Source organism: Paenibacillus rhizovicinus, from assembly GCF_010365285.1.
In the GTDB taxonomy this organism is placed as follows: domain Bacteria; phylum Bacillota; class Bacilli; order Paenibacillales; family Paenibacillaceae; genus Paenibacillus_Z; species Paenibacillus_Z rhizovicinus.
The window spans coordinates 2,490,172-2,605,514 of record NZ_CP048286.1 but is presented as its reverse complement, the minus strand read 5'-3'; the positions used below and the strand labels follow the sequence as shown (position 1 = coordinate 2,605,514).

The 115,343-nt window shown below is 57.2% G+C and carries 82 protein-coding genes and 1 pseudogene (2 of these 83 only partly in view); 61 read left to right on the top strand and 22 right to left on the bottom strand.

What is annotated here, in order from left to right:
• From GZH47_RS11730 to GZH47_RS11705, 6 genes are all read left to right on the top strand, one after another.
• On the top strand, window positions 1–1,487 hold the 3' portion of the coding sequence (locus tag GZH47_RS11730) for a cadherin-like beta sandwich domain-containing protein (RefSeq protein ID WP_162640253.1). 1,465 nt of this gene lie to the left of the window's left edge; only the last 1,487 of its 2,952 coding nucleotides appear in the window; its start codon lies beyond the left edge, outside the window; its stop codon occupies window positions 1,485–1,487.
• Window positions 1,488–2,166: 679 nt separating this feature from the next.
• A complete protein-coding gene (locus GZH47_RS11725; RefSeq protein ID WP_162640252.1) occupies window positions 2,167–2,496 on the top strand; it encodes a nucleoside triphosphate pyrophosphohydrolase in 330 nt (109 codons plus the stop codon).
• A 271-nt stretch (window positions 2,497–2,767) separates the two neighbouring features.
• Window positions 2,768–3,787 carry a substrate-binding domain-containing protein gene (locus tag GZH47_RS11720; protein WP_162640251.1) on the top strand — a complete coding sequence of 340 codons (1,020 nt, stop codon included), beginning with the start codon at window positions 2,768–2,770 and terminating at the stop codon, window positions 3,785–3,787.
• Window positions 3,784–5,316: a sensor histidine kinase gene (locus GZH47_RS11715; protein WP_162640250.1), complete on the top strand. Its 1,533-nt coding sequence runs from the start codon at window positions 3,784–3,786 to the stop codon at window positions 5,314–5,316. The genes GZH47_RS11720 and GZH47_RS11715 overlap by 4 nt, the downstream gene beginning before the upstream one ends.
• Window positions 5,291–6,607 carry a response regulator transcription factor gene (locus GZH47_RS11710; protein ID WP_162640249.1) on the top strand — a complete coding sequence of 439 codons (1,317 nt, stop codon included), beginning with the start codon at window positions 5,291–5,293 and terminating at the stop codon, window positions 6,605–6,607. The genes GZH47_RS11715 and GZH47_RS11710 overlap by 26 nt, the downstream gene beginning before the upstream one ends.
• Before the next feature lie 258 nt (window positions 6,608–6,865).
• Complete coding sequence (locus GZH47_RS11705) at window positions 6,866–8,335, top strand: sugar porter family MFS transporter (RefSeq protein ID WP_162640248.1); 1,470 nt, start codon at window positions 6,866–6,868, stop codon at window positions 8,333–8,335.
• Window positions 8,336–8,476: 141 nt separating this feature from the next.
• Here the strand turns inward: GZH47_RS11705 and GZH47_RS11700 are convergent, their stop codons facing one another.
• Window positions 8,477–9,013: a GbsR/MarR family transcriptional regulator gene (locus GZH47_RS11700; RefSeq protein WP_162645199.1), complete on the bottom strand. Its 537-nt coding sequence runs from the start codon at window positions 9,011–9,013 to the stop codon at window positions 8,477–8,479.
• Window positions 9,014–9,235: 222 nt separating this feature from the next.
• Between GZH47_RS11700 and GZH47_RS11695 the strand changes: the two genes are divergently transcribed.
• From GZH47_RS11695 to GZH47_RS34080, 5 genes and pseudogenes are all read left to right on the top strand, one after another.
• Window positions 9,236–10,018, top strand: coding sequence for an HAD family hydrolase (locus GZH47_RS11695; protein WP_225446454.1), 783 nt, complete (start codon window positions 9,236–9,238; stop codon window positions 10,016–10,018).
• Window positions 10,019–10,025: 7 nt separating this feature from the next.
• On the top strand, window positions 10,026–10,349 hold the full coding sequence (locus GZH47_RS11690) for a DMT family transporter (protein ID WP_162640246.1): 324 nt from the start codon (window positions 10,026–10,028) through the stop codon (window positions 10,347–10,349).
• An 18-nt stretch (window positions 10,350–10,367) separates the two neighbouring features.
• Window positions 10,368–11,243, top strand: a complete 876-nt coding sequence (locus tag GZH47_RS11685; RefSeq protein WP_162640245.1) for a metallophosphoesterase family protein — start codon at window positions 10,368–10,370, stop codon at window positions 11,241–11,243.
• Window positions 11,244–11,328: 85 nt separating this feature from the next.
• Window positions 11,329–13,824, top strand: coding sequence for a response regulator (locus GZH47_RS11680; protein ID WP_162640244.1), 2,496 nt, complete (start codon window positions 11,329–11,331; stop codon window positions 13,822–13,824).
• Window positions 13,825–13,888: 64 nt separating this feature from the next.
• Window positions 13,889–14,035 (top strand): annotated as a pseudogene (locus GZH47_RS34080) (VOC family protein); the annotation flags it as partial.
• 80 nt (window positions 14,036–14,115) lie between these two features.
• On the opposite strand, the gene GZH47_RS11670 reads toward GZH47_RS34080, so the two are convergent.
• The 6 genes from GZH47_RS11670 to GZH47_RS11645 form a co-directional block, all read right to left on the bottom strand.
• Window positions 14,116–14,541, bottom strand: a complete 426-nt coding sequence (locus tag GZH47_RS11670) for an SRPBCC family protein (protein WP_162640243.1) — start codon at window positions 14,539–14,541, stop codon at window positions 14,116–14,118.
• A 74-nt stretch (window positions 14,542–14,615) separates the two neighbouring features.
• Window positions 14,616–15,572 carry a sigma-70 family RNA polymerase sigma factor gene (locus GZH47_RS11665; RefSeq protein ID WP_162640242.1) on the bottom strand — a complete coding sequence of 319 codons (957 nt, stop codon included), beginning with the start codon at window positions 15,570–15,572 and terminating at the stop codon, window positions 14,616–14,618.
• A 263-nt stretch (window positions 15,573–15,835) separates the two neighbouring features.
• Complete coding sequence (locus tag GZH47_RS11660; protein WP_162640241.1) at window positions 15,836–16,864, bottom strand: phosphotransferase; 1,029 nt, start codon at window positions 16,862–16,864, stop codon at window positions 15,836–15,838.
• A 236-nt stretch (window positions 16,865–17,100) separates the two neighbouring features.
• Window positions 17,101–18,102: a magnesium/cobalt transporter CorA gene (corA, locus tag GZH47_RS11655; protein ID WP_162640240.1), complete on the bottom strand. Its 1,002-nt coding sequence runs from the start codon at window positions 18,100–18,102 to the stop codon at window positions 17,101–17,103.
• A 64-nt stretch (window positions 18,103–18,166) separates the two neighbouring features.
• Window positions 18,167–19,258: an FUSC family protein gene (locus tag GZH47_RS11650; protein WP_162640239.1), complete on the bottom strand. Its 1,092-nt coding sequence runs from the start codon at window positions 19,256–19,258 to the stop codon at window positions 18,167–18,169.
• A 261-nt stretch (window positions 19,259–19,519) separates the two neighbouring features.
• On the bottom strand, window positions 19,520–21,286 hold the full coding sequence (locus tag GZH47_RS11645; RefSeq protein WP_162640238.1) for a DUF4091 domain-containing protein: 1,767 nt from the start codon (window positions 21,284–21,286) through the stop codon (window positions 19,520–19,522).
• A 246-nt stretch (window positions 21,287–21,532) separates the two neighbouring features.
• Between GZH47_RS11645 and GZH47_RS11640 the strand changes: the two genes are divergently transcribed.
• From GZH47_RS11640 to GZH47_RS11615, 6 genes are all read left to right on the top strand, one after another.
• Window positions 21,533–22,336, top strand: coding sequence for a sugar phosphate isomerase/epimerase family protein (locus GZH47_RS11640; RefSeq protein WP_162640237.1), 804 nt, complete (start codon window positions 21,533–21,535; stop codon window positions 22,334–22,336).
• A 26-nt stretch (window positions 22,337–22,362) separates the two neighbouring features.
• The gene (locus GZH47_RS11635; protein WP_162640236.1) at window positions 22,363–23,328 is read left to right on the top strand and encodes an ABC transporter permease; all 966 of its coding nucleotides are present in this window, start codon (window positions 22,363–22,365) and stop codon (window positions 23,326–23,328) included.
• A gap of 21 nt (window positions 23,329–23,349) precedes the next feature.
• A complete protein-coding gene (locus GZH47_RS11630) occupies window positions 23,350–24,237 on the top strand; it encodes a carbohydrate ABC transporter permease (protein WP_162640235.1) in 888 nt (295 codons plus the stop codon).
• 67 nt (window positions 24,238–24,304) lie between these two features.
• Complete coding sequence (locus GZH47_RS11625; protein WP_162640234.1) at window positions 24,305–25,993, top strand: extracellular solute-binding protein; 1,689 nt, start codon at window positions 24,305–24,307, stop codon at window positions 25,991–25,993.
• A 192-nt stretch (window positions 25,994–26,185) separates the two neighbouring features.
• A complete protein-coding gene (locus tag GZH47_RS11620) occupies window positions 26,186–28,315 on the top strand; it encodes an alpha/beta hydrolase family protein (protein WP_162640233.1) in 2,130 nt (709 codons plus the stop codon).
• A gap of 4 nt (window positions 28,316–28,319) precedes the next feature.
• The gene (locus GZH47_RS11615) at window positions 28,320–29,285 is read left to right on the top strand and encodes a PLP-dependent cysteine synthase family protein (RefSeq protein WP_162640232.1); all 966 of its coding nucleotides are present in this window, start codon (window positions 28,320–28,322) and stop codon (window positions 29,283–29,285) included.
• Window positions 29,286–30,720: 1,435 nt separating this feature from the next.
• Here the strand turns inward: GZH47_RS11615 and GZH47_RS11610 are convergent.
• Window positions 30,721–32,973 (bottom strand): helix-turn-helix domain-containing protein, encoded by a 2,253-nt coding sequence (locus tag GZH47_RS11610; protein ID WP_162640231.1) that lies wholly within the window; start codon window positions 32,971–32,973, stop codon window positions 30,721–30,723.
• Between the two features lie 265 nt (window positions 32,974–33,238).
• Between GZH47_RS11610 and GZH47_RS11605 the strand changes: the two genes are divergently transcribed.
• The 9 genes from GZH47_RS11605 to GZH47_RS11565 all read left to right on the top strand — a co-directional run bounded on the left by GZH47_RS11605 (window position 33,239) and on the right by GZH47_RS11565 (window position 44,802).
• Window positions 33,239–34,465 (top strand): GNAT family N-acetyltransferase, encoded by a 1,227-nt coding sequence (locus tag GZH47_RS11605; protein WP_162640230.1) that lies wholly within the window; start codon window positions 33,239–33,241, stop codon window positions 34,463–34,465.
• A gap of 64 nt (window positions 34,466–34,529) precedes the next feature.
• A complete protein-coding gene (locus tag GZH47_RS11600; protein ID WP_225446452.1) occupies window positions 34,530–35,750 on the top strand; it encodes a Gfo/Idh/MocA family protein in 1,221 nt (406 codons plus the stop codon).
• 17 nt (window positions 35,751–35,767) lie between these two features.
• Window positions 35,768–36,511 carry a glucosamine-6-phosphate deaminase gene (locus GZH47_RS11595; protein ID WP_162640229.1) on the top strand — a complete coding sequence of 248 codons (744 nt, stop codon included), beginning with the start codon at window positions 35,768–35,770 and terminating at the stop codon, window positions 36,509–36,511.
• A gap of 32 nt (window positions 36,512–36,543) precedes the next feature.
• Window positions 36,544–37,878: an N-acetylglucosamine-6-phosphate deacetylase gene (locus GZH47_RS11590; RefSeq protein ID WP_162640228.1), complete on the top strand. Its 1,335-nt coding sequence runs from the start codon at window positions 36,544–36,546 to the stop codon at window positions 37,876–37,878.
• A gap of 514 nt (window positions 37,879–38,392) precedes the next feature.
• Complete coding sequence (locus GZH47_RS11585) at window positions 38,393–39,271, top strand: sugar phosphate isomerase/epimerase family protein (protein WP_225446451.1); 879 nt, start codon at window positions 38,393–38,395, stop codon at window positions 39,269–39,271.
• 3 nt (window positions 39,272–39,274) lie between these two features.
• Window positions 39,275–40,306 (top strand): Gfo/Idh/MocA family protein, encoded by a 1,032-nt coding sequence (locus GZH47_RS11580; RefSeq protein ID WP_162640227.1) that lies wholly within the window; start codon window positions 39,275–39,277, stop codon window positions 40,304–40,306.
• Window positions 40,307–40,333: 27 nt separating this feature from the next.
• A complete protein-coding gene (locus GZH47_RS11575; protein ID WP_162640226.1) occupies window positions 40,334–41,434 on the top strand; it encodes a Gfo/Idh/MocA family protein in 1,101 nt (366 codons plus the stop codon).
• Between the two features lie 379 nt (window positions 41,435–41,813).
• Window positions 41,814–44,369, top strand: a complete 2,556-nt coding sequence (locus GZH47_RS11570) for a beta-mannosidase (protein ID WP_162645196.1) — start codon at window positions 41,814–41,816, stop codon at window positions 44,367–44,369.
• Window positions 44,370–44,562: 193 nt separating this feature from the next.
• Complete coding sequence (locus GZH47_RS11565; protein WP_162640225.1) at window positions 44,563–44,802, top strand: hypothetical protein; 240 nt, start codon at window positions 44,563–44,565, stop codon at window positions 44,800–44,802.
• A 121-nt stretch (window positions 44,803–44,923) separates the two neighbouring features.
• Here GZH47_RS11565 and GZH47_RS11560 read toward each other — a convergent pair whose 3' ends face one another.
• Window positions 44,924–45,361: a MarR family winged helix-turn-helix transcriptional regulator gene (locus GZH47_RS11560; RefSeq protein WP_225446450.1), complete on the bottom strand. Its 438-nt coding sequence runs from the start codon at window positions 45,359–45,361 to the stop codon at window positions 44,924–44,926.
• A gap of 178 nt (window positions 45,362–45,539) precedes the next feature.
• Here GZH47_RS11560 and GZH47_RS11555 point away from each other — a divergent pair, with 178 nt between their 5' ends.
• Window positions 45,540–46,160, top strand: a complete 621-nt coding sequence (locus GZH47_RS11555; RefSeq protein WP_162640224.1) for an NADPH-dependent FMN reductase — start codon at window positions 45,540–45,542, stop codon at window positions 46,158–46,160.
• An 83-nt stretch (window positions 46,161–46,243) separates the two neighbouring features.
• Here GZH47_RS11555 and GZH47_RS11550 read toward each other — a convergent pair whose 3' ends face one another.
• The 3 genes from GZH47_RS11550 to GZH47_RS11540 all read right to left on the bottom strand — a co-directional run bounded on the left by GZH47_RS11550 (window position 46,244) and on the right by GZH47_RS11540 (window position 51,161).
• On the bottom strand, window positions 46,244–48,019 hold the full coding sequence (locus tag GZH47_RS11550) for an ABC transporter ATP-binding protein (RefSeq protein ID WP_162640223.1): 1,776 nt from the start codon (window positions 48,017–48,019) through the stop codon (window positions 46,244–46,246).
• Window positions 48,006–49,781 carry an ABC transporter ATP-binding protein gene (locus GZH47_RS11545; protein WP_162640222.1) on the bottom strand — a complete coding sequence of 592 codons (1,776 nt, stop codon included), beginning with the start codon at window positions 49,779–49,781 and terminating at the stop codon, window positions 48,006–48,008. Before GZH47_RS11545 ends, GZH47_RS11550 begins: the two co-directional genes overlap by 14 nt.
• A gap of 357 nt (window positions 49,782–50,138) precedes the next feature.
• Window positions 50,139–51,161, bottom strand: coding sequence for a zinc-dependent alcohol dehydrogenase (locus tag GZH47_RS11540; RefSeq protein ID WP_162640221.1), 1,023 nt, complete (start codon window positions 51,159–51,161; stop codon window positions 50,139–50,141).
• A gap of 381 nt (window positions 51,162–51,542) precedes the next feature.
• Between GZH47_RS11540 and GZH47_RS11535 the strand changes: the two genes are divergently transcribed.
• The 8 genes from GZH47_RS11535 (at window position 51,543) to GZH47_RS11500 (ending at window position 59,590) form a co-directional block, all read left to right on the top strand.
• The gene (locus tag GZH47_RS11535; RefSeq protein ID WP_162640220.1) at window positions 51,543–52,664 is read left to right on the top strand and encodes a LysM peptidoglycan-binding domain-containing protein; all 1,122 of its coding nucleotides are present in this window, start codon (window positions 51,543–51,545) and stop codon (window positions 52,662–52,664) included.
• A gap of 182 nt (window positions 52,665–52,846) precedes the next feature.
• On the top strand, window positions 52,847–53,134 hold the full coding sequence (locus GZH47_RS11530; protein ID WP_162640219.1) for a hypothetical protein: 288 nt from the start codon (window positions 52,847–52,849) through the stop codon (window positions 53,132–53,134).
• Window positions 53,135–53,291: 157 nt separating this feature from the next.
• On the top strand, window positions 53,292–53,867 hold the full coding sequence (locus GZH47_RS11525; protein ID WP_162640218.1) for a hypothetical protein: 576 nt from the start codon (window positions 53,292–53,294) through the stop codon (window positions 53,865–53,867).
• A gap of 189 nt (window positions 53,868–54,056) precedes the next feature.
• Window positions 54,057–54,401, top strand: a complete 345-nt coding sequence (locus GZH47_RS11520) for a YojF family protein (protein WP_162640217.1) — start codon at window positions 54,057–54,059, stop codon at window positions 54,399–54,401.
• A 23-nt stretch (window positions 54,402–54,424) separates the two neighbouring features.
• On the top strand, window positions 54,425–55,081 hold the full coding sequence (gene bshB2 / locus GZH47_RS11515) for a bacillithiol biosynthesis deacetylase BshB2 (protein WP_162645194.1): 657 nt from the start codon (window positions 54,425–54,427) through the stop codon (window positions 55,079–55,081).
• Between the two features lie 264 nt (window positions 55,082–55,345).
• On the top strand, window positions 55,346–57,643 hold the full coding sequence (locus GZH47_RS11510) for a carbohydrate binding domain-containing protein (RefSeq protein WP_162640216.1): 2,298 nt from the start codon (window positions 55,346–55,348) through the stop codon (window positions 57,641–57,643).
• 49 nt (window positions 57,644–57,692) lie between these two features.
• A complete protein-coding gene (gene melA, locus GZH47_RS11505; RefSeq protein WP_162640215.1) occupies window positions 57,693–59,033 on the top strand; it encodes an alpha-galactosidase in 1,341 nt (446 codons plus the stop codon).
• Window positions 59,034–59,197: 164 nt separating this feature from the next.
• Complete coding sequence (locus tag GZH47_RS11500; RefSeq protein WP_162640214.1) at window positions 59,198–59,590, top strand: iron chaperone; 393 nt, start codon at window positions 59,198–59,200, stop codon at window positions 59,588–59,590.
• Between the two features lie 9 nt (window positions 59,591–59,599).
• On the opposite strand, the gene GZH47_RS11495 is transcribed toward GZH47_RS11500, so the two are convergent.
• Window positions 59,600–60,478: an AraC family transcriptional regulator gene (locus tag GZH47_RS11495; RefSeq protein WP_162640213.1), complete on the bottom strand. Its 879-nt coding sequence runs from the start codon at window positions 60,476–60,478 to the stop codon at window positions 59,600–59,602.
• Between the two features lie 184 nt (window positions 60,479–60,662).
• Here GZH47_RS11495 and GZH47_RS11490 point away from each other — a divergent pair, with 184 nt between their 5' ends.
• Together GZH47_RS11490 and GZH47_RS11485 are read left to right on the top strand one after the other, a co-directional pair.
• Window positions 60,663–60,974, top strand: coding sequence for a DUF1806 family protein (locus GZH47_RS11490; protein ID WP_162640212.1), 312 nt, complete (start codon window positions 60,663–60,665; stop codon window positions 60,972–60,974).
• Window positions 60,971–61,681, top strand: a complete 711-nt coding sequence (locus tag GZH47_RS11485; protein WP_162640211.1) for a PIG-L family deacetylase — start codon at window positions 60,971–60,973, stop codon at window positions 61,679–61,681. Before GZH47_RS11490 ends, GZH47_RS11485 begins: the two co-directional genes overlap by 4 nt.
• A 185-nt stretch (window positions 61,682–61,866) precedes the next feature.
• Here GZH47_RS11485 and GZH47_RS11480 read toward each other — a convergent pair whose 3' ends face one another.
• Window positions 61,867–63,027, bottom strand: a complete 1,161-nt coding sequence (locus tag GZH47_RS11480) for an acyl-CoA dehydrogenase family protein (protein WP_192043633.1) — start codon at window positions 63,025–63,027, stop codon at window positions 61,867–61,869.
• Between the two features lie 1,097 nt (window positions 63,028–64,124).
• On the opposite strand from GZH47_RS11480, the gene ilvB reads away from it, so the two are divergent.
• Entirely contained in the window at window positions 64,125–65,894 is a 1,770-nt protein-coding gene (gene ilvB, locus GZH47_RS11475; protein WP_162640209.1) for a biosynthetic-type acetolactate synthase large subunit, read from the top strand.
• Between the two features lie 333 nt (window positions 65,895–66,227).
• On the opposite strand, the gene GZH47_RS11470 is transcribed toward ilvB, so the two are convergent.
• From GZH47_RS11470 to GZH47_RS11460, 3 genes are all read right to left on the bottom strand, one after another.
• Window positions 66,228–67,208: an aldo/keto reductase gene (locus GZH47_RS11470; protein ID WP_162640208.1), complete on the bottom strand. Its 981-nt coding sequence runs from the start codon at window positions 67,206–67,208 to the stop codon at window positions 66,228–66,230.
• A 247-nt stretch (window positions 67,209–67,455) separates the two neighbouring features.
• Entirely contained in the window at window positions 67,456–67,932 is a 477-nt protein-coding gene (locus GZH47_RS11465; protein WP_225446449.1) for a GNAT family N-acetyltransferase, read from the bottom strand.
• Between the two features lie 157 nt (window positions 67,933–68,089).
• A complete protein-coding gene (locus GZH47_RS11460; protein WP_162640206.1) occupies window positions 68,090–68,533 on the bottom strand; it encodes a MarR family winged helix-turn-helix transcriptional regulator in 444 nt (147 codons plus the stop codon).
• 249 nt (window positions 68,534–68,782) lie between these two features.
• Here GZH47_RS11460 and GZH47_RS11455 point away from each other — a divergent pair, with 249 nt between their 5' ends.
• From GZH47_RS11455 to GZH47_RS11440, 4 genes are read left to right on the top strand one after another with little or no spacing between them, the layout of a single operon-like run.
• A complete protein-coding gene (locus tag GZH47_RS11455) occupies window positions 68,783–70,147 on the top strand; it encodes a UDP-glucose dehydrogenase family protein (RefSeq protein ID WP_192043601.1) in 1,365 nt (454 codons plus the stop codon).
• Between the two features lie 6 nt (window positions 70,148–70,153).
• Complete coding sequence (locus GZH47_RS11450) at window positions 70,154–71,179, top strand: GDP-mannose 4,6-dehydratase (RefSeq protein ID WP_162640205.1); 1,026 nt, start codon at window positions 70,154–70,156, stop codon at window positions 71,177–71,179.
• Window position 71,180: 1 nt separating this feature from the next.
• Window positions 71,181–71,888, top strand: a complete 708-nt coding sequence (locus GZH47_RS11445) for a glycosyltransferase family 2 protein (protein ID WP_162640204.1) — start codon at window positions 71,181–71,183, stop codon at window positions 71,886–71,888.
• A 1-nt stretch (window position 71,889) separates the two neighbouring features.
• Window positions 71,890–72,219, top strand: coding sequence for a lipid-A-disaccharide synthase N-terminal domain-containing protein (locus GZH47_RS11440; protein WP_162640203.1), 330 nt, complete (start codon window positions 71,890–71,892; stop codon window positions 72,217–72,219).
• 198 nt (window positions 72,220–72,417) lie between these two features.
• Here the strand turns inward: GZH47_RS11440 and GZH47_RS11435 are convergent, their stop codons facing one another.
• Window positions 72,418–72,903 (bottom strand): hypothetical protein, encoded by a 486-nt coding sequence (locus tag GZH47_RS11435; RefSeq protein ID WP_162640202.1) that lies wholly within the window; start codon window positions 72,901–72,903, stop codon window positions 72,418–72,420.
• A 530-nt stretch (window positions 72,904–73,433) separates the two neighbouring features.
• On the opposite strand from GZH47_RS11435, the gene GZH47_RS11430 reads away from it, so the two are divergent.
• From GZH47_RS11430 to GZH47_RS11385, 10 genes are all read left to right on the top strand, one after another.
• On the top strand, window positions 73,434–75,044 hold the full coding sequence (locus GZH47_RS11430; RefSeq protein WP_162640201.1) for a gamma-glutamyltransferase family protein: 1,611 nt from the start codon (window positions 73,434–73,436) through the stop codon (window positions 75,042–75,044).
• Between the two features lie 1,061 nt (window positions 75,045–76,105).
• On the top strand, window positions 76,106–77,209 hold the full coding sequence (locus GZH47_RS11425) for a GntR family transcriptional regulator (RefSeq protein WP_162640200.1): 1,104 nt from the start codon (window positions 76,106–76,108) through the stop codon (window positions 77,207–77,209).
• 428 nt (window positions 77,210–77,637) lie between these two features.
• A complete protein-coding gene (locus GZH47_RS11420) occupies window positions 77,638–79,035 on the top strand; it encodes an ABC transporter substrate-binding protein (RefSeq protein WP_162640199.1) in 1,398 nt (465 codons plus the stop codon).
• A 132-nt stretch (window positions 79,036–79,167) separates the two neighbouring features.
• On the top strand, window positions 79,168–80,079 hold the full coding sequence (locus tag GZH47_RS11415; protein WP_162640198.1) for a carbohydrate ABC transporter permease: 912 nt from the start codon (window positions 79,168–79,170) through the stop codon (window positions 80,077–80,079).
• Window positions 80,080–80,084: 5 nt separating this feature from the next.
• Entirely contained in the window at window positions 80,085–80,909 is an 825-nt protein-coding gene (locus tag GZH47_RS11410) for a carbohydrate ABC transporter permease (protein WP_162640197.1), read from the top strand.
• Between the two features lie 58 nt (window positions 80,910–80,967).
• Window positions 80,968–84,126 carry an alpha-mannosidase gene (locus tag GZH47_RS11405; protein ID WP_162640196.1) on the top strand — a complete coding sequence of 1,053 codons (3,159 nt, stop codon included), beginning with the start codon at window positions 80,968–80,970 and terminating at the stop codon, window positions 84,124–84,126.
• A 536-nt stretch (window positions 84,127–84,662) separates the two neighbouring features.
• Window positions 84,663–86,375 (top strand): methyl-accepting chemotaxis protein, encoded by a 1,713-nt coding sequence (locus tag GZH47_RS11400; protein ID WP_162640195.1) that lies wholly within the window; start codon window positions 84,663–84,665, stop codon window positions 86,373–86,375.
• A gap of 145 nt (window positions 86,376–86,520) precedes the next feature.
• Window positions 86,521–88,002, top strand: a complete 1,482-nt coding sequence (locus GZH47_RS11395) for a stalk domain-containing protein (RefSeq protein ID WP_162640194.1) — start codon at window positions 86,521–86,523, stop codon at window positions 88,000–88,002.
• A 385-nt stretch (window positions 88,003–88,387) separates the two neighbouring features.
• Complete coding sequence (locus GZH47_RS11390; RefSeq protein ID WP_162640193.1) at window positions 88,388–90,148, top strand: sensor histidine kinase; 1,761 nt, start codon at window positions 88,388–88,390, stop codon at window positions 90,146–90,148.
• Entirely contained in the window at window positions 90,141–91,778 is a 1,638-nt protein-coding gene (locus GZH47_RS11385; protein ID WP_162640192.1) for a helix-turn-helix domain-containing protein, read from the top strand. Before GZH47_RS11390 ends, GZH47_RS11385 begins: the two co-directional genes overlap by 8 nt.
• Before the next feature lie 146 nt (window positions 91,779–91,924).
• Here GZH47_RS11385 and GZH47_RS11380 read toward each other — a convergent pair whose 3' ends face one another.
• Window positions 91,925–92,917: a Gfo/Idh/MocA family protein gene (locus GZH47_RS11380; protein WP_162640191.1), complete on the bottom strand. Its 993-nt coding sequence runs from the start codon at window positions 92,915–92,917 to the stop codon at window positions 91,925–91,927.
• Window positions 92,918–93,224: 307 nt separating this feature from the next.
• On the opposite strand from GZH47_RS11380, the gene GZH47_RS11375 reads away from it, so the two are divergent.
• The gene (locus GZH47_RS11375; protein WP_162640190.1) at window positions 93,225–99,314 is read left to right on the top strand and encodes a tandem-95 repeat protein; all 6,090 of its coding nucleotides are present in this window, start codon (window positions 93,225–93,227) and stop codon (window positions 99,312–99,314) included.
• A 147-nt stretch (window positions 99,315–99,461) separates the two neighbouring features.
• Here the strand turns inward: GZH47_RS11375 and GZH47_RS11370 are convergent, their stop codons facing one another.
• Window positions 99,462–99,689, bottom strand: a complete 228-nt coding sequence (locus tag GZH47_RS11370) for a hypothetical protein (RefSeq protein ID WP_162640189.1) — start codon at window positions 99,687–99,689, stop codon at window positions 99,462–99,464.
• A 339-nt stretch (window positions 99,690–100,028) separates the two neighbouring features.
• On the opposite strand from GZH47_RS11370, the gene GZH47_RS11365 reads away from it, so the two are divergent.
• The 6 genes from GZH47_RS11365 (at window position 100,029) to GZH47_RS11340 (ending at window position 108,653) form a co-directional block, all read left to right on the top strand.
• On the top strand, window positions 100,029–101,003 hold the full coding sequence (locus tag GZH47_RS11365) for an ABC transporter permease (protein ID WP_225446448.1): 975 nt from the start codon (window positions 100,029–100,031) through the stop codon (window positions 101,001–101,003).
• A gap of 12 nt (window positions 101,004–101,015) precedes the next feature.
• Window positions 101,016–101,900 (top strand): carbohydrate ABC transporter permease, encoded by an 885-nt coding sequence (locus GZH47_RS11360; protein WP_162640188.1) that lies wholly within the window; start codon window positions 101,016–101,018, stop codon window positions 101,898–101,900.
• 62 nt (window positions 101,901–101,962) lie between these two features.
• A complete protein-coding gene (locus tag GZH47_RS11355) occupies window positions 101,963–103,630 on the top strand; it encodes an ABC transporter substrate-binding protein (RefSeq protein WP_162640187.1) in 1,668 nt (555 codons plus the stop codon).
• A 473-nt stretch (window positions 103,631–104,103) separates the two neighbouring features.
• Window positions 104,104–105,156 (top strand): Gfo/Idh/MocA family protein, encoded by a 1,053-nt coding sequence (locus tag GZH47_RS11350; RefSeq protein ID WP_162640186.1) that lies wholly within the window; start codon window positions 104,104–104,106, stop codon window positions 105,154–105,156.
• Window positions 105,157–105,679: 523 nt separating this feature from the next.
• Window positions 105,680–108,121: an EAL domain-containing protein gene (locus tag GZH47_RS11345; protein ID WP_225446447.1), complete on the top strand. Its 2,442-nt coding sequence runs from the start codon at window positions 105,680–105,682 to the stop codon at window positions 108,119–108,121.
• 229 nt (window positions 108,122–108,350) lie between these two features.
• Window positions 108,351–108,653, top strand: coding sequence for a hypothetical protein (locus GZH47_RS11340; protein ID WP_162640185.1), 303 nt, complete (start codon window positions 108,351–108,353; stop codon window positions 108,651–108,653).
• 156 nt (window positions 108,654–108,809) lie between these two features.
• Here GZH47_RS11340 and GZH47_RS11335 read toward each other — a convergent pair whose 3' ends face one another.
• Both GZH47_RS11335 and GZH47_RS11330 read right to left on the bottom strand, forming a co-directional pair.
• Window positions 108,810–110,039 (bottom strand): sugar phosphate nucleotidyltransferase, encoded by a 1,230-nt coding sequence (locus GZH47_RS11335; protein ID WP_162640184.1) that lies wholly within the window; start codon window positions 110,037–110,039, stop codon window positions 108,810–108,812.
• 566 nt (window positions 110,040–110,605) lie between these two features.
• On the bottom strand, window positions 110,606–112,351 hold the full coding sequence (locus tag GZH47_RS11330) for an alpha-glycosidase (protein ID WP_162640183.1): 1,746 nt from the start codon (window positions 112,349–112,351) through the stop codon (window positions 110,606–110,608).
• Between the two features lie 239 nt (window positions 112,352–112,590).
• On the opposite strand from GZH47_RS11330, the gene GZH47_RS11325 reads away from it, so the two are divergent.
• Both GZH47_RS11325 and GZH47_RS11320 read left to right on the top strand, forming a co-directional pair.
• Window positions 112,591–112,929, top strand: a complete 339-nt coding sequence (locus GZH47_RS11325) for a YflT domain-containing protein (RefSeq protein ID WP_225446446.1) — start codon at window positions 112,591–112,593, stop codon at window positions 112,927–112,929.
• Window positions 112,930–113,081: 152 nt separating this feature from the next.
• Window positions 113,082–115,343, top strand: partial view of a response regulator gene (locus GZH47_RS11320; protein WP_162640182.1) — the 5' portion only. The gene runs 1,479 nt beyond the window's last position; only the first 2,262 of its 3,741 coding nucleotides appear in the window; its start codon is at window positions 113,082–113,084; its stop codon lies beyond the right edge, outside the window.

The following is a 115,343-nucleotide window of genomic DNA, read 5'->3' as shown; positions in this document are numbered from 1 at the left end:
TGGTGAAATACAACAGCGATACTTGCGATCCGGTCACTAAAGGCTGCAAGGGCAACATGGTAGGCGATGCGCCGCTGATGGCAGCGGCAGGCGGCAATCCGCTGGCGAAGCTGGACTTCTGGTCCGGTCACTATTACGACTGGATGGGCCAATATTGGGGCAATCCGCTGTACACGACGCCGGCTCTGTTCGGCATGACGGATGACCGTCCGAGCGTGATCGGCGAGACGGCGGCCATCGGAACGCAGGGCCACACGCTGACGGACGATATTGCCAGCGCTTATGAGAACGGCTGGCAGGGCATCTTCCCTTGGACGTCGAACGGCGTTGACGGACTTGGCAACCTGACGAACGTAGGCCCGGCGGCCAGCGCCTTCAGAGACGCGCATCCGGAGCTCGTATTCCCGGTAGGCTTAGCCCATGACGCGAACTTGAGCGATTTGCAAGTCGACGGGGCGACGGTAGCGGGCTTCGCGGCCGACACGCCTTCCTACTCCGTAGAGGTGCCGAACAGCACAACGTCGGTGGACGTATTCGCCGCCGTCGAAGAAGCCCATGCGACAGTCGCGGTTACGGGCGGAGTCGACCTGACGGTCGGCGATCAGAACACCGTTACGCTGGTCGTCACGGCGGAGGACGGCGTTACGACGAAGACGTATACGATTACGATCAAGCGCGCCAAGTCGAGCAACGCGAATTTGAGCGACTTGAAAGTGAACGGCGCGACGCTGGACGGATTCTCGGCGGATACGCATTCGTACAGCATGCTTGTACCGCTTGGGACAGCTTCGGTGGCCGTAACGGCAACCGCTGCCGATGATAAGGCGATCTTCGCGGTCACGGGCGGAACGAAGCTCGTTAACGGCGAGAACACGGTTACCGTCGTCGTCACGGCGGAAGACGGCACGAAGCAGACGTACACGATTACGGTGAACCGCGCGAAATCGAGCAACGCGCTTCTGAACGATCTGAAGGTAAACGGACAAACGATTGCCGGATTTGCATCGGGCAGCTTCAATTACACCCTTGACGTGCCGAACGGCACGACGCTGGTAACGGTCACGGCGGCCGTATCCGATCCGAAAGCCAGGAAGGTATCGGTGCGCAATGATAACAAGCTCGTAGTGGGCGCGAATGAAATCACGGTTCGCGTTACGGCGGAAGACGGCACGAAGCAGTATTATACGATCATTGTGAACCGCGCGAAATCGAGCAATGCCAGCTTGAGCGGCTTGAAGGTCGGCGGCAAAGCGGTCGAAGGCTTCGCGCCCGATCAATTCGCGTACACGGTACAGGCGGCAAGCAATGCCAAGTCGGCGAAAGTGAGCGCCGCGGCTGCCGATAAAACGGCAAGCGTGATCATTATCGGCGCCAATAAGCTGATGGACGGAGACAATCCTTACACCGTGCTGGTCATTGCCCAGGATGGTACGAGATTGACCTACACGGTTCATGTCGTGCGCGCCCCGTCCGTGCCGAAGAAATAAGCATGCGGCGCAAGTAGACGGAACGATGAAGAACCCGTGCGGATCCTGTTGGATTCGCACGGGTTCTTCTTGGCTTAAGGGGCATGTGGTGGGGGAGCACTCCACTTTTCCTAGTAACTAGTGCCTCTGAATAACGGTAACTGGTGCCTCCGGGCAACTGCTGACTCCTAGTAACTGGTGGCTGGTGGCTGGTGCAGGTGCGGGGTGCCTGGTGCCGGCCCGCGCTCGGAATTACTGCTTCCGACGGGGCTTGAGTTGGTACGTCATACGGTTCTTGGATGAACGGCATTTGCGAGTATACGCTGTGGTGGATCAAGACGCTGTGCGAATACTACTACCATACCGGGGACAAAGAATTCATCCTGGAGACCGCATGGCGTCGTTCGCGCTTCGTGGCGCCTCGACGAGAACGGGGAATTGCATACGGCCATTGACGTGCCGGAAGGTATACGGGTGATCGGCCGCGAGGAAGCTGATGATCCGAAGAGGTTGAACCGTGCATGAACTAGCCGTTCGCGTACGCAGATGAATGATGAAGGACCCGTGCGTATTCCGTTGGATTCGTGCGGTTTCTTTTTGTGCGTTGTTTATATAAGGCAGGATGATACAATTGACTCAAAGAGATGACAGAAGCAGCGATACAAGTAGCTATAAAAGTGACCTAAGATAGGAGATTCCCATGCCCGTTTACAATAAACTCGTTCGTGACCGGATTCCTTCCATGATTCATGCCAACGGCAAAGCATGCCGCACGCGGATTTTGGACGAGGATGCGTATAAGCACGAACTGACTCTGAAACTCAAAGAAGAGTCGGAGGAGTACTTCGCCGCTCAGGAACCAGTAGATTCGTTGGAAGAATTGGCGGATATGCTGGAAGTCATTCGGGCGTTAGCCGCCGTTCATGGTGCGACATGGGAAGAGCTTGAAGCCTTGAGAGGGCAGAAGGCGGAAGCGCGCGGCGGTTTCCGGGACCGGGTGTATCTGATCGATGTCGACGATAACGGATGATGATGTTGCGGGAATGACCAGGCGAGACACGACATACTCCGAACATGCTCCTGTCCCAGCCCTCGCTTGAAATCGCCGCCTAACCACAGTATGCTTGAAAGCAACATATCGCAATCCAAAGACGCCGAGAAGCTTCGTTCTGGGCGTCTTGTTTCTGTTCGTCGACATTTTGCGGCGGCTTTGCCGTCTGCCGACGAGGACAATTCCCGTTAATTGGATACGCTAAGAGCAACGAATCCAACGTCCAGACCACTGCTTAAGGAGCAACCACATGAAGATTCGGCTTTGGAACGTAGGGCTTATCCTGCTCACGCTGCTGTTCGCGGGCTTATTCGCATTATTCGCGTCGGCCGTTCAGCATACGCGCGAGTTGACATCGCAGCTAAAGCCGCCGCGGGAGGCTTCCGCCGACAAAACCGCTCGCATCGCGCTTATTGCGCAGGTACAGAACAATCCGTTCTGGCGCTCCGTCGAAGAAGGAGCTGCGTCCGCATCCGAGCGCTTCGGCATGGATTTGGAGTATATGGGGCCCGTACGGATCGATCCCGCGGAGCAAACGCGGCTGCTGGAGAAGGCGATCGCGGAACGGTTCGACGCGCTCTTGGTGCAGGGGCAGAGCAATGCGGCCAATGCTCGGTTGATCGACCAAGCTGCCGCGCGAGGCATCCCCGTCATTACGGTCGACGCGGATGAACCGGGGAGCGCGCGTCTGGCGTATGTCGGCACGGATAATCGGGCCGCCGGCCAGCGGCTCGGGGAGTACGTGGTCCGAAGCGTCGGCGAATCGGGCAAGATCGGCGTCCTGATCGGCAGCGAGGCCAACAATCAGCAGCTCCGTCTGGCAGGATTCCGCAGCGTTGTCGAGCGGTACCCCGGCTTGACGATCGAGGACGTGCGATCTTCGAATATATCCCGTCTTCAGGCCGAGGAACAGGCGGAAGACATGCTGCGCAGCCATCCGGAGCTGAAGGCGATCATCGGCCTCAGCGCCTTGGACGGGCTGGGCATCGCCGAAGCGGCGAAACATCTGAAAGCCGACGGTCTCCTCGTGTTCGGCTTCGACGATCCGGGCAGCACCCGGCAGGAAATCGGCAGCTGCCAAATTGCCGCGGCGCTCGTTCAGCAGCCGAACCGGATGGGGGAAGAGGCCGTTACGCTCGTCCATGATTATATGCAGGGGCGGAAGCCGACGGAGTTCCACTATACCGGAACGACCGTGCTGGACCGCGCCTCTCTTGCCGATGCTCAAGACGGCACCCAGGCCGTCGCGCCGACGGAGCGCTGCCGATGACGATTCGCGCGAAGCTGCTCATCGTCATTCCGCTGCTTGTGCTTGCGGCCAACACGACGATCTTCTTCCTCTTCCGAAGCTCGACGCTCGTGCAGGACGGCTACGACCAGATGCTGAACCGGATGCTCGCGTACAAGCAGTCGGTCCAAACGTCGGATCAATCGCTTCAGGCATTATACGACTATTTGCTCGATCCGGGTCCGGCGCTTCAGTCCGAGATGACGCGGCTGAATGGCATGCTGCGTCTCGGAGGGGACTCGATCCGCCAGCTTGGCCAGCTTCCCGCCCTCGCCCCGAAGGCGACCGGCTATCTGAATATGATCGATACGCTCGCCGATCAGGAGCAATACGCCGCGGAGGCGTCGGACACGCCGAAGGAAGCGCTGGCGAGGTACGAATCCGCGGAGAAGACGGCGGGTTTCATCCGCGAGGAAGGTCAGCGCCTTGTCGATCTGGAGCTGGGCGCCGACCAGCCGATATTCCGGCAAATCCAACAAGAGAACGAGCGAATGAACCGGTTTGGACTGGCCGTCATTCTCGTGCAGACGCTGCTCTGCGTCTGCACGGCCGTTTGGTTGTCGCGCAGCGTCACCGGTCCCGTCGGCCGGCTTGTCCGGATGGCCCGTCACGTGTCCGAAGGCAGACCGCAGGAGCAACTGCCCGCGCCAAGCGTCCCATCGAGGGACGAACTCGGGATACTGACGACAGCGTTCCTGCAGATGATCGCGTCGCTTCACGAAGCCGCCGATCGGGACAAGGAACAGCTGGAAAGGGAGCGGTTCGTCAAGGAATTGGAGCTTCGCGCGCTGCAAAGCCAGATCCAGCCGCATTTTCTGTTCAATGCCTTGAACGTGCTGTCCAAGCTCGCTTTGCTGGAAGGCGCGGAACGGACTTCCGACTTGATCGTGTCCATGTCCAAGCTGATCCGCTACCGGCTGCGCAAGCTGGATGAGCCCGTATCGCTGCGCGACGAGCTCGGCCATGTAGCGGAATACGCGGCGATTCAGCAGGCGCGGTTCGGAGGCCGCATCCGGTTCGAAACCGAGATCGACGAGCAGGCGTTGTCGGCCAAGCTCCCGGCGCTGACCGTTCAGCCGCTCGTGGAGAATGCGTTCGTGCACGGCATCGAGAGCATCGAAGCGGGAGCCGTCATTCGGCTTGCCGTCACCGTCGATGGATCGGAGGCCGTCATCGAAGTCGCGGATAACGGCGTCGGCATGGATGAAGCGACCCGCCGGTCGCTGCTGCAGCTGAACTACGAGCCTCATGAACCTAACTCCGATTCTGAACAGGATTCGGATGCGGATGAGGATGCGGCCTTGCCGCAGGGAACGAAGCGGCCGGAACCGGCATCCATGTCGGCAGGCCTCGGAACCCGCAACGTGTTCCGGCGATTGCAGCTGTTCACCGGACGCGGCGATGCGGTCGAGATCCGCAGCGCGCCCGCGCAAGGCACGACGTTCACGATTCGCATTCCGATGACACCGAAGGAGGAAGCAGCCGATGTACCGTTTAATGATCGCGGATGACGAAGCGCTGGAGAGAGAGGGTTTGGAATGGATCGTGCAACGGATGCTGCCGGATACATTCGAGATCGTGCAGGCCGAGAACGGGAGGCGGGCGATCGAATTGGCGGAGGAGCGGCGGCCGAATATCGTGCTGATGGACGTCCAGATGCCCGGTATTCAGGGGCTTGAGGCGCTCCAGGAAATCCGGAAGCTGCTGCCGGACGCGAAGTTCGTGCTCGTAACGGCTTATGATTCGTTCCACTATGCGCAGGCGGCGCTGTCGCTCGGCGTCAAAGAATATATCGTGAAGCCCGCGAGCCGCGAGCAGGTGGCGTCGCTGCTGCGCAGATTGGCGGCCGAGCTGGACGAGGAGAGGGCCAAGCGAGCCGAGCAGCTGCATTTGATCAATAAAGTGTCCACGCTTCAGCCGCTTGTGGAGAACGAGCTGGCCTTGATTCTAATGATGGATCAGACGCAAGGCAGCAGTGCGGAGCAGCTCGCGGAATGGCTCGAATTTCCGCTGGAGGAATGCCGCTGCCTCGTCGCGGCGTTCCCCGGCTCCGAATTCGCGCCGGATCGTCAATCGTTGTACGAGACGATCCGCCGTACTGCCAAATCGTTCGGCCCCTGTCTCGTAAGCTCCATCGTGGAGCATCACCTGGCCGTGTTCCTGCGTAAACCGCCTCAAGCGGCGGATACCTGGAAGGAAGAGCCTGTCCGCTTCGCGCGCAAGCTGGCCGATACCGTGAAATCCTTGATCAAGAAGGATATCTCCATCGGCATCGGTTCGCTTCGGAGCGGCGCGGACGGGATGCGGCAATCTTATTTCGAAGCGGTATTCGCCTCGACGTATTCGGATCCCATCTGCGTATTCGATGATTTGCAGCAAGGCGGGCAGGAGCCGCTTCCGCAACAGAGGGCAGGCGGGGAAGGCTGGCAAAGCTACGTCACGTCCGCTCTGCAGCGGATTCGGGACATCCGCGAGGAGCAGACATTGACGATCATCGATCGGGCCAAGCACTATATTAGCCAGCGTTTTGCCGAGGATCTCTCGCTTGAGGAGGCCGCGGAATCGGTGCATCTCAACCAGTTCTACTTCAGCAAAGTGTTCAAGCAGCATGTCGGGGAAACGTTCATCGATTACCTGACGGGGCTGCGTATCGACCGGGCCAAGCAATTGATCGAGGAAGACGTGTTGAGCCTGAAGGAAGTGAGCTACCAAGTCGGGTACAAGGACCCCAATTATTTTAGCCGCGTATTCAAAAAAGTAACCGGCGTCGCCCCCTCGGAATACCGGTCGCAGCTCAAATGAATCACCAAGTCCATCATCTTCCTCTTCGTCTTATCGTTTGGGCATGGATTATTATAAGATTCGCCGCATAAAAGTCCGGTTCGCCCGCGATTTCGTCCTGATCGCAGACCGGGCCAATAATTATGCGAGAACTGCGCAAATTAGTGAAGAAGTTCGCTCGCCTTCTTTCAATTCGCCGATGCTATACTGGGATCTGTCCTCGTCGGCAAGGCGGGACGAATCCATCTGTATACGTCAGAGAAGGGACAGAATATAAATATGACAACAACGACATCATCGGAAGCTAGAGCCGGTCAGGACGCACAGCTGAACATGAAATATGTCACGCTAATCTCCATCATCGGCGCGGTCGGCGGCTTGTTGTTCGGCTTCGATACGGCAGTCGTGTCCGGCGCGGTCGGTTTCTTGCAGGACCGTTTTCACTTGGGCGACTTCGGCGCCGGCTGGGCGGTATCTTGCCTAATCATCGGCGCCATCGTCGGCGCGATTGCATCCGGCTGGCTCAGCGACGCCCTCGGACGGAAGAAAGCGCTGATCGGCGCTGCCGGGCTGTTCATCATCGGCTCGATCGGTACCGCGCTGCCGGATACCTTCACCGGCTACGTCATCGCCCGGATGATCAGCGGCCTCGGAATCGGCATTACCTCGACGCTCTGTCCGCTGTACAATGCGGAGATTGCGCCGGCTCGTTATCGCGGCAGGCTCGTGGCGTTGAATCAATTCGCCATCGTAACCGGCATCTTCCTTACCTACTTCGCCAATTCGGGCATCGCGGGCAGCGGCTCGGACGCTTGGGATGTGACGACGGGGTGGCGCTGGATGTTCGGCGTCGGCGTAATTCCGGGCTTGATCTTCATGATTCTGCTGTTCCTCGTTCCGGAAAGCCCGCGCTGGCTTATTAAGAAAGGCAGACCGGAGAAGGCGTTAAACATTCTGCTGCGCATTCACGGCGAAGCGGCGGCCAAGCAGGAAGTGCTTGAGATCAAAGAGTCGTTCAAGCAGCACTCTTCGATGCGCGAATTGTTCAAGCCCGGCATCCGTTTCGCGCTATTCGTCGGCATTGGACTAGCCGTGCTGCAGCAGGTAACCGGGATTAATGCGATTCTCTATTACGCGCCCGAAATCTTGAAGCAGACCGGAGCCGGGGACAATGCCGCGCTCATTCAGACGATTCTGGTCGGCTTCATCAACATGGTCTTCACCGTGCTGTCGATCTGGCTGATCGACAAAGCGGGACGCAAGGCGCTCCTGTTGACGGGGACATCCGTTATGGCCGTCTGCCTTGGGTTGATCGGGCTGTTGTTCCATACGGGTCACAGCTCCGGCTATCTGGTGCTCGTGTTGATTCTCGCGTACACGGCGGCATTCGCTGTCTCGCTCGGGCCGGTCGTCTGGGTCATGCTCTCCGAGATCTTCCCGAACCGGGTGCGCGGATTGGCGATTTCGGTCGCATCGATGTTCCTCTGGGTCGCGGACTACGCCGTCTCGCAATCCTTCCCGTCGCTGCTCAGCTGGGCAGGCTCGGCGGCAACCTACTGGATCTTCGGCGTCATGTCGGTCATTACGGTCATCTTCACGATGGTGTTCGTGCCGGAGACGAAGGGCCGCTCGCTGGAGCAGATGGAGAGCCTGTGGAACCGCGGCGCAACCATCGATTCGCAAGAAGACACGTCCAGCAGCAGCATGACAATTCATTCGAAGTTGTCGCCAAGCAACTCCAAACGATAAGACAAAGGGATGTACCGCCGGTCTGCGTAGACCAGCGGTACATCCCTTCATTTTAGCTATTTGATCTATTTATCTATTTCATCTGCTTCCTTTTTGGCTTCCTGTCGCCACGGCTTCGATCAACCTTCTACTTGCTACTCGCTACTCGTTTACCTGCTGACCGTCGAAGAACGTGCCGTTCTGCAGCTTGTTCACGAATTGCTGCAGCCATTCGTAATAATGAACGGCATGCTTCAGCTTGTGCAAATCTTGCAGGCACAGCTTCCGTTCCTCCTCCGACGTATCCATTTCCAGAATCGTCTCCGACAGCATCGGAATCACCGCGTCGAGCGCCCCGCGCATCACATCGATCTCCCGTTGCAGCTTCGTGGCGAAGAACAGCTGGAACGCCTTGAAGAAGTCCGTCTCCGCCGCGTAGAGATCCTTGCGGTCGGCTTTCTCCTCCAGCTTGAACACCATGCTGGAGTCCATGAGCGAACGAACCGCATAGCTCATGTTGCTTTTGCTCATATTCATGCTCGCCTGCATCTCGTCCAGCGTCATGGGCCGATCCTCGAAGAAGAGAATGCCGTAGAGCTGGCCGAAGGAATAATTAACGCCGTACAAGTCCATCGTCTGCGCGATCGCGTCGATAACCTTGACCCGCAGCTCCTCGCGCTTGGAAGCAGGCTCTCTCATCTTCCCCGATGTTGATTTCTTCAATCCACGCACCTCGCATATATTCAAAAAATATTGAATTTGTAAAATATCTCTTATTGCCTTCATCATAACAATAATCGAAAATTCATGCAATAATAGGGGATATGCGATCTTGCGCATATAACCATAAAATAATAAATTCAAAAATTATTGAACGAATAGGCGCGTTTCGTTATAATGATCCCAAAAGGGGGAATCGGTGTGGCATGGTTGTACGCAGATGGCGAGCGCTTTCCGATCGAAGCGATATTGTTCGATAAAGACGGCACGTTGTTGGATTTTATTTATACATGGGGCAAGTGGAGCGAGCGGGTGTTCACCCAATTCGCCAAGCAGCTCGAGGCACGGAATCTGCCGCCGATGGACGTTGATCTCAGCGCGCTATGGGGGACGCGACATGACCGGCATGGCGAAGTCGTGGATTATGACCGCAACGGCGTACTCTCGATGGGGACCGTGGAAGACCTGATGATTACGCTTGCTTGGCAGGGGCATCGGCTCGGCATGACTTGGGCGGAGGCCAAGGAAGCCGCGTATGCCAGCAGGCAGTATGCGGAGGAGCAGCTGGATATCGCCCGCGATGCGAAGGCGCTGCCGGGCGTCGTCGAATTTCTGGAGCAGTGCAGAGGCTGCGGCCTGAAGCTTGCCGTCGTTACCGCTGACGAGACGAGCGGGGCGGTCAAGCATCTGGAATGGCTCGGGCTCGAGCGATATTTCGACGTTATCATCGGAACTGACCAGGTGGAGCGAGGGAAGCCGTTTCCGGATATGGCAATGCTCGCGTGCCGCCGATTAGGCGTGACGCCTGCACAGGCTGCCGTAATAGGCGATACGAATGGCGATATGCGAATGGCTAGGTCGGCGGGAGCCTTTGTTACCATCGGCATTGCCAAGCCAGATGCGTCAAGCGTTCTGCAGCTGCCTGATGCCGACAAAGTGATCGCGTCGTTCCATGAACTCCGCCTATCGGCCGACGAAAGGTAGGGATGGCATGGGCTGGTTCTTGTTGGGATGCGCCATCGTGCTGGAGCTGTCCGGCACGGTATCGATGAAATTATCGAACGGTTTTGCCCGATTGACGCCGTCGATCCTGATGTTCGTCTTCTACGGGGGAAGCTTCACGATGCTGAACTATGCGCTTCATTATTTGCAGATCAGCGTCGCTTATGCGGTATGGTCGGGGATCGGCATCGTGCTGATCACGTTCGCCGGCTTGTCGATATTCGGGGAGAAGCTGCAGCCGGCTTCTTACTTATGGATCGGCGTCATCGTGATCGGGGTTATCGGTTTGAATATTAGCAGCAAAGGACATTAGTCCTTAATCGGAGGGAGCATGGGAATGGATACAGCAGCAGATAAGCCGGTCATTAGTTTTCAGGTCATTACCGACACGCATATTCTTGCGGACGCGGAGCACGAGTACAATCGCAACTTTGACCGCGCATTGAAGGACATTGCGGCGAATGCGCCGGAGAGCCGCGGCATCATGCATGCCGGGGACGTTACGGATCACGGCGAATTGGAGGAATACGAGGCGTTCGCTCGAATTTGGGAGGACAATCAAGCGCAGCTGCCGCAGCTGTACATGACGATGGGCAATCACGATGTCGATCATGAAGATTGGCAGGAGCGGCTGCCGCGTTTCATGGCCATGACCGGAACGGCGGGGCTTTATCATGACCATTGGATCGACGGTTATCATTTTATTTTTCTAGGGACGGAAACGGGGAACGAGGGCTTCGCCGATTTATCCCAGGAGCAGCTGGATTGGCTGGATGCCAAGCTCGGCGAAGCGGCTTCGCCCGATAAGCCGGTGTTCGTGTTCCTGCACCAGCCGCTGATGAATACGGTGGCAGGCTCGCTGGAAGCGCAGAACTGGTACGGCGTGACCCAGGACGAGGAGTTGAAGGCAGTGCTGTCGAAGCATCAGCAGGCCATCCTGTTTACGGGCCATACCCATTGGGAATTGGGTTCGCCGCATACGTTCTTCGAGGGCGCGGGGAGGCTGCCGGCCATGTTCAATGCATCTTCGGTCGCCTATTTGTGGACGGATGACGACGCGCACAAGGATGGCAGCCAAGGCTATTATGTAGACGTGTATACGGACCGGGTGCTCGTTCGAGGCAGGGATTTCGAGCGGGGAGAGTGGGTGGCGTCCGCTCAATTCCAGATCGGCTATGCTAAACAATCGCAGGATGGGAGCCGTTAATAGAGATAGAAAGCTAACATGAACGAAGGGCCCGGCCGGTGCGGAATTCCTGCATTCCTATCCCGCGGCGCGAGAGGTACAAGCCATGCATCCCAAATTACAAGAGCTGATTTCGTCCGCAGCCTTAACGCAATCCCTATTTCCCGAAGACAGTGCCATCACGATATTCGATCTGGAGCAAATCGTTTATTATTCGCCCGGCCAAACGTTTAATATGGGCCTGAAGCCAGGCATGCCGCTGGATCTCTTCAAAGGCTTGCTGCCGGACAAAGTAGTCACGCTCAAGAAGCGAATCCGGGAGGAGCGGGAGAAAGAAAGATACGGCGTGGCCATCGTATCGGTCGGCGTTCCGGTATTCGATGACCATGGGGAGCTCATCGGCGTCTATTTGGCTTCGCAATCGACGGAGAAGATCGGCAACACGATCGCCAATCGGCTGAACAAAATCGGCGACGTCGTCAAGAAGGTTAGCGCGGGCGACTTGACCGTCGATAAGCTGGACATCGAGATCGGCGACGAAATCGACAGCTTGTCCCTGTCGATCAATCGCATGATCGAAGACTTGGTCGAGCAGCGTACGGCGGAGATGAAGAGCAAGAACGCGCTATTACGGGAGGCCAAGGAGCTGGCCGAGTCCGCCAGTCATGCCAAAGGCGGGTTTCTTGCCAACATGAGTCATGAAATCCGCACCCCGATGAATGCGATTATCGGCTTTAACTATTTGCTGCAGCAAACGAATCTATCGGATCAGCAGAAGAACTTCGTCGACAAGACCATTACTTCGGCTAGAAGCTTGCTGACGATCATTAACGATATTCTGGATTTCTCGAAAATCGAAGCGAATAAAATCGAGCTGGAGCAAGCGGACTTCGATTTGTACGAAGTGCTGGGCAATATCTCGAGCATGATCAGCTTCAGCGCCTACGAGAAAGGGCTGAAGCTGCACTTCTCGATTCAGCACGAAGTGCCTCAGATGCTCAAGGGCGATTCGCTGCGGCTGAATCAAATCTTATTGAATCTATCCAACAACGCGCTGAAATTCACGCATGACGGCGAGATTTCCGTATCGGTCGAGCGAGTCGCAGGAGCTAGCGACGGCGTCATGCTGCGGTTCGCCGTGCGCGATACGGGGATCGGGATGACGCATGAGCAGCAGCAGCGATTGTTTCGCGAGTTTACGCAAATGGACATGTCGACGACCCGGAAGTACGGCGGCACGGGACTCGGGCTTGTCATTAGCAAGAATCTCGTGGGGCTGATGGACGGCACGATTGAAATCGAGAGCGAGCCGGGGGAAGGCAGCTGTTTTTCGTTTACCGCCCGGTTTAAGGAGGCGACCAGTCCTGCTTTCTCGGGAACGGCCGCCTTCTACCGGAATTTCATGAACGTCCTGCTGGTCTGCGATAATCCGGAGATGCAGATCGTGTTGAAGAATCAGCTGGAACAGTTTCAATTCGTAGTCAGCGCCGCGAATTCCGCCCGCGATGCCGCCGAGCTTATGAAGCGCCAGAGCGGCCGATACGATCTGATTATCGTGGATTGGAATCTCGGCGATGCCGATCCGATTGCTTTTGCCAATCGATTGCGGGCGGCGTACGGGGCTTCGATGCAGGTCATCGTGCTCGTCAGCGCCTATCACGAACCCGAGCTGCAAGAGAAGATCGCCTCGTCGGCGATTGAGAAAGTGTTGTATTATCCGAGCAGTCAATCGCATTTATACAATGAAATCAACGTCTTGTTCCAGCACAAGACGCCGCCGAAGCTCAAGACGATTCAAGATCAGGATGCAGCTCCCGGGAAATTCGCTTCCATTCGCCAAGCGGCGGTGCTGTTGGTGGAAGATAACGAAATCAACCAGCAGGTCGCTCAGGAGATTCTCCAAGAGATCGTGCTGCGCGTCGACGTGGCCGTGAACGGGGAAGAAGCCGTCGGTCTGGTGGAGCGGAACCGGTATGATGCGATCTTGATGGATTTGCAGATGCCGGTCATGGACGGGTACGAAGCGACGCGGAAGTTAAGAGGGATGGATCGCGCGCGGAACATTCCGATTATCGCCATGACGGCCGACGCGATGAAAGGCATCAAGGAGAAAGTGATGGACGCCGGCATGGACGCTTATATTTCCAAACCGTTCGAACCGGTCCAGCTGTTCAGCGTGCTCGAGCGGGCGATTCTGATGTCGAAAGCGAACCAGTCCGCCCGCGCGTCGGCAGCCGGTCCGCCGAAGTCGGTCAAGCAGTGGTCCGTCCTCCAAATCGATCAGGCGATGGAGCGGCTGAATAACAATAAGCGTCTATACATGCAAATTTTGGAGAAGTTCGAGCGCAATCACGCCAAGGCAGCGGAAGAGATCCGGCATGCGCTAGCGGACAACGATTCCAAGCAGGCCGCTATGCTGGCTCACACCATGAAAGGAGTCTCGACGACAATCGGGGCTTCGGCGCTTGCGGATGTGGCTGCCCGGCTGCAAAATGACCTTCAACATCATCAGGGCGCAGCCGCGGAAGCACTGCTGGCTGATTTCCAGGAGAAGCTCGACGAAGTGCTGCTTGCGATTGAGAAGCTGTTGCTTGTGCATTGAAGCTCGAAGCAAGCTCAACATAAGCTCGAAATAAGCTCAAAAGAGGCCGCACGTTGACTGCCGATCCATTGTGAATACCGCGGTCTCCTTGGGCGGGAAATTGCACGCTGAACCTGAAGATCATGGGTTCATGTATCATTGGGGCTTCGTGGACTTGGACGGCCATCTGTGGGCCATTAATTGCATGAACATGGATGCGGCACAAGATTAAGGCTAACGGAGAGCAGGCTCATACTTGGGTTCTATAAGAAAGACGCCGGGCATCTTCCCCGGCGTCTTTCTTGCGATTCATTAGTTTTGTTCGGTATAGGCTTTGAAATTGTCCGTGATCGCTTGCCAGCCGGCTTGCTGAAACTCGACGGGATTGGAGCTTTCCGCGTCGAACGTTTCAATGACCTTCGTCTCATTCCCTTGATCGATGAAAGCAATATCCACTCTTCTTCCGTCTTCCATGGTGTAGCCGATCGCCTCATGCAGATTAACAACATCGTAGACGCCGCCAAAATCAAAGCCCATGCTCCCATCCTTCGCTTCCATCCGCGTTAGAAACTTGCCGCCGACCCGCAGATCGTTTTCGGCTCTCGGCGCATGCCAGTCCTCGGACGCTTGATTCCACTTCGTGATGTGCTCCGGCTCGGTCCAATAACGCCATACCTTCTCGACAGGGGCTTGAATGACGGCTTGCACGGTTACTTTCGTCGGTTGATTCGTTTCCATTTTAGAAACACACCTCTCTGGATATTCGTTGTTCGGTCATGCTCAATGATATAGACGTCAGCCAATGACGAAATTCATCGGTCCATTCGCTCGGGCAGCCCAAATCGCGAAAATAATGGCGTATGGATGAAGTTTTGAACGTGCAGGATTTGATTTTCTTTGGTTTCGATGACGTGGATGCCCCAGGGTACCAGGCCGGAGCCATCCTTGCCCGGCATATACTGGGCCAACGCCGGATAACCGCCATTCACCGTAATGGGCACGAATCGCGAACCTTCGCAATGCCAGCGAGTAAGCGAATAGAAGGCGGACAAATCTTCCTTGCCGCGAATCCACATCTCGAAGGGCGGCATCGACATGCAGCCTTCTTCGTGGAACAACGCGACGAGCGCAGCAATATCGAATTGCTCGAAGGCCTCCACATACCGGGACAGCAGCTGCTGATCCGGTTGAACGTCCATGCTGCTGAGCGCATCCGAACGAAGCTGCGCCCGGTCCATCGTTTCTCGGGCTCTTTGCAAGGCGCTGTTCACCGCGGCCGGCGACATCGCCAACGTTTCCGCGATCTGCTTGGAGGACCATTCGAATACATCCTTCATAATGAGTACCGCGCGCTGGCGCGGAGGCAAGGTCTGCAGGAGCGCGATGAAGCACAGTTGAAGAGTCTCTCTGCGGACGAGCCGGTCCTCCGGATTGCCCCCGAAGTCGGGAGACGGCCAAATCCAGGCAGAGTCCGGCAGCGTGTCGCGCGGTTCGACGATGGCAACGGCCGGGTCGAACAGGTCAACGGGAAGCGCGCGGCGTTTGGATTGTCTCAGCTTGTCCAAGCACAGGTTGGAGGCAATCCGATAGACCCACGTTTTGAACGAGGAATCCTGTCTGAACGTGCTCCAGCCCTGCCAGACCCGAATGCTCGTCTCCTGAACGGCGTCGTCCGCATCGTCCATGGAGCCTAGCATACGGTAACAGAACGAGGTTAAGCCTGGCTTCAAGCTTGCAAATAACGGTTCGTCGAATGCGGTCTCTGTCATCGCGGCCTCCCTTATCGCTCTCTCAGAAGGGGGAATCTTCAATCTTCAACCCCCTCTTTCGCAGTAAAACCATACTACACTTTTTACGCCTCCAATACTTGGATAGTTGCACAAACCCCCGTTACTTCAATGAAAAAGCAAAAAAAAAGAGCCCCGTCGGATGCCGGGAACTCATCATTTTTAGTTCACCCATTAGTTAACCCAGTAGTGATAAAAGTCCTCTGCGAACCAAAAGAGGTAGAGGCCAAAAAGAAATTAGGAAGTTAACCGGATGAGACCATTAATGGCGCGGTCTTCATTTCATGGATTTGTTGGAGCGTATGGACATGCTTCGTTTTCCCGTCATCGGCCTCTGCGTGGAGATACCCCTCGATAAGCCTGTACCCGAATACGAGAAGGATTAGCTCATAGACGCAATGATCCTCGATGCGGGATACGTCCGCATGCTCCGAGAAGCCTTTGTAATACGCGGGGATGCATCGCCGGTAGTGTTCGACCATGCGATCGATATCCGGTTCGTCAGCGATCAGGCTTGCGAGATCCTCGCCGAGGCAGCCCCAGCCGCAAGTATCCCAATCGATGAGCGCGAAATTCCCGTCGGCATGGATCAGGTTGGTTACCCAGAAATCGCGATGACAGAGCACGAGGGGCAATTTGTGAATACGAGCGAATATCTCGTCTGCCTGCTCGTCGATCTCGATGAGCATTTGCCGCAGATGCAGCGGCAATTCACAGTCTTCTGAACGTATATAATCGTAGACGACCGGCCAAGAGCGGTAATGCAAATACGTATTCTTCATGAAATCCGCATGGCTCAGGTTGGTCAGGCTCTGCAGCACGGCGGGCTGTTCCGCATACAGCTTGCCTTGAAAACGCCCTAACTCCAGCGCGGCCTCTGCATACATGTCGGCGGTCAAGTCCAAGCCGCTTACGCCGTCGATATATTCCAGCCACAGCCGGTATTCATTCACTTCGGCATTGAACTCGGCATGATAACATGTCGGCCAACGGAGGGACGGGGAGAAAGCCGCTCCCAAGTCGGACGAGTAGAGATCATATTCCCGGCGCCATGAACCCGGGTCGCCGTAACGCTCCCATTCCTTCTGGATTTTCAGGACGATCCGGAACGGCAATATTTCGCCTTCCGCGGTTTCGGCGGTCCCCGATACCAGGTGCACATTTCCCACGGTTCCGCCCTGTAACGGTACCGTCCGATAGTCGGCCGCGATGATTTCCTTCTTGAACTGTCGGGTTAAGGCAACATTCAGTTTCTCGCGTTTAATCGTATTCATTCATTCCTCCGTTTCTTCTTGCTCAATGCTTAGCGCGTCTATCCAGGATATACGCATGATCATGCTGCGGGACATAGATACCCGTCTAATTGAGAAAAGGACAGCCATAAAACGAGCTTCTTGGATGATTTTATCAAATGTAATCCCTGATTTCAGGAAGACTTTGGTTATAACTATTCTGTCCCGTTCGTATAAGCCGGGCAGGCTGCCTAATAGATCCGGCTGTTACGATTCCATTACTTCCTATCGCCGCTACCATTGCTGTTCCACGTCAGCCACTTCAGCTTGCGGAATACGTATACCATGATGGCCACGATCACGATCATAAGTGTCCAAGCGTAGACATACCCATACTTCCAATGAAGCTCGGGCATATCGATGAAGTTCATGCCGTACAGGCCGACGATGAAGGAGAGCGGCATGAAAATGACCGAAATAATCGTGAGTATGAATACGATGTCGTTCGTCCGCAGCGTCACCTCGTTCGTCCGCTGGTTCAGAACGGAGTTGATGTTCTCGATGATGTCGGCCGTCGTCTCGCGGTCGTCGACGATTTTCTCGGACAGTTTCAATAAATGATCATAGACGTCCATGAAATGCAGACGGCTCTCGTCGTCCAGTTCGAGCCTCTCCGAGTTCACGACGCGATAGAGCAGATCTCGCATCGGGTATATGACGCGCCGCATCTTGAGCAAATCGGCGCGAATGTCATAGATCCGATCGAAAATCCCGCCCGCCGCATTGCTGCGCATGGATTCATTCTCGATCGTATCCAGCCGATCCTCGATTTGGAGCAGCGCCGGGAACAAGTCGTCGACCATTTCGTCGATGACGAGAAATGCCGCGTAACGGGGCGATGAGCCCATAGGCCGCTTGCGATGCACTTTCTCCATCGCCCGGTTCACCACATCGTTACGCTCCATATGGAAGGTGACGATGTAACCTTCGCCAATAAACAGGTCCACCTCTTCCGGCAGAAGGTTCTCGCCTTGCAGCGAGTGAATCACGACGAAGCTGTGATCGCTATAGAATTCGATCTTCGGCCTAGGCAGATGGTGCAGGCAATCTTCCACCGCAAGCTTATGGAACCCGAACTTATCGGTGAGCAGACTGATTTCATCCTGCGTGGGACGGTCGAAGTCTGCCCAAAACCATGCGTATTGGTCGTTGGGCAGCTCGTTCAGCGAGAGGCGTTCATGTACCTCCCCTTCGTGCGTGAATGCCATAATCCGAATCAAGAGTTTAGCCCTCCATTACAATCGATGTTAGCTTTATCCTATCACTAGCTGACGCCGGCGCCAATCATGCTTCCTTAACGTTTCCTTGGGAGTTGTCTTTCCATATATAGAAACCAAGCACATAAGCAAGCACGCAGCCGATCATTGTATCGAGTAATCGATCTTCTAACAGATGCGACGTCACCGGACTGCCGGTGCTGAACATCATGAACATCAACGGTGTCATAAGCATGGCATAGATCACATAACTTCGATTTTTGAAAATAGGACGAAGCGCGCCAAGCAATCCGATAACGACCACGCTATCCCATTGCGGCAGAGACCACAGCAACAGACAGCTTCCGAGCAGTACGCCCGCCGCCGTACCTAGGCCTCGTTGAAAAATACGTCTTTGTGAATAGGCTAAATCACGCTTGAGGACAATCGCCACCGTTAAGCCGATCCAATAGGAACGTTCAAGATGGAGGACGATCCCGATCGATTGTGCCGCCGTCATGCATAACGCGACACGAACTGTGTATTTCCAGCCTGCAAAATGGGCTAATTTACGTCGCCAGTGCGTAAATCGCTGCTTATAAGAAATTTTAGCGGGCGGAGCGGATCGTACGCGGTCCCGCGGTTGCTGCATGAGGAAGCCGGCAATGACAGCTACGATTAGTCCTAACAAAGAACCCGTTGCAAAATAAACAGGGATTTTGAACATCTCCTGATCCAATCCTCCATCGCCCATGCTGGAACCAATGATGGCAAGGATCACAAGTTGGACGCCGGCTATCGCAGCGGACCTGCTTATTCCTCCCAGCAGCGCCGCCAATGTCGAGATCATTACGATTAATCCAGCCGTCAACCAACCGTGTCCTGCTATAGTTATGCCTATAACGATGGCAACCGTCCCTGTCGCCAGTGTACGAAACAGCTCGGTTATGTATGTCCTGGTCGTTCCGTCGGACGCGGTATCCGTCGTGATCATGACGCCAAAAGTAGCTAGTAATCCGAACATGAGATTGTTCAAATAGAATCCTATGGCAAGGCAGCCTGCCATCCCGATAAATCCTGCGATTACTTGCGGGTAATTGATCGGCGTTTCATTTGACCACTGCAGCGTGTATCTCCAGATGAATCCTAAGCCTGTGTTCCCTTGGTCATAGTTACTCATTATGTATCCTCCGCTTTAACTGAATGCTGACGCAACTAGAGTACCGGTCGATTCCCTCACATTATGCTAGGGATCTATACGAATTGTAAAGTGACGAAATTCGGTCGTTAATCTGTCCGCGAGCTTCATGCCGGTAACCGGCGCCCAAATGCCCGAACAAGCGGCAGCAGACCGAAATCGCAAAAAATAGGCGACGCAGCATGAAGCCGCTGCGTCACCTTTTGGCGTCTATTTATACACGAGCACGTTCGATCCGCTCAACTAAGCTTGCTCTACCGCAGCCGCGGCGATCAATTCCGCCGCCTGCCTCCGGTAGCCGTCCCACTTGCTGCCGCAGGAGGACCAGGAGGCCTGGCCGTCCGCGACGGTCTCGTGCATGCCGGCCGGGACCGCTTCGCGCGCGATGGCGTCCGCCTCGGCTTGCCGGCCGCGCTGCGCGGCGAGCCATAAATATTCGTAATCCTGGATGCCGCGACGCAGATTCTTCATCCGAATCGAGCTGATCGGCCCGTCGATGCCGCGGTCCTGCTCGCGGAAGAACGGCTCGCGGCCGGGATAGAACAAGAGGCCGTCCCCGTTGCCGAAGTGAACGCCGTCTTCGCCGTAATAGGCGGCTTCGTTCTTCGCCACGTACATGAACGTCACGGCATAGCCGAAGACGTTCTGATTCCAGCGTCCCCGCGGGCCTTGATGATTATGCCGCCAGTGCGTGCCATGCCAGACGAAGTAGCCCTCGATGCCGTATCGGAAGCGCAGCCACGAGTTGACCCGCATGTCCACCGCTTCCGCTTCCAGAATCAAGGAACCATGATAAGGCCGGTAGCCGTTATAGAACCACAGCTTGTCACCGGTTTCCCGGCAGCGCTCCGCCGATTCCGGATCGATTGTATGCGCGCACCAGATATCGATGGCATCCTCGATCTCCGGCGTATAGCACCTTGTCGTGAGCAGCGGGAGCCGCTTGCCGGCGCCTTCGGAGCCGTGAATGATGTTCGCTTGTTCGCGGATCCATTCATACTTGGCCGGCAGCGGCTCATCGATCAGATAGCAGAAGTAGGTGCCGGGCCAATTCAGCTCCTCGAAGTACGAGACCCATTTGTCCGCTTCACGCTGCATCGCTTCCGGTTCGCTGCCGAGTACCTTGGAGCCGTACATGCCGATCGGAAACACGCCTTCCCCGACGCCTTCGCCGGGTCCTTCATAGCCGTTCGCCTTCGTGAAGAACGATCCGTTCAGGTAGGGGGCGTACTGCTCCAGCATCTCTTCATCGAACGGCTTGCCATGGGGCTCGGAGCCGACGAGGTCGAAGCGGTGGCGGTGCGCCATTCGGCGGAACCGGTCCCGGATGTCCGGCGTATCGGGGAAATACTCGGATACGTCATTGGTATAAACGAACGTGAGCGAGTGATTCTCGTCAGGCAGCGCGAAGTCATAGAGCTGAAGCTCGACTGGCAGCGTCCGAATATCCGTTTCGCCGCTTCGGACCGTGACGCTGCCGCGATAAACGCCTGGTTTCAGCGCCTCTTCGCGCGGGATGTAGACGTCAATCCAGAAGCCTTGATTCGAACGCGCGGACACGCGCACCGGCTGACCGCCCTGCCGCGGACGGGCATCCGCGGGAATAAGCGCGTCCGGGATCCAGCCGGAGCGGTGCAGTGGCGGCGCGGATTCTTCATAGAACCATTGGGGCGCCGTGCTGAGGTCCGGGGAGACATACAAGTAATGCTGCGTAAACACTTCGATTCGCCGTCCGACATAATCCGTCTGATCCGCGTCCAGTGCAGCGGCGTTCTCGATTCGGCACTCTCCGTGCTCCGCATGGACAAGCTCGGACATCTCCACATAGAGGCCGGATATTTCGGTATCGCCGGTCTCCACGATCACTTGAAAGGCGACCGTCTCGTTCCTGGCGCCGAACAGCCGGATCGTTTGTCCGTCCCAGACGCTGTTGCCGTCCTTATTCGGATTCGCCGGATCGTCCTTCAATACTTTCTCGCCGTCGTTCACGGCCCATACCGCGTACGTCATCTTGGATCCTCTCCTTCCAAATTCCACTCTACAGTCATTGTGCGCCTTCCGGCAGCCAAGGGATAGTGCAGCAATTTCGCATGGTTCACGAATTTTCCGTAAAGGTCTGGTCGCTTTTTTCAATTCTTCACGAATTTAATAGACAGCGATAAATCAATGAACGATTGAAAAATGGTCCAATTTCTTTCCGCCGCGGCATCCGGTACAGTGAAATCAGCAAGTACGAGCGACGATGGAGGCGAGTCCATGAAATTGGCTTTTTCCACACTGGCATGCCCGGACTGGAGCTGGGAGCGGATCCTGCAGGAAGCGTCCGCACTCGGGTATGACGGAATCGAAATCCGCGGCATCGGGCAAGAAATGATGCTTCACGAATGCACGCCGTTCCTGCCCGAACATATCGATCGGTCGATGCGGCAGCTGCGGCAGCATGGACTGGCCATCATCAGCTTGGACACGTCCTGCGTCTTTCACGATCCGGCGAAGCTGGAGGCCGCGATCGAAGAAGGCAAAGCGGCGGTCGATCTGGCCGAGAAGCTCGGCGTTCCTTATATCCGGGTGTTCGGAGATGCGATTCCGGACGAGCGGCAGCGCGAGGCGACGATCGCGCAAGTCGCGAGGGGGCTGCAGGCGGTCTGCCGCCATGCGGAAGGCACGGGCGTCAGCGTGCTCATCGAAACGCACGGCGACTTCTCGGATTCGCGCAGCCTGCAGGCCGTGATGGAACAGGTCGACTCCAGCGCGTTCGGCGTGCTCTGGGACATCAACAATCCGTACAAATACGGCGACGGGGAGCCGCTTGAAACGACTTACGAACGACTAGGGCGTTATATCAAGCATACGCATATCAAAGACACGAGCGGCGCGGACATGCATGGACCGATCGCGCTGTGCGGCGAGGGCAACGTGCCCATTCGGGAATGCGTCCGGCTGCTGGCCGACAAAGGCTATGAAGGCTGGCTGTCCTTCGAATGGGAGAAGCGATGGGTGCCGGAGATTGCCGGCCCGGAAGTCGCGCTGCCGCATTTCATCCGTTATATCAAGGCATAGACCAATCGCGAAGGAGGCGAAGAGGCATGGCTATTACGACGCCGGCGGAAGCCGGAACGACGGTGATTGCCCAAACAACGACACCGAAAAGATCGCTTGCTGCCCGGCTGTTCCGGGAGCGCTACGGGTTTCTGCTGCTGCTTCCGGGCCTGCTCTATTTCATCTGGTTCCGGTACGTGCCGATGCTCGGCAACATTATCGCGTTCGAGGATTACAGTCCGTTCCAAGGGTTCATGCACAGCGACTGGGTCGGCTTGAAGCATTTCAAGCGCATCTTCGAGGATGCGGAGGTGATCCGGGTCATCTGGAACACGCTTTATCTCTCGTTCCTGCAGATCGTGTTCGCCTTCCCGATCCCGATCGTTCTCGCCCTCATGCTGAACGAAGTGAAAAATCAAAGGGTGAAGCGCCTCGTTCAATCGGTCGTCTATTTGCCGCATTTCCTCTCTTGGGTCGTCGTTGCCGGCATCGTGACGATCTTCCTGAAGACGGAAGGCATCGTCAACAAGCTGCTGGACCTCTCCTTCAGCATGGATCCGATTTCGTTCCTTCAGGAGCCGAGCTGGTTCATGCCGCTCATCGTGCTGGAGGTCATCTGGAAGGAAGCGGGCTGGGGCACGATTATTTTCCTCGCGGCCTTGTCCGGCGTCAATCCGACGCTCTATGAAGCGGCAATTGTGGACGGCGCGAACAGATGGCGACAAATATGGCATATTACGCTTCCCGCCATTCGTGGCACGATCGTCATCCTGCTCATCCTGCGTCTGGGAAGCGTGCTCGATTCCGGGTTTACGCAAATCTTCCTGATGCTGAATCCGTTCACGATGCAGGTCGGGAACGTCCTGGACACCTTCGTCTATTTCAAAGGCATCCAGCAGTCAGACTTCAGCTTCGGTACGGCAGTCGGATTGTTTAAGGGCGTCGTCGGCCTCGTGTTGATTCTCGCCGCGAACAAGGTGGCCAAGAAGTTCGGGGAAGAAGGCGTATTTTGAGAAGGGAGGAGTGAGCGAGCAATGCCAATCAAACGAACCTTGTCGGACCGTATTGCCGACGGCATCAACCTGTTCCTGCTGCTGCTGCTGGCGTTTGTCATGATATTCCCGTTCTATTACATTATCGCGGTATCCTTCTCTTCCTACGAGGAGTACGTGAACACCGAGCTGCTCCTGTTCCCCAAGACGTGGGTGCTGGACGCGTACCGATTCATCTTCGACTCCAAAGAGTTCATCCGCTCCATCGGCGTGACCGTGTATATCACAATCGTCGGCTCCGTCGTGAGCCTGCTTCTTACCTCCACGATGGCGTTCGCGCTGACCAGAAGGCTATGGGGGCAGCGGTTCTATCTGTTCCTCGTCTTGTTTACCTTCATCTTCGGCGCCGGCATGATTCCGACTTACCTGATCGTCAAAGCGACGGGCCTCATCGATTCCTACTGGTCGCTCATCATCCCGGATGCCATCGGCTCCTTTAACCTGATCGTCATGCGGCAGTTCTTCCTGAGCATTCCGGAGGAGCTGAACGAAGCGGCCGTCATCGACGGCGCGAACGATTTGCAAATCTTCACCCGTATCATTCTTCCGCTCTCCAAACCGGCGCTTGCCGCCTTCGGCCTCTTCTATGCGGTCAGCCAATGGAACACCTACTTTACCGCCATCCTGTACTTGAATGATCCGGCAAAATGGACCGTGCAGGTCATTCTGCGCCAAATCGTCATTTTGGACGATGCGACTAACACGCTGGCCTCGGCAGCGCGCGACGCCGCGCAGTCCGCGCACTTGCCGCCGCCGGAGACGATCGGCATGGCAGCCATTATTTTAGCGACGGTGCCGATTCTGATCGTGTATCCGTTTCTGCAAAAGCATTTTGCCAAGGGGGTGATGCTGGGATCGGTGAAAGGATAAGCGGCAGCAAGGCGATCGCATAAAGTTTCGGCAAACCTTAGGATGGATATTTTGGGAGGGGTTAAGCATGAAAACGAAGATGAAAGCGCCGAGTACGAAGAAACTCGTGACGCTGATCGCGGCTGTCTGCCTCGTAACCGGAATTGCCGGCTGCGGCGGCTCTAACGACAACAACAAAGAGAGCAATACGGCGAATACGACGCCAACGACCGATTCCGGCAATGGCAATGCTCCGGCAACGACGGACAATCAACCAGCGAACGCGACGAATAATAAAACCGATAATCAAGCCGCTGCCGATCCGGTTACCAAGAAACTCGACATTTCCGCCATTCAAGGCACCTGGGCAAGTCCTCTTCCGGACCCGAACGGGAACGGCGCCAAGATGATCGACGAGAAATTCAACATCGACCTCAAGTCGCAGTTCGTGCCTTATGACGAGTATGCCAACAAGCTGCCGGTCGTTATGGCGGCCGGCGACCTGCCGGATATGATCGGCATGGAAGGCGTCGACGCCAACTTCGTCAAATGGGCGCGGCAGGGCGCGTTCCTCCCGCTGAACGACTACATCGATAAATACGAGGCGCTCAAGAGCATACCGAAGAACGTTTGGGACGCCGTGACCGTCGACGGGAAGATCTACGGCATTCCGAATTATTTCCCGGCCAAATACGGCAAGAAGCCAATCATCCGCAAAGACTGGCTCGACAATCTCGGCCTGTCGATGCCGACGAATTACGACGAGTTCGAGAAAGTAGCCATTGCCTTCACGAAAGACGATCCGGATAAGAACGGCAAGAAGGATACGCTCGGCTTAGGTCTCGCCAAGGGGATCGTCTACGGTTCCTGGATGGGCGCGGAGTGGGACAGCGGCTGGTATAACAAGAATGACAAGGGCCAGCTGATTCCGGGCAATATTTCCGACGGTTTCAAGAAGCAGGTCACGGTGCTCCATGATCTGTATCAGGCAGGCGCGGTCAGCAAGGACTGGGCCGTCACGAAGTCGAGCGACGCCCGCAAAGACTTCTTCGCCGGCAAAACCGGTATCTTCTACGAGCAGCCGTACGATATTTCGGAAACGCGCTTCAAGCAGCTGAAGGAAGCGAATCCGGCGGCCGAGCTCGCGGTCATTCCGCCGTTCGTGCAGGATGACGGGCAGCAAGGCTTCAGCGGCTTGCCGGGCTATTATGAATTGCACAGCTTGAACGCGAAGCTGAAGGACGATCCGGACAAAATCAACCGCATCCTCGAAATGATCAACTACTTCATGACGTTCATTCCGGTCGATCAACGCAATGATCAGAATGCGGATTTTGACTGGCAGAACGGCGGCGTAGGCAAAGGCTACAACATGGAGAACGGCGTGGCCATCAACATCGACGGTGCGGCCAGCGAGATGCCGACGATGTATTTAGGCTTGCGGTACTGGGCGCCGACGGACGAGGATACGCAGCCGGCAATGGTGCTGCAGGATCCGTTCACGAAAGGATTCGTGCAATCGGCGGTCGATCTGCTGAAGTCGACGAAAACGTATCTGGATCCGGTCAATCGGATCCACTCCGACCTGCTGTTCGCGAACGGTTCCGAGCTGGATCAGACGATCGCCGATCACCAGACGCGGATGATCGTCGGCCAGGAGCCGATTTCGGATTGGGATAAGATGGTCAAGGAATATCTCAGCAAAGGCGGCCAGGCGATCATCGATCAGGTCAACCAGCAGTTGGACGAGAGCGGCATTGTCGGGGAATGGAAGTAAGCAATCTTGGCGGGAGCGATGACTAGAGGAGTCTGGAGGGGGAGAGGGAACTCTCTTCCTCTTTGTTTTATGGCTGACGTGACAGGGCAGGGTATGGCAAGGCAAGGCAAGACGAGGCAAGGCATGGCAGAGCGGAAAGTGTTGCGGGACGAGGCAAAGCAAAGCGGAAAGAGAGACGAAAGGAGTTCGGCTATGCGTACAATCTCCATGCAGGAAGAGCAGGCGATTCGGAGGCGGGAGCTGTCTTATATCGACGACTATCCCGATCTTGAACGGTACCATCGGCAGCCGTTCCGCGGCTATCTCGATCGGCTGAACGCCGATTATTTGGTCAAGCGGAAGACCGCGCTTCGGCAGGTGAATGGCAAAACGGAGGCGCTGGCGTACCAGCAGCAGGTACGGGAAGCGGTTCGCGCGTCCATCGGCCCGCTGCCGGAAGACGCCGGAGGCAGCGCGCATGTGACGGGAACGCTGGACCAAGGCCGCTATCTCATCGATAAGGTGCGTATCGAAACGACTCCCGGGCTGTTCGCGTCGGGGAACTTCTATTACCCGAAGATAAGTGCCGGCCCGCTGCCCGGGCTGCTGCTGCTGTGCGGCCATTCCAACGAGGGAAAAGCGTACGATGCGTACGTTTCGTTCTGCGTCGAAGCGGTCTTGAACGGCTTCTGCGTGCTTACGTTCGATCCGATCGGACAGGGCGAGCGGCGGCTGCCTCAAGCGGGAGGAAGCGCCGAAACCGGCACTGGTTCCGGTTCCGGGGAATGGCTGGATCCGGTCGAAGCGCACTGTTTCCTGGATCAGAAGCTGAGCTTGCTCGGCGAGCATCTCGGCGCCTACATGATGCGCGACAATATCGCCGCGCTGACGTATCTGCTGGCACGGCCGGAGGTGGACGCCGAGCGCGTCGGCGTGACCGGCAATTCCGGCGGCGGCACGATGTCGGCGTATATGGGGGCATATGACGACCGGGTGAAGGCAGTCGCTCCATGCTGTTATATCACGGAGCTGCGTTCCATGCTTTACCGCATCATGGCGCAGGACGCGGAGCAGTGCCTGCCCGGTTTCATGCAGCGCGGCCTCGATCACGGCGATCTCGTGACGGCGGCAGCGCCGAGGCCCTATCACATCGGCAGCGCGATGTTCGACTTCTTCCCGATCGACGGCGTGCGCGATGCGTTCATCGAGGCGAAGAAGCTGTACCGGCTTCTTGATGCGGAGGAACAGGTGGAGCTCCATACGGTGATGAAGGGACACGGCTTCTGGCAGGATATGCGGGAAGAGGTGCTTCGCTTCTTCTGTCGCGCTTTTCAAGTCGCGTTCGTGCCGGAGAAAGACATCGATTACGAGCGTTTGCCTTCGGAAGCGGAATTGCTGTGCGGTCCGGCGGGCGACGGAGCTTCGGCATTGGGCACCGCGGGCAACACTCCGGGCGGATCGCTCCTGGAGCTTATCCGGGAGCGGCTGGAGGCGCTCCCCGATAAGCCGAAGCAGGAGGATGTCCGGGAACGACTGCGGTCGTTGCTGCAGCTTCAGCCGGAGGAGGAGTCGCAGGGAGATCGGGCGCATGGCGGGGACATTCAGGCAGGAAGCGGGAAGCTTAAGGGCGCGCCGCTGCAGCAGGCGCAGATCGGGAGATTGGGGAAGCATCCGCAGCAGCAGGCACAGGCCGCACCGCTGGAGCCTGATGGCAATGGCGGCATCGCTTATGAGAGCGAAGAAGGCATGATCATTACGGGGACGCTTCGCCGGTTCACGGACAGCAAGGAACTGCAGCGCATTTGTCTTGCCATCGGCGGCATGGAAGACGCGGCGCTTCAACAATTCCGGGAGGACGGCTATGATGCCGTGGCGGTCGTTCATCCGCGCGGAACCGGTCCGTCGGCGCTTACGCCGGACTGCACCTTCGGCCTGTTCGATCCGGAGATGGCCAGCGGCTATAATGTCCGGATGCTGGGCCGGTCGCTGCAGGGAATGCGGGTGGCGGATGCGCTGGCCGCCATCGGCAGCCTACAGCGAACGCCAGGCTGGGAGCGGGCGGAAGTGACGCTTTACGGGCAGGAAGAACATGCCTTGACCGCGTTGTATGCAGCCGTGCTGAGCAGGGTTCATGGCTTGCATGCGGAGGGCCTGCTCGCAAGCTTCCGTGCTTTTGCGGAGGCGGAGGAGCATCGGTACGAGGCGGGCATTATCGTTCCCGGGCTGCTGCTGGCCTTCGATATTCACGAGCTGCAGGAGGCGGTAGAGTCGGGGAAGGTCATCGTCAAGAACTGGCTGGACCCGATGAAACGGCCTGCGATTCCGCGGCATGGAGGTTCGTAAACGAATGAGCGATCAACGGCAGCAGCTGCTAAGCGGCGTCCATCAAGCGATCGGCCATACGCCGATGGTCCATCTATCGCGAATTACAGCCGGTTTGGACGGTGCGATCTATGCCAAGCTGGAGTACCTGAATCCAGGCTTCAGCAAGAAGGACCGCATCGCCTTGCAAATCATCGAGGAAGCGGAACAGGACGGGAGCCTGCAGCCGGGCCAGCCGGTGGTCGAGCTTACGAGCGGCAATACGGGCACCGGTCTGGCCATCGTCTGCGCGGTGAAAGGCTATCCGTTCATTGCCGTCATGTCCAAAGGGAATTCGTATGAACGGGCCCGCATGATGAGGGCGCTCGGCGCCGAGGTCGTGCTCGTGGATCAGGCGCCGGGCCCGGTTCCCGGCCAGGTGTCGGGCGAGAGTCTCGCGCTCGTGGAAGCGGAAGCGCAGCGGCTCGTCCGCGAGCAAGGAGCCTTCCGCGCCGATCAGTTCGAGCGGCTTGGCAATACGCACGCGCATGAGCATCACACGGCGATGGAGATATGGGCGCAAACAAAAGGCGAGATCGACGTCTTCGTCGATTTCGCCGGAAGCGGCGGCACGTTCGCAGGCTGCGCCAAGGCGTTGAAACGCTGCAATCCCGCCATCCGCTGCTATGTCGTTGAGCCCGAGTCGGCTCCGTATCTCGCGGGGCAGCCGGTTACGAATCCGAATCACCGCATCCAGGGCGGCGGGTACAGCATGAAGCTGCCGCTGCTGGACAGGGAAGACGTCACCGATTATCTGACCGTATCGGATGAGGAAGCGATTGCGGCAGCAAGGGAGCTGGCCCGCAAGGAAGGCATTTTCGCCGGCTTCTCATCGGGCGCGAACATCGCCGCGGCAATGAGGCTGCTGCGCGAGCGGGAACGCGGTGCCCGGATCGCGCTCACTATTAATGATTCGGGGCTCAAGTATTTGAGCACCGACTTGTTCGATTGAGGCGAACCGAGGTCCCGGGGGGTTATGGGGGACAGGTGGGTGTTGGAAGTCGGCGTAGCGGGAAGTGGTTAGACGGGAGTGAGTCGGAGGTCTGTGTGGTGGGAAGCGGTTAGGCGAGGGTGAGTCGGAAGAGGGCGACGCGGGAACGGTTAGAGAGGTGCGAGTCGGAAGTCGGCGTGTCGGGAAGTCGGCGCAGTGGAGGCGGTTAGACGGGGGCGTGTCGGCAGTTGGCATGTCGGGAAATGGTTAGGCGGAGGTGAGTCGGAAGTCGGCGTAGCGGGAAGTGGCTAGGTGGGTGCGTGTCGGAAGACGGTGCGCTGGAATCGGTTGGGCGGAGGCGCGTCGGAAGAGGGCGACGCGGGAACGGTTAGAGAGGTGCGAGTCGGAAGTCGGTATGGCAGGAAGCGGTCGGGCGGAGGCGCGTCGGGAAGTCGGCGCAGTGAAGGCGGTTAGACGGAGGTGTGTCGGCAGTTGGCATGTCGGGAAATGGTTAGACAGGTGTGAGTCGGAAGTCGGCGTAGCGGGAAGTGGTTAGGCAGGTGCGAGTCGGAAGTTGTTGTGTCGGGAAGCGGTTGGGGGAGGCGTGTCGGAAATCGGCGTGGTGGAAGTGGTGGGACGTGAGCGCGTCGGAAATTGGTATGTCGGGAAGCGGTTAGGCGGGGGTGTGTCGGAAGACGGCGTGTCGGGAAGTGGTTAGACGGGAGAAAGTTGGAGTTCGGCCTAGCGGAAGAGGTGGGACGGAGGCGAGTCGGAAGACGGTGAGTGGGAAGCGGTTAGACGGGTGCAGTCGGAGGTCGATGCGTGGGAAGCGGTTAGGCGGGGGTGTGTCGGAAGTCGGCGTGTTGGGAAGCGGTTGGGCGGAGATGCGCCGGAACCCAACTCTAACGAATCCAGATGGCGCTATTCGCCCCTTTTGCCTGCTTTTTTGAACGTAACGAATCCTAGCGACGCTAATTGACCTCATGACCCTGATTATGGGCTGTTTTCAGCGATGTGAATCGAAATAGAGCGCGTCAGATTCGTTATTCCGTTTTAGTCGGTCATATCGACCATATAAGGCGCGTACGATTCGTTATAAATACAGACTCGGAATGAGGAGGCCGGACCCTGAGACCTGAGGGCTTGCAGCCCAGAGCCCGAGGCCCGCAGCCTGGAGTCCGCAGCCCGAGGCCCAAAGCTCGGAGTCCGAGACCCGAAGCTGGAGGCCCGTAGCCAGTAGCCCCGGAGCCCGGCCCCCGCAGCTCGCAGCCCACGGCCTGAAGCTCGAGGCTCGGAGGCCCGCAGCCACGGCCTGGCCCCCGTATCCCGAGGCCCGTAGCCCGCAGCCCGGCCCCCGCAGCCTGAGGCCCGGTCCCCGCAGCCACGGCCCTGCCCCTGTATCCCGCAGCCCGCAGCCCGGCCCCCCGCGGCCCACAGCCCGCATCCCCCAAAATCCCTACGCCCGCTCGACCTTACGAAACTCACTTGGCGTCACGCCGGTGAATTTCTTGAACATCCGGTTGAACGAATTAATGTTCTGGTAGCCGACCCGGGCGGCGGCGTCTTGAATCTTGACGTCCGAGCGGGAGAGCAGCTCCTTCGCCCGGCCTACCCGGATTAAATTAACGTAATCGACGAAGTACGTGCCCGTCTTTTCCTTGAAGTACGTCGAGAGATAGCTGCGCGTAATGTTCAGCTTGTCGGCCATCATGTCCAGCGTAATGTCATGGGCATAGTGCTGCTCCAAGTAGTCGAAGACGAAGCTCGTAATGTGATCCTTCTTCTCCTTCTTGCTTCGGATCAGATCCATCAGCCGCGGCAGCCATTCCGCGAACAATTGCTCCAATTCCTCAAAGGCATGACAGTGTTGGAGCTGCGCCTGCATCGTCCGAAGCAGCTCGCCGTCAAGCTGATTGACGATAAAAGCCCGCTTGGTCCGGTCAACGAGATAGTCCGCGAAGCTACTTGCCTCATGCTCGGTCGCATCCTTCTTGCGCAGCGCCGCAAGCTCGCGTTTCACGAACTGCATCACTTGCGGCTCGTTGCCGTTGGTCAGGCAGGCGTTAAGCTCTTCCTCCTGGGCGGGCATCAAATAATAATTCGTCAGCTTCGCATCGGAAATCTCCCGCAGCACTTGGTTCGTGCCGTTGAACTTACGGAGCTGCAGCATCGACTTTGCCTGTTCGAACGAATGCTTGAAGTCGTCGGGATGCTCGTAACGGCTGCTGACTGCCATGGTCGAGAAGCAATAGGAACGGTCGAGCTCCAGCACGGTTTTGACCCCTTCGAGCGTTGTGTCCAGACTGGACGCGGCTTCGTCGGAATAGATGACGGAGAGCAGCTGATCGCATTCCAACTGGAGCGTCAGCGATTCCGGGTACTGCTCGGTCAAAATATTGTTGATATAGTCCCGGATAAACAAAGCCGCGCGTTCCTCGTCGCCGATTTCTTCCAGCAGCATCGGCCTGAACGTCAGCTTGAACAGCACGACCCTGTACGGCTGGTTGCTCTTGATCAGATCTTTGAGATGACCGGCATTGGTTCGGATGTTCTTCAGCTGGTTGATGTACGCATAGTGGCGCAGCAGGGAGTTCTTCTCCTCCAAATGGTGGCTGATGTCCATATTGGAATCGAGCAGATGGCGTACCTTCTCCTGTATGATCGCAAATTCCTTGATTGCACTGTGCTTCCGCCAAGGGGAACCGGTTGTCAGCAGCTGGATCGCTTTCACGAGCTGTTTTACCGGGAGACGAAGCCGCAGGCTGAACAAGAAGGAGGCCAAGAGGCTGAGAACCACGGCAAGCGCGAGCAGCATGACGAAGTTGATGTTCCATTGCATCTGCGAGATATTGTCGTTCGGAATGACGTTGACGTAGGTAAGTCCGCTCGACGGGCCTTTCTTATAGAAGTAATAATTGCTGCCTTCTTTCACGAAACGAGACTGTCCGTCGAAGGCGGGGATGTCCTCCAGACCGCCTCCGGCACTGGCGAAATAAGACCGGTGCGCGTTATCCAGAATGTAGAAATCGTCGGTGATCGATTGGTGAAAATCGTTGTACATCCGCTGCGCATCGGCAAAGGCGATGATGAGAATGGACGGATTGGTCTTGTTCTTAATGACGATCGGCAGCAGCTTGCTGGAGCTGAGCTGCCTGTTCGAATAGTCGTATTCCGAGAAAGCGGACGCCGGCAGGATGCGGCTTACGTACGGGCGGTCGAACTGCGTTTTCCAATAATCGTAGGAATAGTCGGAGCTGTTGTAATAGCGCTGGAACATGACGTCGGCGTCGGCGCCGCGGGACTTCTCGATGGCGACGTCGCTCTTCTTGAAATAGATGATCATATTGTCGAGGTACAGCGATTGATTGGCGAGGAAAACCTGCAGTTCGTCGATGAGCTTGCCGCCGGCCGTATAATCGAACGTCGGCTTGTCGAGCGCGGCGAGGCGGTCGTTCATGGAAAAGGAGAGGACGGAGTTCTTGATCAGATTGAGTTTGGCCTCGTAATTGTCGCTGGTGTTGGTCAAGTTGAGGTTGTTGTAGGTGATGACTTCGTCTTTGACGTGGCCGCGATAGAAGAAGACCGAGTACAGAATGAATGAACTCAGCAGAGCCACGATGGTCATGTAGCTGAGCAGCAGCCAGAAGAACAGCGGCGGCGACTTGATGCGGGCATAGGGAGTTACGAGCATGGATACCATTCGATTCATGAAAACAACCCTTTCGTGGTGGTCTGTTTTCAAAATATAAGGACGTATGAGCCTGTTTACATTAATTTTATAGAATGGGCCGCGTTTGAACAATGGTCTTATTTTTATAAATTCACTGTATTTTTAGGTTGCGGAAATAAAATGAACGATATCAAATACTGCCTGTATAAGACGGGGCGGCGATTCGCTATAGTGGGGGCAAGAAGTCGGCAGCAGCATGGAAAAGGGAAGTGGAAACAGCATCGCTGGCAGGAGGAGGAGAAACATGATCAGAACGATCAGGCAGGAGGAAGCCCGGCAATCGCTCGAGCTGACGCAGGCTGCGTTCGCCGTCAAGTTCACGGAGAGCGATATCGAGGAACGGGTTGCCCGCATGAACATGGAGCAGTATCTCGGCTATTATGCCGATGGACAGCTGGCCGCTCAGCTGGCGATTCTCCCGCTGGGCATCTACGTGCAGGGGATCGAAATGGCGATGGGCGGCATCGCTCACGTAGCCTCGTACCCGGAAATGCGCAGACAAGGCATGGTGGGCAAGCTGATGGTCCAAAGTCTTGCGGCGATGCGGGAAAGCGGGCAATCCGTCTCGATGCTGAATCCGTTCGCATATGGGTTCTACCGGAAGTATGGGTGGGAGAACTTCTCGGTGCAGAGCATGTACGCGCTGGAGTTGAGCGCCGCTCCTAAGTATCCGGACGCGCCTGGCATCGTGAAACGGCTGCAGGCCGCCGATTGGGCGCAGGCCGGCGGGGTCTATGATCAGTATGCGGCCAGGTATAACGGGATGCTGCTGCGGGACGAGAAATGGTGGCTGCAGCATGTTTTCAAACGGAAACTCGGCTATTTGGCGGTGTATGCCGGCGCGGACGGGGGGCAGCCGAGCGGTTACATGCTGTATGACATCAAAGAGCGGACGATGGCGATCCATGAGCTTGTCTGTCTGGACCGGGAGAGCCGGAACGGCCTCTGGCAGTTCATCCGCAATCATGATTCGGTCGTCTCGCGGCTGCGCCTGACTGCGCCGGGGGACGATTCATTGCCTTTCGCGCTGTCGGAGCCCAAGATCGAGCATGAGGTGCATACGAATTTCATGTTTCGCGTCGTGGATGCGGCGGCGTTCTTGAACCGGTATCGGTTCGCCGGAGCGGAGGTTCGCCTGCGCGTTCGGCTCGAAGACGAGCATGCCGCTTGGAACCGCGGTTTGTGGGACATTGCCGTAGGCGCGGACGGGAATGCGGAAGCGGTGCTTGTTGATGCCGAGGCCGTGGAAGCCGCAGGTGGTGAAGCGGCGGAACGAGAAGCAGGGAATAGACAAGCGACGAATCGTGTTGCAGTCGGCTGCACGATCCAGACTTTTTCGGCGATGATGATCGGATGCCGGAGGCCTGCGCAGCTGGCGGATCAAGGCCGCCTGGAAGGATCGCCGGAGGCGGTTGAGGCGTGGGAGCGGGCGATTCCGCGGCGGCTGTCGTATATGACGGACTTCTTCTAGCTTGTCCGGGCGAATGCGATTGTGTTGGATGGCGGTGGTTTGCCGGAAGGAGGCAGGAGGTCAGGTGCTGAATAGGAAAAGGTATGCTTTTGTAGGCGCGGGCAATCGGTGCACCTACATGTATGCGGTGCCGATGGCCCGGGAATATGCGGATATTGCGGTTATCGTCGGCGTGTTCGATTCGAACGCCAAACGGGCGGCCTTGCTGCAGGCGCGCATCGGAGGGCATGTGCCGGTCTATGACGATTTTGCCGTGATGCTGGACGAGGCGAAGCCCGATGTCGTGATCGTCACGTCGATCGACAGCACGCATCATACGTACATCGTGCAGGCGCTGTTCGCCGGCTGCGACGTTATTTCGGAGAAGCCGCTCACGATCGACGAAGACAAGTGCGCGCTCATCCTCGATGCGGAACGCCGAACCGGCAAGCGGGTCACGGTGACATTCAATTTGCGGTACATGCCATTCATGGGGCGATTGAAGGAAGCGGCCGCCGAGCCCACGCTCGGGACGATTACGCAGGTGCACTTCGAATGGCATCTGGATACGAAGCACGGGGCCGATTACTTCCGCAGATGGCATCGCCGCAAAGCAAATTCCGGCGGACTGCTCGTCCATAAGTCGACCCATCATTTCGATATCGTGAATTGGGTGCTTGGGGATGAGCCGGCGGAGGTGCAGGCTTTCGGAGCGACTCGGTTCTACGGGCCGACCCGGAAGGAAAGGGGCATGCGCTGCAGCGGGTGCGCTTATGCGGGGAGCTGCGAGTTTCACATCGATATCCGCGAAGGGGGCCATAAGCTGCTCTATTCGGATTGCGAGGACGTGGATCAGTATTATCGGGACGCTTGCGTCTTCGCCGATGAGATCGACATCGAGGATACGGTCAGCTTGACCGCCCGGTACGCAGGCGGCGCGATGATGAGCTACTCGTTGACGGCGTATGCGCCTTATGAGGGCTTTCGCATCGTCATTACCGGCACGAAAGGACGGCTGGAAGCAGCGTATACGGAAGGCGCCGTCGGTCCGTACGCCGGACATACGATTCAATCGATACGGTTGTTCGATCGGCATCAAGCCGTGATCGACATCCCGCTGGGCGAAGAGAGCGGCAGTCACGGGGGCGGCGACGAACGGCTGCTTCGGGCGCTGCTGACGGGCGAGTCCGACGACAGGCAGGCGACGAGCCGCGACGGGGCGCTGTCCTGCGCGATCGGCTTCGCGGCCAACCGGTCGATACGGGAAGGAAGAGCGGTTCGCATCGCGGATCTGATCACACTTTGAAAAGGATGGGGATCGAGATGAACATTCACGTACTGGACAATGCGGAGCAACTAGGAGCGCAGGCTGCGGCGCAAGCGGCGGAGGTTTTGCGGGAGGCGATCGGCCGGCAAGGGAAGGCGAGGCTGCTGCTGTCGACGGGCTCGTCCCAGTTCGAATTCTTCCAGGCGTTCATTGCGCAGCATATGGATTGGAGCAAGATCGAGATGTTCCATCTCGATGAATACGCGGGCCTTTCGGCGGACCATCCCGCGAGCTTCCAGGCGTATTTGCAGGAACGTTTCATTCGGCAGGTGCAGCTTGGCAGCTATCATCTTGTCGATGGCACTGGTGACGTGAGCGCGACGATCGCGGCGTTGAACGAGGCGATCGGCGAAGCGCCGATCGATCTGGCCATGATCGGCATTGGAGAGAATGCGCATATTGCGTTTAACGATCCCCCGGCGGATTTCGATACGGAAGAGCCGTATATCTTGGTGGCGCTGGACGAAGCGTGCAAGCGGCAGCAGGTCGGCGAAGGCTGGTTCGCGGGACTGGAGGATGTGCCGACGCATGCGATCACGATGAGCGTGCGGCAGATTTTGAAGAGCCGCGTTATCCTTTCCTGCGTTCCGCATGCGGTAAAGGCGGAAGCGGTGAAGCGGACGCTTGAGCGCGACATTACCCCGGAAGTGCCTTCGACGATGCTGCGCACGCATCCGAACTGGACGCTCTATCTGGATCGCGCATCGGCAGCGCTCGCCGGGCTAACGGTGAAGGAATAGCACGTTTGCTGCACGGAGGAGGGAGGCCCGACATGCGTAAGCGTTGGACCGGAAGGCGCTATGATACCGGCGAACCGGTGCATATCGAGGTTGAGGATGGTTTGATCGTGGCGGTTGGGGAAGGCGGGGCTAGTGGAGTCACAGGAGCAAGGGCTGAGGGAGACGGAAGAGCCGAGGGAGTCGGAAGAACTGAAGGAGACGGAAGAGCTGAAGGAGACGGAAGAGCTGAAGGAGACGAAGTGGATAGTTTGGCTTCGGGGGCTGAGGCAGCCGGGGTTAGGGGAGCTAATGGATCTGTAGCTGATGACGAGGTCTGGATCTCGCCGGGCTGGATCGACCTGCAGGTGAACGGCTTCGCCGGATTTGATCTGAACGGCGAAGCGACGACGGAGCAGGATGTCGACGGCGTGGCGCGGGCGTTGTTCGCGCGCGGCGTGACGAGCTTCTGCCCGACCGTCATTACGGGCAGCGCGGCGCGGATTCGCCAGGCGATGAGCGCGATCAATGCCGCATGTCAACATGACGGGCTGCTCGGCGATGCGATTCCGGGCATTCATTTGGAAGGGCCGTACTTGTCGGACGAAGACGGGCCGCGCGGTGCGCATGACCGGGCGCATATCCGCGATCCGGATATCGCTGAATTCTCGGATTGGCAGCGGGCAGCCGGGGGGCGTATCGTCCTGTGCACGGTCGCGCCGGAGAAAGAAGGCGCTGCACCGTTCATCCGGCAGCTCAGCGAGGCCGGCGTCAAGGTCAGCCTCGGCCATACGATGGCATCCGCCGAGCAGCTGAAGGAGGCTGTATCCGCCGGCGCGTCGATGTCGACGCATCTGGGCAATGGTGCCCATCCGGTGCTGCCGCGGCATCCGAATTATATTTGGGAGCAGTTGGCGGAGGATGCGTTGACCGCGATGTTCATCGCGGACGGCCATCATCTGGGCGCGGCTGCGCTTAAATCGATGATTCGGGCGAAGCAGGGGCGCTTCATTCTCGTCAGCGACAGCGTCAAGTTCGGCGGCATGCCGCCGGGGCGTTATTCCAGCGAGATCGGGCAGTCGGTCGAGCTGCTGGATAACGGCAGGCTGCAGACAGCAGCCGATTCGCGCATCTTGGCGGGTTCCGCGCAGCCGCTGGTCTGCGGCATCGAGAACGCGATGAAGCTCGCCGGCATCGGCTTGCGGGAAGCCATCGACGCGGTGACGAAGCGTCCCGCGGAAGCGATGGGCTGGTCCGATCTCGGACGCCTGCAGGCCGGCGCGCGAGCGAACTTGACGCTGTTTCGCGTAGAGGCGAACGGTAGAATTCAGGTGATGCAGACGGTTGTCGGCGGGAAGACGGTCTGGCGTGACGAGGTAGCATTGGAGTAGCGCATGTACGGCGGCGTGCGTTGCGCAGGTGCACGTTGCGGAATGTGAGCAAGAGCTGCACCTAGTACACTACATTGGTGGAAAAGCGTCGGGTGTGGAGCAAGAGCTGCACCCGGTACATTACATTGGCGGGAAAGCGGCGGAATGTGATCAAGAGCTGCACCCGTACACTACATTGGCGGGAAAGCGGCGGAATGTGATCAAGAGCTGCACCATGTACACTACATTGGCGGAAAAACAGCTAAATGTGATCAAGAGCTGCACCTAGTACATTACATTGGTGGAAAAGCTGCCGCAGCAGCAGGAATTCGCGCCCTGAACTGGTCTGCGGGGCCGCCAAAGCTGCCTCAGCAGTAGGAATTGGCTCCCCGAGCCGAACTGCGGGGCCACAAAAGCTGCCACAGCAGCAGGAATTCGCGCCCCGAGCCGGCAGCGGGCACGGACGCCCCAATGCCTGCCCCGGTCGACCGTCAATTCACCGCTCACGAACAACAAATGAAAGGAGCTGCTCAACGTGGATCGAATACGCGATCGATTAGGCGTCATCACGGACGAGGTCTCGTCCGATGTTCTTGCCGCACTGGATTTTGCTGCGGTGAGAGGGCTGAAGCATGTCGAGCTGCGCAGCATAGACAGCCGCAACGTGCTCGCCTTAAGCGATGCGGAGGCGGACCGGATTCGCGCGGAAGCGGAGAGCCGCGGCCTATTTATCTCTTGCGTCGCTTCCCCGGTATTCAAATGCGCGCTTGATGCGTCAAGGCCGGTTGCGGAAGGAGACCGTTTCAACCAGGAGGAACGGTCGCCCGCCGAGCATTTCGCGATGCTGGAACGCGCCATGGATCTTGCGGAACGGTTCGGCACGAATCGCATCCGTATCTTCTCGTTCTGGCGGGAGACGGAGCCGATCGAACGGTTCGAAGCCGAGATCGTAGGCCACTTATCGCGCGCCGCCAAGCTGGCCGAAGCCCGCGGCATGCTGCTGCTGCTCGAGAACGAGCCCTCCTGCAACGGCGGCTTCGCTGCCGAGGTCGCGCGCCTGACGGCCGCCGTGCAATCCCCCGCGCTTCGCGTCTTGTGGGATCCGGGCAACGAGCAGTACGGCAACCGGCCCAGCTTCCCGGATGGGCATGCGGCGATTCGCCGCTTGCTCGCCCATGTGCATCTCAAAGACGTCGTCCTCGATGCGGCAGGCAAGCCGAGAGCGGTCCCGATCGGATCGGGCGACGTTCCGTATGAGGCGCATTTTCAGGCGTTGACGGATGAGGGCTATACCGGGCTATTCACGCTCGAGACGCATTACGTCCCGGAGGGCGGCACCGCGATGGACGGGACGGCCATGGCGCTCGAGGGTCTGTTGGCAGTGCTGGGGCGGCTTCCATCCGAAAAGAGGTGAACGATGGCGGGATTCGGAATCATCGGCTGCGGCACGATCGCAGACTTTCATATTGAAGCGATCCGCGGGTTGAGCGGCGCCAGGCTGGCGGCTGTGTCCAGCCGAAATGCAACCAAGGCGAAAGCCGTCGCGGAGCGGGAGAACTGCGCATGGACGGCGGATTACGAGACGCTGCTGCAGCGGACAGATATCGATATCGTATGCGTCACGACCTCGAGCGGCAGCCATTATAGCATCGGCCGCGCTGCGCTGACAGCGGGCAAGCATGTGGTCATCGAGAAGCCCGTTGCCATGCGGGCCGCGGAAGCGGAGGAGCTCTGCAGGCTGGCGGCGGAGCGCGGGCTGACGCTGTCCGTCATCTCGCAGCGCAGATTCGAGCCGCTCCATCGCGAGGCGAAGCGCATCCTGGAAGAAGGGCGGATCGGCAAACTGCTGCTTGCCGAGGCGGAAGTGCCCTTTTACCGGTCGCAGCAGTATTACGACAGCGCGCCGTGGCGAGGGACGATTGCCGAGGACGGCGGGGCATTGATGAATCAAGGCATCCATGCCATCGACCTGCTGCTGTGGCTCGCCGGTGAAGCCCGTTCCGTATACGGCCGCACGGCGACGCAGACCCATGCGATGGAAGCGGAAGATTTGGGCGTTGCCATCGTGCAGTTCAAGAGCGGCGCCCTCGGCACGATTATGGCGTCGACCAGCATCACCCCGGGCTTTCCGGCGAGCATCCGCTTGTACGGCTCGGAAGGCGCCATCAAGCTTGAGGGCTCGGGCGTCGTGCATTGGACGGTTCCCGGCTATGAGGCGCCGCCGGCATTCGAATCGTCGCCTGCCTATGGAGGCGTTTCGGATCCGCGCAGCATCAGCCATCTGTATCATCAGCTGCAGCTGCAGAACGTGATCGAGGCGATCGCGTCCGGCAGCAAGCCGGTCGTTACGGGCGAGGACGGTTATCGGGCCGTTCAGCTCATTGAAGCCATCTACGAGAGTTCGGCAGCGGGCGGCGAAATCCGCATTCATCCGCTTGCGATTCTATGATCCTATAATGAGAGGGAGCATGATCACATGAGTCAATCGATTTTGAAGGTCGGCATTATCGGGCAAGGCAGGAGCGGACGCGATATTCACGGGGCAACACTGTCCAAATTGCCGGACAATTATCAAATCGCGGCGGTAGCCGATTCGCTGCCGGAGCGCCGGAAGCGGGCGGAGCAGGAGTTCGGATGCCGCGCTTATGCGACGTGGCAGGAGATGGTGGCCAGCGAAACGCTCGATCTGGTCGTCAACGCCTCTCCGAGTCATGAGCATGTGCCGATATCTCTGGAGCTCCTGAACCGAGGGGTCAACGTACTCTGCGAGAAGCCGCTGGCCCGCACGTCGGCGGAGGTCGACCAGCTGATCGAGGCTTCTGAGCGAACCGGCAATATTCTGGCGGTATTCCAGCAATCCCGTTACATGCCGGCTTACGTCCGTATCCGCGAAGTGATCGAGAGCGGCGTGCTTGGCCGCATCGTGCAGCTGGATTTCACGAGCAGCCGGTTTGCGCGCAGATGGGATTGGCAGACGCTTCAGCAGAACAACGGCGGCAGCCTGCTTAATTTGGGTTCGCATGTGCTCGATCAAGCTCTCCAGCTGTTCGGCAACGATATCATGCCCGAAGTCACGTGCATCATGGATCAGGCCAATACGTACGGCGATGCGGAAGACTACGTGAAATTGCTGCTGCGCGGAGAAGGACGTCCGAGCGTGGACATGGAAGTGTCCTCCTGCAGTCTTTTCCCGGGCGACCAATTCGTCATTCAAGGAACGAACGGCGGCTTGCGCGGCAACGGCGAACGGCTGGAATGGAGGTACTTCAAGCCGGAGGAAGCACCGGCTCAGCAGCTGATTACCGAACCGCTCGTCGATCGGAACGGCCTGCCCGCCTACTGCCGCGAAACGCTGGTCTGGCATGAGGACAAGTGGGAACTCTCGCTGCCTGATGGTAAAGACGAATACAGGTACATGGCCGAGCAGCTGTACTTCATGCTTCACCGCGCGATCGAGGGCGGCGACAAGCTCGAAATTACGCCGCAGCAGGTACGGCAGCAGCTTGCCGTCATCGAAGCCTGCAGACAGCAGAACCCGCATATTTACAAACAAAACACAGAACCCGTGCGGGGCTAAGCGAATCGTCCCATCTCATCAAGGCTAAGCCCTCTCTGTTATCACCAATTCCGAAGGCTGCTCTGTCATCATCAATCCCGAACAATGCTCTGTTATAATCCATTCCATACGCTGCTTGATACAAGAGTCCGGTTAGCTTCCGGGCTCTTGTTGTTTTTCAACTTGCTTAGGAGCTTTCATTTATTTTGGAGCTGCAATCACTACTCTCCCCTACGAATCGCCAGCCCAGCCAATCATGATTCCCTCGCCCCTATAAAGGGGTTTCCAACCGTTTCGTCGAATGATTTTGAACATGGATCGGTTCGAAAAAGGCGCAATAGTAGAGTTTGAAAAACCATCCATATGCACGCAACCTTGGGGAGGATAAACAGTGGACGTAATGAAATGGCCAGTATCGGATTGGACCTTTAAGAACGGCGATGACGAGCAGTGGCTTCCGGCGGTCGTTCCGGGATGCATCCATACGGATCTGCTTCGCAACGGCTTGATTCCGGAGCCTTTCGTCGGCATGAACGAGAAGCAGCTGCAATGGATCGACAAGCGGGACTGGGAATACGCGACCGCGTTTGACGTCTCGAAGGAATTGTTCGGACAGTCCAAACTGGAGCTCGTGTTCGAGGGCTTGGATACCTATGCCGACGTTTATTTGAACGAGCGGCTGATTCTGCAGGCGGACAATATGTTTCGGATTTGGACGGTCGACGTCAAGCCGCATCTGCTAGCGAGCGGCAACCGGCTGCGCATTCGCTTCCGTTCGCCGATTCAGGAAGGGCTTGCCAAGCTGGAGCAGCTCGGCTACGGGCTGCCGGCCTCCAACGACGACTCCAAGACGGGCGAGCTCGAGGACAAGAAGGTCAGCGTATTCACCCGCAAAGCGCCCTATCATTTCGGCTGGGACTGGGGTCCGCGCTTCGTGACGAGCGGCATCTGCAGCCCCGTCTACTTGCAAGGCTGGAGCGGCGTTCGGATCAAGGATCTGTTCATCCGCCAGGACGACGTGACCGAGGCGCAAGCGCGCGTAACCGCGGTGCTGGAAATCGAAGCGGAGCAAGCCGGCGCTTATGAACTTCGCCTGGATGCGGCGGATCAGCAATGGCAGCGTACCGTCACGCTGAAGCCGGGCGCGCAGACGATGGAATGGACAATCTTGATTGAGCATCCAAGGCTGTGGTGGTCGCGGGGATTGGGCGAGCAGCATCAATACGACTTCGAAGCGTCGCTGATGCAAGACGCTGAAGTTGCCGCGCAATTGTCCGTGCGCACCGGCTTGCGTTCGGTGAAGCTGATTCGCCGGCCTGACGGGCACGGATCGACGTTCTACTTCGAAGTGAACGGCGTGCCTGTCTTCGCCAAAGGCGCCAACCATATTCCGAACGACAGTTTCGCGAACGAGGTCACGGCGGAACGCTATCGCCATGAAATCGCCAGCGCCGCCGAATCGAATTTCACGATGCTTCGGGTGTGGGGCGGCGGCTTCTACGAGCAGCGTGCCTTCTATGAATTGTGCGACGAATACGGCATTCTCGTCTGGCAGGATTTCATGTTCGCCTGCAGCATGTACCCTGGCGACGAGCCGTTCCTGAACAGCGTCAAAGCCGAGGCGATCGATAACATCCGCCGGCTGCGCAATCATCCGAGCATTGCGCTCTGGTGCGGCAATAACGAGATAGACGCCGCTTGGGGGAACTACGACGAGAACGCCGGCTGGGGCTGGAAGAAGCAATATACCGCTGAGCAGCGCGAAGAGATTTGGGCGGCGTACGAGGCGGTTTTCCACCGGATTCTGCCCGAGGCGGTCGCGGAGCTCGCGCCGGATATCGCGTACTGGCCGTCTTCGCCGATGCAGGCCTTGACGAACGACGGCAATCAACATGCGACGAACAATTCCGCGCACGGGGATATTCACTACTGGGCGGTGTGGCATGCGTCCGAGCCGTTCGAGCATTATAACGATAACATCGGCCGCTTCATGAGCGAGTACGGCTTCCAGTCGTTCCCGGAGCACAAGACGGTTCGCACGTATGCGGAAGAGAACGAGATGGCGCTCGATTCCGACGTGATGCTGCATCACCAGAAGAATGGCAGAGGCAATTTCCTGATCAAAGAATACTCCGAGAAGTACATGAAGGATCCGAAGGACTTCCAGTCGTTCCTGTACATGAGTCAGGTGCTGCAGGCCGAAGGCATGAAGACGGCGATCGAAGCGCATCGGCGGAAAATGGATTTCTGCATGGGGACGCTGTATTGGCAAATGAACGATTGCTGGCCCGTCGCCTCTTGGTCGAGCATGGACTATCTGGGCCGTTGGAAGGCCGTACAGTATTACGTGAAGAGAAGCTTCAGCGACGTATTGCTGTCGATCTATCAGCACGGGGACCGGATCGAGTTCCATCTCGTATCCGATAAGCAGCAGGCGATCGAGGGGACGCTGAGCTGGAGCTTGTACGATTTTGCAGGCAAGCTGCTTGCGGAAGAAAGCCAAGCGGCAAGCATCGCTCCTAATGCCGCTGCCGCAGTGCTGACGTTATCGGCCGGCGGGCAATTCAGCGCGTACGATCCGAACCGGACGGTGCTGGTTGCGCAGTTCGCAGGCAGCGATGGCGAAGTCATCGACCGTGCGGACCATTATTTCGCGTATTCGAAGGCGCTGGCGCTGGAAGAACCGGGCGTCGCAATCGAGACCGCCGAAGGAAGCGAAGGAACGGCGTTCGTGCTGACGGCACGGAGCCTCGCCAAGCAAGTGTGGCTGCAGTCGGAGGAGGAAGGCATCTTCTCGGATAATTTCTTCGACCTTGTCCCGGGCATACCGGTAACGGTTCGATTCAGCAAGCGCAATGCGGACGGACAGGCCTTCGCCCCTGCCTCGCCGGGTCGCCTGGCCGTGCAGTCGATGTACGATTTTGCGGGCGCGGCCATTTCGTCCAAGGCGGAATAAGGCGCGCGGCGCCGGAAAGCACTGCATAGATATCAGAGAACGAGGAATGTTAATTTAACGTAATCCACCCTTTCTGGTGCAACTTTCCGGCAGCCGCAACTTACTCGGGTTGTTTGACATGAAACCAAAAGGTGTTATAATAAAATGCGAAACCAAAAGGTTTCATAATATCGACTTGAGGAGGCCATATAGAATGGACAAGCAAGGACAAGAGAAATTTTTGAACTTTATTTTGGAGCGCGTGCAAGAGGGCAAACAGGAAGAAGCCAGAGAAATATTGACCTCGAACTTCAAAAAACAAGATGAAGGCACGTTCTCTCAAGATGACGTTCAGGCATTCATCCCCAAGATGATCAGCCTGCTTAAACCGGAGAAATTAGCGGAAGTCGTAGAAGTCGTCAAGCAGTTTTCAGGAACGATCGCGCAATCATAATCCTCGTTAGCGGGATTTGCTTTCTACAACCAGCAGCAGCCCAGGACGCCGTGTACTCGTCCTGGACTGCTGCTGTTTTTGTGTTCCTATGTTACTGACGGGGATACGCTGCCGTTGCCGTTCAGCTCAGCGTAAAGAGCATTTTAGAGGCCAGCGCAATAAACTGCGAGCGTTCCTTCTCATCGAGGAGATTCGTTACGGCGTTCATTTGCTCCGCGATCTTCTTGCTTACCACCCGGATGATTTCATGTCCCTTGGCGGTCACCTGGACGTTGATGACGCGGCCGTCGCGGGGGGAATTGCTGCGTTCGACGAGCCCCCGGCGCTCCACGCGGTTAATGAGTCCGGTCATGCTGGATTTGTCCAATCCGAGGTACTGCGCGAGCTGCAGCATACTCAATTCCCGATCCCGCAAAATGCCGAACAGCCGGATTTGGATGATGGAGACGTCGTATTCGGCTCCGACCCGGTTGAGGATGCCTTGAACGAGAAAGGATAATTGGATCAAGCTATCCATCATCGAGAGATTTTCTTGATAATCGGCCTGGTTGTTATGCACTATTGATCACTCCAAATAAGCTCGGAAAGCCGTAGAAGGCTTGTCGGCCCGTTTCAATGCTTTATTTTAACACAAAAGCTATTGACATAGTACGTCACGCAAACTATATTGTTTGTATCGCGTACTAATTATTCGTCTTCAAGAGTAATGATGCCGTAGAAGAGATGCAGGTGTAATCATGGAACAGAAGAAGACCGTGCTGCTGGTCATGGGGAGCGTGCGGGCAGGCAGAAACTGCCCGAAGATCACGTCATGGGTCGGGTCCATCGGGAGAACGACTTCGAACTATTCGTATGAGATGATCGATCTGGCGAAATGGCCGTTGCCGATGGACGACGAACCGGGGATTCCTGCGTTGACGGGCTACAGCCAGCCTCATACGCAGGCGTGGAGCGAGAAGATCAAGAGTGCGAGCGGAGTCGTCTTCGTCACGCCTCAGTTTAATTGGGGCTATCCGGCGGTGCTCAAGAACGCGATCGACCATTTGTACCACGAGTGGCGGGATAAGCCGGTGATGATCGTGACCTACGGCGGTCATGGAGGCGGCCGGTGCGCGAAGCAATTACGGCGGGTCGCGGTGCGGCTGAGGATGCGCATCGTGCCGACTTCTCCAGCGCTGCGGCTGTCGGATGCGGTTATCCGCGAAGGAGCCGAGCTCGATCCCGATCATGATTTTCGCCATTTTGCGTCGCAGGTCCAGCGAGCGTTATCGGAACTGGCGGACCAAATCGAAGGACATGAAAGCGTCCTGGCACGGATGCGCCGCAATTGGAAGGCAACGTTAGCCGTCCTTTCGTGATCAACTCCATTGTTCAAAAAAAAGCAGCAGTCCCGGACGTTAATCGTCCATGGACTGCTGCTTTTGATTCGGCCGGCAGGCCTCTAGGCTTCCATCTTCTGTGCGGAGTAGAGCTTGTAGTAACGGCCGCGTCTCGCCATCAGCTCATCATGCGAGCCGGATTCGGCGATGCTCTTGTCGGATACGTACATGATCCGGTCGCAGTTCTTCACCGTCGATAGGCGGTGAGCGATAATGAACGACGTCCGTCCTTTGAGCAGCTCGTTCAAGCCCTTCTGGAGCAGACGCTCGGTTTGGGCATCGATGGACGACGTCGCTTCATCCAGAATGAGGATGCGCGGGTCGGCCAGCAGCGTACGGGCGAATGAGATCAGCTGACGCTGGCCCTGGGAGAGCTTCGAGCCGCGTTCGTTCACTTCGGTCATGTAGCCCTTCTCGAACTCGCGGATGAAATCGTCGGCGCACACCGTCTTGGCGGCGGCGATAATCTCTTCCTCGGTGGCGTCGAGCTTGCCGTAGCGGATATTGTCCATGATCGTGCCGGAGAAGATGAAGCTGTCCTGCAGCATGATCCCCATCTGGCTGCGCAGCGACTTCAGCTTCACGTCCGCCACGTCGTGACCGTCGATCAGCAGCTTGCCGCCGGTGATGTTGTAGAAACGCGAGATCAGGTTGACGACCGTCGTCTTCCCTGCGCCGGTCGGACCGACCAGCGCGACGCTTTCCCCCGGCCGGATGTCGAAGCTCAGGTTCTCCAGAATGTTATGGCCCGGATCATAGGCGAAGGTGACGTCGTCGAAGGTGACGCGGCCTTGGATCGGCGGCAATTCCTTCGCTTTCGGAATATCGCTGACGGTCACCGGCTCGTCGAGGGTTTCGAAGATCCGCTCGAGGTAGGCGACGGCGTTGACGAAGCTGTTGTACAAGTTCGAGATGTTCAAGATCGGCTGCCAGAAGCGCGCCGCATAGCTGCTCATGGCGAGAATGACGCCGAAGGTGACCTCCTGCGGACTGAGAGCCAGCAAGCCGACGAAATAGATCGACGTCGTCACGATCGTCGCCAGGTTGTCGACCGAGAACGGAATCAGGAAGTTCAGGTACATCGTCCGCATCCACGTCTCGCGGTAACTGTTGGACAGACGGGTGAAGACGCCTTCGTTATGCTTCTCGCGGGTGAAAATTTGCGTGACGCGAATGCCGCTGATGCTCTCCTGCGTGTACGCGTTCATGTTGGAGCTCTTGTTGGATACCGCCTGCCATGCCCGGCGCTGCCTGGTCTTGATCGCAAGGATGACGCACAGGAAGACCGGCAGTCCGGCCAGAATGACGAACGACAGCTTCACGTCGACCGCGAACATGAAGATGGCGATGAAGAGCAGGTTCAGAATTTCGAGAATGAAGTTGATGATCCCGTTGGACAGCACGTCCGAGACGGAATTGACGTAGTTGACGACCCGGATCAGAATCTTGCCCTGCGGGCGATCGTCGTAATATTGGAACGGCAGCTCTTGCAGATGCTTGAACAAGTCCATCCGGATATCGAAAATTATATCTTGGCCGACGCGGGTCATCATCCGCGAGCGGATCGTGGCCAGGATGACGCTGACGATTATGGTTGCCAGCGTGAGCAAGGACCAGCCGATCAGCGGACCTTTGTCCTTGTGCGGTATCGTCACGTCGACGACATGCTGCATGATGAGCGGCGCGGACAGCGAGATGCCGGCCGACAGGGCGCTCAGCACGAAAGCGAGGATCATCGGCTTCTTCTGCTTCTTGATGTAGACGAGCGCGCGCCGGAAGTGCTTGATGTTAAAGGGCGTTTCCAGACTCTCGTCGATATCGAATTTATTTCTGGCCATGTGCCGTCGCCTCCCTTCCGATGCCTTCGTTCTGCAGCTTGAATACGTCGTAATAGTAACCGCGCTTCGCCAGCAGCTCCGCGTGGGTGCCTTCTTCGATCACGCGCCCGTTGTCCAGAATAAGGATGCGGTCCGCTTCTGCCGTCGTGGACACGCGCTGGGCGATGATGATCTTCGTGCACGGGAAATCCAATTCCCGCAAGCTCTTCTGGATATGCTCCTCCGTCTCCACGTCGACAGCGGACGTGGTGTCGTCCAGAATCAGAATCGGCGGCTGCACGGCCAAGGCCCTTGCCAGCGCGATCCGCTGCTTCTGCCCGCCGGACAAGCCGACGCCGCGTTCGCCGACGATCGTATTGTAGCCTTCCGGCATTTTGCCGATGAAGTCGTGGGCGGCGGCGAGCTTGGCGAACTTCTCGACGTCTTCCTCCGGCATGTCGGGATCGCCGTAAGCGATGTTGCCGTCAATGGTGTCGGAGAACAGCAGCACGTCCTGCGTCGCGATGCCGATATTGCCGCGCAGCTCGTCGAGCTCCAGCTTGCGCACGTCGGTGCCGTCGACCAAGACGCGGCCTTTCGCCACGTCGTAGAAGCGCGGAATAAGGTTGATGAGCGTCGTCTTGCCCGCACCCGTCGCGCCCATGATGGCAATGGTCTCGCCGGGCTCGACGCTGAAATTGATGTTTTGCAGCACGGTCACGTTGTCGTATTTGAAGGTGACGTCCTCGAACCGGATGCGGCCCTGGTAACGGCGTTTCACTTCGGCGTTATGCTTGTTGGCGATTTCCGGATGGGAGTAGTACACGTCCATGATCTTGGAGACGCTCGCGAAGAAGCGCTGGATGTCGTTGATGATGATTCCGATGCTGCGCATCGGGTTGGACAAGCCCCAGATCAGCGCGGTAAACGCCGAGAACTCCCCGAAGGTGATGCGTCCGTTCATGACGAACAGTCCGCCGACGATCATCAGGATGACGGTGAATGCTTGGGACAGGATCTCCAGATACGGGAAGTAATCGAGCCATACCATGGCCGCGGCCTTGTTAGCCTTGGAGTAATGGACGTTCTTCTCGTGGAATTTCTCGATTTCGTAAGGCTCGCGCGCGAACGCCTTTACGACGCGGTTGCCGGCGATGTTCTCCTGCGTGGTCGTATTCAGCTGCGACAGGCGCTCCCGCAGTTCAACGTACATCGGGCGCACGCGTCTGGCGAAGATGAAGGCGACGATGAAGATCGGCGGCGACAGCAGCAGCAGCCACAGCGTCAGCTCGGCATCGATGAAGAAGAAGTAGACGACCGCCGCCGCGAATACGGTGAGCGACTCGATGATCGTCTTGATGATCCACGCCAGGGAATGCCGCACCATGTCAAGGTCGCCGGTCATCTTCGTCATAAGGTCGCCGGTGCGGTTGCGATCGTAATACTTCATGTCCTGGCCTTGAATCTTGTTGTACAGGTAAATCCGGATGCGGAACAGCATGTTTTGCGACGAGCGCTCATACTGCAAGGTCGTAAAGTAGGACAGGCTCGTCCGGAGCAAGGAGAAACCGATCATGCCGAGCCCAAGGCCGATCAGCTGGCCGCGATGATGCGCCAGATTGCTAATGGCATCGTTGCCAGCAATGAACTGATCGACAATCCGCTGACCGATGTACGGGTTGATAATGGTGAGCGAGGAGCCCACGACCGAGAGGCATAACGCGATAATGTACCGTGCCCGGTCTCCTTTCAAATTCTGCCATAGCCACTTGAGTTGAAACATTTGATCACCGACTTCTGTTAGTTTCTGAGGCTTGAGTAAAGCGAGCGAAACCGCCTTTCCTCGCGGATCGATGATTCACGCATCGGCGGGCAGTTTCAGGGGCAAAAAACTAATGGAAATTATAACACAAATAAAAAATAATCAACGGTTTTTTTTCAAATTTCGACAATGATTCCAGATGAGCGCTAAGCCGCCAGTTGGACAGCGAGTTGTACTTCTGTTTGTTTGTCGTTAAATTGCACCTTGTATGGCGAAACCTACAACGTAAAGAGGTGTCTCCCTATCCATTATTCAGGATAAGGAGACACCTCTTGTTATATGCAATATGTCGTGGAATATTGGCTTGTATCGCTGTCCCTACAGCTGCTTCCAGTCCAGCACGACGCCTGTGAACGTCTCCGGCTCATGGAGCAGTCCGTCGTAAGCTTCCTTGATCCTGCCGGGATGAACGTAATGCGAAATTTGCGGTTCCAGAGCCAGCTTGCCTTCGCGAATCCAGTCGAACACGAGCTGCTGCTTGCTATGCAGCGAGACAACGTTCGGCAGCTCGGAATAGACGGGCAGGCACCATTCCAGCCCGCCGCGCATCGTAATCCAGCGCACATGTACAGCGGACAGCAGCTCGGTCAAATTCCCTTCGACCGGAACGCGTGGACTGCCAAGCAGCACGATCTGGCCGAACGTCGCTGTCGATCGAAGCGCCTGCATAACGACGCTGCTATGGCCTACGGCGTCGACCGTGATGTGAGCCAGCTTGCCGCCGGTAATCGCTTTAATCTGTTCCCGCACGTCTTCATTGCTGCCGCCGATGGTCGTGGTCAGACCGCATCGGTCAGCAAGCTGGCGGCGATGCTCGTTAGGCTCGATGCCGATGACTCTGCAGCCGAGGTTTTGGAACATTTGCGCGGCCAGGTTTCCGACCATGCCGAGACCGAATACCGCGACCCACGCATGATGGGGGATTTCGCTCAAAATAATCGAAGTAGCCGCAACGCCCGCCATGCGCGAGGAGGCGGCGATCGCCGGGCTGATGTCCGCAGGCACTTCGATTAGGAGCTCTTGTTGATTGGCGATGATCGCCGATGCATGCTTGCCGAACGTATAGACGCGCTGCCCGACTTTGGCCTTGGTCACATCGGCTCCGGTCTTCCGAACGATACCGACGTTGGCATAACCGGATTTCCACGGATACGAATTCCAATTGCCGGGCTTGAGGACGTTGGCATCCTTAGCCGTGTAGTTGGCGAGCTCCGTGCCTGCGCTTATGAAGGTATACTCCGTATCGATGAGTACTTCATCCGGTCCTACCTGCTCGTTCAAATCAAAGGTTTGCAGCTCGACCGCGTTTTGACCCGTTACAACGACTTGCTTGATTTCCATCCATCATCAGCTCCTCGACCTGTTTGGGTTTCCCAATCTATGCGTTGGCATCGTTATTATCCATTCAACAGGCAGGACGCGTTTCCTTTAACTGACAATAAATCGGGCGGAAACCGCAGCACGATGAGCCGCAAGGCATTTTCATGCTACCCGGGACTTTCTTGACTATGGTCCCGAGTATTCACCGCGTGAATATGGTCCTTAAGAACCCGTCGCGGGCAGGCTGCCGAAGCGTTTTCCTACGATCGACTCAATTATCGGCTGGAGCTGCCGAAATAGAAGGGATTTTGCCGAATGGCGGCGAAACGTGTGAGCCGCAATTATTCCGTCAGAAGGTGTGATCATCGTTTGAGTAACTTGTCGAAGTGGGTCTTTTGTATCGTGATCAGTTTGATTGTAGGTTCATGCTTTCCGAGTTTTACGAGCGCGCTGGCAAACGAAGATACCTATATTAGCGTGCCGTACACCATTAAGCCGGGGGAAACGTTATACGGCATCTCGAAAACGTTTTATTTGACCGGCGATTACGAGCGAGTGGCGAGAATAAACGGGTGGAATCCGAAGGCAAGCTTGAAAGCGGGGACAACGCTGAAGCTGGCCAATCCGATGGTCATGGATCGTTATACGGTCAAGCCGGGAGATACGCTGTTCGCGATTACGAATCGCTATTTCAACCGCAATCAATATATGAACGCGTTGATGGCGTACAATCGGATCACCGATCCGAATACGGGGCTGAAGACAGGGATGGCGATTCGAATTCCGCTTCCGTCCGGAGAGGCGAAGCATACGGTGCAGAAGGGCGAAACCTTGTACAGTCTGTCCGTTCGCTATTTCAAGCCGCAGGACTACCAGCAGGCTATCGCCCAGTCCAACGGGATCGGCGCTGCGCAAAGTGTGATCAAAGCGGGACAAGTGCTGCAAATTCCGAATCCGTTCTACATGACCGCGAGCAGTGCGACGACGAATAGCAGCGCGGCCGGAACCTCGACTGGAGGAAGCACGGCCGCGAACAGCCCGACTGGAGGCAGCGTTGCCGGCAGCGCGACAGCGAGCCCGGCCAAAGGCAGCACGGCGAACAGCGGCACGGCCGGCGGCGCGGCGGTAGTGACATCGATTAAAGTCCGCTCGATCGAAATCGATATTACGCGAAACAAGCTGTACCTGCTTCTCGGCGGAGCGGTCGAGAAGAGCTTCGACATCGCCAGCGGAAGGGCGGGACTGACGCCGACCGGCAGCTTCGAAATCATGACGAAGATCGAGAATCCCTGGTACTCGGCCAAGGGCATTCCCGGCGGCGATCCCAAGAACCCGCTGGGCAGCCGCTGGCTCGGACTTAGCGTTCCGAATACGCAAGGGATGAAATACGGCATTCATGGAACGAACGCGCCTGCGTCGATCGGAACCAATGCCAGCGCCGGATGCATCCGGATGCGCAACGAAGATGCGGAGTGGCTGTTCGCCGAGGTACCGACGGGTACGAAAGTTACGATTCACGCCTAAAAATAGTGGTTGTATAAAAAAGGATTGAATAGTATACCCTGTTAATGCTAATATTGATCAGTTATATCGCACATGTACTTGTAGCAATCGTATGAAATGACTGACTGGGATAGAGTCATTGCGTTTTATGTAGATGAACGTAAATTTTGTGATGAGGTGAGCGTCTGAGAAAGCAAAAGCCAATGCCATTTGATGAGTTGCTGAAGGAATTACAAGGCCAGAAGACCGTGCAGGAAGACCCGGATCATATTCCGCTCGAGAAGCTGTTTCATGAAGGATTTATGAAGAAGCATACGAAGTGCGAGAGCTTCGCCGCGTTTAAGGAGAAGGGCAACTTCCAAATCGATACGCGGGAAGATATCAAGAACATTCCCGACGAGCTGTTTGACCGGCATGTAGCCAGAGAGACGAACTTTTCGGATTGGCATGCGATGCTTGATGCGGCAACCAAGGAATCGGCCGGGAAGTAATCCGCACCGGAATAATCCCATCATGCACGACATTGAAAACGACAGCGATGTCGTTTTTTTTGTTGCCGGAAATACGGCGCATCGCATGTGAATTCATTGGAAATTCATATGCGGGGCGTATGATGCAATCATTCGGCAATTGGGAGGATTAACCTTTATGAGTGTGAATGGAATCGGTTCAAGCAGCAACAGCGTCTATCAAAATTATTTAAGCATGCTTCAAACGCAAGCGCAATCGAGCGCATACGCGCCGATTACGAGCGAACCTACAGCTGCGGATGCCGATAAATCCGCAGATGGAACGAGTGCTTCCGGCACGTCCGGCAGTTCCTCCAAACAGCAAGACGCGCAGGCGCTGCTGAGTCAATTGCAATTCTCCAGTCCGTCCTTGCTCGACTTTCTAAACGGCAATGCGGCCGGTTCTAATACGAACGATGACGCTGACGATCTCTCTTTGCCCGGGTTGGACAATGATTCGAGCAGCGTGTCCGACATCATGAACTTCGATCCCAACGCCGCCGTGCTTCAAGCGTTCATGAACAATAATTCGGATTCGTCCGAATCTGCCGATGCCAGCAGCAAGGATCCGTTCGCGCTGCTGCTTAACTCGTTCGGCGCGCAATCGAATACGACGAACCTCGCGTCCCTGCTGGAACAGGCGTATTCCAAAACGAGCGTCTATGAGGATGATCAAGACGCGGTTCCAGGCCAAGTCGTGAATAAAGTCAATTAATGATCGGATAGCGAAGAGCTCCCCTAATAGCAGTCAGGCGCACGATAACAGCCTGATGCTAAGCGGGGAGCTTTTTTCATGTGAACGGTTCCATGCGAGGCGTTTGCGGAATCGTTTTGGAGTCGGCGGCATTATCGGCTATAATCTCTTTAGAGAGCAACGTCGTAACGTTGGTTGGGAGGAAGAGACATGCAGCTTATCGATCACGCGGTGATTCAGCAACGAATCGACCGGTTTAAGAATCAGGATTTATACCTCCATTTGGAGATGACGACGGGAGCCTATGCTTCCCATTTGGACAGCTCGAAGCATCCGGCGGCTACGTTCATCAGCAATGCCGTCGTCCGTTTCTCGCACGGATCGATTTCCGGCGGCGGCCCGTACCGGGTCGGACTCAAGATGTCGCATGGCTGGGTATATTCCGAAGGGTTGACGCATTACGAGGAGACAGACGAGGAACGGTTGATATTGGCGGGGCATGACGGTCAAGGCAAGCTTGTCGTCGCGCTGCATCTCAGCCGGGAGCCGTTCTGATGAAAGAGGAGATGGAGAACACGATGGAACGTCATATCCTTGTCATTTTACCGCATCCGGACGACGAAGCATTCGGGTTGTCGGGAACGTTGTCTAAATTCATACAAGCCGGCACGCCGGTCACCTACGCATGTCTGACACTTGGCGAAATGGGCCGCAACATGGGCATTCCGCCGTTTACGAACCGGGTGGAACTCCCCCGCATACGGAAACAGGAGCTCGAAGAGGCTTGCAGCGTGATCGGCATTCAAGATCTCCGGCTGCTCGGCTTCCATGATAAAACGATCGAGTTCGAGGAACCGGAGCTGCTGGACGGCAGCATCTCGGCACTGCTGGAAGAGATCAAGCCTTCGCTGATCTTCACCTTCTATCCGGGCTATGCCGTTCATCCCGACCACGACGCCTGCGGCGCTGCCGTTGTGCGCGCGGTCAGCAAACTGCCCGCGGGCGAGCGGCCTCCCGTTCGCTGCATGGCGTTTGCGAGAGATCACGAGCAAGCGATCGGCAAACCGGACGTCACCGTCGACGTGAGGGCGTTCTTGAAGCAGAAGCTGGGCTCCATTCAAGCGCACCGTTCCCAGTTCCAAGCGTTGGAGCTGCTCGGCAACAAGTCGTTGTCGGACAAAGAGGTGCAGGACCGTTTCGGCACGGAACGCTTCTGGACGTATAAAATCGATTAATTTGCCATAACGCCGTTGCCTCGTTACCTAGCCCCGGGAGCCTATCCCGGGGCTATTCTCATGTTTATTGAAAGGAGCAGGAAACAGGGGGCGGCAACCGAATAATAGAAATTAATCCTTATGTAACCGGCTTCATTGCGCAAGACCGGGGACTCCTTGGAAGGGGGATTGATAGGCGCTGCGGTTGGTTTGGCTTTTGGCTCATGCCGCAGGAAGGAATAACGCAGGTGTAACGAGACAAGCTCGACTATGAGGAGGTAATGTATGAAAGCGTCACGCAAAATCATCCGATTATGTGCAGCAGCTCTTCTATTACTGACCGTATGCTTCTCGCAGTTCGCCTTGCATCCGACGACGGCTTCGGCAGACGCCGTGATTTCCAATCCAGGCTTCGAGACAGGCACGCTTTCCCCGTGGACGAATTCCAACAACGCTTCCGTCGTAACGACCAACGTCCACTCCGGAACCAAGGCGCTGAATCTCGGCATCTCCAACTCCGGCGTAGAACAAGTATTGACGGGTCTCTTGCCCGGCAGGAGCTATACCGTATCGGCGTGGGTGAAGAACGCGGCAGCGGGCGACCTCGTTTACTTGGGCGTCAAGAACTTCGGCTCGACGGATATCGTCGCCACGACAACCTCGGCGGCTTACACCCAACTGACCATCACCTTCACGACAGGCAGCGCCAATACATCCGCAACGATCTACGTGTGGAAGAACGGGGGCACGGCGGCAACGTATGCGGACGATTTCACGATTTTCTCGCCGCCGCTGCAGAACCCGGGCTTCGAGACAGGCACGCTTTCCCCGTGGACGAATTCCAACAACGCTTCCGTCGTAACGACCAACGTCCATTCCGGAACCAAGGCGCTGAATCTCGGCATCTCCAACTCCGGCGTGGAACAAGAATTGACCGGTCTCTCGCCCGGCACGAGCTATACCGTATCGGCATGGGTGAAGAACGCGGCAGCGGGCGACCTCGTTTACTTGGGCGTCAAAAACTTCGGCTCGACGGATATCGTCGCCACGACAACCTCGGCGGCTTACACCCAATTGACCATCACCTTCACGACAGGCAGCGCCAATACATCCGCAACGATCTACGTGTGGAAGAACGGGGGTACGGCGGCAACGTATGCGGACGATTTCACGATATTCTCGCCGCCGCTGCAGAACCCGGGCTTCGAGACCGGTGTCCTGTCCCCTTGGACCACGCAGAATAATGCGGTCCTATCGACAACCAACGTCCATTCGGGAACCCGCGCGGTGAATATCGGCACCTCGAATACCGGCGTGGAACAGAACATCGCCGGACTCTCGCCGAACACGACCTATACGCTGTCGGCATGGGTGAAGAACGCGGCGGCGGGCGACGTCGTGTATCTCGGCGCGAAGAATTTCGGCGGAGCGGAAGTGAACACGACGACGACATCCGCGACTTATACCCAATTGAGCATTACGTTTACGACGGGCAGCGCGAATACGACGGCGAATATTTTCGTCTGGAAGAACGCGGGCACGGGCGCTACTTATACGGACGATTTTGCGTTAACGGCCGTACAGGTCCAGACCTACAGCGGACAAAATATCGGCTTCAACACCCAGGACCCTTATTTCGCTACGAGCGCAGGTCTCAATCAATTGTATGACAAGGTGAGCAGCACGGGATCGAAATGGGTGAGGGGCACGTTGTTCTGGGATCTGATGGAGCCGACGCAAGGGACGATCAATTGGACGCAGGCCGATCTGATTTTCAACGCGATCCAGGCCAGGGGCTTGAAGTATGATATCGTCATTCGTTCTGCTCCGGCATGGGCGGCGGGCGTATCGAGCACGCCGGATCACAACTATGCGCCGACGAACGGCGCGGCGTACGGCAATATCTGCTACCAGATCGCCAAACGGTATTTGAACCGTGGCGTTACGATCGCTTTCGAAATCGGCAACGAAGAGAACATGCAGTTCTTCAACATGCCGAGCGTCGATCCGGTCAAGTATACGAATAACATGCTGAAACCGGGCTCGAACGGCATCCGTCAGGCAGCTGCCGAGCTTGGCGTTGCGGCGCCTACGATCCTGGTGGGCGGCTTCTCCCCTGTAGAGCCGGCTTACGTGCCGAACAGCATTGCGCCCCTCGACTTCATGCAAGCTATATACGACAACGGCGGCAAAGGTTATTTCGATACGATCGCTTATCATACCTACACCTACGTAGCGGGTTCGTCGACGAGCCATTGGACCTTCACGGAGCTGCAGTCGATCGTCGATCTGATGAACGGCAAAGGCGACACGAACAAGAAGATATGGGCGACGGAGGTCGGCTGGGCGACCGGAACGGGCGAAGGCGAAGTCAGCGAGGCGGATCAGGCGGCCTTCACGGCGAATGCGTTCGACGTATGGTTCGGGCTCCCGTACGCCGGACCGATGATGTGGTACGAATTGGTCGATAACGTTTCTTACGACAACGGCAATCGGGAGAATACGTTCGGCTTATTGCACAGCGATGCGACGTGGACGGCCAAACCGGCTTACACTGCTTTTTTGTCCAAGATCAGTCCATGACTTCATATTCGTAAGGACAATCCGTACCGACCAATAAGGAGGAGAACGTATGACCGCGAAAATCGCTTTTATCGGAGCCGGCAGTCTAGTCTTCACGAAGAATTTGGTGCGCGACCTGTTGACCTTTCCCGCTTTTCAAGACAGCACGATCTCGCTGATGGACATCGATTCCGGCCGCCTGGCGTTTGCCAAAGCAGCGGTGGAGAACATCATCGCCGCGGGCGAATACCGCGACGTGAAGCTGGAGACCACGACGAACCGCGAGGAAGCGCTTCAAGGGGCGAACGGCGTCTTGTGCACGATCATGGTCGGCGATCTGGACGTTTACCGGCATGACGTGGAAATTCCGAAGAAATACGGCGTGGACATCAACATCGGCGACACGCGCGGCCCGGCCGGCATTTTCCGTTTTCTGAGAACGCTTCCGGCGATGCTCGATATTGCCCGCGACATCGAGCGCATCTGTCCGGATGCGATCTTCCTGAACTATTCCAACCCGATGGCGATGCTCTGCAGGGCGATGCAAGGCGAAACGAAGGTGCGGATTACGGGCCTTTGCCATAGCGTGCAAGGCACGGCGTCGATGCTTGCCGGCTGGATCGGCGCGCCGATGGAGGAGATTACGTATACGTGCGCGGGGATTAACCACCAGGCCTTTTACTTGGACTTCAAGCGAAACGGCGAGAACGTCTACCCGCTCATCCGGGACGCCGTCAAGAATAATCCGGCCGTCTACAACGAAGAAATCGTGCGGAACGAAATGTTCCTGCACCTGGACTATTACGTGACGGAGTCGAGCGGCCACAATTCGGAGTACAACGCGTGGTTCCGCAAGCGCCCGGATCTGATCGAACGGTACTGCACGCACGGCACGGGCTGGAATCCCGGCGAATACGGCGCCATCGTCAAATACGGCGAGCGGATGAAGAACAACTGGCAGCAGCAAATGGAGGAATGGCGCGACAGGCCGATCGACTTGGCGCGAGGCGAAGAATATGCTTCTTACATCTTCAACGCCGTGTTCGGCGACGGTACGTTGTTTAAATTCAACGGCAACGTGCGCAATTTCGGCTTAATCGACAACCTGCCGGAAGGCGCGTGCGTCGAAGTGCCGGTGCTGGCCTCGCGGAGCGGGCTGTCTCCGATCCACGTCGGCAAGCTGCCCGACCATCTGGCGATTCTCGTCAATACGAGCGCAAGATGCGAGGAGCTGGCCGTCGAAGGCGCGCTGACGGGCGACAAGCGGAAGATTTTCCAAGCGATCGCGTTCGATCCGCTCACGTCGGCCGTGCTCAGCCTGCAGGAAATTCAGGAGATGGTGGATGAGCTGTTCGAGGCGAACCGCGGCTGGCTGCCGCAGTTCGAAGGGAATGAACTCATTAACTCGTAGCTCCTCTCGGCCTGTCCGAAGATAACTGCAACACTAATTCGCGCAGACGAAAACGGCGAAGCGGGAGATAGTCCCGTTTCGCCGTTTTGCTGCTTCTTTTGATACAATAGGGGCAAGAACCGCCCGTTATCACCCATTCCGGCGGACGTACGAAAGGAGCAGCCATGAAAGAACAAGATAACCCAACGGCCATCGCGTCGATCGACGACTATATCTCGGCTTTCCCGCCCGAGGTGCAGGCGGAGCTGCAAACGCTAAGACAGCTCATCCACGAGGCGGCGCCGGGGGCGCAGGAGAAGATCGCGTACCAAATGCCCGCTTTTATGCTGCATGGCAATCTGGTCTACTTCGCCGCTTACAAGAACCATATCGGCTTCTACCCGACTCCGAGCGGCATCGTTGCTTTCAAGGAAGCCTTGACGGGCTATAAAGCATCGAAAGGGGCCGTACAATTCCCGATCGGCAAGCCTTTGCCGTATGCGCTCATCCGCCAGATCTTGGAATACCGCGTCGCGGAGAACATCGAGAAGGCGGGCCGCAAGCGCGAGAAGAAATAAGAACAGTGACTACATCTTCTGGACCGGAATCCAGATTTCGCTTCTGAACGTCGGAGAGCTCGTATCCTTATCCGCATTCCAGAGGATTTCCGGGCCTTCCCGTTGTTCATAACCGGACGAAGGGAACCATTCGGCATAGATGCTTCCCCATACTTGCTGCAGCGTTTCGGGGAACGGGCCGACGGCCGTGAAGACCGCCCACGTCGAAGCGGGCACTTCGAGCTGCGCCAGCCGGTCGGGGTCCGGACAATCCAGGGTCGATGCCGCGCCGATGTAGTGGTCGAGCTCGCCGCGTTCTTCCATCCGGCCCTCGGAGAAGTTCGTGGACGCGCTGATGATTCCGGCGGGATCAATGTTCGACAGCGATTTCAACTCTTTGATCGATGCCTCGTTCAAGCTTGCCCACATGGCGGCAATCTCCGGATTGACGCCGTTGAACACGATGGGGACTCTCTTCTTCATGCCGATAATGCGAAAAGCTTCTTTCTCTTCCAGACGATAATTCATTTCGCGTCCTCCTTGAATGGCTAATCGGAAGGTCATCGGCGGATAGGCTTTGAGCGAATGGCCGCCGGTACGCGCTTCGGATGGCGTTACGCCGTGCAGCTGCTGGAAGGCGCGCGTGAACGCATCCGACGAAGCGTAGCCGTATTTGAGCGCGACGTCGATGACTTTGCCGCCGCTCGCTTGCAGCTCCAGCGCGGCAAGCGTAAGCCGCCTGCGGCGGATGTGTTCCGACAGCGGCACGCCCGCAAGGAAGGAAAACATCCGTTTGAAATGGTATTCGGAGCAGAGCGCCCGCCTTGCGGCTTCTTTGAAATCGATTTCGCCCGCGAGGTTGTCCTCCACGTACTTCATCGCGCCGTTCATATTCGCTAGCAAATCCACAAGCATGACCTCCTTCATCAATAAAATAACAGGAAACGCGAGCATGCATCCGACAATCGGTGCACCATGCTGCAGGGTCGATGATTATCGGCTTATTCGGCCTGCGACAGCCGTCGAACAAACCCTGTTTCCGTGCTACAATAGGCTGGAAATTAAAATCCATATAGAAATGAGATCGGAATTCATGATCCCAATAACCAGAATGGAAGCGGAGGCCGAGCTCCGGAAATTCGTCGGATCGGAGGCCTATATTCACAGCGAGGCGACCTCCTTCGTATTCGTCCGCAATTTCAAAGTGCAGGTAACGCAGGCTTTTATCGCGGGGGAAGGCTCCTTCCGCGCCGCGCTTCGTTTCGACGGGCATGGCTGGCTGCGCATGGAAGCACTCACGCATTATGAAGTGGACGAGCACGGCCGCCTGCTGCTGGCAGGCTATGACGACAAAGGGCGCATGAACGTCGCGCTGCATCTAGGAAGGGAGCCGTTTCCGGAATGAATAAGAACGAACAAGCGCCGAAGCGCAAGCTGCTTGCGGTATTCGCCCATCCCGACGACGAGACGTTTATTTGCGGCGGCACGTTCGCCAAGTATGCCGCCGAGGGCGTCGAGATGACGCTGGTCAGCGCAACGCGCGGCGAAATGGGCCGCCGGATGGGGAACCCGCCGTACCTGAATCGTGAAACGATCGCCCCCGCCCGCGAGCTGGAGCTGCGGGAAGCTTGCGACCACCTCGGCATCGGCAATTTGATGTTCTTCGATATTCGCGACAAGACGGTCGAATTCGAAGACGAGGAATTGCTGACGAGACGAATTGAAGATTTGATCCGCGAGATCGATCCGGACGTCGTGCTGACGTTCCATGAATTGTACGGGGGACACCCGGATCACTGCGCGATCGGCAAAGTGACGACGGCCGCATTCCGGCGGTCTGCAACCAGGGGAGCGCTGTACTTCATTACGTTCGGCGACGCGATGGAGCGTCCGGAACGGTACGGTCATACCCGGAAGGACGTAATCAAGGTTGACGTGCAAGCCTATAACGAGGCGAAGCTCGCCGCCTTCCGCGCCCACCGCTGCCAGACCGAAATCGACGAATGGGTCTGGTTGTCCGACAAGGAGGCGCTGTCCCGGTTCGGCCGGTACGAGTATTTCCTTAAAGGGGACGTGAATGCGCCGCAGCGGGTGCAGCACGATTTGTTCTGATGGCGTGCGGACGGGAGCCAGCTAGTTCGTCTATGAGGTGGATAATAAGCGAGCTGTTAATGAGCTGATAATGGGCTGGATAATGAGCATGAAGGCGGATCCCCGATCCGCCTTTTTTGTTTGCCGCCGTGGACGCAGCCGGCTTCGACGCGACCGCTTCGCGGCCGCGCCGCGTTCTGCGAAGCTTAAGGCGCAATCTCGCCAAGCGCGGCAGCGGCCAGCGTCTGGATGACCGAGCTGTCCATCGGCGGGTTATGCAAGCCCGCGCGGACATCCCGGTAGTAACGTTCCAGCGGATTGCTGCGCGATAGGCTGGTGCCGCCGACGATGCGCATCGCCAAGTCCACGACGCGTAGAGCGTTATTCGTGACCGCGTATTTCGCCAAGCCGAGCTCGGGTTTCATCTTGGTCCGTTCGGCAGGTTCCTTGTCCCACCGATCGGCCGCCGCGTAGAGCAGCGTGCGCGCGGTGCGAAGCTCGATTTCCATCTCGCCGATGGACTGTTGAACGGACGGGAGGGCCGCAATCGGTTTATCCAAGGAATTGGGACGATAGGAGCGGGCGAATGCCAAGGCATAGTCGCGCGCGGCAAGGGCGATGCCCATATAACAAGCCGGAATATGCAGCATCCAGCCGCCTCCGTCATCGATGCCTTTGCCCGTGAGCCGTTTGTCTGTCGCGGCAAAAGCGCCGTCGAGCACGACGTCATGGCTGCCCGTCGCCCGCATGCCGAGCGTATCCCATGTTTCGACGATCGTTACCCGGTCCGAGCGATGGACGAGAAAATCCGCCGTGCAGTCTTCGTCCGGCAGGTAAGCGGACACGACGAAACGGTCGAGGATCGGCGAAAGCGTGCTGAACGTTTTGCGTCCGGTAATCCGCCAGCCGCCTTCCACGGGAACCGCGGTCGTCTCCGGCCGGCCGCCGCGGCTCGGGCTGCCGGAAGCGGCTTCGCTGGCGAAGGTATTGATCATCGTGCCGTCCGTTACGATGGAACGGCACAGCTCGGCGAACGTGTCCGCCGGCCATTTCCCGGTCGTGCGGAGATGCATCACCTGGCCGAGATGCCAGCCGACGGCAAGCGCGGTCGAGCCGTCTCCGTAGGCCAGCCGCTCCTGCAGCATGACGAACTCGTACAGTGAAATTTCGTCTCCGCCGAACGCCCGCGGAACCGTCAGTTTCAAATATCCGGCTTCACGCAAATCGGCGAAATTATCAAAGGGAAACGAACCTTCGCGATCATGCCGGGGCGCTCTCTCCCCGAACCGGACAGCCAGCCGCTCCGCGAGCTCGGCCCTGTTCTTCTCCTCGTCGTTCCGAATATAGCAATCAATGAATCGGCTCATCATGGCTCACTCCTTCTCTTCGTATTATACCAACAGTTTCTAGCGAGGCGAACCATGGAAAATCAGTAAAGGCTTCAAGAAAATTTCAATAAGGCGGCTGGAGGCTGCATTTCGGCATCGATTGGGGCAATGCGATTCGGGATGTCACCGCTTCGTATTTGCATGATTGCAACCTGGCGTCCGGGGACGTTCGCCCTTGCGCGTATACCGATTATTTTGATTAATCAGCCCTGTGATTTGCATGCGAACAACGAGCTCGTCCGCCGCGCTTCCGATTGGCTTCAGGTAAGAGAGCGGTCCGCCCGTCTGACGGAACGTTTGCAAAATACGGATTGAAAAGCGCGGAAGGGTATGCTAAGATGAACCAAATTCAAACGCGATGAAGAGAATAAAATGCAAACGGTCCTTATGTTCAGAGAGCGGGGGGAAAGCTGAAACCTTCGCCGTAAGCCATGCATGATGTCGTCTCGGAGCGGTTAATCGAATGTCGGATGCGCGTCCAGCGATTCCGGCCCGTAGGTTCAAACGGAGTGGCACACGTTATCGTGCGGCAGGCAGGGTCGAACCTTGCCTCATGAGGCCGGCATCGCGAGATTTCGGCAAATCAGGGTGGTACCGCGAAAATTTCAACCCCTTTCGTCCCTAGGTCAGACAGCTGCTGTCTGCGCCTTGGAACGGAAGGGGTTTTTGGGCTAATCATCGTCCCATGAACGATTCCATCGAATATAACGGATAAACGCGAGGAAGAGAATGAAATGCAAACGGTCCTTATGCCCAGAGAGCGGGGGGAAAGCTGAAACCTCCGCCTTAAGCCGCTGCATGATGTCGTCTCGGAGCGGATGATCGAAAACCGAACCCGGCGGCTGGGGCATTTTGGCCCAGTCGGCGGTTCCGGCCAGTAGGCTTAAACGGAGTGGCACACGTTATCGTGCGGCAGGCAGGGCGCGAGCTCTGCCTCATGAGGCCGGAATCGCGAGATTTCGGCGAATCAGGGTGGTACCGCGAAGAGATTGACCCCTTTCGTCCCTAGGCTAGGCAGCTGCTGTCTGTGCCTTTGGAGGAAAGGGGTTATTTATTTTTTCGAGGAGGAGTTAGAAATGGAACATGTACATGCAAATAGTGGCGCTTCGACTACGACGGCTTCGCAAATCGGGCAGCAAGAACCGGAAGGGGAGAATTGGATAACCGGTTCCGAGGCGCTGCTGCGCTGCCTGCTGGCAGAGGACGTGGACTGCGTATTCGGCTACCCGGGCGGGAACGCGCTCTATATCTATGATGCGATGACCGGCAATCCGGCGTTCAAGCATCTGCTGACCCGGCATGAGCAAGGGGCTGTCCATGCGGCGGACGGATATGCCAGATCGACGGGGAAGACCGGCGTATGCATCGCGACTTCCGGGCCCGGAGCGACCAACCTGGTGACCGGTATCGCCACCGCTTATATGGATTCCGTGCCGCTGGTCGTCATTACCGCCAACGTGCCGACGAACGTCATGGGTACCGATGCGTTTCAAGAGGCGGACATCGTGAGCATGACGATGCCGATCACCAAGCACGGCTACTTGGTCCGCGACGTGCGCGATCTGCCGCGGATCGTTCGCGAGGCCTTCCACCTTGCGGGCAGCGGCCGGAAAGGTCCGGTGCTGATCGATATTCCGAAGGACGTCTCGAATCACCGCATGTTGTTCCAGCCTGAGGAAGCCGAGCTTCGGCTGCGCGGTTACCGGGCGGCGCCGGAGATCGAGCCGGCCGAGATCGACGAATTGCTCGCTGCCATCGCCGAGTCCGAGCGGCCGGTCATCATCGCCGGAGGCGGCATCGTCTACGCCAATGCCGCGCCGGAGATGATGGCTTTCGCGGAGCGGACGCGGATTCCCGTGGCGACCACGTTGCTCGGATTGGGCGGATTCGCCAGCAGCCACGAGCTGTGGCTGGGCATGCCGGGCCATCATGGCGCGTATGCCGCGAACAAGGCGATTCAGAACGCCGACCTGCTGATCTCGATCGGCTCGCGGTTCGACGACCGGGTAACGATGAAGCTGGACGGCTTCGCCCCGAAGGCGAAACGAATCGCGCATATCGATATCGATCCGGCGGAGATCGGCAAGAACGTGCGGACGGACATCGCTTGCATTGGCGATATCAAGGATGTGTTAGGGTATGCCCTGCAGATCGCAAAGCCGTCGCAGCGGGACGGGGCGTGGCTCCGGGAGCTGCAGCGCTACAAAGCCGACTACCCGCTGCGCTATCAAGACTCCGAGACGGAGCTCAAGCCGCAGTTCGTCATCGAAATGATCCATGAGACGACGAAGGGCGAGGCGATCGTCACGACGGACGTCGGCCAGCACCAGATGTGGGCCGCGCAGTTCTACAAGTTCAACCATCCGCGTTCGCTGATTACCTCGGGCGGAATGGGCACGATGGGCTTCGGGTTCCCTTCTGCGATCGGAGCGCAGCTCGGCAATCCGGATCGGCTCGTCGTCTCGATCAACGGCGACGGCGGCATGCAGATGTGCGCGCAAGAAATGGCCGTCTGCGCCGTTCATAACATTCCGGTCAAAATCGTCGTCATCAACAATCAGGTGCTTGGCATGGTGAAGCAGCAGCAGGAGCTGATGTACGAACGGCGCTACAGCCAGATCGACCTGGCCGGAAGCCCGAATTTCGTTAAGCTTGCCGAAGCTTACGGCATCAAGGGGCTGAGCGCGTCCACGAAAGCCGAAGCCCGGCGGGCGTGGCAGGAAGCGCTCGATACGAATGCGCCGGTGCTTGTCGAGTTCAAAGTGCCGATGAACGAGAACGTGTATCCCATGGTGCTCGGCGGAACGACGCTGGATCAGATGATCATGGGGGATTTCGAGGATTGAATCGTTTGCCGCATCCGGATGGCGGGGCGTTGGAAATGTGATAAAGGCGGCCTCCGCAGATGCGGGGCCGCCTTCGGGCTGCTGATAAAGTCTCGACAGCTTGGGCATGAGCATGAAGTGTACCCAGTACACGACATGCTTGGAAAACCGGTGAAACCGGAGCATGTCGTGTACCATGTATTCGCCGAACTACCTCGACGTTATAACGACGCGTGCGAGATGGGCGCGCGGCAACGACGCTCAAGCTCCAGCTCCAGCTCTAGCTCCAGCTCTAGTTCCAAGCCCCAAGCTCCAAGCTCGCTCAAAATCTTTCCAACAATCCCAGCACCTGCGCTATTGGAAGCCCAATATCGGATGGGGCACGTACAGCTCTTCCAGCTCGCGGATCTCATCGGCGGTCAGCGCAAGCGACAGCGCCGCGTTCGCATCGTCCAAGTGGACGGGCTTCGTGGCTCCGATGATCGGCGCGGTGACCGTGGACTTGTTCAGCACCCAAGCCAGCGCGACTTGGGCCTGCGAGACGCCTCTCGCATTCGCGATGCGGCCGACGCGTTCGACGATCGCGCGGTCCGCGTCGACGGCGGAGGTATACAGCGTCTTGCCGAACGCATCGGTCTCCGACCGTTCGCTGATTTCGTCCCAGCTGCGCGTCAAGCGGCCGCGGGCCAAGGGGCTCCACGGAATGACGCCGACGCCGGTATCCGCGCATAGCGGGAGCATTTCCCGCTCTTCTTCGCGGTACAACAGATTCAAGTGATTTTGCATGCTCACGAATTTGGTCCAGCCGTTCTTCTCCGCCGTGTACTGCGCCTTCAGGAACTGCCAGGCATACATGGAGGAGGCGCCGATATAGCGGGCTTTGCCGGATTTGACGACATCGTGCAGCGCCTCCATCGTTTCTTCGATCGGCGTATGCGGGTCCCAGCGGTGGATCTGATAGAGATCGATATAGTCCGTGCCGAGCCGCTGCAGACTGTCGTCCACTTCGCTCAGGATCGCTTTGCGCGACAAGCCGGCTCCGTTCGGGCCGGGGCGCATGCGGCCGTGAACCTTGGTCGCGATCACGACGTCCTCACGGCGGGCGAAATCCTTAAGGGCGCGGCCGACGATTTCCTCGCTCGTGCCGTCCGAATAGACGTTGGCCGTATCGAAGAAGTTGATGCCGAGCTCCAGCGCTTTGCGGATGAAGGGCCGGCTCCGTTCCTCGTCCAGCGTCCACGGATGCGATCCTCTTGCCGAAAGGCCGTAGCTCATGCAGCCCAGGCAGAGTCTGGATACTTCCAGGCCAGTTTGGCCTAATCTCGTGAAATCCATTTCGATTCCTCCTCTAATTTCGGATCGACAAGCTAAGCGTCTAGCAATCTGACAATCTGACAATCTGGCTGATAGCTCTATGTTAACGCTTTTTCGGAGCGATCACAATTTCATCGCAATCGCAGGATTCCTGCATCTTGCGAGGCTTCAGCTCACAACAAAAGCCGGATGAGCGTTCATCCGGCTTTCGTCAGGAGGCTTGTTTTCGAAGCGGCGTGAGGTGTTTCGTTGTGTTGCAGCCGATTGATCATGCACGCAACAATTTCAAGCAAATCGTCCCATCATCCGTATCCCTGCACGGCGCAGCGTGCGTAAAGCCGAATTTGGCCACGGCTGCAACGGACGCCGCATTCCGCGGATCGGTTAGGATGTAGATACAATCCACGCCAAGCCGCTTGAAGCAGATATCGATGAGAACGGGCATCGCTTCGGTCATGTAGCCCTGTTTCCAATAGTCCTTCCAGATATCATAGCCGATCTCGACTTGCTTCCGCGCCGGATCCCAGAAGTGGTACCCGCAGGTTCCGACAAACGCATTCGTCTCCTTATCAAACATGCCGTAGCGAAGATGGTCTTCTCCATCGGGGTTCCGGTAGTGTTCGATGATCTCCAGCGCTTCCGCGTAATCGCACGGCGGCTCGCTGAAGAAGGCACACATGTCCGGGTCCGAAAACTGCCTGTAGACGACATCCGCATCGTCGTGCTGCAAGAGACGAAATCTCATTCGACGCGTTTCAAAAGGCTCCGACAATGTTGTCGTAACTGACGCCTCCTCTTGTATTTAGCCGCAAATGAATTCGCAAAGGAACTAAATTCACCGCCCGGAAGCGGGCAGCGGGCGTTTCCCAGGCGCCGGCTTATTCGGAAAGTCATGTTTCGCCCTAATCAAGATTATGATAATAGTGAAAAGCCTTCGTTAACAGGTCGGCCAAATGCTCGCTTTCCTCCAGCCCCAGAAAATCGACGAGTCCTCCGAGCGACTGCTTGATGTGCGCATCGGCTTCCTTGGCGACCGCTTTTCCCTTCTCCGTCAATTCGATGCCGACGGAGCGGCGGTCATCGGGATCTACAGTGCGCTCGATCAGTTCCTCTTCAATCAGCTTCTTGATCAATTGGGTGACGGTCGGCGTCGTGACGAGCAGCTTCTTGCTGATATCCGAAATTCTCGGCTTGCGGTTTCCGGTTTTCTCGCACTCCATGATGCAATAGAGGATGCGAATGTCGCTGCGCGTCAGGCCATGAATCGGTTTTTGCCGCCATTCGGCTTTCGCGAAACGGGTGAGTGCTTCTTGCAGCCGCAGTATGGTTTCTTGATTGTCCTTCATATGTGCTCCTATCCAATGCCGGTTATTTGAATGTAAGTTGAGTATGGTACAAGATCCATTCTTCCAATGGTAGCTTTTGACGTCACATCTTATACTTGAAATATACTACATGACTCATTATTATAAAAGTTAAGTTGGTAAACTAATTTTCTGAAATTCGTATTGCAAGCATTACGCGTCCACGGACGTGCGGTTTCAATCTTATAACGGCGAAACGTGATGAAAACAGCATGGAAACGGGGTAGGACGATGGTGAAGATTGGGATTATGGGTACAGGTTATGTCGGTTTAGTTCACGGCGCAGTCCTTTCCAGTTATGGCTTCCCAGTCACTTGCATGGACGTGGACGCAGAGAAGATCGATCGTTTGGCGGCAGGCATATCTCCGATCTACGAGCCGGATCTCGATGAGCTGCTGACCGGCGGAATCGAAGCGGGCACGCTTTCGTTCACGACGAGCGCCGAAGAAGTCGTACAATCCAGCGACGTTATCTTCATCGCCGTCGGCACGCCTGCAATGGATGACGGAAGCGCCAATCTCACCTATGTCCATGAAGTCATGCATGCGATCGGCAAGTATGCGAACGGCTATAAAGTGGTCGTCTGCAAATCGACGATGCCTGTCGGCACGAACCGTAGTATCGCGAACTACCTGGACGGCGTGCTGAAAACGCGGAACGAGCCTTTCCGGATCGATGTCGCGTCGAATCCCGAGTTTCTGCGCCAGGGCAAAGCCGTCAGCGACTCGCTGTCGCCATCGAGAATCGTGATCGGAACCGAGAACGAAGAAGCCAAGCGCATGCTGCAAACGATCTACGCGGGGTATATGCGGCAGCATGTTCCGTTCTTGTATACGAATCCGGAGACTGCGGAGATGATCAAGTACGCCGCAAATTCCTTCTTGGGCGTCAAAATATCATTCGTCAACGAGCTCGCGCTTCTGTCCGAGAAAGTCGGCGCGAACATCCAGGATATCGCGACGGGCATGGGGCTCGACGACCGAATCTCGCCGCACTTCCTGCAGGCCGGACCCGGGTATGGGGGCAGCTGCTTCCCCAAAGACATGCAGGCGCTTGTCGGTGTCGGCCAGAAGAACGGCGAGGAATTGTACGTCGTGCGCGCAGCCGTTGCCGCCAACGAGAAGCAGAAGGCGAAGATGGTGGACAAAATCAGCGGCGTGCTTGCCTCGAACGGATCGCTCAGGGGCAAAACGATCGCCGTTTGGGGATTGTCTTTCAAACCCGAGACCGATGATATCCGGTTTGCGCCAAGCTATGATATTATCAGCGGACTCGTTGCCCGGGGGGCGGCCGTGAAAGCATACTGCCCGCAAGGCATGAAGCAGGCGGAGCGTGCATGGACGGATTTGAGCGGCGCCGTCGCGTTTTGCGAGAGTGAAGAGGACTGTGCCCGGAACGCGGATGCAATCGTGTTAATGACGGAATGGAAACAGTTCAAGGCGAGCGGCTTGGACAGCATCGTTAAAAGCATGCGGGGCAACGTCTTCTTCGACCTGCGCAACTTATTTGCGGACCATCCGCGCATACGCCTGCTGTTTGACTACTATTCGGTCGGTTCGGATGAACGACGGTTGTATTCACTGGAGGAGGCCTAATGAACAATGAGCACGTATTGCGTAACCGGGGGAGCGGGATTTATCGGCTCTCATCTCTGCGAGCGATTGCTGAAGCTTGGCCATCGCGTCGTTTGCATCGATAATTTTAACGGCGTGTACGACTACAAAATCAAAATAAAGAATATCCTGAATAGTACAGGATTGGAAACGACATTTCAATATTCGAACAAAGAAACCGATCTGCTTCATCTGCAGCAGGCTGTCGAAGGGGACAGCTACAAGCTCGTTGTTGCGGATATTCGGCATGCGGACGAGTTGGCTGCGGCCTTCGGGAACGAGCGGATCGACGCGGTTATTCACTTGGCGGCCATGGCGGGCGTTCGTCCTTCGATCGAGGATCCGCTGCTCTACGAAGACGTCAACGTGAGAGGAACGCTGACGGTGCTCGAGGCGATGCGCAAGCACGGCGTTCGCAAATGGCTGTGCGCTTCGTCCTCTTCCGTATACGGCAATCAGGCGAAGGTGCCCTTCTCCGAGGAGGATCGGGTCGACCGAAGCATCTCGCCTTATGCCGCCACGAAGAAAGCATGCGAGGTACTGGGCCACACGTATTATCATTTACATGATATCGATACGATTATGCTGCGGTTCTTCACCGTATACGGGGAACGGCAGCGGCCGGATCTGGCCATTCATAAATTCGTGGGGATGCTGGATCGCGGCGAACCGTTGACCGTCTATGGCGATGGTTCGTCCAGGCGGGATTATACGTATGTCGGGGATATTGTCGACGGCATGATCGGAGCGCTTGCTTTTGTCGAGGGGCATGAAACCGTTTATGAAATCGTGAATATCGGCACCAACCGGACGATTTCCCTTCTTGAGCTGGTTCGGAGCATCGAGCAGGCGTTCGGCAAGGAGGCACTTCTTCGCTGGCTGCCGAACCAGCCTGGAGACGTGGAGCAGACGTACGCGGACATTTCCAAGGCGAACGGGCTGTTCGGTTACGACCCGCAGACTGATTTCGCCGAAGGATTGCACAAGTTCGTCACATGGTATAGGGGGAATTAATATGGTCAAGCTCTCGATCGTTGCGCCGATTTATAACGAGGAAGAGAACATTCTGCTGCTGCACGAGGCGATTACCAACGCGGTCAGCAGTAAGGTAGAGAGCTACGAAATCGTACTCGTCAACGACGGCAGCAAAGATCGGAGCGCGAGTATTCTGAACGAGCTGGCGGAGCGGGATGCTGCCGTTAAGGTCATCCACTTCGTGAAAAATTGCGGACAAACCGCCGCGCTCTACGCAGGCATGAAAGAATCCAAGGGCGAACTCGTCGCGCTGATCGATGCGGATTTACAGACGGACCCGCGGGATATTTTCAAACTGATGCCTTACATTCCGAACATGGACTTCGTGAACGGCAAACGCATCAGGCGCAAGGATACCCTCGTGAAGAAAGTTTCGTCGCGGGTCGGCAACGGGGTTCGCAACTGGCTGACGGGGGATGAAATTTACGATACGGGCTGCCCGATGAAGCTGATGAAGCGCGAAGTGGCGGACAGCTATTATTTATACGAAGGGATGCACCGCTTTCTGCCGACGCTGGCGAAGATCAACGGCTTCAAAGTCATCGAGATCGCGGTCTCCCATCAAGAACGGCAGCACGGCGTGTCCAAATACGGGGTGTTCAACCGCGCGTTCGTCGGCCTGATGGATGCCATCGTCATCGGCTGGCTGCGCAAACGGGTCATTCGCTACCAAATCAGGGGACAATAAGATGTGGTGGCATTCGTTGATGGGCAGTCTCTCCGGCGGCAGCGTGGCCTGGATCGTCTTCGGCTTCATCGGACAGATCATGTTTACGATGCGATTCATCACGCAGTGGCTGGCGAGCGAGAAGGCGAAGCGAACCGTTGTGCCGCTCTCCTTCTGGGTCTATAGTATTTTGGGCAGCGTGGTTTTGTCGATCTATGCGATTTACCGCAAGGATCCGGTCTTCATTCTCGGCCAATTGCCGAGCGTCTTCATCTACTTGCGCAATATTGCGTTGGAACGGAAAAATAACATCGCGCAGACGGCGGGAGAGTTTAAATCGATGGATTCATAGGCGATCCGTATGTGTTTGCTGTCCGGGGACAGAAATACATTTGAATCGCCAGCGTCGTGAGCATAAGCTTAGGCGAATAGAACGTTCGCAGGGCGGAGTCGGAGAATGAGCTGTTCGTCTGCGGCGAAAGCGCAGCCGAGATATGTAAAAAAGCCAAAGTGCATGGAGCGCCGCTCCGTTCTTTGGCTTTTTGACATGCTAGGTGGTGGTTCCGGCTGCTGCGATGCCGTTGAATACGGCTGGTCCGGTCAGAATGAGATCGAAGAAGCCGTCCGTGGCGACGAACATCGTATAACGGATTTCCTGCGCCAGCACGTCGGCAGCTGGCGGGAAGTCGGCTGCCGTAACGCTGATGGGAAACAGCGCGCTGAATACACGAATGTTAAACTGTTCGTTCAAGATCGTTACGCCGGTGCCGGCAGTGCCGTCTCCGCCTCGTTCGACCGTGACGGTGATAACGGTCGGCCCTGGCGGCAGCTCGAGCGTAGGCTCCACCGGAGGCGCGAAATCAACGACGACCGTCCCGCTTAGCGACACGCGCACGTTGGAGGTATTGGCGGGAATCGCGGCCAACACTTGGAGGCCGATATCTCCGACTAATATCGGTAAGGTAGATAGCGGCTGCGAGCCGCCGAAGTCGTCCCTGTGGATCGAAATGCGCGAATCTAGAAATTGAATCGACATAGAATCACCTCCCTTGCTCTCTTGTAGTGTATGGGAGATTCGGAGGAATGGGACTAGGCATCGCGCTGGCGTGGCGCCTAAGTGCAGCAGTGAATGTCGGATTCCAAATACTACGAAGAAACGGCTCTGATCGATGAAATAGCGTCAGTTCTGTCCGCCAAATTTGTGATGGCTTGGTCCTATCCGCACAACTCTATCGACACATCGGTACGCCTCTATCGACCCTTCCGCACGTCTCTATCGACACATCGGTACGCCCCAACCGTTTCGAACTTTCACCTTCACGGGCATAATCGCCGCATGCTCAGACTAGGCGTCGCAGGTGTTCGGATACGCGGAACAATGCGCTCCAAGCGGGAGTCGCTTCGGAAGACGGATTCTGTCCCTATCGGGATAGTACTGTGGGGCTATTGTGCATCAGCGCGCTATGGCCGATGAAGGAATCGTGCGGCCGCGCGGCGAAAACGTTACGAATCTTGTTGTTGCCTGCTGCCCATTACGGTTTTGACCAAGGAAGGGGAATTCCGAATATGAGCTTTGAATTGATAAATTATCCGTATCCGTCGCGGCGGACGGCTGCCGTGGCGCGCAAAGGCATGGTCGCGACGTCGCAGCCGCTCGCTTCGCAGGCCGGGCTTCGCGTGCTGCAGCAAGGCGGCAACGCCATCGATGCGGCCATTGCCGCTGCCGCTTGCTTGACGGTCGTCGAGCCGACGGCGAACGGCATCGGCGGCGATGCTTTTGCAATCGTCTGGCATCAAGGCAAGCTTCACGGCTTGAATGCGAGCGGCCGTTCACCGATGGCGTTGACGCCGGATGAGGTTCGGAAGCACGGCTTCGAAGCGGCGATGCCGCCGGACGGCTGGCTTCCCGTGACTGTGCCCGGCGCGCCTTCCGCTTGGGCGGCGTTATCCGAACGGTTCGGACGACTGCCGTTCGAAGCGCTGCTCGCGCCTGCCGCCGACTATGCGGAAGAGGGCTTCGCCTTGTCGCCGGAGCTCGGATATTCTTGGGAGAAGGCATATCAGTCCCGGGCGGCGAAGACGGACGATCCGCTGTTCGCGGAGTGGTTCCGCGTTTTCGCGCCGGAGGGGCGAGCGCCTCGGCCGGGCGAAATCTGGCGCTCGCCGGATCACGCGCGGACGCTGGCGAAGATTGCGGCAACGAAGGGCGAAGACTTTTACCGCGGCGAATTGGCGGAAGCGCTGGACCGCTTCGCGCGCGAAACCGGAGGCTTGATCCGCAAGGAAGATCTGGCGGCGCATCGGCCTGAATGGGTGGACCCCATTGCTGTCCGCTATCGCGGGTACGAGATATGGGAGATGCCGCCGAATGGGCAGGGGCTCGTCGCGCTGATGGCGCTGAACGTGTTGAACGGCATCCCGCTCAGCCGGAAGGATACGATCGAAACTTGCCATGCGCAGATCGAAGCGCTGAAGCTGGCCTTCGTCGATGGCTTGCAGCATATTACGGATCCTGTCATGATGCAAGCGAGCGTGGAACGTCTGCTGTCCCCCGAGTATGCGGCGCAGCGCAGGGGACTGATCGGCCGACAGGCGATTATGCCCGAGCCCGGCCGGCTTCCAAGCGGCGGGACGGTGTATTTGGCGACAGCCGACGGGGAAGGCAACATGGTCTCGTTCATCCAAAGCAATTATCGGGGGTTCGGTTCGGGACTCGTCGTTCCCGGCACGGGCATCAGCCTGCAGAACAGAGGCGCGTCCTTCTCGCTGGATCCGGCGCATGCCAACGTCGCTTCGCCCGGCAAGCGGCCCTACCATACGATCATTCCCGGCTTTATCACGAAGGACGGCGAAGCGGTCGGGCCGTTCGGCGTCATGGGCGCATTCATGCAGCCGCAGGGGCATGTGCAAGTGATTTCCAATATGATCGATTTCGGCTTAAACCCGCAAGCGGCGCTCGATGCGCCGAGATGGCAATGGATCGAAGGCAAGAAGGTACTGGTGGAAACAGCGTTTCCGGAAACGCTGGCCAGCCAGCTCGAAGAGCGGGGGCATCTCGTTCAGCCGTCGGCGGAACGCCGGTCGTTCGGCTGCGGACAAATCATTTGGCGGGAGCCGAACGGCGTGCTGATCGGCGGCACCGAGCCGCGTACGGACGGCTGCATCGCCTCGTGGTAGCGGGATGGATTCGATAGACGAAGAGGCGTTTGGTTGAATGCGAAGATAGACGCGGTTTATAACTATCTAAGTTACTCAAGAAGGCGGATAGCGACGAGCATGAGTGAACAAGCACAAGCGATCATCGAAGCTGTGCAAATGCCGGTAGTCAAAAGCGCCGAAATAACCGCAACGGCCGAAACCGCCGAATAACCGCAACAACGTAACATTCATGGCGAAAGCAATCTTGCAAGGAGCGAATAGAAGTTTTTCTCACAGCCTCTGGCTAAGCCGGAGGCTGTTTTTACTTGTATGGCGGGGTGTTGCGGGGAGAGGTCGTGATCTCGAGCCGCTGGTAAGACGTGCTTCAGCAGGTAACTCTCCGCCTTCAACATGATAAGCGAAGGAATCGTATCGCGCTTATTGGCTGGAAAATGAGTGTTTCATCGAAATAACGAACTCCAGCGTCGTTATTAAGCCGAGAGTAGGCGAAAAGATGACAAAATGATTGAGATAAAGCGTCTAGGATTCGTTAAAATGCATAAACGTCGATTTTCGAGCGAATAAGGCTTGTGGGGTTCGTTAGAGGGTTGCCCGAAAGGCTAATGGCTGCGGAGACCGCCCGAAAGGCAGGGTTCTCGGGACAGCGCGGCTAATGGCTGAGGAGGCCACCCGAAAGGCAGAGTTCTCGCGTCAGCGCGGCTAATGGCTGCGGAGACCGCCCGAAAGGCAGAGTTCTCGCGTCAGCGCGGCCAATGGCTGCGGAGGCCGCCCGAAAGGCAGAGTTCTCGCGTCAGCGCGGTTAATGGCCGCGGAGACCGCCCGAAAGACAAGGTTCTCGCGACAGCGCCGCCGACGGCGCCGGAAGCCACCCGTAACGCGGAGGTCTCAAAGCAACGCCAGACGGCTGCGAAAAGCTGCCTGAGCGGCAAATATTCGCGCGCGATGGCACGCATCCCCGCAGCAAAGCGAGCCTTTTTGTCTCAATCTCTCAAAATGGATTGAACATAAATTGACACAGTTGATACAAATGTAATATAGTCATAGTAATTCAAGCCGTATAGAAAGGGAATTTGATCGCTATGTCGAGTTATCCATATTCCAGAATCAAGGACGATATCAAGAAACGCATCATGGAAGGCGAATGGCTGGGGGAGACGCGGCTGCCATCGAGCAGGCATTTCGCCGAATCTTACAAGTCCAGCGTGAACACGGTCGAGAAAGCGATCAAGGAGCTGTGCGGGGAAGGGCTGCTGAAGCGCGACAACCGCAGGGGCACCTATATCGAAGAAGGAATGCTTTCGCAGCTCGGACATAACCGTTCCGGTCTGATCGCGGCATCCGTCATCGGCATCGAGAACCCGCTCTGGGCCACGGCGCTGCGCGGCATCGAGGATACGCTTCGGCTGCACGGGTTCCACTTGCTCAGCTACAGCGACGATCGGAGCCTGGATAAGCTGGAATCGCTCATTAAAGGAGCGGTCGCGAAGCGGGTGGACGGCGTCATCATGAGTCCGATCTTCGATCCGGACCACATGGAGCGCAACGAGCGGCTGTACGAGTATTTGCGGGCCAACGGCATCAAAGTTATTTTCCTCGACCGTCATCTGTATCACAGCGATATTCCGTACGTTACGAGCGACAACGTGTCCGGGGCGTACGCCTTGACCAAAATGCTCTTGGAGAAGGGGCACCGGCGCATCATGTTCGTCCGCAACTCGAATGTGAGCACGTTCAACGAACGGCTGCTCGGCATGAAACAGGCGTTCTTCGACTCCGGACTCGAATTCGATAACGCGCTGGACGCGCTGATTCCGACGGAGCACGAGAATTTCGAAGAAGAGTTCGAATCGTACAGCGCGCGCATTGCGGAAGAGATCCGCGCACGAGGCTGCACGGCGATCTTCGCGGCGAACGACCAGATTGCCGAAGCCGTGATCGTCGCGCTGAATGAACTGGGCATGCGGTTTCCGCAGGATATATCTTTGGTCACCTACGATGCGCTGAACCTGAACCGCAAGCTGATGCTCGACGTGACTGGCCTCAATCAGCCTTTCTACGAGATGGGGCGAACGGCCGCGAGCCAGCTGATGAAGCTGGTCGAAGGCAAGGAGCTGCTGTCCGTGCAAGGGCAGATTTGCAAGGCGGACCTGAACCTTGGCAGCACGATCGGTCCGGTTCGCTAATGCATTCCGGAGCATGGATCGGCATCGTATAACGGGACCAAGCTTATATGCTTGGTCCCGTTTCTGTATCAACTGTGCTAGTTTTAATCAATTTTTACATGAATATATTGACACAGTTGATGAAATCGAAGTATGATCGGTTTGTAAAAGTAATACAGTAATCCTATTCATGTATCAACAAAGTAACACAGTTTTCGAAAGTCCGGCTTATGCTGGGCAAGAAGACGCGGCTGTCGGCGTTCTGATGCGGCAAGCAGCACGTATCTTCCCGAAGAAATATAAGCGGCCTACGAGCGAGCGAGTATGGAATGCTTATATTTGAAGAAAGCCAGGAAACCGGATTGCACGACTTGTAAGCGCTGTCGCGTGCGTGTTTCATACGCCCGCGCGGCAAACCGAAGCTGACATTTTAAAGGGGGACTCAACAAGTGAACAACCGTTATGGCAAGCTGTCTATTCTTCCGCTCTCTACCGTCATGATCGCGCTGTTGGCAACAGGCTGCGGGAACAATGACAACGGCGGCAACTCAGGAACGAACGCAGGAACGAATGCAGGAACGAACGCAGGGAATACAGCATCGACGAACGCGGGCGGTAATGCAGCTGCGGGAACGAACAACGGCGGCGATGCGAAATCGGGACCGAAAGAGAAGCTCGTCTACTACGGTTTCTCGGAATGGACGTCCGATCCGGCTTACGCGCCGGTGTTCGAAGAACTGAAAGCGAAATTCGAAGAACAGAACCCGGGCTACACGGTGGAATTCCAAAGCGATCCGTGGGGAACATGGGACACCAAATATAAAGTCATGTTCGCCAGCGGCAACGCGCCCGACGTCTTCATCGTGAACAACCCGGACTTCCCGACGTTCGCGAATTCCGGCTACCTGCTCGATCTCGGATCGAAGCTTGACGCCAGCGCGTTCTCGGATTATTTCCCGGGCATCCTCTCCATGTATAAATGGCAGGGCAAGAATATGGCGCTTCCTTATACGACGGACGCGCGCGTGCTGTGGTACAACAAGGACATTTTCACGCAAGCGGGTCTCGATCCGAATAAGCCGCCGACTACGTGGGCCGAATTGCAGCAAGACGCAGCGGCGATCACGAAAGCGACCGACGGCAAAGTGGCAGGCTTCGGCATGGATCTCGGCTTGAAGGAATTCCCGTCGCAAAGCTTGTTCACCGCATCGAACGGCAACATCATCTCGGTCGATGACAGCGGCAAAGTAACGCCGACGGTCAACACGCCTGAATTCAAAGGCTATCTGTCGCTGCTTCAATCGTTGAAGCCTTCGTTCGAGTCGGATTACGCGACGCTCGACCATCTGAAGCTCGGCACGCTGTTCGCGCAGAAGAAAGTCGGCATGGTCATCGCGGGCACTTGGATTACGGATCAGAACGCGGATATCAAAGGCGCATCCTTCGTCGGCCAATCGCTCGTTCCGAAAATGGACGGGGGCGCGCCGGACGGCTCTTTCGGCGGCGGCTTCGGCATTGGCGTATCCGCGAACAGCAAGCATCCCGAACAAGCCATCAAACTCGCGCAGCTGATGACTTCGGTCGACTTCAATGCCCGTACCGTGAGCGACGTGCCTGCGAACAACGCTTCGCTCGCCGTTTCCAAATTCGCGACGGATCCGGCTTATAAAGTGTTCATGGATCAAATCAAATTCGCCAGACAGTCCCAGCCGAAGACGCTCTTCTACAGCGAGATCGATTCCGCGGTCTACGATACTGTATCGAAGGTGCTGGTAGGCAATCAATCGGTCGACGACGCCGTAGCCGATCTGGAAGGCAAGATCAACAAAATCACGACAGCGAAATAACGGGCTGCGCGAACAGGGCAGAAGGAGCTGCAAAGGGACTTCTTCTGCCTTTCCCGCGCAGGCCGGACCGTGCAATGAAACGGCATTCTAGCGGCGGCCGGCGCCATGTCCGGAACTTACGCCTTGGGAGACATGATGATGATACAAAAAGCGAGCTTACGCAGACGGAAATCGATTTTTCGAACGAGCATTCCTTACTTATATGTCCTGCCTTCCATTATCGTAATGGGCTGTTTGCTGGCCTACCCGATGTTCTACAATTTGTATGTCAGCTTGCACCGCTGGCAGCTGGCCCGCCCCGACAAGCCTTTTATCGGATTCGATAATTTCAAGGCGGTCCTGACGGACGAGATCTTCATGAAAGTGATGACGACGACCGTCATTTGGACGGTTGCGGGCGTACTGCTGCAGATGCTCCTTGGTTTGTTCGCCTCGCTGTACGTGGATGAGCGCAGAAGAAGCAAAGGCGTGCTCCGCTCCTTGCTGCTGCTTCCTTGGGTGCTGCCCGGCGTCGTCACCGCTCTCATGTGGAGCTGGATGCTGCAGTCGGATATGGGCATTCTCAATTATATTTTGCAGTCGCTGCATATTACGGACCATCCGATTTCCTGGCTCGGTTCGACGACGCACGCGATGTGGACGCTCGTCTTCGTCAATACGTGGAAGGCGTTCCCGTTCTGGTTCCTCATGCTGCTCGCCGGCTTGCAGGATATTCCGAACGATCAGGTCGAAGCGGCGCGGATCGACGGCGCGAGATGGCTGGGCATCGTCCGCTACGTGAAAATCCCCCATTTGACGCCGATTATCGGCGCGACGGGCGTCATCACGACGATTTGGACGCTCAACTATTTCGACCTCATCTGGGTGACGACGAAGGGCGGACCGATGGACACGACTTCGACGCTGCCGATTTATACGTACCGTCTGGCCTTTGAATTCTTCGACTTCGGCAAGTCCTCCGCGATGGCCATCGTCAGCCTCGTGCTGATCGGCATCATTTGCTCGCCTTATCTGCGCGCCATGCTGAAATCGATTAAGGAGTGAGCACCATGAAAAGCTTAAAAACCGCAGGCAATCTGCTTGTCTTCGCCGTCATTGCAATCGTCATTTTGTTCCCGTTGTACTGGCTGCTCGTCACGTCGCTGAAGCCTTCGGACGAAATTTTCGCCGATCCGCCGACGCTGTTTCCGAAGACGTTCAGCCTGGAGCATTACCGCAACGTCTTCCGCACGTCGGAAATTCCGACGTACTTCTATAACTCCGTCCTGATCACGGCCGTGACCGTCATTGCCGTGCTGGCGATTGCCAGCTTGGCCGCATACAGCATGACCCGCTATAAATTCAAGGGCAAGCTCGCTTATTTCGTCGTCATTCTGTTCGCTCAGGTCATGCCGATCACGACGCTGATCGTGCCGCTCTACGTGATGTGGGGCAAGCTGGATATGCTCAATACGTTTACGAGCTTGATCATGACGTACTGCGCCGTGCTGCTTCCGATGGCGATCTGGCTGCTGACCGGCTATTTCAAAGGCATTCCGAAAGACATCGACGAAGCCGCCACGATCGACGGCTGTTCTTCCTTCGGCATTCTGATCCGCATGGTACTGCCTTTGGCCAGGTCCGGCCTGGTGGCCGTCGGGCTGACGGTGTGCATCACGGTTTGGCAGGAGATCATGGTGTCGATGACGTTCGTCAACACGGACAGCATGCGTACGCTGCCTGCCGGCATCAACAGCTTTATCACCAAATCGGGCATTCAGTGGGGACCGCTCAACGCTTCGGGAATCGTGACGACGCTGCCGGTGCTGCTGATCTTCATCATTTTCCAACGAGCGCTCGTTAAAGGGCTGACGGCCGGTGCGACTAAGGGATAATCGGTAACTAAAGGGTAATAGAAAAAGCGAATCGACAGGTAAGACGGAGGAAACGACGATGCAGTCCAAAGAATGGCTTTATCATATCGAGAAGTGGATCCGGGAGAAGGATCGGTACATCTATCGTACGATCGCTCCGATTCCGTTCGCTTACCGTCCCGCGGACCACTGGGTGCCGCTGGAGGAAGCGCAAAAAGGCGCCTTCATGCCGATCGACGCGGGCATGCGATGGGGCGAGACGTGGATGTACGGCTGGTTCCGGGGGAGCGTCGTCATTCCGGCGGAAGCGGCGGGGGAGCGCATGGAAGCCGTGCTGAACTTCGGTTCGGAGAGCACGGTCTACGTATCCGGCCGGTTGGCGGGCGCCATCGATCTGCAGCATCATGCGATTACGCTGACGCGCCAGGCTGCCGGAGGCGAGACCGTCGAGATCATGGCGGAAGCGTACGCCGGCCATGACCGGGAGCTTCCGGTCAACGGCGAGTCGTATTTGGCCGTCGTCAACGAGGAGCTGTATCAGTTCTTCATCGATCTGAAAGCGCTGCTGCAGCTGCGCAATGGCCTGCCGCCAGCATCGCTGCGCGTCGCTGAAATCGACAAAGCCTTCGTCCGCCTGCTGGCGGAAATGGACTGGGACGCGACCGGCAGCCGCTTGACGGCGATCGCCGAACGCGGCCGAAGCATGCTGAAGCCCTTGCTCGACTGCGTGAACGGTTCTACCGCGCCCAAGCTGTACATGATGGGCCAGTCCCATCTCGATATCGCATGGCTGTGGCCGATGGAAGAGACGAAACGCAAAATCGCCCGGACGATGTCCAATCAGCTCGCGCTGCTCGAGGAATACCCGGAGTACCGGTACGTGCAGAGCCAGCCGTATTTGTTCCGGCTGGTGAAAGAGCTGTACCCGGAATTGTACGGCCGCATCAAGCGGTATGTGGCCGAAGGCCGCATCATTCCGGAGGGCGGCGCCTGGGTCGAGCCGGATACGAATATTCCGAGCGGCGAAAGCCTCATCCGCCAGTTTCTCTATGGCAAGCGCTTCTTCCGCGAGGAGTTCGGCGTGGAGAACGAGATGCTATGGCTGCCGGACGTGTTCGGCTATTCCGGCAATTTGCCGCAGATCATGCGCAAATCCGGCATTCGGTATTTCGCTTCGGTCAAGATGTTCCAGACCTACGATAATGTCGTCGATCCGTTCCCGTACAATACCTTTACTTGGGAAGGCATCGACGGTTCGTCCGTCCCCGTCCATCTGCTCGATTACGGCCCGTTCCCGAATCCGACGGATGTCTCGTACGCGCTCTATCAGTGGAATGAACGGCTGCAGACGGAGTCGGTATCGACGCGTCTCGTTCAATTCGGCTACGGCGACGGCGGCGGCGGCGCCAACCGCGACGATCTGGAGTTTCTGCGCCGGATGGGCGATCTCGAAGGCGTGCCTCGCACGGTCATCGCTTCGCCCATCGAATATTTCGAGGATTTGCAGGAGCGGGCTATGCCGGACGCCCGTTACGTCGGGGAGCTCTACTATCCCGCGCATCGGGGAACGCTGACGTCGCAGGCAAGAATGAAGCAAGGCAACCGCAAGGGCGAGCTCGCGCTGCGGGAAGCAGAGATCTGGGGCACGCTCGGCGCGCTGACGGACGCGGGCGGCGCGGCGTATCCGAAGGCGGAGCTGGACGAGGCATGGCGCGAGTTGCTGCTGCTGCAGTTCCATGATATTTTGCCGGGGACGTCCATTAAGCGGGTCCATGTCGAGGCGGAGCGGGCGTTCGCGGAGCTGCTGGCATCCGCGGGCAGGCTGCGCGAGCGGTCGGTCGAGGCGCTGGCTTCTACGGGACCCGCGAATGCGCGCGGCTGCTGCCTGACGTTGTTCAATTCGCTCCCGTGGGAACGGGAAGCCGTTGTCGAGCTGCCGGGTGGCGGCGCTGCGGCCGATGCTTGGTTAGTCGGCGGCGGGGATGGTGACGGCGCTGGAAGCAGCGGCGGGGTTACGGTGCAGCGGGTACAGGAACGCGCCTATGTGCGGGTGAAGCTGCCGGCCATGGGGTGGATGCCGCTCGCGCAAGCCCTTGAACAAGCGGCCGATGCTTCTAACGCTGCCGCTAGCGCTACGGCTGCCGGTGTGACTGGCGATGCGGTCAGCAGTTTGCGCAGCAGTGCGATCGACGGTTCGCATGGCGTGAAGGCCGCGCCTCATTTGCTCGAGAACGAGCTGCTTCGCGTCACGTTCAATGCATTCGGCGAGATAACGAGCATCTATGACAAAGAAACGGCATCGGAATGGGCGGACGGCCTGTGCAATGAATTCCAGCTATTCCGCGACCAGACGTCGAATTACGACGCTTGGGAAATCGACCGCAGATATGCGGCATCGCGCCTTGAATTGACCGAAGCGGCTTGCATCAGCGCCGTTGCCGAGGGAGCGCTGTTCGGCGCCCTTCGCATCGAACGGCGAATCGGCAATTCCTTCGTTAAGCAGGACATTCGGCTGGCGGCCGGGAGCAGGCGCCTGGAGTTCCATGCCCGCGTCGAATGGCAGGAGAAGCACCGGCTGCTGAAGGTCGGCTTCCGTACGGCGCTCCGCACGACGGAAGTGCTGAACGAAATTCAATACGGCTACATCCGGCGGCCGAACCACGCCTCCCGTCCGCATGACGCGGACCGGTTCGAGGTCAGCCAGCACAAATGGTCGTCCTTGGTCGAAGGCGACCGCTGCTTCTCCTTGCTGAACGACTGCAAGTACGGCATGAATGCCGACGGCGGGGCGATGAACCTGACGCTTCTGCGCGCGCCGACTTATCCGGACGAACGCGCGGACAACGGCATCCACGAGTTCAGTTACGCGCTCCATGTCTGGAACGGCGGCTTCATGAGCAATCCCGTCATCCGGGAAGCGTACGAGCTGAATTGTCCGGTGCTGAGCGCAGCCGGTGAAGCGGCGGAGCGGTTCAGCTTGCTCGACTGCGATAAGCCGAACATCATCGTCGATGCGGTCAAAATGGCCGAAGACGGCTCCGGCGCTTGGGTCGCCCGCCTCTATGAAGCGAAAGGCGCATCGACTCGCGCCGCATTGCGGCTGGGCCTCGACATCGCATCCGCCGCGGAGACGGATATGCTGGAGGACGGCGTCATTTGCCCGGTGCCGGTCGAAGGCAATGCGGTTATGCTGGCGTTCAAACCGTTCGAGGTGAAGACGCTGCGGTTCGTGCCGTAACGTAATAAGCTCTCCATCGCGCGAGCCGGCTGCGGGTACTTCCGTAATGATTCTTATTGAAATGTAACACGATTGAAATCTTATCTTCATCTCGCGTTAATGAAAGGGACCTATAATAGAACTCGACCCCCTTTTTTATAATATACACTTTAGGCCCGCAGCCCGTTGCTGCGGGCCTCTTTTTGTCCGGCGTCGATCGTAGAATGCAGCGGATACGCCTAGCTGGTTCGTTCCATGTAGGCGCTCTCTAAAATGTAACACGATTGAAATCTTATATTCATCTCGCGTTAATGAAGCTTGCCTATAATAGAACTCGACCCCCTTTTTAATATATACACTTTAGACCCGCAGCCCGTTGCTGCGGGTCTCTTTTTGTTCTCAGCCCGGTCATGGCCGGCATCCGTCGAGCTGGGGCAGAGTCTTGAGAATTTTTTCCATTTATTCGATTTATTTCGACAAAAACCCACAATGAGCATCAACGAATCAACATGAGTTTCCGATAATAAAAGTATCAGTTCTAAGGGGGTATTCACCGCATGGTAACCAACTGGAAGGTTCGTACGAAATTGCTTGGCGGGTTCTCTGCCGTCATCTTGATGTTCGTCGCGTCTCTTGCATTCACGATTGTGTTCATTAACGGAATCAAGCATTCGTCCGGCGAGCAATCGGCTAGAGTATCGGAAGAAACGAGTGCGTTTTCTCTCAAAAACGACGTCGGAATGCTCTATAGCGATCAAGCGGACGTGATCATTAACGAGAGCCAAAGCTCGGCGGATCAACTTTCTTCGATGCTCGCGGCGTTCAAGGAGAAGCTGGATGCTTTCGCAAGTACCGCGGACACGCCTCGGGAGCAGGCATGGATGCAAGAACTGAAGCAAGCCTTCGAAGGCTATGCGGGTACCTCGGCCGAAGTGTTGACTGCATTCAACCAGAAAGACGCGACGCCGGCAGAACAATTGAGCAAGCAATACCGTGAAATTGACGATAGAAGCGATGGCTTCAAAGAAACGATGTTTCAGAACTTGGATCTCCTGAGCCAGTCTTATAGTCAAGAATTCGCCGCTTCCAATGTGAAGCTGTCCAAAGATATTACGCGCACGATCAGCATCTCCGCTTCGATGAGCGCGATTGCCGCCGTCCTCGGTTTGGCGCTCGCCCTCTTCATCGGGAGCCGGGTGGGTACGCCGATCGTGCGCCTCGCCGGTTCTGCCAGGCGGGTGGCGGAAGGAGATCTGACGGAGACGATCTCGTTCCGTAAGACCAAGGATGAGCTCGGAGAGTTAAATGCCAGCTTCCAAGGTATGGTCGGCAACCTGAAAAGCCTGTTGTCGGACATCGACACCCAGGCCGGGCATGTCGCCGCGTCTTCAGAAGAGCTGACTTCCAGTGCCGAGCAGTCCACGCAGGGCAGCTGGCAGGTTGCGAAGGCGATCGAACAAGTAGCTGCCGGGGCGAAGGTGCAGGACAAAGCATCCGAGGAGACCGTTCGCGCGATGGAAGAGATGGCGATGGGCATTCAGCGGATCGCGGAATCTTCCGTTTCGATCTCGGAGGAGTCGGCCGATGCGTCGGACAAGGCCAGGGACGGCGGGCAATCGGTTGAACGTGTCGTCAGCCAGATGGCTTCGATTCGGACGTCGGTCGATACTCAGCTTGCTGTCGTGACGAAGCTAGAGGCGGAATCCCGCGCCATCGGCGAAATTACCGGAAGCATCAGAGGGATAGCAGGGCAGACGAACCTGCTTGCGCTTAACGCCTCCATCGAAGCGGCGAGGGCCGGCGAGCATGGCAAGGGCTTCGCGGTCGTCGCGGCGGAAGTGCGCAAGCTGGCGGAGCAGTCGGACGCATCAGCTGAGCAAATTACGGGTTTGATCGAGTCGATTCGGCAAGGGGTTGACGAAGCGGTACTTGCGATGAGAGCGGGCAAAGAGGAAGTGCGGATCGGCATGAGCCGGGCGGAGGAAGCAGGCAGCACGTTCGCGCTGATCTCGGAATCGGTCAACCGGATCGTGGACCAGGTGAGGGAGATGTCCGCCGTCGCCGAGCAGATGTCGGCCAGCGCCGAGGAAATATCGGCATCCGTGGTCGAACTGTCCGGCGTCGCCAAAGAGACGGCCAGTTCGACCCAAAGCGTAGCTGCCAGCACGGAGGAGCAGCTTGCCATCATGCAAGAGGTAACTGCTTCTTCGGCTCATCTAAGCCAACTGGCGGTGTCGATGCAGGAAGCGATAGCGAAATTCAAAATGTAATGTCTTCGCTGGCGATCATATCGACCTTGTCCTGCTTGAATAAGGCGGCTCCTGAAATTGGGAGCCGTTCTTGTTTGGAGCGTCTGATATACTTATGGTCGATGCACGACTAGATGCATGAATCAATCAGGGGGATTTGATTAGGATGAAAGGTTTCTCGCTCTTATTGGTAAAAACAGTCGCGGTGGCGATGCTGGGCATTGCGGCGCTGCAATGGCCAAGCGCGCATGCGGAATCAGGCACGCCGGCAGGCTGGAAGGCGATCGCGGTGGGCACGACGCACAGCTTGGCGATCAAAGAAGACGGCACGGTCTGGCAGTGGGGAGACATCACGACCTACGGGGCGTCCGGAGTGCCGGAAACGAATCTGACGGCGCTTATTCCCGAGCAGGTGCCCGGGCTGCATGACGTCATCGCGGTCGCGGGCGGACAAGTGCATTCCCTTGCGCTGGAAAGCGACGGAACCGTATGGTCATGGGGCGGTAACGGCGGCGGAATGGTGGGAGACGGAACGGAAGACAGCCGGCCGCTCCCGAAGCAAGTGGAGGTGCTGACGGACGTGGTCGCCATCGAGGCCGACTGGACTCGGAGCTTCGCCGTTAAAGCCGATGGAAGCGTATGGGGATGGGGAGGTTTTTACTATGAAGATGCCGATGGCGAATTCCGTCATCCCGATGTCCCGGTACAATTAGTTGGCTTGCAAGGGATAACTGCGATTTCCTCCGGATACGGCAGCTTCGTGGCGCTGAAGAAGGACGGCACCGTATGGCAGAGATTGGATACGATGACGCAGCTTCCGGGCATTCAAGATATCGTCCAAGTCGCTGTCGGAGCCGAATTTACGTACGGGTTGAAAAGAGACGGAACGGTGTGGTTCTGGGGGTCGGACGGCATAGGAACGGCCGGCGGCGTCTCCGTGGATAACGATTCGGCCGCGCGCATGCTCGAAGGCGCGAGAGACGTCGTTGCGATCCAGGCATCGGCCGGCGGACCGCTCCTGTTGAAGAAGGACGGCACCGTGTGGGCGTCCGGCGTCAACTCGGGCGGACAGCTTGGCATCGGCTCTTTCAAATCCAGCGATAAGCTTGTGCAAGTTATCGGACTCAAGAAAATCAAAACCATCGCGGCGCACGGCCTGGGCGTCCGCTCCATGGCGATTCGCGCCGACGGAACGCTGTGGTCCTGGGGAATCGGCTATAACGGCGACGGGTCGAAAGGGTATAAAACGACCCCGGTCGGCGTAGCGAGCTATGCGAATGAAATGCTGGAGAAGGACCCGATTTTCGTGCAGATCAACGGGAAGACGCTGCGATTCGATCAGCCGCCGGTCAATCTGAACAATCGGACGATGGTGCCGCTCAGAGCGATTTTCGAAGCGATGGGCGCCGAATTGAAATGGGAGGCTGCGACATCGACGATCACGGCCCGCAAAGGCTCGACGACGATCGTGCTGCGCGTCGGGAACGCCGTCGGCCAGGTGAATAACGCGAAGGTTAAACTCGACACGCCTCCGGCGATCATCGGGAATCGCGCGCTTGTGCCGCTGCGGTTCATTGGCGAAGCGCTGGGAGCGAAAGTCGGCTGGGACGGAAGCAGCAAGACGGTTTCCATCGCGACGGCAGCTTGATTGCAAGATAAGCGCAACTGAATAAACGTCATAACCACGCAAAGGCTGTCGGAGAGTTTGTACTCCGGCAGCCTTTGCTGTTTCTCCGCGCTTACCCGCACATACCCGCGCATATCCGCGCAGAAGCTATTCCCAGCCCGCCCGGTCCTGCCAAAGCAATGTCACAAAAGGAGCAGCCAAAAGTCATAAAAACAGCTTTGGGAGCGCGCCGATTTTCATATACTTAAAGGATAGCCGGGCCTAGGCCCGCGAGAGAGGCCCCCGGAAAATGCTGCCCTCCTGACAATGCCGAAGACTTGCTGATAAGATAGAATGACATGCATTTCCCGCCGCGCCGCATAGAAGCAAGAGAGGGGTTCCCCGTGCGCAGGGGCAACGACGCCGTATGATGAGAACGAAAACGCTCGGTTCCCGGCTGGTGATCCTGTTCGCCGCCGTCACGGTTCCGCTTCTATTGATGCTGTATTTGGCCGGCGACTATGCCAAGAAAGTCGTGCTGACGCAGGTCGCGAATTCGTACCAGAACCTGGTCAACTCGAACTTGAACATGATCGACCGCAGTCTGGACGACATTACGCTCAACATGGTCGATATCGTCAATCACGATGATAATTTCCGGCTGTTCGAGCAGCCCGGCTTGTCGGGCTCGGATTCGTATTTTGCCGAGATGGAGCTCATCAAGCGGAACGATTACTACCAATCCTACTACCATACCGTCGATATGTTCTTCGTCTATTCCAAGCCGAACGATCAGCTGGTATCGACCAATCTGACCGGCGAGGCGGCACCGTATTACGAGGTCGTCCGGCAGTGGCTGACCGATTCGTTCAGCCATGCCGACAGCTTGAAGAAGGCGATGTACAAATGGTCGGTCATCCATATCGCGGACCAGTATTTCCTCTACCGCATCGTCAGCGACGACGATACCAACAACGCTTATATCGGGGCGTTGATCAATATCAACAGCCTGCGGACGCCGCTCGGCAATCTCGATTTGCGCGAGGGCGGAGGGATTCTGTTCACGGGCGATGACGGAACGGTGCTGTCCAATCCCGCGGCGCCGTTGGATAAGCTGAAGCGTTTGCCGGCCGAGCGGCTGAGCAAGAATCGCGCGTTCACCTACGCGAACGGCAAGACGAAGCTGCTGATCGTCAGCAGCCGCTCCCGCAACGTGGGCGTCCACACGGCTGTCGTCATTCCGAATTCCGAGCTGCTGCGGGGGCTCGACGCCTTCCAGACGCTCACCTATCTGCTGCCGCTCATCGTGCTGGCGATTCTGATCGTGTACGGGTTTATTTTCCGCAGCCTGATCTTCACGCCGATTCTTCAATTGCTCGGGGCGATCCGCCGCATCAAGGAAGGGAATATGAGCACGCGGCTGCCGGCTTCCGGCACCGTTGAATTCAACATTATCAACCATACGTTCAACGGCATGGTCGAGGAAATCGTCGATCTCAAAATCGGCGTCTACGAGGAACGGCTGCGCGCGCAGAAGGCGCAGATGAAACAGCTGCAGCTGCAGATCAACCCGCATTTCTTCCTGAACACGATGAATATTATTTTCCAGCTGGTCGATTTGAAGCGGTATGAGCTGGTGAAGAAGACGGTCCGTCACCTCGTGCAGTACTTCCGGTTCATGATGGGCGTGAAGCGGGATACGATTACGCTGGAGGAGGAGATGGCGCATATCCGCAACTATTTGGAAATCCAGAAGATGCGCTATCAGGAGTCGTTCATCTACAGCATCGACATTCCGGAAACGTTGAAAGCGCTGCGGCTTCCGTCGCTGTTCGTGCAGCCGTTCGTGGAGAATGCGATGATTCACGGGATGAGTTTGCAGAACATGCCGTTCCGGCTCGATATCGCGGCGACCAAGCTGGACGGTTCCGAGGAGGGCATTCTGATCGAAGTGCGGGACAACGGCAAAGGCTTGTCGGAGGAGAAGCTTCAAGAGTTGAACGCGGTTCATTATGCGCCGGAATCGGAAGACGGCAGCATTGGCATCTGGAATGTGAAGCAGCGGATGGCGATGCATTACGGCGACAAGGCAAGGATGGCCGTGCTGGCCAATGAGCCGAGAGGAACAATCGTTAGGCTGCTGCTGCCGGCGGCATCCGCGGAGGAAGGGAGCGAACGCGATGTATAACATGCTGATCGTGGACGACGAGAAATTCGCCGCCGAAGGCATTCTGCACTGCCAGGATTGGCGGGCGCACGGCATTGCTTCGGTATGGATGGCGGGCAGCGCCGTCGAAGCGAGAGCGATTCTACTGGAGAGCCGGGTGGACATTCTTGTCTGCGATATCGAGATGCCCGACGAGGACGGCTTGTCGCTGGTGCGCTGGGCCAAAGAATATTCCGCGCATACGGAGGCGGTCTTCCTGACCTGCCACAGCGAGTTTGCGTATGCGAAGGAAGCGTTCCAGCTGAAGAGCTTCGATTATTTGCTCAAGCCGGTGGACAGCGAGGAGCTGGCAGGCGTCGTGTCGCAGATGGTCGGCGTCATTCAGGAACGGGAGGAGCGGTCGCGCCATACGGAGCTGTACCGGGAGTACCGCGATTTGTGGAGCAGGCAGCAGCCGCTGCTTGCCGAGCGGTTCTGGCAGGATCTCCTGTCGCGGCGGATTTTGTCGTTCGGCGATTTCCTGGAGCGGGCGATGAAGGATGCGCAGCTGCAGCTGCTTCCCGGGGAGCGGGTGCTGCCGGTGCTGATCAGCATCGAGGAATGGAAACGGCAGCTGCCGGAGCGCGACCTCGACATGATGCTCTATGCAGTGAAGAAATCTGCGGAGGAATTGCTGCTGGCCGGGCGGCGCGGGCATATCGTGACGGACAAGGACGGCGTGCCTTTCGTCATGGTTTACGCGGCGGAGGCAGAACAGGCCGCGCTCGGAGCCGAGCATTGGGCGGCGGCTGGCAGCCGGTTCATTGAGGCGTGCAGCCAATATTTCTATTGCCAAGTTTCCTGCTACGTTGGCTATTCGGCCGATGTCCACGACGCGCCCGAATGCTGCGATCGGCTGCGCGATATGGAGCGGAGTAATTTGACGAGCACCCATGCCGTGCATGTGTACCGTCCTGCCGCCGTTCCTTGCGCTGCCGCCATTTCCGATACCGCTGCGGCGGATGCGGCGGAGGCCGCGGATTTGTCGGAGCTGCCGGGCTATATGCTGGGCGGCCAGAGGGAGAAGGCCGTCTTGTTCGTTCAGCGCGTCTGCGGCGACCTCGAGCGCGCATCGGCGCTGCAGCCGAAGCAGCTGGAGAGGTACTATCACGATTTGCTGCAGGCGATCTACCATTTCCTCGGGCTGAAGGGGCACAGTATTCATCAAATCCCGAACGCGTCGATATGGATTTCGATGCCGATTCGCAGCTTGGCGCAATACAAGCATTGGGCGATCAATCTCGTATCCGCCGTGATGGATGCCGTGCGGGAAGAGAGCGAATCCGGCGGCTTCGTCCAGCAGGCGCTCGCTTTCATGAAGGCGGGCGTCGAAGAAGCGATCTCGCGCGAAGACGTTGCCGCGCATGTGCGTCTGAATCCCGCTTACTTGTCGCGCCTCTTCAAGAAGGAAACCGGCAAGAACCTGATCGACTACCTCATCGAGATCAAGATGAAACGGGCCAAGCAGCTGCTGGATACGACGAACATGACGGTCAGCATGATCGCCCAGCAGGTGGGCTACGCGAACTTCTCGCATTTCACGAAGACGTTCCGCAAGTATTACGGGGTCAATCCCCAGGAGCACCGGAGCGGACGGGGACAGTCGCAATAACGAAGAGGGGGACTTGTGCCGATAGCCAGCACAAGTCCCCCTCTTCTGTTCGGTGCCTCTATGAAATGCGCTCGATGCTGTGCCAATGAAGCCAATGAATCTAAAGAAGCTAAAGAATCTAATGAAGCCAATGAATCGAGCGCGAACTACTCTTGCAGCTCCGACAAGGAAACCGCGCGCTGCTCCGCCGCGGAGATATAAGCCGCTTCCATGACGCGCGTCAAATCGGTGGCCAGCTCGTTATTCTCGGCAGGCTGCGTATCGTTCATGATATGGCCGACCCATTGCTCGATGGCCGTAGGCAGGTTCGGAACATGCTCGATGGTTACCCATTCCTGCTGCTCCAGCTTGTTGCTGCGAACGCGAATGACGTCATCCGGCAGCCCGTAGAGCAGCGTGCCTTCCGTACCATGAACTTCAATGCAGAACGGGGAGTGCGGGGTGACATAGCCGGTTTCGAGGATCCCGACAGCGCCGTTCTCGTAACGAAGCGTTACCGTCGCGTTGTCTTCGACCTCTTTGCCGGTCACGTAGCCGAAGCTGGCGCTGACGCTCTGCGGCAAGCCGAGAAGGTAGCGAGTCAGATAAACCGGGTGGCAGCCCAGGTCGATCAGCGCGCCGCCCTGGCATTGCTCGCGGTTATAGAAATGGTCCGGCAGCCAATTGCCGGTCGTTCCGTTATGCGCATTGCGTACGCGGACTTGCGTCAGTTGGCCGAAAATGCCGGAATCGATCAGCCCTTTAATCGCGGGCGTATAGCGCTCGTTCAAGCGGAACATCGAGACGGTGAATTTGACGCCGGCTTCGCGCACGGCCGCTTTGATTTCGTTCACTTCTTTCAGCGTGGCCGCAACCACCTTCTCCGTGAAAATATGTTTGCCCGCGCGAGCGGCCTTCACCATGACATCGCGGTGCATATTGGTCGGCGCGTCTACGACGACGGCGTCGATATCGGTACGGGCCAGCAGTTCATCCAAATCAGCGAAGAACGGTACGCCCAATTGGTCGGCGATTTCTTGTCCGCGGGCAGGAAGCTCGTCCCAGATCGCGGCTACTTCCAGGTTGGGGTTGGCTTGCACTTGGTTGGTGTAATCCCAGGCATGTACATGCCAATAGCTGAGCATTGCTACGCGAATCATAAATGTAATTCCTCCTAATAAATGTGGATGATAGGAGCGACCGACGGTGTACGATCCTCCAGCTCTAATTATGGGACAAGACCCTCCGGCAGCACAATTGAAATCGCGCTGGGATTGATAATTGTACATAGGGATCGGACGCGTGCTCTTCTTCGAATACGTGCTAGATTTACAGACAAAAAGCGACTCAGAGCCTTCGCTCTGTGGTAGAATGAGATTGAAAAAAATGTCGAATTTTGACGCTAGAATAAGAGATTCACTTACGAGGGGTGTTAACGTGCGCAGATCGGGTTCAAGAGTTGTTGCAATGCTCATTTGTTTTTTATTGATTTTTGGCATGCTGCCTCAGATGAAGGCAGCGGCGGCCTCCGCTTCGCTTCCTGGCGACCAAAGCAGCGCCATTCCAAGCGGACCTGTTACCGGGCTTGCTTACGGCAACGGAACGTTCGTCGGGGTAGGGTATTACGGTAAGATTTTGCGATCGGACGATGGGCGTAATTGGCAAATGGCTGCCGATAAAACGAAGCTTGACGTGACCTATACGAGCGTTACGTTCGGCAACGGCGTATTCGTCGCCGTCGGCTATGAAGGGGCGATCATGACGTCGCCGGATGGCTGGAACTGGACGCAGCAAGCCTCCCCGGTGACGAGCAGAATCGCCAAAGTCGATTATGTTGCCGCATCCGGAATCAATCAGTTTTTCGCGGTAACCGCAGGGGGCAAGCTGCTCACGTCATCCAATGGGGCAGCATGGATCGTGAAAACGATCGGAGGCAGTGATCTGACCGCAATCGCATCGAACGGCAGCGTGGTTGTCATCGGCGATGCTGCGGGGCATGTCCATGCCTCGAGCAACGGGACGAACTGGACGGATCAGAAGCTTTCGGGCTCGGCTTTTTTCATTAACTCCATTCTGTCGCTCAACGGTCGTTTCTACGCCAATGACCCTATTGCGGGGACGCTTACGTCAACGGACGGTTTAGGGTGGTATAACATATCGCTCGGCGGCGCGGGCCAAATTTTTGCCGGGCTGTATGACGGGAACAGCTACTATTTATTTGGCTATGACGGCAGCTCGCAGGGAGGCGTGTTCACGTCCGCGAAGTCGGATGGCGTCAATTTCGCGCGGCAGCTCAAAAGCGAAACGATGACTGTGCAGCAAGGGCTGTATGCGGAGGGCGTCTACGTAGAGGCGGGCAATGACGGCGTGGTCACTTCGACCGACGGCAGCCAATTTACTTATGCGTATGGCGGTGAGTTCACCGGAGTCGTATATAATGGCGCCTATTATATCGCAGCGGGGAAACACGGCAACGACGGAATCGTGATGACCTCGCCCGATTTCGTCAACTGGACGCCGCTCAGTTTGCCGTTGATTCCGGCACTGAAGTCGATCGCTTATGGAGGCGGCAGGTATGTTGCCGTAAGCGATTGGCCCGGTTCGGTCATTGAATCGGCCGATGGCGTTACTTGGGGCGCAGCGGTTGAAGTGGATCAAGATGCGGGCTTCAGTTCGGTCGCGTTCGGCAACGGCGTCTTCGTCGCGGTCGACGAGATCGGATCGATTTATAGATCGACGGACAGCGCCAGCGGCTGGAACTTGGTTCGCTCGGATGCGGTCAATTATTATTCGCTGCGCACGGTTTCGTATTCGGCCGGATTATTCTATGCCGTCGGCGACGGGGGGACGATTCTCCAGTCTAGCGACGGCGTGGCATGGACTTCTGCGCCGAGTGCGCCAAGCGCCACAACGTTTAACAAATATATCCCGCAGCAAGCGGACATTCCGTATTCCTTATTGAACAGCAGCGGCTTTACATTGCTGCAGGTCAGCAGCCAAGGCAGCCTGCTGCAAGCGGGAACGGATTATACGTTTAACGCCGGAACCAACATCGTTACGTTCAGCAAAAGTTATTTGGCGGGACTGGACAACGGCTGGCACAGCTTCGATTTCCATTTGAGCAATCAAGTATTCGAACGATTGGCCGTCAACGTGACGAACACGGCGCCCGCCCTGCCGCAAGTCACGGGCGCGACGATGTCGCCGTACGGAACCGTCGCTTCGTGGAATAGTGTCGCTAACGCGGTCGGTTACGACGTGCAGATGTATCGCAACGGCTCCGTATGGGGCGGAGCGGTCTCTCTAGGAGCCGGCGCATCGAACTGGGATTTTCAGGCGGCGATGCTTGCCGGCGGTCCAGCCGATTATAAGGTGAAAGTAACGGCCAAAGGGGATATCGTCAATTTCGTTGATGGTCCGCAATCGGCTGAATCTAACCTGCGAACCATTTTTAAGACGCCGACCGAGGACGGGACGGCGGACAAGGCAGGCACGACGCAGCATGCCAATTTCAACATTGTCGTCAATGCTACTGACGGGGCTTCTGCGACAGCGCAAAAGTCTGGCGTCAACGTGCTGCGTTCGGTGACGAGCGTAGCGGCTAGCGGCGGCAAAGCGATGCTACCGATCGACATCGCTAAGCTATCGGAAGGCGCCAACGATATCGTGATCGCTCTGAAGGATGGGGCGGGCAACTATTCCGAAGCATTGACGGTATCGTTAACGAGGGATACGAAGCCGGTCGGAACGGCGGCAGCCCAGACGACGAATGAAGATACGGCGCTGAATGGAACGCTGGGCGCAACGGTCTACAATATAGACGGAACGCGGACGGCGACGTTTGCCAAAGCTTCCGAGCCCGCGCACGGCACATTGACCGTGAACGGTGCAACCGGCGCGTATACGTACACGCCGGCCAGCAACTATTTCGGAAGCGACAGCTTTATCTTTACGGTGAACGACGGCGCCTATGCATCGGCTCCGGCAACCGTCAGCATCACGGTGAATGCCGTGAATGATGCGCCGACGGCCGCGGGCGCCACGGAAACGACAGCCGAGGACACGCCGCTGGTCGGTACATTGATCGGAGCGGACGTCGATACGGGCTCGACGCTGACATTTGCGAAAGCGACCGATCCTGTCCATGGCACATTGATCGTGAATAGCGCAACCGGCGCGTATACGTATACGCCGGCCAGCGACTACAACGGCAGCGACAGCTTCACGTTTACGGTGAGCGACGGCGTCTTGACGACGGCTCCGGCGACGGTGAACATTACGGTGACGGCGGTGAACGATGCTCCGACGGGCATCTCCGCTACGGACGTGACCGACGAGGACACGGTGCTGACCGGCACATTGCACGGATCGGACATCGACACGGCAGGTTCGGCACTGACATTCGTTCTAGCTGCCGCTCCCGTGCATGGCGAGGTCTCCATAGACGAAGCAACCGGCGACTTCACGTACACGCCGGCAAGCAATTACAACGGAAACGACAGCTTCACCTTCAGGGTGAACGATGGCGTATTAACATCGGCTCCGGCAACGTTCACCATTGGGGTGAACGCCGTAAATGACGCACCGACGGCCGAGGGCGCCACGGAAACGACAGCCGAGGGCACGCCGCTGACCGGTATGTTGGTCGGAGCGGACGTCGATACGGGTTCAACGCTGACATTTGCGAATGCGGCCGATCCTGCCCATGGCACATTGATCGTGAATAGCGCGACCGGCGCGTATACGTACACGCCAGCCAGCGACTATAATGGCAGCGACAGCTTCACCTTCACGGTGAGCGACGGTACATTGACTTCGGCTCCGGCAACGATCGATATTACGGTGATCGCCGTGAACAATGCGCCGACGGGCACTCCGGCAGCGGCAACGACCGACGAGGACACGGCGTTGACCGGCACCTTGACCGGGACGGACGTGGACACGGCGGCTGCGTCGCTGACGTTCGCGAAAGCTGCCGATCCTGCGCACGGAACGTTGACAGTCGAGGCGAATGGCGCGTACACGTACACGCCGGCCAGCAACTACAACGGCAGCGACAGCTTCACCTTTACGGTGAGCGACGGCGAATTCGCCTCGGTTCCGGCAACGATCAGCATTACGGTGAACCCCGTGAACGATGCGCCGGCGGGAACGGCGGCATCGGAAACGACAGCCGAAGACACGGCGCTTAGCGGCACATTGACCGGAACGGACGCGGAGACGGCGGCAGCGTCCTTGACCTTCGCGAAAGCGACCGATCCTGAGCATGGCACACTAACCGTAAATAGCGCATCCGGCGCCTATACGTATACGCCAGATGGCGATTACAGCGGCAGCGACAGCTTCACCTTCACGGTGAGCGACGGCGAATTAACGTCGGCTCCGGCAACGATCAGCATAACAGTGACGGCCATTAATGATGCGCCGACAGCTACGGCAGCATCGGAAACGACAGCCGAGGATACGGCGTTTAGCGGCACATTGAGCGGAACGGACGTGGACACGGCGGCAGCGTCGCTGACGTTCGCGAAAGCGGCCGATCCCGCCCATGGGACGGTGACAGTCGAGGCGAATGGCGCGTACACGTACACGCCGAATCATGATTATAGCGGAAGCGACAGCTTCACCTTCACGGTGAGCGACGGTGCAGTAACGTCGGCACCGGCGACGATCGGCATTACGGTGAATCCCGTGAATGATGCGCCAGCTGGTACGGACGCATCGGCAACGACAGCCGAAGACACGGCGCTCAGCGGCACATTGAGCGGAACGGACGCGGAGACGGCGGCAGCGTCTCTGACGTTCGCGAAAGCGACCGATCCTGAGCATGGCGAGGTTACCGTAGATGAAACAACCGGCGCGTACACGTACACGCCAGCAAGCAACTACAACGGCAGCGACAGCTTCACCTTCACGGTGAGCGACGGTGCATTAACGTCGGATCCGGCGACGATAAGCATTACAGTGACGGCTGTGAACGATGCGCCAAGCGCAACGGCGGCATCGGCAACGACAGCCGAAGACAAAACGCTGAACGGTACTTTAACTGGAACAGACCCGGATACAGGAGCGACGTTGACATTCGCTAAGGCATCCGAGCCGGCGCACGGCACAGTGACAATCAACGAAACGACTGGCGCATACACGTATAAGCCGGCACACGATTATAATGGCAAGGACAGCTTCGATTTCACAGTGAGCGACGGCACACTCACTTCGGCTGCTGCTACAGTGAGCATCACTGTGAAAGCGGTAAGCGAGTCGTCGAATGACACGACGCCAACGACAGACAATGAACCTAGCCCAGCGACGGTGGAAGTATTCGTGAACGGAAAAGCCGTGAAGATCGGAACGGCTACGACGGCGAATGCGAACGGCCGATCGGTTACGACGATTTCGGTTGACGCAGCAAAGCTGGAAGAACTGCTTGCGGACGAGGGTCTCAATGCCATCATTAAGATTGCTGTTGCCGGGAAATCCGACGTTGTGGTCGGAGAGCTTAACGGACAGACAGTTCAGCTTATGAAGCAAAAGCAATCGGTTATTAAAATCCAAACAACGAGCGGCTCTTACGTACTGCCGGCGGAACAAATCGACATGAACGCATTGTCCGGGCAGTTAGGACAAAATATCGAGCTTAAGGATATCAAACTGCACATTGAAATTGCTAAGCCGACGACAGCAGAGCTTGAAATGATCGAGAACGCGGTGCGCGCGGGAGCATTCACGCTTGCAGCTCCTCCGCTCGAATTTACAGTCAAAGCCGTTTACGGCGACAAGAGCATCGAAGTATCGAAGTTCAACGGTTATGTAGAACGAATCATTGCCCTGCCAGAGGGCGTAGATCCGAGTGAAGTAACGACGGCCATCGCCATAGATTCGGATGGAACCCTAAGACATGTACCGACCCAGATCGTGCAAATCGACGGGAAGTACTATGCCAAGGCAAACAGTCTAACGAACAGCATTTATGCTGTCGTCGCGCATGCGGTGACGTTCACGGACGTTGAACATCATTGGGCGAAGGATGCCGTGAATGACATGGGCTCGCGAATGATTATTAGCGGCATCGGCAATGGATTATTTAGCCCCGATCGGGACATTACACGCGCGGAGTTTGCGGCGATCATGGTAAGAGGACTAGGGCTCAAGCTTGAGGAAGGGGCAAATTCGTTCTCGGATGTCAAAGTTTCGGACTGGTACAGCAGTGCCGTCAACACCGCGTATGCGAACAAGTTGATTAACGGATTCGAAGACGGGAAGTTCCACCCGATGGACAAAATTACACGTGAACAAGCGATGGCGATCATCGCCAAAGCGATGGAAATGACAGGTCTTCGTGCAGATGATCAGACTGCCAGCGCCGAGCAGATGCTGCATGCCTTCACGGATGTGAACAGCGTCGCGGCATGGGCACAAGCTAGTCTAGCCGACTGCTTGCAGGCAGGTATTGTTACAGGCAGAACTGCCACGGAGCTTGCGCCGAAGGCGAACATGACGAGAGCGGAAGTTGCCGCGATTGTACAGCGGCTTCTGAAGAAGTCTGATCTCATTTAATGTAAACAAAGTCGAATTTCATTAATGAACATGAGCTGTTCTGGAGCGCATTTGCTCTCTTAATCGCTCTAGCGAGCAAAGGGCAATTGCAGGGTTTAATCCCTGGCAATTGCCCTTTTTATTATGGCGGGCGAATGTACCCTTATATTACTCCGCCTCTCTCTCCTTCTGCCATGCCTCATGCAAGCTGTCGAACTTCGCGAACACCTCATCGCGATCCTTGATATTCCCCGTGTAGAAATCCTTCACCTGCGATACGATCCGCTTCAATTGCAGCAGGGCCGTTCTGTCTTCGCTGGTCAAAGGCGTCGTTTTCTTGAGTGCATCCCCATAGCCGTTCTGCCAATCGAGATACCAGAAGAAAATATCGTTCATCGTCGACGCATCTTGGTATTGCTCTTGTCGATACTCTCAATCGCCTGCGCGGACGTGTTCAAATAATAGGCGGCCATCGACGAAGAACGCGCCAGGTGAATGTCTCTTGTCTCCCGTTCTTGATGCAGCTGCCAGCTTCAGCGGGGCGCAGTCCAATTTCTTGCAGACCCGGCATGCCGAACGAATCGGGTCACAAAACGACTACGCGCAGGTGACAAAAACGGCGGTTTCCCTTCCCCGCAGCCGCTAAGATTAAGACATCAAGTTTCAAGCAATAAGCAATTAGCTTCAAGTTTAAAGTTTCAATCACAAGCATCAAGCAACTGGAGGTGTCCCCCTTTGGCGACTGGGAAGCAAACGACGATAGCACTGGAGAAGGGATGGGGGAGCAAGGCCGGGCGGAATCCGCTGCGGAAGCTTTGGAAATACAGGGCGCTGTGGATTCTTGCGCTGCCGGGCATGCTGCTGCTGCTGGTCAACAATTATTTGCCCATGTTCGGCATCTTCCTGGCGTTCAAGGACTTGAACTTCGCGAAAGGCATCTGGGGCAGCGCGTGGAACGGCCTCGACAACTTCAAGTTCATGTTCACCACGAACGATATTTGGTACACGATCGGCCATACGATCGGCTATAACCTGGTCTTTCTGGTCGTGAATACCGTGCTTTCCGTGCTCGCGGCGCTGCTCCTGAACGAGGTCAAGAACCGCGCGATGTCCAAGTTTTATCAGAGCACGATGCTGCTGCCGCATTTCATATCCATGGTCGTGGTGGCGTACCTGGTGTTCGGCTTCCTTAATCCGGATCTTGGCTTCATTAACAAATCCGTTCTGGAGCCGCTCGGACGCGAAGGCATCTCGTGGTACATGGAACCGCAGTATTGGCCGTCCATTCTGACCGTCGTGAACATTTGGAAATCGGTCGGCTTCGGCTCGATCATCTACCTGGCAACGATCGTCGGCATCGACAAGGAGTATTACGAAGCGGCCATGCTCGACGGGGCCGGCAAATGGAAGCAGATGACCAAGATTACGCTGCCGTTCCTCGTCCCGGTCATCATTATCCTGACGCTGCTCGCGATCGGTCGCATCTTCAGCGCCGACTTCGGCTTGTTCTACCAGGTGACGATGAATTCGGGCATGCTCAAGAGCACGACGGAAGTCATCGATACGTACGTCTACAACGCGCTGCTCGTCTCGGGCGACACGAACCTGGCTTCGGCGGCCGGCCTGCTGCAATCCGTCGTCGGTTTCGTGCTGATCGTGTCGGTCAACTGGATCGTGAAACGAATCAGCAGCGACAAGGGTTTATTCTAGGAGGGAGCGAGCATGCTGGACAATAACCGGACCCATCCGGTCATCACGATCGTATTCATTCTGAGCAGCCTGGCCTGCCTCATTCCGTTCTGGCTCATTCTCATGGTTTCGTTATCGGGGCAGAATGCGCTGGCGAAATACGGCTACAGCTTCTGGCCGAGGCAGTTCGATCTCGTAGCGTACCGGTTTCTTGCCCATGACGCGGAGCCGATTCTGCGATCCTTCGGCGTCTCGATCGTCGTTACGGCGATCGGGACGGTGCTGAGCCTGCTCATTACCTCGGCGCTGGCATACTCGCTGTCGCGGCATGATTTCCCGTATCGCGGCGCCATCAGTTTGTTCGTGCTCGTCACGATGCTGTTCGGCGGCGGACTGCTGCCCTGGTATCTGGTCTACACGAAATTCCTTCATTTGCAAAATACGCTGCTCGCCCTGATCGTCCCGGGACTGCTCGGCGCGTTCAACGTCTTCATCATGCGGACCTACTTTACGACCAGCATCCCGCCGTCGCTGATCGATTCCGCGCAAATCGACGGCGCGAGCGAGTACCGCACGTATTTCAATGTCATCCTTCCGCTGTCGCTGCCGGTGCTGGCCACGATTGGTTTATTCACGATCGTCGGCTACTGGAACGACTGGTTCACGAGCTTGGTGTTCATCAGCAGCGATAAGCTGTACAACTTGCAATATTTCTTGTATAACACGTTAATGAACGCCCAGTATTTGCAGACGGTTGCGGATAAGGCGCATATCGACACCTCATCCATGCAGGTACAGCCGCTCGAAGAGCTGCGCATGGCGATGGCGATCATCGCGGTGCTGCCGGTGGCGCTGGTATTCCCGTTCCTGCAGAAATATTTCGTCAAAGGCTTAACGATCGGCGCGGTTAAAGGCTAGGCCGGTCATCGATAGATCGATTTTTTACGGTAAGGCAGCCATCATAATGGGAGGTTACAGACATGTTCAACGTTAAAAAAGGATCCTTGTGGGTTACGGCGCTTCTTCTCTCGTTCTCGCTTACGGCGGCGGGATGCTCCAGCGGCAACAGCGATTCATCGAATGCTTCCGATTCCAATGCGCCCGCCAATCAGAATGCCGGAGACAACGCCGGGACCGGAACGAACAATGCGGCGGCAGGCAATGCGGCAGCCGATAATGCCGGAGCGAACAATGCAAGCACGAAGGCGCTGGATCCGTACGAGGTCGTCATGGTATACCCGGACGCCAAGCAGAATGACCTCGGCGCCGTCCAATCCGCGATGAACGACTATTTGAAGAAAACCTATCCGGACATGAACATGACGGTCAAATTGAATCCGATCGATTGGAGCGCTTATGCGGATAAGCTCAATCTGATGATGTCCTCCGGCGAGAAGTTCGATCTGCTCTGGACGGCCAACTGGATGAATTTCGAGACGCAGGTCAACAAGGGCGCGCTGCTTCCGCTCGACGAGCTCGTCGATCAATACGGCCCGGATATCAAATCGGTGGAAGGCGATCTGCTCGACGGCGCCAAGCGCAACGGCAAATTGTTCGGCATCCACGTGCATCAGGAGCTCGGCAATCCGCAAGGCATCGCGCTGCGGAAGGATCTCATCGACAAGTACCACATCGACTTGACGCCGCTGCAATCCGGCGAGTTCAAGGATTTGGAGCCGATCCTGAAGACGATCAAGGAGAATGAGCCGAGCGTGACGCCTGCCGTCGGACCCGCGTTCCCGCTGGGCGCCTACTTCGGATCCGGCAGCATGGAGAGCATCATCGGGCCCGTCGGCCTGGATCAACGCGACACGAACCCGGACAACGAGTTCAAGGTCGTCGACATGTACGAAACGCCGCGCTATATGGAACTGGCGAAGCTGACGCATGACTGGTACAAAGCGGGCTACATCAATAAGGATGCGACCACGCCGGGCGTCGACATCTGGAAGAAGTTCCAGGCGAAGACGGCGTTCGCGGCCATCGGCACGGATCTCGAGATCGTGAAGGACATGGCGATCGGCCAGCCTTCGGTTATGGCGGGCAAGAGCGCCCAGCTCGGCATGGATATTATCCAGGTGCCGATGAACATCGACCGGCTGCATACGTCGAAGCTGTCGGCGACGCTGCAGGCCGTTTCCCAAACCTCCAAAGATCCGGCGCGCGCCATGATGCTGCTCGACCTGTTCTATAAAGATCAGAATTTGCTGACGCTGTTCAATTACGGGGTCGAGGGCACGCATTATGCGTTGAACAACGGCCAAATCGACGTCCCGCAAGGCAAAACCAAGGACAATGTCGGCTTCTACCACGACAACCAATGGATGCTCGGCAATCAGATGCTGAATTACACCCGTCTCGGCGAGGACCCTAACAAATACAAGAACTATGAACAGTTCAACGAAATGGTCAAAAGCCAGCCGTCGCCGCTGATCGGTTTCGTCTTCGACTCCGAACCGGTGAAGAACGAGCTGATCGCCGTCTCCAAAGTACAAAGCACGTTTGATCCGGGTCTGCAATCCGGCCAGCTTAATCCGGAGACGGATTTGCCGAAAATGATCAGCAAGCTGAAGGCAGCCGGACTCGACAAAGTGCTCGGCGAAGCGCAGAAGCAGATCGACGCTTGGCGTACCGCGAACGGCAAGTAAGCATCCCGCCGCTGCCGGCGGCGCGGTAAGGGATGGGCTGAACGGCACGGGCGCAGCGGCTGCGCTTGTGCGCAACGAAGCGCGAAGAGCCTTCGAATCCGAGCTGTGCAAGGGTTCGAAGGCTTTTTGCTCGCGAAGCGGAGCTCGGGAAGGCCGCCGGGGCGGCTGGAGCCGATGCTTGTTAGGATTGCAGAGTGAGCAGAATCGGCGAAGCCGGGGCAAGAGGTGTGCCTGGTGCACCACATGGCCGGAAAACCAGCGAGCCCGGAGCATTGATGGGTTAGGTGCACTACATAGCCGGAAAACCAGCAAAACCGGAGCATGTAGCGCCTCCCGTATACTACATGCTTTTCCGGCCACAGGGCTTGAAAAAGCTGCCGCCACGGCAGTAATTCCAGTCCAGGGCGGCCAGCCTAACGGCCCTAACGACTTAACGGCCTTTTCCCTATTACACCCCAAGGAGAGAAGACAGCATGAAAACATTCCGAATCGGATTAATCGGTCTGGGCGGCATGGCCCAGGCGCATATCAGATGGCTTGCGGAGGCAGGCGAACGATTCAGCCTCATCGCGATCAGCGACGTCAATCCGCATGCGTTAGCTGCCATCGGAGAGAAGCACGATATCGCGGAGGCCAAGCGCTACGCGGACTTCGCGCAGTTAATCGCGGATCCCGACGTAGACGCCGTCGTATCGGCAACGCCGAACAACGTGCACGCGGCGATCGTCCGGGCTTGCCTCGAAGCGGGCAAGCCCTTCATGGCGGAGAAGCCGTTCACCCGCGACTTCGAGGAGGCGGTCCCGCTGCTCGCCCTCTACGAGCGTCAGCCGGTCCCGGCGATGATCGGCTTCACCTACCGGTATACGCCGGCGTTCCGCTACGCGCGCGAGCTGGTGCGGAACGGACGGATCGGCGCGGTGCGCAGCTTCTCCAGCCAATATTTGCAGGGCTGGGGCGCCGCGATGTACAACGGCCCGTTCGTATGGCGGTTTGACAAAGAAATTACGGGCACGGGAACGCTGGGCGACCTGGGCTCGCACATGATCGATTTGGCACGCTTCCTCTTCGGGGAGTTCGAGGAGCTGTCCGCGCAGATGAAGACGATCATCCCGGAGCGTCCGGACCCGCGGACCGGCGAAATGATCCGCGTCGAGGTCGACGATTTCGTCAGCTTCCAAGCGAGCATGGCCGGCGGCATCATGGGCGTCTTCCAGTCGTCGCGCAACGCCGTCGGCGCGGGCAATCAGCATGAAATAACCATTTACGGCGATAACGGCACGATCCATGCCTCGACATTGGATTCCGATCATCTAATGCTGATTCGAGAAGATGAAGAGGGCGGGCTGTCGCGGTCGACGGTCGAGGTGCCCGATCGCTGCAAGGTAACGCAGTACTCGGACTTTCTGGCGATGCTGGACGGCACGCCGACGGACGGACTTCCCGGCGTCATGGACGGTTACCGCAATCAAGCGGTGATGGAGGCGATTGTCCGGGCGAGCGAGACGCACAGCGTAGTGAAGGTGTAAGGACGGACGGGGCGGAAGCCTTGTTCGGCATAGCGGCGATACTGAAATGCCTTTGCAGCAATTCGCTGCAGGGGCATTTTTTGCTTATGCGTCTCTCCGACGGAGCTGCTGGCTGCCATCGTGCATGACCCGATGAATATGCCCTCGCTACAATTTACCGACGTCAATCGACACGGCCGCTTGCGAATGCAGCCCCGATGCAGCGATTCAGTACGTTCATGCTTGGAAATCATAGTTCCTTAGGACCACGAGCAAGCAGGAATATGGCGAAGAATGACGAATTATTTATTATCAAAAATTGTAAAAATTTCGACGGCGAACTGCAAAGGAGAGAGCGCGTAATCGACAACGTCATTCACAGTTTCTGGTCGTCCGTCCCTGGATGAAGACCGTTCGTCCGCTGAATGCTCCGCTATGCCGGGCATGCACGGTGGAGGCCGGCGTGATTATTTTTGCTTGAAAATGGCAGAAATCCGTTTATCATTAGTAAGAAGTTCATCTCATTAATGAAAGAGGGACGCGAGTGCATCACGAGCATGGCTCTTATGATATGATGTTGGTTTTGTTTTCTTATCTGGTTGCGACGGTAGCGTCTTATACGGTTCTCGATTTGGTCGGAAGAATCAGCACGTCGAAAGGCATGCAGCGCTGGGGATGGCTGTCGTTCGGCGCGGTTGGAATGGGACTTGGCGTATGGTCCATGCATTTTGTCGGCATGCTCGCGTTCTCGTTGAGCATGTCCGTTGCTTACGATATGGCGATGGTTATCCTCTCCGTCTTGGTCGTTATCGCGGCCTCGTTCGTCGCGCTCGTCATCGTCGGGCGAAGCCGGCCGTCGCTGCGCCGCCTGCTTGCGGGAGGGATGCTGCTCGCGACGGGGATATCGGCGATGCATTACATCGGCATGGCTGCCATGCAAATCGATATTTCATATGATCCGCTCTATTTCTGGCTATCGATTCTGATTGCGATCGTGGCTTCGAATGCAGCCTTATGGCTGGCGTTCGATCTGCGCAAGGGAAGCGAGCGGGGACGGGTCTGGCTGAAGCTGGGCAGCAGCTTGATTATGGGGGCTGCCGTTGCGGGGATGCACTATACGGGCATGCATGCGGCCCAGTTCCAGGCGAGAGAGGCGTCGGACATTACGAAGGGCATCGTGCTGGACCAGACGTTCCTGCCTTATCTCATTGCGCTTGCAACGCTGTTCACGCTGGGGCTGTCCCTGTTCGGCATCTACATTTCTAATCGCTTTTCCCGGAAAGACTCCGAATTCCAGCAAAACGAGCGATGGTACAAGCTGTTGTTCGAGAACAATCAGGACGGCATTATCTCGATCGACATGGAGCACCGGATCATCGGGTTCAACGCCGCCATGACCAAGCTCACGGGATTATCCAACGAATGGTTCCGCAATCAGACGATCGATGCCTTGTTTCCCTTCATCGTGGAGGAAGAACAGGCGCATACGCGCGAGATGCTGTTCAAGTCGTTAAGCGGCGAGAAGCAAAACTATGAAACCGCCATCGTTCATCGGCAAGGACACCGCGTCGACTTAAACGTGGTGAACGTGCCCGTCGAGCTGGACGGACAAGTCGTCGGCAGCTACGTGATCGCCAAGGACGTGACGGAAGAGAAGGCCGCGAAGGAGAAGATCCGGCATCTTGCGTTTCACGACGAATTGACGGGACTGCCCAATCGGCGGAAGTTCAATCAGGTGCTCTCCGAAATGATCGAGGACAAGACCGGCAGATTCGCCGTGATGGTCATGGACATCGATCGCTTCAAGTTAATTAACGATTCGCTTGGACACACGTACGGAGATCTGTTTTTGCAGGAAGTGAGCAGGCGCATTCAAGGCTGCATTCGCGGGTACAAGGTGATCTTGGCCCGTATGGGCGGCGACGAATTCACGCTGCTTTGCGACCGCTGCTACAATGAGGAAGAGGTTGCGCAAATCACGGAGCGGATCATCGAAGCCGTCGGGGTTCCGTACCGGTTGAAAGAGAATGATTTCTACGTGACGGCGAGCATTGGCATCGCGGTATTCCCGGATGACGGCGCGGACGCGGTTCAATTGCTGAAGAATGCGGATGCCGCCATGTACCAGGTGAAACGGAACGGGAAGAACGGATATCAGTACTACACGAGCCAATTGCATGCGCAGCTGCAGGAGAAGATCGAGCTGGAAATCGATTTGAGGCAGGCGCTTCCGCTCGGCCAGCTTTACTTGGATTACCAGCCGCAGGTTCGGGCCGGGGACGATCAGATTATCGGCGTCGAAGCGCTGGTCCGCTGGAAGCACCATACGCGAGGCATCCTCTCTCCGGGCGTATTCATCCCGATTGCGGAAGAGACGGGCATGATCTACGAGGTGGGTACCTGGGTGCTGCGGGAAGCGTGCCGGCAAATGAAAGCCTGGCATGACGCGGGAGGACCGCTCATAACGGTTTCGGTCAACCTGTCTTCACAGCAATTCCATCAATCCAATTTAACGGCGCATATTCAGGGCATCTTGGAGGAAACGGGGCTGGAAGCCAAGTATCTGGAGTTGGAAATCACGGAAAGCATGATGATGGATGCCAATGTGTCGGGCGGCATTCTGAATGAATTGGCGGCGTCCGGCATTCGCATCAGCTTGGATGATTTCGGAACCGGATACAGCTCCTTGAGCTATCTTAAGCTGCTGCCCATCCATAAGCTCAAGATCGACCGTTCCTTCATTCGGGACATTACCGTGAACAAGAACGACAAAGCCATCGTGGCGACGATCATTTCCATGGCGCAGCATTTGAACATGGACGTGATCGCGGAGGGAATCGAGACGAAGGAGCAGCTCGATATCCTGGTGGATAACGATTGCAGCAAGATTCAAGGCTATTATTACAGCCGGCCGCTGCCCGCGGGCGAGATGGAAGCCTCGTTCTTCAAAGAGGCGAAGGTCGGTTCCGGTATCGGGCTCGAGTAACGCCTGGGGTTGTTTCTAGAGTTGCCTAGAAGGTTGCCTAGAAGATTGTATAGAGTAATGGATAGTTGGAAGGATAAAGGAATGCAAGATAGGGATGAATCGAAATCCGCGGGCAATCGCGGATTTTTTTGTGTGCGTGTATCGGAGCCGGAAGGAAAACGGAACGTTTTCTGGTACACTACTCGATATAGCGTGAGGGCAGTTGAATCGGCGACAGGGAGGCGCGCGTATGGCATTCGGGGTAAAGCGCGAGGAGTTGGAACGTTGGAAGGCGCGTGCGGCACTGGGGGAGATCGCGTTTCTGACGCATTATTGGCATGAGCCCCGGTTCAAGGGCATCAAGACCGTGACCAAAGCAGGCTGCGACGACCTTGCCAAGCTGGCGGACTGGTGCGTGGCGAACGGGCTGGAGCCGAAGTATATTCATCGGCGGCAGCCGTTCCCGCATTACGATCTGATCGGCGACAAGCAGGTGGAGATATTGAAGCGCGAAGGGCTCTGGGAGCAATTGGAGCGGTTTAAGCTGCTATAGGCTAGGCGCGGCGACCCGGGGGACAAAAGGGACAAAAGGGACAAAATAGATTAAACAAACGCCCGAACGGGAAGAAAGGCATCGCCTTTCCCCGTTCGGGCGTTCGTGCGCGTATGCTTCGTGCGCGTATCTCCGCGCAGCGGCTCAGCGCTGCAATCAAGCCTTCCCGAAAGCGATGCCGGCAGGCACATGCGCTTCCCGATGGAACAGCGAATGCGGCAGCCGGTCCGGCTTGACGACGAAGCGCGGATGCGCCTCGACGCGGTCGCCCGGCGCGATGACGGTGACTTCGCCGTTCAAACTGCCGATGACGGCACCGTCGGCTATGACTGCGCCCTCGCCGACAATGGCGCGGGACAGCCGCACGTCACGGCCGATGCGGGCGCCCGGCATAAGTATGCTTTCCCGTATATCGGCGCCTTCATCGACGGCGACGCCGGCGAATACGACGCTGCGGTCCAGGTCGCCTTTAATCAAACTGTCATGATGAACGTAGGAGCTTGGCACATCCGCCCTCGGACATGAGCGGGCTTGCGCCGCTTGGCCGCTCTGCCCGGTCAGGATCGGCCACGGGTTGCGATGTCCGTCTTCCGCTTCATCCAGCTCGCCGTCGATCAGATCCATATGCGCTTCCCACAAGCTCTCGACCGTTCCGACGTCGCGCCAATACCCCTCGAAGGAATACGCGAGCATGGCAATCTTATTCCGCAGCATGCCGGGAATGATGTCCTTGCCGAAATCGTGGCTCGATGCGGGGTTCCGAAGGTCCTCCAACAACGCCTCGCGCAGCACGGGCCAATTGAAAATATAGATGCCCATCGAGGCCAGATTGCTCCTCGGCTTAGCGGGCTTCTCTTCGAAATCGACGATCATCCGCCGTTCGTCCGCGAGCATGATGCCGAATCGGCTGGCATCGCGCCACGGCACGCGTTTGACCGCAATCGTCGCAGCCGCGCCGCTGGCAATGTGGTCTTGCAGCATTTGACGGTAATCCATGCGGTAAATGTGATCGCCCGAGAGAATGAGCACGTGCTCCGGCGACTGGCGGTCGATAAAGTCGAGATTTTGAACAATCGCATCGGCCGTCCCTAAGTATCCGTTTTGTCCCGCGCGGCTGGAAGGCAGCAGCGTAATGTCCGCCGTTTGTCCGTTCGATCGCCAGGAGGACCCGTCCCCGATGTGTGCATGAAGCGAATCCGCCATGTACTGCGTCAACACCCCGATCCTCCCGATCCCGGAGTTGATGCAGTTGCTGAGCGTGTAGTCAATGATGCGGCAGCTGCCTCCGAAGGGAACGGCCGGTTTAGCCATGGACGCCGTCAGCGGCGACAACCGGCGCCCTTCTCCACCTGCTAACAGCATTGCGACACAAGCATTCGAATTCATTTCGTTTCCTCCCCGAAGTCCGTTGTATGAGAAATATACACGCGGCGAAATAGGATGAAACGCCCCAAAAAATTTCCTTCATGCTGGGAAAAACGGCGCTTCAAGCGGCAATTGGACGGGTATATACCCGCAGATTTTGCAGCCGATGCGAAGACCGGGAAGGTCAAGGGATAGTCCTTCGCAAGCGCAAGCCGAAGAAGCGATCCTTTCGCGCGATAAAGGATGCGCTTACAATGCGGGAGGCCCCAAACAAACCTGTACCCGGTACAGAGCAAAGAGCCCAAACGCTGCGAATGGCATAAGTACTGCGCCCAGTGTCAGTATATGTGCAAGACCCTGTATTATTAACCTTTTGTGCTTCCATAGCGGCGAAAAGCTTTCGACAACTCCCGGCATTCGCAGGGACGGGCCGGTCATGAAGCCTGCGCGAGGCATGGTCCACAGGTACAGCCGAAGGTGGTGTATCATTATTTGGACTCTCGGTCATGAATTTTGCGGAGGGCTGCGAAACGGCGGCGGCCGGGACGACCGGCCGCTTCGCTCCTTGGGAGATTCGTCGCTGCCGCTTATAGCTCGCGGCGCAAAATCCGATAGCCGTAAGGCTCCAGCTCCACGCGCTGCACCCCGTCCTCGGCGGGCGCATGCTCGCCCGTGAGCGCATCATGCCAATCGTTCGTCTCCATGGCATGCTCCAGCACGGTCTCCTCGCCGGTCGGATTCATCCAGACGGTGAAATGCTCCGCGTCGCCGAGCCGCTCGTAGACGATGCGCGCATCGCCGGCTTCCGCATGGAGGAAGCGGAAACGGCCGCTGAGCAGGGCGGGGCTGGACGTGCGCAGGCCGATCAGCAGCTTGTAAAAGTCGAACAACTCGCGGTCCTGCCGTTCTTCGTCCCATTCCATGCAGCAGCGGCAGCCGGGGTCGTTCTCGCCTTGCAGTCCTACTTCGTCTCCGTAGAAAATGCACGGGGTCCCGATATACGTCAACAGAAACACGACCATCAGCTTCAGCTTTCGCTTGTCGCCGCCGGCCTGCGTCAGCACCCTGGGCGTATCGTGGCTCGACAGCAGATTGAAGACCACCTCGTTCGTCGGCTGCGCATACCGCATCAGCAGTCCGTTGATCTCCTCGGCGAAGGTGCGGCCGTCGGCGCCTTCGCCGGCGAAGAAGCCGAGCGCCCTGCCGGCGAAGGGATAGTTCATGACGGAATCGAACTGGTCGCCGAGCAGCCATGGGCGAGCGTCGTTCCACACTTCCCCGATAATGTACGCGTCCGGCTTGGCGGCCTTGACCGTTTGGCGGAACGCGCGCCAGAAGTGGTGGTCGACCTCGCCGGCGACGTCGAGCCGCCAGCCGTCGATATCCGTTTCGCGAATCCAGTATTCGGCGACGTCGAGCAGGTACTGCTTCGCTTCGGGATTCGCGGTGTTCAGCTTCGGCATTTGGCCGTAGAAGCCGAACGTATCATAGGTGGCGATGCCGTCCTTCACCTCGGCGGGGAACGTCCGAACATGGAACCAATCCGCGTATTTGGACTGCTCGCCGTTACGCAGGACATCCTGGAATGGCGGGAAGCGCTCGCTCGTATGGTTGAAGACGGCGTCCAGCACGACCCGGATGCCACGCGAATGGCAGGCGTTCACGAGCTGCTTCAGCATCTCCTTGTCGCCGAAATGCTCGTCGATCTTCTTATAGTCTATCGTGTCGTACTTATGGCTGGAGGGCGCCTGAAAGATGGGCGTCAGATAGATCGCCGTCGCGCCGAGCTCGCTGATATGATCCAAATGATCGAGGATTCCCTTCAGATCGCCGCCGAAGCAGCTGTCCGCCGCGGGCGTTTCCCCCCAATCCTGCACGCCTTCCGGATTCAGGGACGCGTCGCCGTTCGCGAAGCGGTCCGGCATGATTTGATAAAAGACGGCCGATTTCGCCCATTCCGGCGCAGCGAACAGATCGATTTCATGGATGTAGGGGAAATCGTAATAGCCTGCTACGGGCGGGGGAGGATTGTCGCAGACGCCGTCTTCCGTCAAGTAAACCGTCTCGTCCCCTTGCCGCAGGCGGAACAGATAAGCGAAGCGGCTGAACTTCGGTTTGACGGCGGCCTCCCAATAATCGTAGAAGCGGTCCGCCGCGATTTTGACCAACGGCCGTTCTTCGTTGAAGCGGTCCCAGTCATACTTGTCGCCGGCGATGACCGTGACCTCCTCCACGTCGTCGCGTTTCGTCCGCACGCGCAAGTGAATCGTCTCCATGTCGTAGGCATAGGCCCAGATACTGCGCGCGGCATGTTGGAAGCATTCTTGAAACATCGGCTCCAGCTCCTTTGGGGGATTATTAGGCTCATATTGAGCTAGCCGCCGCATGGCAGCATCTTCTTTTACACGGTTAGGTCTAGGCCTGAATCGGCGGCTCCGGGTTATGCGGCAACCTGTCGAAAGTGCCGTTCGACACCTGCTGAATTGCCCATGACTTGTTTCAAGCCGAAGCGGCAGGGGTAATTCAGACTAGCCTCACCTGGCTAATCCATTTGAAAAGCGGAGGGATTACGATGCAACAACAAATGAAACCGAGCGTTCAAATTGTACCGACGGCCATGGATGCGCTTCACACTGTTCAGGAACTGAATCGGCGCGGATATATGAAGGACAACATTTACGTTTTGGCGCACGACAGCAGCCAGACGAAGCAATTGTCCGAAGCGGCTTCCGCAAGCGAAATCAGCATGAAGGAAGAAGGCATGTTCACCGCGATGGCGAATGTATTCAAGTCGCGGGGTGATGAGATCCGGTCCAAGCTGACGTCAATCGGATTGTCGGATATAGAAGCGGAACGTTACGAAGAGGAGCTTGATCGCGGTCGTGTACTCGTTATCACCAATGTCCATTAAACGAATGAATAGCTATTCATTAACCATCGATTACGATCGTTGCGATAAGGTCGCCGTCCTCCGGGACGGGCGGCCTGTTCGCGCGTCAAGATAACAGGTTCTGAGCAAGAGGCAGCATAACAGAGAAGGGGAAGCCGGGTGAAGAACGTCTTATGAAAACAAAAACAAAACTGACCATCAGCTTCATCGTCCTAATGATCGTATTAATCTTTATTTCCTCCATCAGCTTGCGAAATATATCGGTGCTGGGCGGAAAGCTGGACGAAGTATACGCCAACCGCTATCAGAAGCTGATGCTGGCTTACGACATCCGCGGCTCCGTGAACGAAGTGGCCAAAGGGGTTACGAACATCCTCACCGTGCAAAACGCGGAGACTTTATCCAAGAACGAATCGCTGCTGGCCGACAAGCCGAAGCAGGCGAGGGAGTATTTCGACGAACTGAAGCGGATCGCTTCGACCGAAACCGAGCTGGTGATGCTGAATGACGTGGAGCGCAGCTTCACCGATTACTTCCAATATGCCGCGGAAGTAAAGCGGCTCGTGGCGGCAGGCCGCGGGACGGAGGCGGTCGCCCTTCGCGAGAAGGTGGGCGTCGCCGAACAGGAGAATACGGTTAACCTCATCGATGATCTGACGGCCTATCACCGCAGCGCCACGGACGAGGCCGTCCGATCGGCCAGCAGCGCCAACCGCAGTACGCGAATGATCATGATCGTCACCATGATGGCGGGCATGCTGATCGGAATCGGCACGATGCTGTGGAATACCACCGGCGTGACGCGAAGCCTCAACCGCTTAACCGATATGATCGGGGATTATGCCCGCGGCATGAGTGACCCGGTTTTGCGCAAGCGAGCGGAGACGCCGGACGAATTCGGAACGGTAGCCAAGGCGTTCTTCTCGCTTGCCGACACGCTGGAGCGGAAGACGGAAGCGGAGCAAGCCTACAACAAGAAGATGGAAGAAGAGACGTGGGTGAAGTCCAATCTCGCATCCGTTTCCGTCGCCCTGCAGGAATCCAAGGAACTCGAACAGCTGGGCTTCTTGTTCATGGAGCGGGTCGTCCCGCTTGTCGGGGCCGTTTACGGCGGCCTGTACATCCGCGAAGGCTATGGCCAAGATAACAAGCTGAGGCTGTACGGCGCGTATGCGCCTCAGGATGATACCGCTTTCGAGCAGCAGTTCCGCATGGGCGAAGGGCTTGTCGGGCAATGCGCGCGCAGCGGGCAGCCGATCGCATTGGCGGATATTCCTTCCAACTACCTGCGCATTCGTTCCGGCCTCGGCGGGACGCCGCCGCGTTCGCTGCTGCTCCTGCCGGTTGCTTACCAGAATCAGCAGCTGGCGGTCATTGAACTGGCTTCGCTTGCGCCGATCGACAGCAAACAGCGGGAGCTGTTGACCGATCTCGCGGCAGGCCTCGGCAGCCTGCTGAACAATTTATTCGGCCGGCTCCGAATCGAGGAGCTGCTGCGCGAATCGCAGGTGCTGAGCGAAGAGCTGCAGGCGCAGTCCGAGGAGCTCATCTCGCAGCAGGAGGAGCTGCGGCAATCCAACGACCAGCTGGAAGAGCAGACCCGCTCGCTGAAGAAATCCGAGGAATTGCTGCAGAGCCAGCAGGAAGAACTGGAACAGTCGAACGAGGAACTGCTGAAGAAGACGCATCTGCTGGAGCAGCAAATGCGCAAGACGGAACAGAAGAACGAACAGATCGAACGCACGAAGACGGCGCTGGAGCGCCAGACCGTGCAGCTCGCGCTGTCGTCCAAATACAAGTCCGAGTTCCTTGCCAACATGTCGCATGAGCTGCGGACGCCGCTCAACAGCTTGTTGATTCTGTCCCAGATGCTGATGGACAACAAGGAACGCAATTTGACGGGCAAGCAGATCGAGTTCGCCACGACGATTCATTCATCCGGCGGCGATCTGCTGAAGCTGATCGACGAAATTTTGGATTTATCCAAGATCGGCGCCGGCAAAATGAGCGTCGTCACGGAGCATGTGCCGTTCTCCGACCTGCTGCAGACGATGCGGCGCAGTTTCGGGCCGATGAGCCAGCAGAGAGGGCTCGACTTCGAGCTGACGGTGGAGAAGGATGTGCCGGAGGGATTCTATTCCGACGGTCACCGCGTGAAGCAAGTGCTGAAGAACCTGCTGTCGAACGCCTTTAAGTTCACGCATCGGGGCTCCGTCAGCTTGACGGTTCGCAATGCGCAGGCAGCCGAAGCAGAGCTTGACGCGGATGGCGGCCGCCTGATTGCCTTCGAAGTGCGCGATACGGGCATCGGCATCCCGGAAGAGAAGCAGCAGCTGGTCTTCGAAGCCTTCCAGCAAGTCGACGGCACGACGAGCCGCACATACGGGGGCACCGGCCTTGGCCTCGCCATTAGCCAAGAGCTGGCCGGCCTGCTC

What these genes read in the sequence shown, in the direction of transcription:
- GZH47_RS11425 (WP_162640200.1), top strand. Translation starts at nt 76,106, where the DNA reads ATGTCGAGTTATCCATATTCCAGAATCAAGGACGATATCAAGAAACGC.
- GZH47_RS11465 (WP_225446449.1), bottom strand. Translation starts at nt 67,932, where the DNA reads ATGAGATTTCGTCTCTTGCAGCACGACGATGCGGATGTCGTCTACAGG.
- GZH47_RS11540 (WP_162640221.1), bottom strand. Translation starts at nt 51,161, where the DNA reads ATGGAAATCAAGCAAGTCGTTGTAACGGGTCAAAACGCGGTCGAGCTG.
- GZH47_RS11415 (WP_162640198.1), top strand. Translation starts at nt 79,168, where the DNA reads ATGATGATGATACAAAAAGCGAGCTTACGCAGACGGAAATCGATTTTT.
- GZH47_RS11350 (WP_162640186.1), top strand. Translation starts at nt 104,104, where the DNA reads ATGAAAACATTCCGAATCGGATTAATCGGTCTGGGCGGCATGGCCCAG.
- GZH47_RS11400 (WP_162640195.1), top strand. Translation starts at nt 84,663, where the DNA reads ATGGTAACCAACTGGAAGGTTCGTACGAAATTGCTTGGCGGGTTCTCT.
- GZH47_RS11665 (WP_162640242.1), bottom strand. Translation starts at nt 15,572, where the DNA reads ATGACAGAGACCGCATTCGACGAACCGTTATTTGCAAGCTTGAAGCCA.
- GZH47_RS11375 (WP_162640190.1), top strand. Translation starts at nt 93,225, where the DNA reads ATGCTCATTTGTTTTTTATTGATTTTTGGCATGCTGCCTCAGATGAAG.
- GZH47_RS11580 (WP_162640227.1), top strand. Translation starts at nt 39,275, where the DNA reads ATGGCGGGATTCGGAATCATCGGCTGCGGCACGATCGCAGACTTTCAT.
- GZH47_RS11395 (WP_162640194.1), top strand. Translation starts at nt 86,521, where the DNA reads ATGAAAGGTTTCTCGCTCTTATTGGTAAAAACAGTCGCGGTGGCGATG.
- GZH47_RS11550 (WP_162640223.1), bottom strand. Translation starts at nt 48,019, where the DNA reads ATGGCCAGAAATAAATTCGATATCGACGAGAGTCTGGAAACGCCCTTT.
- GZH47_RS11340 (WP_162640185.1), top strand. Translation starts at nt 108,351, where the DNA reads ATGGCATTCGGGGTAAAGCGCGAGGAGTTGGAACGTTGGAAGGCGCGT.
- GZH47_RS11615 (WP_162640232.1), top strand. Translation starts at nt 28,320, where the DNA reads ATGAGCGATCAACGGCAGCAGCTGCTAAGCGGCGTCCATCAAGCGATC.
- GZH47_RS11325 (WP_225446446.1), top strand. Translation starts at nt 112,591, where the DNA reads ATGCAACAACAAATGAAACCGAGCGTTCAAATTGTACCGACGGCCATG.
- GZH47_RS11405 (WP_162640196.1), top strand. Translation starts at nt 80,968, where the DNA reads ATGCAGTCCAAAGAATGGCTTTATCATATCGAGAAGTGGATCCGGGAG.
- GZH47_RS11480 (WP_192043633.1), bottom strand. Translation starts at nt 63,027, where the DNA reads ATGAGCCGATTCATTGATTGCTATATTCGGAACGACGAGGAGAAGAAC.
- GZH47_RS11640 (WP_162640237.1), top strand. Translation starts at nt 21,533, where the DNA reads ATGAAATTGGCTTTTTCCACACTGGCATGCCCGGACTGGAGCTGGGAG.
- GZH47_RS11700 (WP_162645199.1), bottom strand. Translation starts at nt 9,013, where the DNA reads ATGAGAGAGCCTGCTTCCAAGCGCGAGGAGCTGCGGGTCAAGGTTATC.
- GZH47_RS11450 (WP_162640205.1), top strand. Translation starts at nt 70,154, where the DNA reads ATGAGCACGTATTGCGTAACCGGGGGAGCGGGATTTATCGGCTCTCAT.
- GZH47_RS11725 (WP_162640252.1), top strand. Translation starts at nt 2,167, where the DNA reads ATGCCCGTTTACAATAAACTCGTTCGTGACCGGATTCCTTCCATGATT.
- GZH47_RS11410 (WP_162640197.1), top strand. Translation starts at nt 80,085, where the DNA reads ATGAAAAGCTTAAAAACCGCAGGCAATCTGCTTGTCTTCGCCGTCATT.
- GZH47_RS11510 (WP_162640216.1), top strand. Translation starts at nt 55,346, where the DNA reads ATGAAAGCGTCACGCAAAATCATCCGATTATGTGCAGCAGCTCTTCTA.
- GZH47_RS11635 (WP_162640236.1), top strand. Translation starts at nt 22,363, where the DNA reads ATGGCTATTACGACGCCGGCGGAAGCCGGAACGACGGTGATTGCCCAA.
- GZH47_RS11605 (WP_162640230.1), top strand. Translation starts at nt 33,239, where the DNA reads ATGATCAGAACGATCAGGCAGGAGGAAGCCCGGCAATCGCTCGAGCTG.
- GZH47_RS11430 (WP_162640201.1), top strand. Translation starts at nt 73,434, where the DNA reads ATGAGCTTTGAATTGATAAATTATCCGTATCCGTCGCGGCGGACGGCT.
- GZH47_RS11470 (WP_162640208.1), bottom strand. Translation starts at nt 67,208, where the DNA reads ATGGATTTCACGAGATTAGGCCAAACTGGCCTGGAAGTATCCAGACTC.
- GZH47_RS11390 (WP_162640193.1), top strand. Translation starts at nt 88,388, where the DNA reads ATGATGAGAACGAAAACGCTCGGTTCCCGGCTGGTGATCCTGTTCGCC.
- GZH47_RS11690 (WP_162640246.1), top strand. Translation starts at nt 10,026, where the DNA reads ATGGGCTGGTTCTTGTTGGGATGCGCCATCGTGCTGGAGCTGTCCGGC.
- GZH47_RS11460 (WP_162640206.1), bottom strand. Translation starts at nt 68,533, where the DNA reads ATGAAGGACAATCAAGAAACCATACTGCGGCTGCAAGAAGCACTCACC.
- GZH47_RS11570 (WP_162645196.1), top strand. Translation starts at nt 41,814, where the DNA reads ATGAAATGGCCAGTATCGGATTGGACCTTTAAGAACGGCGATGACGAG.
- GZH47_RS11330 (WP_162640183.1), bottom strand. Translation starts at nt 112,351, where the DNA reads ATGTTTCAAGAATGCTTCCAACATGCCGCGCGCAGTATCTGGGCCTAT.
- GZH47_RS11440 (WP_162640203.1), top strand. Translation starts at nt 71,890, where the DNA reads ATGTGGTGGCATTCGTTGATGGGCAGTCTCTCCGGCGGCAGCGTGGCC.
- GZH47_RS11650 (WP_162640239.1), bottom strand. Translation starts at nt 19,258, where the DNA reads ATGAGTAACTATGACCAAGGGAACACAGGCTTAGGATTCATCTGGAGA.
- GZH47_RS11610 (WP_162640231.1), bottom strand. Translation starts at nt 32,973, where the DNA reads ATGAATCGAATGGTATCCATGCTCGTAACTCCCTATGCCCGCATCAAG.
- GZH47_RS11595 (WP_162640229.1), top strand. Translation starts at nt 35,768, where the DNA reads ATGAACATTCACGTACTGGACAATGCGGAGCAACTAGGAGCGCAGGCT.
- bshB2 (WP_162645194.1), top strand. Translation starts at nt 54,425, where the DNA reads ATGGAACGTCATATCCTTGTCATTTTACCGCATCCGGACGACGAAGCA.
- GZH47_RS11500 (WP_162640214.1), top strand. Translation starts at nt 59,198, where the DNA reads ATGAAAGAACAAGATAACCCAACGGCCATCGCGTCGATCGACGACTAT.
- GZH47_RS11525 (WP_162640218.1), top strand. Translation starts at nt 53,292, where the DNA reads ATGAGTGTGAATGGAATCGGTTCAAGCAGCAACAGCGTCTATCAAAAT.
- GZH47_RS11485 (WP_162640211.1), top strand. Translation starts at nt 60,971, where the DNA reads ATGAATAAGAACGAACAAGCGCCGAAGCGCAAGCTGCTTGCGGTATTC.
- GZH47_RS11355 (WP_162640187.1), top strand. Translation starts at nt 101,963, where the DNA reads ATGTTCAACGTTAAAAAAGGATCCTTGTGGGTTACGGCGCTTCTTCTC.
- GZH47_RS11620 (WP_162640233.1), top strand. Translation starts at nt 26,186, where the DNA reads ATGCGTACAATCTCCATGCAGGAAGAGCAGGCGATTCGGAGGCGGGAG.
- GZH47_RS11590 (WP_162640228.1), top strand. Translation starts at nt 36,544, where the DNA reads ATGCGTAAGCGTTGGACCGGAAGGCGCTATGATACCGGCGAACCGGTG.
- GZH47_RS11670 (WP_162640243.1), bottom strand. Translation starts at nt 14,541, where the DNA reads ATGGAAACGAATCAACCGACGAAAGTAACCGTGCAAGCCGTCATTCAA.
- GZH47_RS11710 (WP_162640249.1), top strand. Translation starts at nt 5,291, where the DNA reads ATGTACCGTTTAATGATCGCGGATGACGAAGCGCTGGAGAGAGAGGGT.
- GZH47_RS11435 (WP_162640202.1), bottom strand. Translation starts at nt 72,903, where the DNA reads ATGTCGATTCAATTTCTAGATTCGCGCATTTCGATCCACAGGGACGAC.
- GZH47_RS11335 (WP_162640184.1), bottom strand. Translation starts at nt 110,039, where the DNA reads ATGAATTCGAATGCTTGTGTCGCAATGCTGTTAGCAGGTGGAGAAGGG.
- GZH47_RS11370 (WP_162640189.1), bottom strand. Translation starts at nt 99,689, where the DNA reads ATGAACGATATTTTCTTCTGGTATCTCGATTGGCAGAACGGCTATGGG.
- GZH47_RS11380 (WP_162640191.1), bottom strand. Translation starts at nt 92,917, where the DNA reads ATGATTCGCGTAGCAATGCTCAGCTATTGGCATGTACATGCCTGGGAT.
- GZH47_RS11565 (WP_162640225.1), top strand. Translation starts at nt 44,563, where the DNA reads ATGGACAAGCAAGGACAAGAGAAATTTTTGAACTTTATTTTGGAGCGC.
- GZH47_RS11545 (WP_162640222.1), bottom strand. Translation starts at nt 49,781, where the DNA reads ATGTTTCAACTCAAGTGGCTATGGCAGAATTTGAAAGGAGACCGGGCA.
- GZH47_RS11720 (WP_162640251.1), top strand. Translation starts at nt 2,768, where the DNA reads ATGAAGATTCGGCTTTGGAACGTAGGGCTTATCCTGCTCACGCTGCTG.
- GZH47_RS11520 (WP_162640217.1), top strand. Translation starts at nt 54,057, where the DNA reads ATGCAGCTTATCGATCACGCGGTGATTCAGCAACGAATCGACCGGTTT.
- GZH47_RS11660 (WP_162640241.1), bottom strand. Translation starts at nt 16,864, where the DNA reads ATGAATACGATTAAACGCGAGAAACTGAATGTTGCCTTAACCCGACAG.
- ilvB (WP_162640209.1), top strand. Translation starts at nt 64,125, where the DNA reads ATGGAACATGTACATGCAAATAGTGGCGCTTCGACTACGACGGCTTCG.
- GZH47_RS11360 (WP_162640188.1), top strand. Translation starts at nt 101,016, where the DNA reads ATGCTGGACAATAACCGGACCCATCCGGTCATCACGATCGTATTCATT.
- GZH47_RS11455 (WP_192043601.1), top strand. Translation starts at nt 68,783, where the DNA reads ATGGTGAAGATTGGGATTATGGGTACAGGTTATGTCGGTTTAGTTCAC.
- GZH47_RS11645 (WP_162640238.1), bottom strand. Translation starts at nt 21,286, where the DNA reads ATGACGTACGCGGTATGGGCCGTGAACGACGGCGAGAAAGTATTGAAG.
- GZH47_RS11625 (WP_162640234.1), top strand. Translation starts at nt 24,305, where the DNA reads ATGAAAACGAAGATGAAAGCGCCGAGTACGAAGAAACTCGTGACGCTG.
- melA (WP_162640215.1), top strand. Translation starts at nt 57,693, where the DNA reads ATGACCGCGAAAATCGCTTTTATCGGAGCCGGCAGTCTAGTCTTCACG.
- GZH47_RS11385 (WP_162640192.1), top strand. Translation starts at nt 90,141, where the DNA reads ATGTATAACATGCTGATCGTGGACGACGAGAAATTCGCCGCCGAAGGC.
- GZH47_RS11715 (WP_162640250.1), top strand. Translation starts at nt 3,784, where the DNA reads ATGACGATTCGCGCGAAGCTGCTCATCGTCATTCCGCTGCTTGTGCTT.
- GZH47_RS11680 (WP_162640244.1), top strand. Translation starts at nt 11,329, where the DNA reads ATGCATCCCAAATTACAAGAGCTGATTTCGTCCGCAGCCTTAACGCAA.
- GZH47_RS11490 (WP_162640212.1), top strand. Translation starts at nt 60,663, where the DNA reads ATGATCCCAATAACCAGAATGGAAGCGGAGGCCGAGCTCCGGAAATTC.
- GZH47_RS11555 (WP_162640224.1), top strand. Translation starts at nt 45,540, where the DNA reads ATGGAACAGAAGAAGACCGTGCTGCTGGTCATGGGGAGCGTGCGGGCA.
- GZH47_RS11575 (WP_162640226.1), top strand. Translation starts at nt 40,334, where the DNA reads ATGAGTCAATCGATTTTGAAGGTCGGCATTATCGGGCAAGGCAGGAGC.
- GZH47_RS11685 (WP_162640245.1), top strand. Translation starts at nt 10,368, where the DNA reads ATGGGAATGGATACAGCAGCAGATAAGCCGGTCATTAGTTTTCAGGTC.
- GZH47_RS11630 (WP_162640235.1), top strand. Translation starts at nt 23,350, where the DNA reads ATGCCAATCAAACGAACCTTGTCGGACCGTATTGCCGACGGCATCAAC.
- GZH47_RS11445 (WP_162640204.1), top strand. Translation starts at nt 71,181, where the DNA reads ATGGTCAAGCTCTCGATCGTTGCGCCGATTTATAACGAGGAAGAGAAC.
- GZH47_RS11705 (WP_162640248.1), top strand. Translation starts at nt 6,866, where the DNA reads ATGACAACAACGACATCATCGGAAGCTAGAGCCGGTCAGGACGCACAG.
- GZH47_RS11530 (WP_162640219.1), top strand. Translation starts at nt 52,847, where the DNA reads ATGCCATTTGATGAGTTGCTGAAGGAATTACAAGGCCAGAAGACCGTG.